The 114859-nt window shown below is 37.4% G+C and carries 127 protein-coding genes, 22 tRNA genes, 3 rRNA genes and 2 pseudogenes (2 of these 154 cut by a window edge); 46 read left to right on the plus strand and 108 right to left on the minus strand.

Going from position 1 to position 114859, the window contains the following annotated elements; translation table 11 throughout:
- The 3 genes from MKX67_RS17920 to MKX67_RS17930 all read left to right on the plus strand — a co-directional run.
- Positions 1-638 carry the 3' portion of an ABC transporter substrate-binding protein gene (locus MKX67_RS17920; RefSeq protein ID WP_095372162.1) on the plus strand. Its footprint begins 361 nt before the window's first position, so the window shows 638 of its 999 coding nt (coding positions 362-999); its start codon lies off the left edge, out of view; it ends in the stop codon at positions 636-638.
- 69 nt (positions 639-707) lie between these two features.
- The gene (locus MKX67_RS17925; protein ID WP_095372161.1) at positions 708-1499 is read left to right on the plus strand and encodes an ABC transporter ATP-binding protein; all 792 of its coding nucleotides are present in this window, start codon (positions 708-710) and stop codon (positions 1497-1499) included.
- Positions 1465-2271, plus strand: coding sequence for an ABC transporter permease (locus MKX67_RS17930; RefSeq protein ID WP_224938834.1), 807 nt, complete (start codon positions 1465-1467; stop codon positions 2269-2271). The genes MKX67_RS17925 and MKX67_RS17930 overlap by 35 nt, the downstream gene beginning before the upstream one ends.
- Before the next feature lie 24 nt (positions 2272-2295).
- Here the strand turns inward: MKX67_RS17930 and ytkD are convergent, their stop codons facing one another.
- Positions 2296-2769 (minus strand): RNA deprotection pyrophosphohydrolase, encoded by a 474-nt coding sequence (gene ytkD / locus MKX67_RS17935; RefSeq protein WP_095372159.1) that lies wholly within the window; start codon positions 2767-2769, stop codon positions 2296-2298.
- Positions 2770-2882: 113 nt separating this feature from the next.
- The gene (locus tag MKX67_RS17940; protein ID WP_095373621.1) at positions 2883-3245 is read right to left on the minus strand and encodes a hydrolase; all 363 of its coding nucleotides are present in this window, start codon (positions 3243-3245) and stop codon (positions 2883-2885) included.
- A gap of 89 nt (positions 3246-3334) precedes the next feature.
- On the opposite strand from MKX67_RS17940, the gene MKX67_RS17945 reads away from it, so the two are divergent.
- A complete protein-coding gene (locus MKX67_RS17945) occupies positions 3335-3571 on the plus strand; it encodes a DUF6154 family protein (protein WP_095372158.1) in 237 nt (78 codons plus the stop codon).
- A 230-nt stretch (positions 3572-3801) separates the two neighbouring features.
- Positions 3802-4458, plus strand: a complete 657-nt coding sequence (locus tag MKX67_RS17950; RefSeq protein ID WP_342488514.1) for a hypothetical protein — start codon at positions 3802-3804, stop codon at positions 4456-4458.
- Between the two features lie 129 nt (positions 4459-4587).
- Here MKX67_RS17950 and MKX67_RS17955 read toward each other — a convergent pair whose 3' ends face one another.
- The gene (locus MKX67_RS17955; RefSeq protein ID WP_095372157.1) at positions 4588-5025 is read right to left on the minus strand and encodes a Dps family protein; all 438 of its coding nucleotides are present in this window, start codon (positions 5023-5025) and stop codon (positions 4588-4590) included.
- 135 nt (positions 5026-5160) lie between these two features.
- On the opposite strand from MKX67_RS17955, the gene ytzI reads away from it, so the two are divergent.
- The 5 genes and pseudogenes from ytzI (at position 5161) to MKX67_RS17980 (ending at position 9204) form a co-directional block, all read left to right on the plus strand.
- The gene (gene ytzI / locus MKX67_RS17960) at positions 5161-5334 is read left to right on the plus strand and encodes a YtzI protein (protein ID WP_095372156.1); all 174 of its coding nucleotides are present in this window, start codon (positions 5161-5163) and stop codon (positions 5332-5334) included.
- Positions 5335-5367: 33 nt separating this feature from the next.
- Positions 5368-6819 carry a cardiolipin synthase gene (gene cls, locus MKX67_RS17965; protein WP_095372155.1) on the plus strand — a complete coding sequence of 484 codons (1452 nt, stop codon included), beginning with the start codon at positions 5368-5370 and terminating at the stop codon, positions 6817-6819.
- Between the two features lie 78 nt (positions 6820-6897).
- Positions 6898-7239 (plus strand): hypothetical protein, encoded by a 342-nt coding sequence (locus tag MKX67_RS17970; RefSeq protein WP_341097752.1) that lies wholly within the window; start codon positions 6898-6900, stop codon positions 7237-7239.
- A gap of 149 nt (positions 7240-7388) precedes the next feature.
- Positions 7389-8443: pseudogene (locus MKX67_RS17975) on the plus strand (IS1595 family transposase).
- A 41-nt stretch (positions 8444-8484) separates the two neighbouring features.
- The gene (locus MKX67_RS17980) at positions 8485-9204 is read left to right on the plus strand and encodes an alpha/beta hydrolase (protein WP_322910379.1); all 720 of its coding nucleotides are present in this window, start codon (positions 8485-8487) and stop codon (positions 9202-9204) included.
- Positions 9205-9561: 357 nt separating this feature from the next.
- Here the strand turns inward: MKX67_RS17980 and MKX67_RS17985 are convergent, their stop codons facing one another.
- Positions 9562-10035: an S-ribosylhomocysteine lyase gene (locus MKX67_RS17985; protein ID WP_095372153.1), complete on the minus strand. Its 474-nt coding sequence runs from the start codon at positions 10033-10035 to the stop codon at positions 9562-9564.
- A gap of 153 nt (positions 10036-10188) precedes the next feature.
- Here MKX67_RS17985 and yidD point away from each other — a divergent pair, with 153 nt between their 5' ends.
- Entirely contained in the window at positions 10189-10431 is a 243-nt protein-coding gene (yidD, locus tag MKX67_RS17990) for a membrane protein insertion efficiency factor YidD (protein ID WP_095372152.1), read from the plus strand.
- A gap of 1 nt (position 10432) precedes the next feature.
- On the opposite strand, the gene MKX67_RS17995 is transcribed toward yidD, so the two are convergent.
- Positions 10433-10996, minus strand: coding sequence for a carbonic anhydrase (locus MKX67_RS17995; protein WP_095372151.1), 564 nt, complete (start codon positions 10994-10996; stop codon positions 10433-10435).
- Positions 10997-11207: 211 nt separating this feature from the next.
- On the opposite strand from MKX67_RS17995, the gene MKX67_RS18000 reads away from it, so the two are divergent.
- The 5 genes from MKX67_RS18000 (at position 11208) to MKX67_RS18020 (ending at position 14828) form a co-directional block, all read left to right on the plus strand.
- Entirely contained in the window at positions 11208-12173 is a 966-nt protein-coding gene (locus MKX67_RS18000) for a zinc ABC transporter substrate-binding protein (RefSeq protein ID WP_342488515.1), read from the plus strand.
- A gap of 234 nt (positions 12174-12407) precedes the next feature.
- Positions 12408-12557 carry a DUF1540 domain-containing protein gene (locus MKX67_RS18005; RefSeq protein ID WP_095372149.1) on the plus strand — a complete coding sequence of 50 codons (150 nt, stop codon included), beginning with the start codon at positions 12408-12410 and terminating at the stop codon, positions 12555-12557.
- Positions 12558-12875: 318 nt separating this feature from the next.
- Positions 12876-13868, plus strand: coding sequence for a ribosome small subunit-dependent GTPase A (rsgA, locus tag MKX67_RS18010; RefSeq protein ID WP_341057102.1), 993 nt, complete (start codon positions 12876-12878; stop codon positions 13866-13868).
- A complete protein-coding gene (locus MKX67_RS18015) occupies positions 13861-14310 on the plus strand; it encodes a GNAT family N-acetyltransferase (protein ID WP_095372147.1) in 450 nt (149 codons plus the stop codon). The genes rsgA and MKX67_RS18015 overlap by 8 nt, the downstream gene beginning before the upstream one ends.
- A 41-nt stretch (positions 14311-14351) precedes the next feature.
- Positions 14352-14828 carry a DinB family protein gene (locus tag MKX67_RS18020; RefSeq protein ID WP_340976119.1) on the plus strand — a complete coding sequence of 159 codons (477 nt, stop codon included), beginning with the start codon at positions 14352-14354 and terminating at the stop codon, positions 14826-14828.
- A gap of 31 nt (positions 14829-14859) precedes the next feature.
- On the opposite strand, the gene MKX67_RS18025 is transcribed toward MKX67_RS18020, so the two are convergent.
- The 5 genes from MKX67_RS18025 to MKX67_RS18045 form a co-directional block, all read right to left on the minus strand.
- Complete coding sequence (locus MKX67_RS18025; protein WP_341097775.1) at positions 14860-16347, minus strand: o-succinylbenzoate--CoA ligase; 1488 nt, start codon at positions 16345-16347, stop codon at positions 14860-14862.
- Between the two features lie 101 nt (positions 16348-16448).
- Complete coding sequence (gene menB / locus MKX67_RS18030) at positions 16449-17270, minus strand: 1,4-dihydroxy-2-naphthoyl-CoA synthase (protein WP_095372144.1); 822 nt, start codon at positions 17268-17270, stop codon at positions 16449-16451.
- A 109-nt stretch (positions 17271-17379) separates the two neighbouring features.
- Positions 17380-18195, minus strand: a complete 816-nt coding sequence (menH, locus tag MKX67_RS18035; protein ID WP_095372143.1) for a 2-succinyl-6-hydroxy-2,4-cyclohexadiene-1-carboxylate synthase — start codon at positions 18193-18195, stop codon at positions 17380-17382.
- Entirely contained in the window at positions 18195-19946 is a 1752-nt protein-coding gene (menD, locus tag MKX67_RS18040; RefSeq protein WP_342488516.1) for a 2-succinyl-5-enolpyruvyl-6-hydroxy-3-cyclohexene-1-carboxylic-acid synthase, read from the minus strand. Before menD ends, menH begins: the two co-directional genes overlap by 1 nt.
- Complete coding sequence (locus MKX67_RS18045) at positions 19943-21349, minus strand: isochorismate synthase (protein WP_095372141.1); 1407 nt, start codon at positions 21347-21349, stop codon at positions 19943-19945. The genes menD and MKX67_RS18045 overlap by 4 nt, the downstream gene beginning before the upstream one ends.
- A gap of 259 nt (positions 21350-21608) precedes the next feature.
- Between MKX67_RS18045 and MKX67_RS18050 the strand changes: the two genes are divergently transcribed.
- Together MKX67_RS18050 and MKX67_RS18055 are read left to right on the plus strand one after the other, a co-directional pair.
- Positions 21609-22538 (plus strand): 1,4-dihydroxy-2-naphthoate polyprenyltransferase, encoded by a 930-nt coding sequence (locus MKX67_RS18050; RefSeq protein WP_095372140.1) that lies wholly within the window; start codon positions 21609-21611, stop codon positions 22536-22538.
- 323 nt (positions 22539-22861) lie between these two features.
- Positions 22862-23728 (plus strand): arginine deiminase family protein, encoded by an 867-nt coding sequence (locus tag MKX67_RS18055; RefSeq protein ID WP_180316942.1) that lies wholly within the window; start codon positions 22862-22864, stop codon positions 23726-23728.
- A 133-nt stretch (positions 23729-23861) separates the two neighbouring features.
- Here MKX67_RS18055 and MKX67_RS18060 read toward each other — a convergent pair whose 3' ends face one another.
- The 30 genes from MKX67_RS18060 to MKX67_RS18205 form a co-directional block, all read right to left on the minus strand.
- Positions 23862-26249 carry a glycogen/starch/alpha-glucan phosphorylase gene (locus tag MKX67_RS18060; RefSeq protein ID WP_322910389.1) on the minus strand — a complete coding sequence of 796 codons (2388 nt, stop codon included), beginning with the start codon at positions 26247-26249 and terminating at the stop codon, positions 23862-23864.
- Complete coding sequence (glgA, locus tag MKX67_RS18065) at positions 26239-27690, minus strand: glycogen synthase GlgA (RefSeq protein WP_307316614.1); 1452 nt, start codon at positions 27688-27690, stop codon at positions 26239-26241. The genes MKX67_RS18060 and glgA overlap by 11 nt, the downstream gene beginning before the upstream one ends.
- Complete coding sequence (locus MKX67_RS18070) at positions 27687-28715, minus strand: sugar phosphate nucleotidyltransferase (RefSeq protein WP_095372137.1); 1029 nt, start codon at positions 28713-28715, stop codon at positions 27687-27689. Before MKX67_RS18070 ends, glgA begins: the two co-directional genes overlap by 4 nt.
- A 37-nt stretch (positions 28716-28752) precedes the next feature.
- Positions 28753-29895, minus strand: a complete 1143-nt coding sequence (locus tag MKX67_RS18075) for a glucose-1-phosphate adenylyltransferase (protein WP_095372136.1) — start codon at positions 29893-29895, stop codon at positions 28753-28755.
- Entirely contained in the window at positions 29888-31777 is a 1890-nt protein-coding gene (gene glgB / locus MKX67_RS18080) for a 1,4-alpha-glucan branching enzyme (RefSeq protein ID WP_095372135.1), read from the minus strand. Before glgB ends, MKX67_RS18075 begins: the two co-directional genes overlap by 8 nt.
- 179 nt (positions 31778-31956) lie before the next feature.
- A tRNA-Glu gene (locus tag MKX67_RS18085) sits at positions 31957-32028 on the minus strand.
- A 3-nt stretch (positions 32029-32031) separates the two neighbouring features.
- A tRNA-Ser gene (locus tag MKX67_RS18090) sits at positions 32032-32122 on the minus strand.
- A gap of 3 nt (positions 32123-32125) precedes the next feature.
- Positions 32126-32200: transfer RNA gene (locus MKX67_RS18095), tRNA-Asn, on the minus strand.
- Positions 32201-32210: 10 nt separating this feature from the next.
- A tRNA-Ile gene (locus MKX67_RS18100) sits at positions 32211-32287 on the minus strand.
- Positions 32288-32294: 7 nt separating this feature from the next.
- Positions 32295-32365, minus strand: a tRNA-Gly gene (locus MKX67_RS18105).
- A gap of 2 nt (positions 32366-32367) precedes the next feature.
- Positions 32368-32443 (minus strand) — tRNA-His (locus MKX67_RS18110).
- Between the two features lie 9 nt (positions 32444-32452).
- Positions 32453-32525 (minus strand) — tRNA-Phe (locus MKX67_RS18115).
- 19 nt (positions 32526-32544) lie between these two features.
- A tRNA-Asp gene (locus tag MKX67_RS18120) sits at positions 32545-32621 on the minus strand.
- A 3-nt stretch (positions 32622-32624) separates the two neighbouring features.
- Positions 32625-32698, minus strand: a tRNA-Met gene (locus tag MKX67_RS18125).
- 13 nt (positions 32699-32711) lie between these two features.
- Positions 32712-32804: transfer RNA gene (locus tag MKX67_RS18130), tRNA-Ser, on the minus strand.
- Positions 32805-32810: 6 nt separating this feature from the next.
- A tRNA-Ile gene (locus MKX67_RS18135) sits at positions 32811-32887 on the minus strand.
- Between the two features lie 13 nt (positions 32888-32900).
- A tRNA-Met gene (locus MKX67_RS18140) sits at positions 32901-32977 on the minus strand.
- A gap of 25 nt (positions 32978-33002) precedes the next feature.
- Positions 33003-33078: transfer RNA gene (locus MKX67_RS18145), tRNA-Ala, on the minus strand.
- Between the two features lie 23 nt (positions 33079-33101).
- Positions 33102-33178: transfer RNA gene (locus MKX67_RS18150), tRNA-Pro, on the minus strand.
- 8 nt (positions 33179-33186) lie between these two features.
- Positions 33187-33260, minus strand: a tRNA-Arg gene (locus tag MKX67_RS18155).
- A gap of 16 nt (positions 33261-33276) precedes the next feature.
- Positions 33277-33365: transfer RNA gene (locus tag MKX67_RS18160), tRNA-Leu, on the minus strand.
- A gap of 6 nt (positions 33366-33371) precedes the next feature.
- Positions 33372-33446, minus strand: a tRNA-Gly gene (locus MKX67_RS18165).
- A gap of 19 nt (positions 33447-33465) precedes the next feature.
- A tRNA-Leu gene (locus MKX67_RS18170) sits at positions 33466-33550 on the minus strand.
- 17 nt (positions 33551-33567) lie between these two features.
- Positions 33568-33643 (minus strand) — tRNA-Lys (locus MKX67_RS18175).
- Positions 33644-33657: 14 nt separating this feature from the next.
- Positions 33658-33733 (minus strand) — tRNA-Thr (locus MKX67_RS18180).
- 16 nt (positions 33734-33749) lie between these two features.
- A tRNA-Val gene (locus tag MKX67_RS18185) sits at positions 33750-33825 on the minus strand.
- 9 nt (positions 33826-33834) lie between these two features.
- Positions 33835-33952, minus strand: a 5S ribosomal RNA gene (rrf, locus tag MKX67_RS18190).
- Positions 33953-34263: 311 nt separating this feature from the next.
- Positions 34264-37196, minus strand: a 23S ribosomal RNA gene (locus tag MKX67_RS18195).
- Between the two features lie 218 nt (positions 37197-37414).
- A 16S ribosomal RNA gene (locus tag MKX67_RS18200) occupies positions 37415-38963 on the minus strand.
- The 16S, 23S and 5S rRNA genes sit together here with 21 tRNA genes alongside, the layout of an rRNA operon.
- 797 nt (positions 38964-39760) lie before the next feature.
- Positions 39761-40636, minus strand: coding sequence for a DMT family transporter (locus MKX67_RS18205; RefSeq protein ID WP_342488518.1), 876 nt, complete (start codon positions 40634-40636; stop codon positions 39761-39763).
- 126 nt (positions 40637-40762) lie between these two features.
- On the opposite strand from MKX67_RS18205, the gene MKX67_RS18210 reads away from it, so the two are divergent.
- The 4 genes from MKX67_RS18210 to MKX67_RS18225 all read left to right on the plus strand — a co-directional run bounded on the left by MKX67_RS18210 (position 40763) and on the right by MKX67_RS18225 (position 43997).
- The gene (locus MKX67_RS18210; protein WP_095372133.1) at positions 40763-41458 is read left to right on the plus strand and encodes an MgtC/SapB family protein; all 696 of its coding nucleotides are present in this window, start codon (positions 40763-40765) and stop codon (positions 41456-41458) included.
- Between the two features lie 61 nt (positions 41459-41519).
- Positions 41520-41592: transfer RNA gene (locus tag MKX67_RS18215), tRNA-Ala, on the plus strand.
- A 372-nt stretch (positions 41593-41964) separates the two neighbouring features.
- Positions 41965-42828 (plus strand): DNA-processing protein DprA, encoded by an 864-nt coding sequence (locus MKX67_RS18220; protein WP_342488519.1) that lies wholly within the window; start codon positions 41965-41967, stop codon positions 42826-42828.
- Positions 42829-42851: 23 nt separating this feature from the next.
- Complete coding sequence (locus MKX67_RS18225) at positions 42852-43997, plus strand: phosphoribosyltransferase (RefSeq protein ID WP_342488520.1); 1146 nt, start codon at positions 42852-42854, stop codon at positions 43995-43997.
- Between the two features lie 88 nt (positions 43998-44085).
- Here the strand turns inward: MKX67_RS18225 and MKX67_RS18230 are convergent, their stop codons facing one another.
- Together MKX67_RS18230 and MKX67_RS18235 are read right to left on the minus strand one after the other, a co-directional pair.
- Positions 44086-44310, minus strand: coding sequence for a transcriptional regulator (locus tag MKX67_RS18230; RefSeq protein WP_342488521.1), 225 nt, complete (start codon positions 44308-44310; stop codon positions 44086-44088).
- Positions 44303-44527 (minus strand): hypothetical protein, encoded by a 225-nt coding sequence (locus tag MKX67_RS18235; RefSeq protein WP_342488522.1) that lies wholly within the window; start codon positions 44525-44527, stop codon positions 44303-44305. The genes MKX67_RS18230 and MKX67_RS18235 overlap by 8 nt, the downstream gene beginning before the upstream one ends.
- Before the next feature lie 104 nt (positions 44528-44631).
- Between MKX67_RS18235 and MKX67_RS18240 the strand changes: the two genes are divergently transcribed.
- From MKX67_RS18240 to MKX67_RS18255, 4 genes are all read left to right on the plus strand, one after another.
- On the plus strand, positions 44632-44961 hold the full coding sequence (locus MKX67_RS18240; protein ID WP_342488523.1) for a YolD-like family protein: 330 nt from the start codon (positions 44632-44634) through the stop codon (positions 44959-44961).
- Positions 44962-44965: 4 nt separating this feature from the next.
- Positions 44966-45316 carry a hypothetical protein gene (locus tag MKX67_RS18245; protein ID WP_342488524.1) on the plus strand — a complete coding sequence of 117 codons (351 nt, stop codon included), beginning with the start codon at positions 44966-44968 and terminating at the stop codon, positions 45314-45316.
- 62 nt (positions 45317-45378) lie between these two features.
- Entirely contained in the window at positions 45379-45564 is a 186-nt protein-coding gene (locus MKX67_RS18250; RefSeq protein WP_342488525.1) for a hypothetical protein, read from the plus strand.
- A gap of 87 nt (positions 45565-45651) precedes the next feature.
- Positions 45652-45834, plus strand: coding sequence for a hypothetical protein (locus tag MKX67_RS18255; RefSeq protein ID WP_342488526.1), 183 nt, complete (start codon positions 45652-45654; stop codon positions 45832-45834).
- Positions 45835-45913: 79 nt separating this feature from the next.
- Here MKX67_RS18255 and MKX67_RS18260 read toward each other — a convergent pair whose 3' ends face one another.
- From MKX67_RS18260 to MKX67_RS18420, 33 genes are all read right to left on the minus strand, one after another.
- A complete protein-coding gene (locus tag MKX67_RS18260) occupies positions 45914-46360 on the minus strand; it encodes a hypothetical protein (RefSeq protein WP_342488527.1) in 447 nt (148 codons plus the stop codon).
- 21 nt (positions 46361-46381) lie between these two features.
- On the minus strand, positions 46382-47392 hold the full coding sequence (locus MKX67_RS18265; protein ID WP_342488528.1) for a DUF3231 family protein: 1011 nt from the start codon (positions 47390-47392) through the stop codon (positions 46382-46384).
- A 176-nt stretch (positions 47393-47568) separates the two neighbouring features.
- Entirely contained in the window at positions 47569-48534 is a 966-nt protein-coding gene (locus MKX67_RS18270) for an N-acetylmuramoyl-L-alanine amidase (protein ID WP_342488529.1), read from the minus strand.
- 59 nt (positions 48535-48593) lie between these two features.
- Positions 48594-49022, minus strand: a complete 429-nt coding sequence (locus MKX67_RS18275) for a phage holin family protein (protein WP_342488530.1) — start codon at positions 49020-49022, stop codon at positions 48594-48596.
- Positions 49023-49051: 29 nt separating this feature from the next.
- A complete protein-coding gene (locus MKX67_RS18280; RefSeq protein WP_342488531.1) occupies positions 49052-49291 on the minus strand; it encodes a hypothetical protein in 240 nt (79 codons plus the stop codon).
- Positions 49288-49653, minus strand: a complete 366-nt coding sequence (locus MKX67_RS18285) for a hypothetical protein (RefSeq protein WP_341050619.1) — start codon at positions 49651-49653, stop codon at positions 49288-49290. The genes MKX67_RS18280 and MKX67_RS18285 overlap by 4 nt, the downstream gene beginning before the upstream one ends.
- Positions 49650-54221 (minus strand): phage tail spike protein, encoded by a 4572-nt coding sequence (locus MKX67_RS18290; protein WP_342488532.1) that lies wholly within the window; start codon positions 54219-54221, stop codon positions 49650-49652. The genes MKX67_RS18285 and MKX67_RS18290 overlap by 4 nt, the downstream gene beginning before the upstream one ends.
- 26 nt (positions 54222-54247) lie before the next feature.
- The gene (locus MKX67_RS18295) at positions 54248-54997 is read right to left on the minus strand and encodes a distal tail protein Dit (RefSeq protein WP_342488533.1); all 750 of its coding nucleotides are present in this window, start codon (positions 54995-54997) and stop codon (positions 54248-54250) included.
- Complete coding sequence (locus MKX67_RS18300) at positions 54997-57360, minus strand: hypothetical protein (protein ID WP_342488534.1); 2364 nt, start codon at positions 57358-57360, stop codon at positions 54997-54999. Before MKX67_RS18300 ends, MKX67_RS18295 begins: the two co-directional genes overlap by 1 nt.
- Before the next feature lie 3 nt (positions 57361-57363).
- Complete coding sequence (locus MKX67_RS18305) at positions 57364-57636, minus strand: hypothetical protein (protein WP_341050606.1); 273 nt, start codon at positions 57634-57636, stop codon at positions 57364-57366.
- A gap of 44 nt (positions 57637-57680) precedes the next feature.
- Positions 57681-58151: a tail assembly chaperone gene (locus MKX67_RS18310; protein ID WP_342488535.1), complete on the minus strand. Its 471-nt coding sequence runs from the start codon at positions 58149-58151 to the stop codon at positions 57681-57683.
- A gap of 52 nt (positions 58152-58203) precedes the next feature.
- Positions 58204-58707: a phage major tail protein, TP901-1 family gene (locus MKX67_RS18315; RefSeq protein ID WP_342488536.1), complete on the minus strand. Its 504-nt coding sequence runs from the start codon at positions 58705-58707 to the stop codon at positions 58204-58206.
- A gap of 2 nt (positions 58708-58709) precedes the next feature.
- The gene (locus MKX67_RS18320) at positions 58710-59123 is read right to left on the minus strand and encodes a DUF3168 domain-containing protein (protein ID WP_342488537.1); all 414 of its coding nucleotides are present in this window, start codon (positions 59121-59123) and stop codon (positions 58710-58712) included.
- Between the two features lie 4 nt (positions 59124-59127).
- Positions 59128-59568, minus strand: coding sequence for an HK97 gp10 family phage protein (locus MKX67_RS18325; RefSeq protein WP_342488538.1), 441 nt, complete (start codon positions 59566-59568; stop codon positions 59128-59130).
- The gene (locus MKX67_RS18330) at positions 59561-59893 is read right to left on the minus strand and encodes a phage head closure protein (RefSeq protein ID WP_342488539.1); all 333 of its coding nucleotides are present in this window, start codon (positions 59891-59893) and stop codon (positions 59561-59563) included. Before MKX67_RS18330 ends, MKX67_RS18325 begins: the two co-directional genes overlap by 8 nt.
- Positions 59880-60194: a phage head-tail connector protein gene (locus tag MKX67_RS18335; RefSeq protein ID WP_342488540.1), complete on the minus strand. Its 315-nt coding sequence runs from the start codon at positions 60192-60194 to the stop codon at positions 59880-59882. The genes MKX67_RS18330 and MKX67_RS18335 overlap by 14 nt, the downstream gene beginning before the upstream one ends.
- Entirely contained in the window at positions 60195-60332 is a 138-nt protein-coding gene (locus tag MKX67_RS18340; RefSeq protein WP_342488541.1) for a hypothetical protein, read from the minus strand.
- The gene (locus MKX67_RS18345; RefSeq protein WP_342488542.1) at positions 60319-60600 is read right to left on the minus strand and encodes a hypothetical protein; all 282 of its coding nucleotides are present in this window, start codon (positions 60598-60600) and stop codon (positions 60319-60321) included. Before MKX67_RS18345 ends, MKX67_RS18340 begins: the two co-directional genes overlap by 14 nt.
- A gap of 52 nt (positions 60601-60652) precedes the next feature.
- Positions 60653-61606 (minus strand): phage major capsid protein, encoded by a 954-nt coding sequence (locus tag MKX67_RS18350; protein ID WP_342488543.1) that lies wholly within the window; start codon positions 61604-61606, stop codon positions 60653-60655.
- Between the two features lie 14 nt (positions 61607-61620).
- The gene (locus MKX67_RS18355) at positions 61621-62253 is read right to left on the minus strand and encodes a DUF4355 domain-containing protein (RefSeq protein ID WP_342488544.1); all 633 of its coding nucleotides are present in this window, start codon (positions 62251-62253) and stop codon (positions 61621-61623) included.
- Positions 62254-62324: 71 nt separating this feature from the next.
- The gene (locus tag MKX67_RS18360) at positions 62325-62516 is read right to left on the minus strand and encodes a ribosomal-processing cysteine protease Prp (RefSeq protein WP_342488545.1); all 192 of its coding nucleotides are present in this window, start codon (positions 62514-62516) and stop codon (positions 62325-62327) included.
- 11 nt (positions 62517-62527) lie between these two features.
- Positions 62528-63547 (minus strand): phage minor head protein, encoded by a 1020-nt coding sequence (locus MKX67_RS18365; protein WP_342488546.1) that lies wholly within the window; start codon positions 63545-63547, stop codon positions 62528-62530.
- The gene (locus tag MKX67_RS18370) at positions 63522-64949 is read right to left on the minus strand and encodes a phage portal protein (RefSeq protein WP_342488547.1); all 1428 of its coding nucleotides are present in this window, start codon (positions 64947-64949) and stop codon (positions 63522-63524) included. The genes MKX67_RS18365 and MKX67_RS18370 overlap by 26 nt, the downstream gene beginning before the upstream one ends.
- Positions 64950-64953: 4 nt before the next feature.
- A complete protein-coding gene (locus MKX67_RS18375) occupies positions 64954-66162 on the minus strand; it encodes a PBSX family phage terminase large subunit (protein ID WP_342488548.1) in 1209 nt (402 codons plus the stop codon).
- Positions 66162-66893 (minus strand): phage terminase small subunit, encoded by a 732-nt coding sequence (gene terS, locus MKX67_RS18380; protein WP_342488549.1) that lies wholly within the window; start codon positions 66891-66893, stop codon positions 66162-66164. The genes MKX67_RS18375 and terS overlap by 1 nt, the downstream gene beginning before the upstream one ends.
- Before the next feature lie 46 nt (positions 66894-66939).
- On the minus strand, positions 66940-67167 hold the full coding sequence (locus MKX67_RS18385; protein ID WP_342488550.1) for a helix-turn-helix domain-containing protein: 228 nt from the start codon (positions 67165-67167) through the stop codon (positions 66940-66942).
- 236 nt (positions 67168-67403) lie between these two features.
- Positions 67404-67562, minus strand: coding sequence for a hypothetical protein (locus MKX67_RS18390; RefSeq protein WP_342488551.1), 159 nt, complete (start codon positions 67560-67562; stop codon positions 67404-67406).
- Between the two features lie 145 nt (positions 67563-67707).
- Positions 67708-68238, minus strand: coding sequence for a hypothetical protein (locus MKX67_RS18395; RefSeq protein ID WP_342488552.1), 531 nt, complete (start codon positions 68236-68238; stop codon positions 67708-67710).
- Positions 68239-68333: 95 nt separating this feature from the next.
- A complete protein-coding gene (locus MKX67_RS18400) occupies positions 68334-68591 on the minus strand; it encodes a hypothetical protein (RefSeq protein ID WP_342488553.1) in 258 nt (85 codons plus the stop codon).
- A gap of 28 nt (positions 68592-68619) precedes the next feature.
- Positions 68620-68763, minus strand: coding sequence for a hypothetical protein (locus MKX67_RS18405; RefSeq protein WP_157733841.1), 144 nt, complete (start codon positions 68761-68763; stop codon positions 68620-68622).
- 137 nt (positions 68764-68900) lie between these two features.
- A complete protein-coding gene (locus MKX67_RS18410; protein WP_095371164.1) occupies positions 68901-69368 on the minus strand; it encodes a sigma-70 family RNA polymerase sigma factor in 468 nt (155 codons plus the stop codon).
- 73 nt (positions 69369-69441) lie between these two features.
- A complete protein-coding gene (locus MKX67_RS18415; RefSeq protein ID WP_322910554.1) occupies positions 69442-69960 on the minus strand; it encodes a hypothetical protein in 519 nt (172 codons plus the stop codon).
- A gap of 215 nt (positions 69961-70175) precedes the next feature.
- A complete protein-coding gene (locus MKX67_RS18420) occupies positions 70176-70475 on the minus strand; it encodes a hypothetical protein (RefSeq protein ID WP_322910555.1) in 300 nt (99 codons plus the stop codon).
- Positions 70476-70875: 400 nt separating this feature from the next.
- On the opposite strand from MKX67_RS18420, the gene MKX67_RS18425 reads away from it, so the two are divergent.
- Positions 70876-71025 (plus strand): hypothetical protein, encoded by a 150-nt coding sequence (locus tag MKX67_RS18425; protein WP_322910556.1) that lies wholly within the window; start codon positions 70876-70878, stop codon positions 71023-71025.
- Between the two features lie 111 nt (positions 71026-71136).
- Here the strand turns inward: MKX67_RS18425 and MKX67_RS18430 are convergent, their stop codons facing one another.
- The 19 genes and pseudogenes from MKX67_RS18430 to MKX67_RS18520 form a co-directional block, all read right to left on the minus strand.
- Entirely contained in the window at positions 71137-71382 is a 246-nt protein-coding gene (locus MKX67_RS18430) for a hypothetical protein (RefSeq protein ID WP_342488554.1), read from the minus strand.
- 1162 nt (positions 71383-72544) lie between these two features.
- Positions 72545-72922: a YopX family protein gene (locus MKX67_RS18435; RefSeq protein ID WP_342488555.1), complete on the minus strand. Its 378-nt coding sequence runs from the start codon at positions 72920-72922 to the stop codon at positions 72545-72547.
- Positions 72923-72964: 42 nt separating this feature from the next.
- On the minus strand, positions 72965-73147 hold the full coding sequence (locus MKX67_RS18440; RefSeq protein ID WP_328199940.1) for a hypothetical protein: 183 nt from the start codon (positions 73145-73147) through the stop codon (positions 72965-72967).
- 2 nt (positions 73148-73149) lie between these two features.
- Positions 73150-73524, minus strand: a pseudogene (locus MKX67_RS18445) (DUF1064 domain-containing protein); the annotation flags it as partial.
- Positions 73524-74012 carry a dUTP diphosphatase gene (locus MKX67_RS18450; RefSeq protein ID WP_342488556.1) on the minus strand — a complete coding sequence of 163 codons (489 nt, stop codon included), beginning with the start codon at positions 74010-74012 and terminating at the stop codon, positions 73524-73526. The pseudogene MKX67_RS18445 and the gene MKX67_RS18450, both read right to left, overlap by 1 nt.
- A complete protein-coding gene (locus MKX67_RS18455; RefSeq protein WP_328199942.1) occupies positions 74012-74224 on the minus strand; it encodes a hypothetical protein in 213 nt (70 codons plus the stop codon). Before MKX67_RS18455 ends, MKX67_RS18450 begins: the two co-directional genes overlap by 1 nt.
- Before the next feature lie 90 nt (positions 74225-74314).
- Complete coding sequence (locus MKX67_RS18460; protein ID WP_342488557.1) at positions 74315-74557, minus strand: hypothetical protein; 243 nt, start codon at positions 74555-74557, stop codon at positions 74315-74317.
- Entirely contained in the window at positions 74547-74780 is a 234-nt protein-coding gene (locus MKX67_RS18465) for a hypothetical protein (protein WP_342488558.1), read from the minus strand. The genes MKX67_RS18460 and MKX67_RS18465 overlap by 11 nt, the downstream gene beginning before the upstream one ends.
- Positions 74777-75004: a hypothetical protein gene (locus tag MKX67_RS18470; protein ID WP_342488559.1), complete on the minus strand. Its 228-nt coding sequence runs from the start codon at positions 75002-75004 to the stop codon at positions 74777-74779. The genes MKX67_RS18465 and MKX67_RS18470 overlap by 4 nt, the downstream gene beginning before the upstream one ends.
- Positions 75005-75068: 64 nt before the next feature.
- Positions 75069-75299: a hypothetical protein gene (locus MKX67_RS18475; protein ID WP_342488560.1), complete on the minus strand. Its 231-nt coding sequence runs from the start codon at positions 75297-75299 to the stop codon at positions 75069-75071.
- 1 nt (position 75300) lies between these two features.
- Complete coding sequence (locus tag MKX67_RS18480) at positions 75301-76080, minus strand: DnaA/Hda family protein (protein ID WP_342489289.1); 780 nt, start codon at positions 76078-76080, stop codon at positions 75301-75303.
- Positions 76052-76858, minus strand: coding sequence for a DnaD domain protein (locus MKX67_RS18485; protein WP_342488561.1), 807 nt, complete (start codon positions 76856-76858; stop codon positions 76052-76054). The genes MKX67_RS18480 and MKX67_RS18485 overlap by 29 nt, the downstream gene beginning before the upstream one ends.
- A 167-nt stretch (positions 76859-77025) precedes the next feature.
- Positions 77026-77841: a recombinase RecT gene (locus MKX67_RS18490; protein ID WP_342488562.1), complete on the minus strand. Its 816-nt coding sequence runs from the start codon at positions 77839-77841 to the stop codon at positions 77026-77028.
- Positions 77842-77843: 2 nt separating this feature from the next.
- Positions 77844-78788 (minus strand): lambda-exonuclease family protein, encoded by a 945-nt coding sequence (locus MKX67_RS18495; RefSeq protein ID WP_342488563.1) that lies wholly within the window; start codon positions 78786-78788, stop codon positions 77844-77846.
- Between the two features lie 93 nt (positions 78789-78881).
- Positions 78882-79085, minus strand: coding sequence for a hypothetical protein (locus tag MKX67_RS18500; RefSeq protein WP_341092042.1), 204 nt, complete (start codon positions 79083-79085; stop codon positions 78882-78884).
- 407 nt (positions 79086-79492) lie between these two features.
- Positions 79493-79738 carry a helix-turn-helix transcriptional regulator gene (locus tag MKX67_RS18505; RefSeq protein ID WP_342488564.1) on the minus strand — a complete coding sequence of 82 codons (246 nt, stop codon included), beginning with the start codon at positions 79736-79738 and terminating at the stop codon, positions 79493-79495.
- Positions 79739-79929: 191 nt separating this feature from the next.
- The gene (locus tag MKX67_RS18510) at positions 79930-80736 is read right to left on the minus strand and encodes a phage regulatory protein/antirepressor Ant (protein ID WP_342488565.1); all 807 of its coding nucleotides are present in this window, start codon (positions 80734-80736) and stop codon (positions 79930-79932) included.
- Positions 80737-80925, minus strand: coding sequence for a helix-turn-helix domain-containing protein (locus MKX67_RS18515; RefSeq protein ID WP_342488566.1), 189 nt, complete (start codon positions 80923-80925; stop codon positions 80737-80739). It lies immediately after the preceding gene.
- Positions 80888-81085: a hypothetical protein gene (locus MKX67_RS18520; RefSeq protein WP_342488567.1), complete on the minus strand. Its 198-nt coding sequence runs from the start codon at positions 81083-81085 to the stop codon at positions 80888-80890. The genes MKX67_RS18515 and MKX67_RS18520 overlap by 38 nt, the downstream gene beginning before the upstream one ends.
- A gap of 62 nt (positions 81086-81147) precedes the next feature.
- Here MKX67_RS18520 and MKX67_RS18525 point away from each other — a divergent pair, with 62 nt between their 5' ends.
- Positions 81148-81276: a hypothetical protein gene (locus tag MKX67_RS18525; protein WP_342488568.1), complete on the plus strand. Its 129-nt coding sequence runs from the start codon at positions 81148-81150 to the stop codon at positions 81274-81276.
- Here MKX67_RS18525 and MKX67_RS18530 read toward each other — a convergent pair.
- Both MKX67_RS18530 and MKX67_RS18535 read right to left on the minus strand, forming a co-directional pair.
- A complete protein-coding gene (locus MKX67_RS18530) occupies positions 81263-81466 on the minus strand; it encodes a hypothetical protein (RefSeq protein WP_342488569.1) in 204 nt (67 codons plus the stop codon). The two genes, MKX67_RS18525 and MKX67_RS18530, sit on opposite strands and share 14 nt — an antisense overlap.
- A gap of 13 nt (positions 81467-81479) precedes the next feature.
- The gene (locus tag MKX67_RS18535) at positions 81480-81704 is read right to left on the minus strand and encodes a helix-turn-helix transcriptional regulator (protein WP_342488570.1); all 225 of its coding nucleotides are present in this window, start codon (positions 81702-81704) and stop codon (positions 81480-81482) included.
- Positions 81705-81875: 171 nt separating this feature from the next.
- Here MKX67_RS18535 and MKX67_RS18540 point away from each other — a divergent pair, with 171 nt between their 5' ends.
- From MKX67_RS18540 to MKX67_RS18570, 7 genes are all read left to right on the plus strand, one after another.
- The gene (locus MKX67_RS18540; RefSeq protein WP_342488571.1) at positions 81876-82313 is read left to right on the plus strand and encodes a helix-turn-helix transcriptional regulator; all 438 of its coding nucleotides are present in this window, start codon (positions 81876-81878) and stop codon (positions 82311-82313) included.
- A gap of 17 nt (positions 82314-82330) precedes the next feature.
- The gene (locus tag MKX67_RS18545) at positions 82331-82765 is read left to right on the plus strand and encodes an ImmA/IrrE family metallo-endopeptidase (RefSeq protein ID WP_342488572.1); all 435 of its coding nucleotides are present in this window, start codon (positions 82331-82333) and stop codon (positions 82763-82765) included.
- A gap of 68 nt (positions 82766-82833) precedes the next feature.
- Positions 82834-83421, plus strand: coding sequence for a PH domain-containing protein (locus MKX67_RS18550; RefSeq protein ID WP_342488573.1), 588 nt, complete (start codon positions 82834-82836; stop codon positions 83419-83421).
- A 78-nt stretch (positions 83422-83499) separates the two neighbouring features.
- Positions 83500-84693, plus strand: coding sequence for a site-specific integrase (locus tag MKX67_RS18555; RefSeq protein ID WP_342488574.1), 1194 nt, complete (start codon positions 83500-83502; stop codon positions 84691-84693).
- A 737-nt stretch (positions 84694-85430) separates the two neighbouring features.
- Positions 85431-85901, plus strand: a complete 471-nt coding sequence (locus tag MKX67_RS18560) for a DinB family protein (protein WP_307318072.1) — start codon at positions 85431-85433, stop codon at positions 85899-85901.
- Between the two features lie 297 nt (positions 85902-86198).
- Complete coding sequence (locus MKX67_RS18565) at positions 86199-86699, plus strand: SRPBCC domain-containing protein (protein WP_328197457.1); 501 nt, start codon at positions 86199-86201, stop codon at positions 86697-86699.
- Between the two features lie 566 nt (positions 86700-87265).
- Entirely contained in the window at positions 87266-87790 is a 525-nt protein-coding gene (locus MKX67_RS18570; protein WP_328197455.1) for a GNAT family protein, read from the plus strand.
- A 132-nt stretch (positions 87791-87922) separates the two neighbouring features.
- Here the strand turns inward: MKX67_RS18570 and MKX67_RS18575 are convergent, their stop codons facing one another.
- Positions 87923-88792 (minus strand): SDR family oxidoreductase, encoded by an 870-nt coding sequence (locus tag MKX67_RS18575; RefSeq protein WP_342488575.1) that lies wholly within the window; start codon positions 88790-88792, stop codon positions 87923-87925.
- A gap of 138 nt (positions 88793-88930) precedes the next feature.
- Between MKX67_RS18575 and MKX67_RS18580 the strand changes: the two genes are divergently transcribed.
- The 6 genes from MKX67_RS18580 (at position 88931) to yidC (ending at position 93823) form a co-directional block, all read left to right on the plus strand.
- Positions 88931-89314 carry a helix-turn-helix domain-containing protein gene (locus tag MKX67_RS18580; protein WP_307318079.1) on the plus strand — a complete coding sequence of 128 codons (384 nt, stop codon included), beginning with the start codon at positions 88931-88933 and terminating at the stop codon, positions 89312-89314.
- Positions 89315-89899: 585 nt separating this feature from the next.
- A complete protein-coding gene (locus MKX67_RS18585) occupies positions 89900-90124 on the plus strand; it encodes a hypothetical protein (protein WP_095372124.1) in 225 nt (74 codons plus the stop codon).
- Between the two features lie 271 nt (positions 90125-90395).
- Complete coding sequence (locus tag MKX67_RS18590; RefSeq protein WP_342488576.1) at positions 90396-91520, plus strand: Ger(x)C family spore germination protein; 1125 nt, start codon at positions 90396-90398, stop codon at positions 91518-91520.
- A gap of 489 nt (positions 91521-92009) precedes the next feature.
- Positions 92010-92465 carry a YrvL family regulatory protein gene (locus tag MKX67_RS18595; RefSeq protein WP_095372122.1) on the plus strand — a complete coding sequence of 152 codons (456 nt, stop codon included), beginning with the start codon at positions 92010-92012 and terminating at the stop codon, positions 92463-92465.
- A 237-nt stretch (positions 92466-92702) separates the two neighbouring features.
- Positions 92703-93035, plus strand: coding sequence for a hypothetical protein (locus MKX67_RS18600; protein ID WP_095372121.1), 333 nt, complete (start codon positions 92703-92705; stop codon positions 93033-93035).
- A gap of 35 nt (positions 93036-93070) precedes the next feature.
- Complete coding sequence (yidC, locus tag MKX67_RS18605) at positions 93071-93823, plus strand: membrane protein insertase YidC (protein ID WP_095373619.1); 753 nt, start codon at positions 93071-93073, stop codon at positions 93821-93823.
- 68 nt (positions 93824-93891) lie between these two features.
- On the opposite strand, the gene MKX67_RS18610 is transcribed toward yidC, so the two are convergent.
- A complete protein-coding gene (locus MKX67_RS18610; RefSeq protein ID WP_095372120.1) occupies positions 93892-94425 on the minus strand; it encodes a PepSY domain-containing protein in 534 nt (177 codons plus the stop codon).
- A gap of 754 nt (positions 94426-95179) precedes the next feature.
- Here MKX67_RS18610 and MKX67_RS18615 point away from each other — a divergent pair.
- Positions 95180-95782, plus strand: coding sequence for a hypothetical protein (locus tag MKX67_RS18615; RefSeq protein WP_322910394.1), 603 nt, complete (start codon positions 95180-95182; stop codon positions 95780-95782).
- 253 nt (positions 95783-96035) lie between these two features.
- Here MKX67_RS18615 and MKX67_RS18620 read toward each other — a convergent pair whose 3' ends face one another.
- A complete protein-coding gene (locus MKX67_RS18620) occupies positions 96036-96179 on the minus strand; it encodes a hypothetical protein (protein WP_342488577.1) in 144 nt (47 codons plus the stop codon).
- 141 nt (positions 96180-96320) lie between these two features.
- Here MKX67_RS18620 and MKX67_RS18625 point away from each other — a divergent pair, with 141 nt between their 5' ends.
- From MKX67_RS18625 to MKX67_RS18635, 3 genes are all read left to right on the plus strand, one after another.
- Positions 96321-96605, plus strand: coding sequence for a transposase (locus MKX67_RS18625; RefSeq protein WP_095372119.1), 285 nt, complete (start codon positions 96321-96323; stop codon positions 96603-96605).
- 71 nt (positions 96606-96676) lie between these two features.
- Complete coding sequence (locus tag MKX67_RS18630; RefSeq protein ID WP_342488578.1) at positions 96677-97762, plus strand: glycosyltransferase family 2 protein; 1086 nt, start codon at positions 96677-96679, stop codon at positions 97760-97762.
- A 519-nt stretch (positions 97763-98281) separates the two neighbouring features.
- Positions 98282-101902 (plus strand): DUF4573 domain-containing protein, encoded by a 3621-nt coding sequence (locus MKX67_RS18635; protein WP_342489291.1) that lies wholly within the window; start codon positions 98282-98284, stop codon positions 101900-101902.
- A gap of 601 nt (positions 101903-102503) precedes the next feature.
- Here MKX67_RS18635 and MKX67_RS18640 read toward each other — a convergent pair.
- The 4 genes from MKX67_RS18640 to MKX67_RS18655 all read right to left on the minus strand — a co-directional run bounded on the left by MKX67_RS18640 (position 102504) and on the right by MKX67_RS18655 (position 105602).
- Entirely contained in the window at positions 102504-102917 is a 414-nt protein-coding gene (locus MKX67_RS18640; protein ID WP_341051882.1) for a VanZ family protein, read from the minus strand.
- Between the two features lie 4 nt (positions 102918-102921).
- Positions 102922-103542 carry a hypothetical protein gene (locus tag MKX67_RS18645; RefSeq protein ID WP_328197445.1) on the minus strand — a complete coding sequence of 207 codons (621 nt, stop codon included), beginning with the start codon at positions 103540-103542 and terminating at the stop codon, positions 102922-102924.
- 104 nt (positions 103543-103646) lie between these two features.
- Positions 103647-103781, minus strand: coding sequence for a paeninodin family lasso peptide (locus MKX67_RS18650; protein WP_157733909.1), 135 nt, complete (start codon positions 103779-103781; stop codon positions 103647-103649).
- Positions 103782-103826: 45 nt separating this feature from the next.
- Positions 103827-105602 (minus strand): ABC transporter ATP-binding protein, encoded by a 1776-nt coding sequence (locus MKX67_RS18655; RefSeq protein WP_307318094.1) that lies wholly within the window; start codon positions 105600-105602, stop codon positions 103827-103829.
- Between the two features lie 240 nt (positions 105603-105842).
- Here MKX67_RS18655 and MKX67_RS18660 point away from each other — a divergent pair, with 240 nt between their 5' ends.
- Positions 105843-109235, plus strand: coding sequence for a chitobiase/beta-hexosaminidase C-terminal domain-containing protein (locus MKX67_RS18660; RefSeq protein WP_342488579.1), 3393 nt, complete (start codon positions 105843-105845; stop codon positions 109233-109235).
- A 51-nt stretch (positions 109236-109286) separates the two neighbouring features.
- On the opposite strand, the gene MKX67_RS18665 is transcribed toward MKX67_RS18660, so the two are convergent.
- The 5 genes in view from MKX67_RS18665 to MKX67_RS18685 are tightly spaced (at most 34 nt apart) and all read right to left on the minus strand, a layout consistent with a single transcriptional unit that may run on beyond the window.
- Positions 109287-110834, minus strand: coding sequence for an oligosaccharide flippase family protein (locus tag MKX67_RS18665; protein ID WP_095372113.1), 1548 nt, complete (start codon positions 110832-110834; stop codon positions 109287-109289).
- Between the two features lie 34 nt (positions 110835-110868).
- Positions 110869-112056: a glycoside hydrolase family 88 protein gene (locus MKX67_RS18670; RefSeq protein WP_322910396.1), complete on the minus strand. Its 1188-nt coding sequence runs from the start codon at positions 112054-112056 to the stop codon at positions 110869-110871.
- Between the two features lie 11 nt (positions 112057-112067).
- Positions 112068-113255, minus strand: a complete 1188-nt coding sequence (locus MKX67_RS18675; protein WP_095372111.1) for a glycosyltransferase — start codon at positions 113253-113255, stop codon at positions 112068-112070.
- A gap of 12 nt (positions 113256-113267) precedes the next feature.
- A complete protein-coding gene (locus MKX67_RS18680) occupies positions 113268-114446 on the minus strand; it encodes a glycosyltransferase (protein WP_095372110.1) in 1179 nt (392 codons plus the stop codon).
- Positions 114446-114859, minus strand: partial view of a polysaccharide pyruvyl transferase family protein gene (locus MKX67_RS18685; protein WP_095372109.1) — the end only. The gene runs 747 nt beyond the window's last position; only the last 414 of its 1161 coding nucleotides appear in the window; the start codon falls outside the window, past its right edge; the stop codon is at positions 114446-114448. The genes MKX67_RS18680 and MKX67_RS18685 overlap by 1 nt, the downstream gene beginning before the upstream one ends.

The following is a 114859-nucleotide window of genomic DNA, read 5'->3' on the forward strand; positions in this document are numbered from 1 at the left end:
GGGAAGATATCCAAGATTTCACTTGGGATATGGTAAAGAAGAGTACCTTCCTCGGGCAAAGAAAAGGTGGCATGCCGCAAATGGCTGGTGAGTATACGTTAAAAAAACATGATATTGATCCACATGCTGACTTAGAGCTAATTCAAAATATTGATTTTGCCAATATCGCTCCTGCCTTTTCATCTGGTACTGGTGAGTTTGTACAATTATTCGAACCGACTGCGAGTGTGTTTGAAAAAGAAGGCATTGGACATATCGTCGCTTCCTTCGGTGAAGAATCTGGCCATCTTCCTTATACAGCATATATGACAAAGGATAGCTTCATCAATGAAAACGAAGAAACAGTAGAGAAATTTACACGTGCCATCTATAAAGCGCAACAATGGGTAGATGAACATTCAGCAGAAGAAACAGCTAAAATCATTACAAAATACTTTGATAATACAGATTTAGAAATTTTAACCATGTCAATTGATCGTTATAAAAGTCAAGGGTCCTTTGCGACCGATCCTATTTTAGAAAAAGAAGAATGGGAGAACTTGCAAAATATTATGGATGAAGCAGGTGAACTGCCTGCTCGAGTGGATTATGAAACTCTTGTCAACACATCCATTGCTGAGAAAGTGATTAAAGAATAGTACTATGTGGAGCGGATAGAATGATTCTGTTCGCTCAACCATCCAGAAAAAAAAAGAGGAGACTGCAAGATGACATTCTTAAAAGTGCAAGATATTCATCATACTTACTTTACGAAATCAAATGCAGTGACGGCTCTCTCTAATATCTCACTTCAAGTGAATGAAGGAGAATTCATTTCATTTTTAGGACCGAGCGGATGTGGCAAAACAACCTTGTTATCTATCATTGCTGGTCTTTTCCAACCAACGGAGGGCCGTGTAGAATTAGAAGGAAAACAAGTAGCTACATTGAAAAGTGAAATTGGATATATGTTGCAACAAGATTATCTATTCCCTTGGAAAACCATTGAGGAAAATATTCTTTTGGGTCTAAAGATCAATCATCACTTAGATGAAGAAAGAAAAGCTTATGCAAAAGATTTATTATTACAAATGGGCTTATCAGATGTCGAGTCATTGTATCCAAAACAATTATCAGGCGGCATGCGACAAAGGGTAGCACTTGTAAGGACGCTGGCAACCGAACCTAAACTTCTCATGTTAGATGAACCATTTTCCGCTCTCGATTATCAAACAAAATTGCATTTAGAAAATCTTGTATCTGACACATTAAAATCATTTGGAAAAACAGCTATTCTTGTGACACATGATATCGGCGAAGCAATTGCGATGAGCGATCGCATCTATTTATTCGCACCAAGCCCTGGTAAGATTCATAAAGTATTTGAAATACCTGAAGAATTAAGAGAATGCTCTCCATTCGATACAAGAAACCACCCAATGAATGCAGAAATTTTTCAAACGATTTGGAAGGAGATGGAGTCCCTTGGATCACAAGAGTCACACAAAAGCACTCCATAATGCGTATATCCGCTCCCTTAAGAAAGAAAAGTATTGGGTACGATTTTATCAACTCGTTATTTTTCTTATTTTCTTCTCAGGCTGGGAGATTGCCAGTAGAAACAAGTGGATTGATCCTCTCATTTTCAGTTCACCTTCAAAAGTATGGGAGCTCTTTTTAATTAAAGTTCAAGATGGTACGCTGTTTTTTGATTTAGGTTTTACTTTATCAGAAACCATACTCGGTTTTATTTTAGGGACATTATTGGGAACGATATTGGCGGCGATTCTATGGTGGTCACCGTTTCTCTCTAAGATTCTAGATCCTTATCTCGTCATTTTAAACAGTATGCCGAAAGTGGCTTTAGGACCGATTTTAATTGTCGCTCTTGGACCTAGCTTCACGTCGATTGTAGCAATGGGAACGATTATTTCCGTTATTATCACAACCATCGTCGTTTATACATCTTTTAGAGAGGTAGATCCAAATTATATAAAAGTGCTTCAAACCTTTGGTGGAACCCGCTTCCAAATATTTAAGGAAGCCATTCTTCCGTCATCCTTTCCTGTAATTATTTCCACACTTAAAGTCAATGTCGGCTTATCTTGGGTCGGGGTGATCGTCGGGGAGTTTCTCGTCGCCTCTAAAGGATTAGGTTATATGATTATTTACGGATTCCAAGTATTTAACTTTACTTTAGTTATGCTCTCTCTGCTTGTCATAGCTGTATTAGCTACCATTATGTATCAAGCAGTAGAATTTTTAGAGAAGAAATTAATAAAAAACAACTAAGGGCTTGCATGAGCGTGCAGCCCTTTATTTCAAGCGATTTTGTAGATAAGCTACACTTCTCTCTACTACACGATCTTTCATTATAAAACTATAATTGGGTTGATGAATCTCCCTCATGAGCTGATTAATCGCTACCCATTTTGGACCATCCGTTTCGAAATAATGGTCTACTTTTTGTAAATAATCAACCTCTGCAAACATGATAGCCTTTATAAAGGAACGATGTTTTTCCATTACTTGATATGTACCAATATGTTCAATAGAAGACAAGACTGCTCCGGTTTCTTCCTTTACTTCTCTCTTTGCAGCTGTATATATATCTTCTCCTTCCTCCGCCTTTCCACCTGGAAACTCCCACCCTCTTTCTTTATGGTTCGTTAATAACCAGTCATCGCCTTTTTTACATAACACCAACACATGACGCGGCTCCATTTCAAATCCTTCTTCATTAAATGAGAGTGCTACACGATTCCCGTTTTGATCGATAAAATATTCCATTTAATCTCCCACTTTACATATACTTATTGGTATATTTTACTTGGAAAGAAACGTAACGTACAGGAAAAGGTGAAAACACCGTCAATATTTATAACGGTGTTTAGAGCACAGTTTTATTGTTGTTCAGGGGGAAGAATCCCCATATTGACAATATGATTTTTAGCTTCTTCATCGCCTAATCGATAAATGGCGCTATATATTTGCGTCAAACCATCATCATACTTATCATTTTGCCTGTCGAAATGATACTGTAAATAAGGAACATGAGCCCGGAAAAAACCTTCCCATTCTGTTGAGTAATTTTGATCAAACAACTCTCTCAATTCGATAATTTCATCATCAGTTGCCTCTATTTTAAAATTCCATGATGAGGAAGTAGAACTTTGTGAGATTTCACCATCATTCACCGTAATATAATAAGTTTTCTTCTGATCCACACTTTCAGCCCCTTTCTTCTTATTATTTGTTTCCCTCATTATGAATGAATTTATACGAAAAATGAGCAAAACCATGAACTTAACATATACTAAACGTAAAATAAGATGAAAATGGGCAGGTGCAAATAATGAAAATTATTGATGAACTGTACGACTATTATCGTAATAAGCTTACAGGTGACGAAGAAGATATTGATATGCTTACGTTTGCTTTCTTAGAGGAAATGTCCCGAGAAGATATCCTTACATTAATTGAAGAACTGGATAACCAAGAACTATATAATTTAATGGGGCTTTATGTTATTGAATCCCTTAAAGGAAAATTTGCAGAAAGTGATTTTACAAAGCCTCAAAATTATCATTGAGTCTACATAGGCTTCTGATAAAAAAGTGGCATGTTACAGAAAGTGGTGGATTGGGGAAATAAGGATAAACTTGGTGGCATGTTTAAAAGTGAAGCTGAATATTCACCCATTTAACTTGCTATATTTGCCAAATTAATTAGTGGCATGTTAGAAGCATCTTGGTCTTCTCTCACTTGATATTGATTCAAATAAATGATGGAATTACGACTCATCAGGATGGGGATGCAGAGTTGAGTCGGGCAGATGATGGAATCGCTACTCATCTGGACGGCGAAACAAAGTTTAGTCGGGCAACTGCTTGTATCGCTACTCATCTCAACGGAGATCCACAGTTTAGTCGGGCATTTGCCCGAATCCCTACTCATCTCGACGAAAATCTACAGTTTAGTCGGGCATTTCAACGAATCGCTACTTATCTCGACGGTGAAACAAAGATTAGTCGGGCAACTACTCATATCCCTACTCATCTCAACGGTGAAACAAAGTTTAGTCGGGCAACTACTCATATCCCTACTCATCTCGACGGAAAAACAAAGTTTAGTCGGGCAACTACTCATATCCCTATTCATCTCGACGGTGAAACAAAGATTAGTAGGGCAACTACTCATATCCCTACTCATCTCGACGGAAAAACAAAGTTTAGTCGGGCAACTACTCATATCCCTACTCATCTCAACGGAAAAACAAAGATTAGCCGGGCAACTACTCATATCCCTACTCATCTCGACGGAAAAACAAAGTTTAGTCGGGCAACTACTCATACCCCTACTCATCTCGACAGAAATCCACAGTTTAGTCGGATCAATGCTGGAGTTCTAAGTTCTTTACACTTTCTTGTGTTCGTATTCCAGTTTAACAACTATTCTCGGCTCTTTTCAGCCCACTAAAGTTCGCAATTTCAGATTTCCTTTTCATTCGGCTCTTTTCATATTCCACATTCTTTCATATCGTCTCTTCCTGCACATTTTATATTTCCCAAAATTAAAAAAGACCTCTTAAAAGAGATCTTTTTCCGCTTATCCTAAAAATGCTTTAAGCATCCAGTTATGTTTTTTCACACTCTGTTTAACTGCAATCAGCATATCACCAGTGGCTTCATCTTTCGCTTCATCAGCTAGTTCAATACCTTCTTGTAGTTCATCTAACATTTTATCGAAGTCACTCCATACAGATTGTACCATGTCTCTTGCGTCTTCTTTACCTGTTGCTTCTTCAATAGAAGCCGTATCCAAGCAATCCTTCATTGTTGCTACAGGATTTCCACCTAAAGCAAGTATTCTTTCCGCTAATTCGTCAATATGGTCATTAGCTTCGTTATATAGTTCTTCAAATTTTTCATGCAATACGAAGAAGTTGCTTCCTTTAACATACCAATGGTAGTTATGTAACTTCACATACATTACAGTCCAGTTTGCTACTTGTTTGTTTACTGATTGGATTAATTTTTCGCTCATATTTATCAACCTCCACTTATAAGATACCCGCTTATCCAATTTTCAAACACATAACTATCGGATAAGGAAAGATATTTTAGTTCAGATTAAAAGAGAGAAATGGTAAAATAGCTTTTGTAAAGGGGGAGACTATTTATGACTTATATTATTGTCATTATGATATCAATTATTATTGTCTTTACAATCCTTATTTTAAGTGTAATGACAACATCCAAAGCTTACACATTCAAACATACCGTAGATCCTCTACCGAAACCTCTTTCAGAAGAGGATAAGGCACCCAATCAAGAGGACAAGGATATAAAGTAACACTAATACTTTTTGAGAGGAATCTGCACTTCTATGGATATTTACTCCATATTTATTGGACTCATTTACCTTTTAAATATGATTCTTGCCATTGTCGTTATTTTTCTTGAACGAAAAGACGCCGCATCCACATGGGCGTGGTTACTAGTTTTGTTCTTTATCCCGCTACTCGGGTTTGCCATTTACTTATTATTCGGACAAAACTTCTCCAAAAAGAAGAAAATGTTTCAATGGGAAGATCGTAAGAAAATAGGCATTGATGAAATGCTCAAAATGCAAATATCAGCGCTTCATAATCGCAGTTTGCCTGCAGAGAATGAGCAAGTTCAAAATCATTATGACCTCATTCATATGCAATTAGTAAATAATGATGCTGTACTTACGCAAGATAATGCTATACAAATGTATACAGATGGCAAAGACAAGTTCGATGCCCTATTTAAAGATATAGAAGGCGCTACTGACCATATCCATCTGCAATACTATATCTTAAGAAGGGATGCATTAAGCAAAAGGCTAATCACACTTCTGAATAAAAAAGCCCGTGAAGGTGTGAAGGTCCGCATTTTATATGATGATTTAGGATCAAGAAGTTTAACCAAACGGTTTTTTAAGAGCTTACGTGAGGCTGGTGGAGAGGTTGAGGCGTTCTTTCCTTCTAAATTCCACTTTATTAATTTACGGTTAAATTATCGTAATCATCGCAAGCTAGTAATTATTGATGGCAAAATTGGCTATGTTGGTGGCTTTAATGTTGGAGATGAATACTTAGGTTTAAATAAGAAATTCGGTTATTGGCGAGATACACATTTAAGGATAGAAGGAAGCGCAGTTTATGCGATACAAACACGCTTTATACTTGACTGGAATCAAGCTTCACATCGTCATGATATTCACTATTTACCGGAGTATTATCCCCCTATCACTACAAAGGGACGTATCCCTATGCAAATTGTAGCAAGTGGACCAGATAACGAACTCGAACAAATCAAACTTGGTTATATAAAAATGATTATGTCCGCAAAAGAAACCATCCTTATTCAAACTCCTTATTTTATACCTGATGCTAGTGTTGTTGATGCGCTTAGGATAGCTGTTTTGTCAGGTGTGAATGTAAAAATTATGATTCCTAACAAACCTGACCATATGTTTGTTTATTGGGCTACCTATTCGTACATTGGCGAATTATTAAAACTTGGAGCAAAAGTGCTAATTTATGATAATGGTTTTATTCATGCGAAAACAATCGTAATTGATGATGAAATTGCATCTGTTGGGACAGCCAACATCGATGTTCGAAGCTTTAGGCTCAACTTTGAGGTCAATGCCTTTATTTATGACCGCAAGATAGCTGAGGAAGTAGCAGCTAGCTTCTATAATGATGTAAGAGTATCACGTAACCTTACATTAGATGATTACAATAACCGTTCCTTTTATATTAAGTTCAAGGAATCTATATCGCGCCTACTATCACCGATTCTGTGAGTCGGTGGTTTTTTGTATAGATTTATGGTGATCTATAACATAAAATAGGAATATATGGATAAAAAAGGAGTCTTGTTGATGAAGATAAAGTTTTGGACTATTTTCCTCATTACCTTTGCCATCGAAACAGGTATCACTTATTTTCTCTCTTCTCAGTTTTCTGTGCCCTTTATTGAAGTCATATTCTTTACGGGCATTGTATTTCTTATCACAAGCATTTACTTTTCTGGAGGGCTCCCTTACATCAAGGAGCAACAAGATGCTAAAACTCGTGCAGAAACGGGCTTTACACCATTTGTAGAACCACCAACTATATTTAGACGAGGACCATTCTTTTTCGCTTCCCTCACTTTTTTTCTTATCGGACTTATATTTTTCATCTTGCTGTTAACTGAAATTATTCCTCCAGTATCTCTATAAAATATAGATTAATTTTCAATAGAAAAAATGAGTTTTTTCATAGAATTTTTTTAAGAATAAGCTATGTTAAATAACTCTATTGATATCTGAATAAAAAGAACTCTTGTTCTATAATGAACGTAAAATAAGACGAGAGCGAGTTGTTTAGAATGGCATTGAAGGACATCATGCTAGAAATCCAAAAGTTTAGTACAGCAGACCAATACCGCCGGAAAGAGTTCATTGTTACATCCTTAGCTTCCTATACCGCTAGTGAGACTAAATATAAAGAGGTTTCAGAGCGGAAGCATAAAGACGGATTCACTTGTTCTCATTGCGATTCCAATAACGCATTTCGGTTCGGAAAATACAACGTGAAAATGGGTACTCGCACAATTGTACGCCAACGATACCGCTGCAAGGTTGTGCTAAGATATTTACTAACCTAACGAATACTCCTCTTCACGGTACTCACCATCCTCACAAATGGTTGGAGTTCGTTCAGTGTATGATAGAGGATTACTCACTTCGGAAATCGTCAGAACTCTTAGGGGTTCACTATGTAACTTTGTTCTATAGACACAAGCTCCTTTCAGCTATTAAACAAATGATTTTGACAGATTTGAAAGTATCGTGGAGATGGATGAGACTTATTTTCTGTACTCAGAAAAAGGGAAACGCAAAATTGATGGTCGAAATGCACGTAAACGAGGTGGTTCGTCTTCACAACGAGATATTAGTAAAGAACAAGTTTGTGTATTGGTTGCAAGAGCACGTCAGAAGGCAACGTATTCGAAGGTCGTTGGTCAGGGTCGAATTGTAAAACCCCGACTGGAAGAGGCAATTGGCACTATACTGTCTCCTGCAAATGTTCTATGTACCTATGCTTGGCGGGTATTTATGACTTACGCAAAAGAAAAAGACGTTTGAGCACTATAGGTTTAAATCTGATGGAAAAGAACGTGTCCGAGGCGTTTATCATATCGAAAATGTGAATAGTTATCATAGTCGTTTGAAGGGCTGGATAAATCGGTTTAATGGCGTGGCAACGCAATAACTCGACCATTATTGGAGTTGGTTTCAATTTCTAGACCAAATTAAACATCGAAATGACGACACGACGGTTAGCAAGATAATTGTTGAAAGTTGTCTGTTTTTAACGGATGCTGCCTATGATAAAATTAGTTTATCAGAATTTTCCAAATGGGTAACGAAGCGTATTTAGTTATAGGACATATTAATTAAACAAAGAGGTGGAGGGATTATATGATTTTACATACAAATATTACAGGTGAAGGTGAACCCTTAGTTCTCATTCACTCTGGAGGAATGACTGGCTTGACCGAGTATCAGGAACAAAGTGAATACTTTTCAGCTAGGAACTTTAAAGTAATTAGACCTGATTTAAGAGGACACGGAAAGTCTGTTGGAGAAATCGATAATTACTTTAATCGTTGTGTCAAAGATTTAAATGATACCTTGGAATTTCTGAATATTGAACAATGTCATATTGCAGGAGTTTCAATAGGTGGAATCGCTGCTTTGCTTTTTGCTAAAGTATATCCTAATAAGGTTAAGTCTCTCAGCTTTTCTGGGATATTTCCAGTAGAGCCTGATAACTGGACAGAACTTTCAAGAGAAGAAGCTGCATCCTATGAACAATTGTTTAATAACGAAGAAGCCGTAGCATTCTTAAACGAAATTCACGGAGAAAGTGATTGGAAATTGTTACTTCAATCTTTCAATGATGAAGATTTCTACCCCTTTGATAAAACAGGTGATGTATCTGATATCAAAATCCCAACATTATGTATTGTTGGCGAAAAGCAAGAAATAGAAGTTTCCGCCGCTATAACCTACAAGCAATTAAATTATAATATTAATATATCTGTTATTCCTTTTTCTGGTCACTTGGTACATAGGGAACAACCAGATTTATATACTAAAACTTTACATACATTTCTTAACAAGATTATCAGTCTGTAAAAGTAATATAATTTACATTCTGGTTAGAAAGTTGATGAGTTATTTAATCTTCTTGAACTTATACGGAATAAGGGAACTCCTAGCGAATATAGAGTTCCCTTGTATATTTTATAATATCAACATTATCATTTAACATAGCTTAAGAATAAAAATAAGAGTTGAAAAGGAAATGACCTGTAAGAACTGGAGTGGATATTCATTTATACGAGTGACAGATTTAATTTCTCTTCGTCCTTTAGATTTAAACTGGCTCTTGGTTCAGAGAAGGTTTATACTTTCTGTTTGCGTGGGTGAAGTAACAAATCACTTCAGTAAAAATAAAAAACCTTCCATCAAATATGATGGAAGGAGAACCACTTAAGCAAATACTTGCTTTAATTCTTCTTTTGATTGAGAAAGCCAATATTTCATTAACTTCTTTGCACCTTCTAGGTCGTGTAGCTTCGCTTGACCACATTGTTTTTCATTTGCTGCTGGTATTTCTACAATTTCAACAGCATCTTTCATTGTTGCATCTAAAAGGTCGATAATTTCTTCTACTGTTGGCTCACCACTTACAACTAAATAGTAGCCTGTTTGACAACCCATTGGCGAAATATCAATAATATCAAAATGATCATATTTCTCTGCGTGTGTTCTAATGTTAAACGCAAGTAAATGTTCAAGTGTGTGAATAGAATCTGGCTTCATAGCCGCTTTGTTTGGCTGACAGAAACGAATGTCATATTTGTTGATCTTTCCGTCTGTTCCTACTTTATGCACGCCACAATGTCTCACATATGGAGCCTTGACAGCGTTATGGTCTAATTCAAAACTTTCAACTGATGGCATAAAATACACTCCTTTATCATCATTGCCTTTATTATACTATAAAATCCGACTAATTTCATCAACTTTAAATATATAGTCAATGATTTGGACTTTTCACCCTATTATATGATATCTTGGTGCTAAAAGAGCAACTTTTTTCAAAGGAAGGTCCATATGTTACAAAAAATCATGCTTGGATTTTTTAAATTCTATCAAGTAGCCATTTCACCCATCAAGCCACCTACTTGTCGTTTTTACCCTACTTGTTCCAATTACGGATTAGAGGCAGTTAAACGATTTGGTGCAATAAAGGGCGGATATTTAACTATTAAAAGAATCTTAAAATGTCACCCATTCCATCCTGGTGGGGTTGATTTCGTGCCCGAAGAATGGCCAACTCGCAAACAAAGCAAATAACTTATTTCTTCTCATATCCATCCACGACTAAGTCCAGTTTGCCCGTACTAGGATCGATGACAAGACCATGTACTGGTACTGCTGGAATCAGCGGGTGGTTCTTAATCATATCTACACTATGTGCGACACTGTCCTCTACTTTATTAAAGCCTTCTAACCAGCTCTCAATATCAATACCGGAATAATTCAAAGTAGAAATTGTTTCTTCTGAAATGCCTCTTTCCTTCATATTTTCAATCATTGCATTGGCATTCATGCCACTCATCCCACAATCATGGTGACCGATAACTAACACCTCGTCTGCTTTTAATTGATACAGCGCAACGAGAATACTTCTCATAATACTGCCAAATGGATGACTCACAAGTGCCCCTGCTGTTTTGACGATTTTTATATCACCATTTTTTACATTTAATGCTTTCGGTAATAGTTCCACCAATCTTGTATCCATACATGTTAAAATAACCATTCGTTTGTTTGGATATTTCGTTGTGGCATATTCACGATATTGCTCTGTTTCCACAAACTCCTTATTAAATGCTAATACCTCTTGTAAAAGACTCATTATTTTCATCTCCACTACGTATATTGTTAAATATGTGTTAAATCGCTTGCTCTTCTTTTATGATACAAAATAGTATCCATTTTAACAAATTTTATACTTGATTTTTCGATTTAGTTTTTGTATGATTACATATGTGAATCGGAACGGTTACGTATTAATATGAAAAATAAATCGTAATAAATACGATTTGATACATTAAGGGGAGAAACATATGAAGAAATTATCTATTTTACTTATTCCTTTTATTTTCATCCTTGCTGCATGCTCAAATTCAACAGCGAGTGACAAGGAGACAACACAATCATCAGAAGAAGTTTTAACTGTTTATACTACAGTCTACCCATTACAATATTTCACAGAAAGAATCGGTGGAGACCTTGTTGATGTAAAAACTGTTTACCCTCCCGGTTCTGATGAACATACTTACGAACCTTCACAAAAGGACATGATTAAAATGGCCGATTCTGATTTATTTATCTATTTGGGCCTTGGTTTAGAAGGATTTGTTGATCAAGCGAAAGATATCTTAAGTAATGAGGGCGTTAAAATGGTTGCCGCTGGGGAACATCTTGCAATAGAAAAAACAGAGCAGCACGAACACGATGATCATGATCATGAACATGATGGTCATAGTCATGATGGTCACGATCATGGCGATGTTGACCCCCATGTTTGGATTGATCCAGTATACGGACAGCAATTAGCAGAGGAAATCCAAACACAATTAATTACTGCCCTTCCAGAGCATGAAGAAGAATTTACTGCAAACTTTGATAAACTAAATGAAGAACTTAATGAATTAAATGATAACTTTACTTCAATGGTTGAAAATGCAGATAAAAACAAATTCATCGTTTCTCATGCAGCCTATGGTTATTGGGAATCGCGTTATGGATTAGAACAAATAAGTGTGGCCGGGCTTAGCACATCTAGTGAACCCTCCCAAAAACAATTGCAAAATATTATTCAAACAGCAAATGAAAATACCTTAGACACGATTTATTTCGAACAAAATGTTAGCTCTAAATTAACTGAAATCGTTCAATCTGAAATCGGTGCCGAGAGCTTACAGCTTCATAATCTTGCTGTCTTAACTGAAGCAGATATTAATGAAGGAGAAAACTATTTTACATTAATGGAAAGAAATATTGATAACCTGGAAAAAGGTTTAAACTAACTAATAGTAGGACCAGAGCAAATAAATGCTTTGGTTCTTATTTTTTCTTTAAGAGGAAATTGTATTAGGTTTCGGACTAATAAAGCATGTAACTACCTATATCTGAGTTAGCGATAATTAGTTTACTCTCCCTTTTTTTGAAAAAACTTATGATTATATCATCAGCCAATTATGGTAAGAATAGTGATGATGGTGAAACCCATCTGAAGATTTTTCTAAAAGGAAGTGAAAATGATGGCAAAAGATGTATTGTGTGAAGTCAATAATTGTACTTTCTGGGAAAAAGGCAATCTATGTGGTGCTGATCAAATTTATGTAGTCAGCCATCGAGACCAGGCATCTACGAGCAAGGAAACTGACTGTAAAACATTTGAACCTCAATAAGTAATAGCCTATAGACGCTTTTATATGTAATTTTCGTACATATAAAGGCGCCTTCCTTTTTCTAAAAAAAATAATTATTGCTATTTTTCAAATAGCATTATATACTAAAGCTACTAAATATTGAAAGTAGGTGAGCATGATGAATCTAATTGACTTTTTCATACCGAAGCAATTAAAGTTTTCATATTTATCATGCTCATTGGAAATAGGTTAATACCCTATTATTCATTTCTTTCATTTATGTGCGGATAAACCTTATGATCCTTTAATTGCGGGTCATAAGGTTTTTTATTTATCACAAAAATGGAGGAAAAGAATTTGAAAAAAAAGCATGAAAAACAACTCATCGGGCGAATTGCTATCGCCTATAACCATATGTACAAAATATTGACAAAAGAGCAAACCTTTTTACCCGCTAGCCTCCCTGGCAACTATCACTTTCAAGTTCAACATGAGGCAGACTATCCAGCGGTTGGTGATTGGGTTGTGTTTCACCAATTACCAAATGAAGATAAAGCAATGATCAAAGAAGTTTTACCACGAAAGAGCAAGTTTTCAAGAAAAACTGCCGGAGTTGCTGTGAAGGAACAAATTATCGCTACTAACATTGATTATTTATTCATTGTTACAAGCATGAACGAAGATTTTAATATAGCAAGAATCGAGCGCTATTTAGTTGCAGCACAACATTCTGGAGCTTTACCTATTATTGTCTTAACAAAAGCTGATCTTTGTGAAGATAAAGGATGGATTTTGGATCAATTATTACTACTTGGCGTCGACTTCACAATGGTTAGTATGTTTCAACCTGAATCTGTAGAGGTCATTAAAGATTACTTAATTGGAGGCAAAACTGGTACATTTGTGGGATCATCTGGTGTGGGGAAATCTACACTTATTAACTTACTAACGAATGAGGAACGGATGAAGGTGGGCAATATTCGTGAAGATGATCAGAAAGGTCGTCACACCACAACCCATAGGGAATTAATTCAATTAGGTGACGGATATATCGTCGATACACCAGGTATGCGTGAATTTCAACTTTGGGAAGATGATATAAATATAGGGGAGAGCTTTACAGATATTCAAGCACTAAGTGAGCAATGTAAATTTAGAAACTGCTCTCATCATAAAGAAGTGGGATGTGCCGTACAACAAGCAATTGATGAAGGAAAAATAACTGAGAAGAGGCTTAGCAGCTACTTTAAACTAGAACGAGAGTTAATCATGCTCGAGAAACGCCGTGCGAAACAAGAAAAGAAACGTATGAAAACAACGAATAAGAAAAAGAGTGCACGTTATGAGTGAAATTCATTTAACTGCAATCACAAAAGAGAATTGGTACGAAGTTGCATCATTACATGTTACAACAGAGCAGAGTAAATTTGTGGAAAGTAATGCTACCTCTATCATTCAACAACAGTTTGAACCAACTTTACAAACCTATGCGATTACAGTAAATCAGCAAATCATTGGCTTTGTTATGTATAATCGTCAGCTAGAAGAACTGAATGGGTATTGGATTTATCGTATTATGATTTGTGATAGTCATCAACAAAAGGGATATGCCAAGCAAGCATTAAAACTTATCGTGACAGAAATGAAACAGTTAGCTAGAAAACCACTTATTATTGCAGGTATTCATCGTGAAAATCATGCTAGTATTGCTCTGTTTAAAGCGGTGGGCTTCATTAATAGTGGACATCATTTTGGCAAAGAAACGGCTTATATTTTGTCCATAAACGAATAATAGCTTTTGCATAAAGTGAAAATTCATTAGGAGGAAGATGAATGGCTGAGGCGATAGAAGTATTATTAGATCAGTTAGCCGCAAATGCAGACGATCCTAGTTGGTATACCCCCTTCTTGCAAACGGTTGATGAAATTAGTGAAGAAGAAGCGTTTATGAAGCCAAACGATAAAAGTCATAGCATAGCCGAAATTACACAACATCTCATTTACTGGAATGAAGTTTGGCATATTCGCTTTAAAGAAAATAATGTTGGGACAGTTCAACGAATCGAAAATAACGATTGGAGCTTTTTCGTTCCTAAGGGAAAAAACTTTTCAGATTTAAAAGCTTCACTCTTAGTTAAGTTACAACACTGGCAAAAACTCCTAACAACCAATGAATTATTGGATCAATATGTCGAAGGATTTCCTGTTACAGCCCATTGGTGGGCAATCATTGCCAATGTCACTTCACACAACGCTTACCATATAGGACAGATAGCTTATTTGAAGAAATTAATAAAGTCATCTCATTAGAAAATCCGAACAATCGTTCGGATTTTCTCCTTTAAAATGCTTGTACCATTTTTCTTAGTTCTCTTCGCAAGATTTTTTTAGCAGCGTTTCTTGGAATTTGATCGACAATAAAGAATCTCTTCGGAATTTTGTACTTCGCTAATTTTTCTTGGCAATATTCCTCGAGCTCTTTATGAGAAACTTCTGCGTCTTTCTTAATTACAACAAATGCTACCGGCACTTCTCCCCATGTGGAATCTTTCATACCTATCACACCTGTATCATCAACAGCTGGATGTGCTGCAACAATTCCTTCTACCTCAGCAGGATACACATTTTCTCCACCTGAAATAATCAAATCAGAGCGACGGTCAAGCACATAAAGAAAGCCATCTTCATCTAGAAGGCCTATATCCCCTGTTGCTAACCAACCTTGTTGAATTTTTTCAGCAGTTGCCTCATCTTTTCCTAAATAACCACTTGTTACATTCGGCCCTTTAACAAAAATTTCACCAGATTCATTCGCCTCTGCCACTTCACCAGTCTCTCGACATATCTTTACTTGAGAAGGAAATAAGGCTTTACCAGCCGAACCTAACTTTTTAATACTATCCTCAGGTGATAATGTTACGATTTGTGAGGATGTCTCTGTCATCCCATATGTTTGATAAACCGGAATACCACAAGAAACGGAATCTTCTAATAGTGCACGCGATGCCGGTCCCCCTCCAAGTAACATACAGCGAAATGAATCGTGCAACGGCTGCTGTTGCAAACGTTCTACCATTTTTTTCAACATCGTACTGACTGCAGACATAATGGTCACTTTTTGCTCACGAATCAGTGTTATCGTTTTATCCGCATCAAAACTATCAAGTAGTACAATCTTATGACCATATATGAGTCCTCTCATAAGAATGGAGAAACCGCTTATATGAAATAACGGGACAGCACATAACCATACATCATCATCCCTTAATCCAAGGTTCAAACTTGAGCCAACAGCACTCCATAAGTGATTACCGTAAGTTTGCATCACACCTTTTGGATGACCTGTCGTGCCTGACGTGTACATAATTGTGCAAATATGATCTAATTGGACTTCACTTACTATCATAGGCTCCTCGAAATCATCAACCATGATTTTCTCTTTCACAAGTAAACGAAGGGATGATACTTCCATTTCAACATCAGCTCTAACTTTTTTAAAAGCATCTTCAGTTATAAAAAAAACAGACCCTGAATCCTGTAGTTGCCAAATGATTTCTTTACTCGTTAATCTACTATTCAATATTACCGCTTTAACGCCAAGAAGTTGCAAAGCGAATAAAACGAAAACCGATTGAAGATTGTTCTTAAGCAGTACACCCACGAATTGTGATTGCTTTACTCCTTTAGCTGATAAGATACCAGCCCACCGATATGCCTCATGATAAACGGTTTCAAAAGTATAACTTTTTCCTTCGTAATAAAATGCTTCTCTTTTCGGTGTAGATAGAAACCTTTTATAAATAAAATTTTGCATCTCTTGATTAGACAAAACAGACACCTTCTTTAATATAGTCACAACGAATCCTAAAAAGAAACAATGGCAAAACAGCTTGATGGTTATCCCATCAAGCTGCTCATTTTATCATTTCATTAAGGGAAACGTGGGAATTGTCCAAAGTCCGGATCACGTTTTTCTTTAAATGCGTCTCTTCCTTCTTTTGCTTCATCAGAAGTATAGTAAAGAAGTGTTGCATCTCCAGCAAACTGTTGAAGGCCTGCTAGACCATCAGTATCTGCATTAAATGCAGCTTTTAAGAAACGAATCGCAGTTGGACTTTTTGATAGAATTTCTTCACACCATTGAATCGTTTCCTCTTCTACTTTTTCAAGTGGCACTACTGTATTAACTAGTCCCATATCTAAAGCTTCTTGTGCGTTATATTGACGGCATAAGAACCAAATCTCACGCGCTTTCTTGTGGCCTACAAGACGTGCCAAGTAACCAGAACCGTAACCAGCATCAAAGCTTCCAACTTTAGGACCTGTTTGACCAAATACAGCATTATCTGCAGCAATTGTTAAATCACAAACAACGTGAAGAACATGTCCACCACCAATAGCATAACCTTTTACCATTGCAATAACAGGTTTAGGAATGACACGAATTAATCGTTGTAAGTCCAGTACGTTCAAACGAGGAATCTGGTCATCTCCAACATATCCGCCATGTCCTCGGACTTTTTGGTCCCCACCAGAACAGAAAGCTTTATCCCCTGCTCCTGTAAGAACGATTACACCTACATTAGAATCATCTCGTGCGTATGCAAATGCATCCATTAATTCCATTACAGTTTTCGGAGTGAATGCATTATGTACGTGCGGACGGTTAATTGTAATTTTAGCAATACCGTTATATGTTTCATATAGAATTTCTTCATATTTACGGCCTGCTACCCATTCTACTGCTGACATTTCGAAGTCCTCCTTCTATATTACTAACTCATTTTGTAATTTTAATAGTGCTTCCTATCATATTTTAGCAATAATTGACGAAAAACACACCTTTTTTCATCATTTTCTTCTAATAGGTTGATGTTTCCAATAAAAATTTCTCTATTTCATCTACATACTGTAAAGGTTTTTCAAGGTGAACGGTATGGCCTGATTTTTCAATCGTTTGATGTGTAGCACGTTGAATACGCATAGACATTTCTTCACCAATCGTACAAAACTTTTGATCGATTGAACCGGTCAAAATAAGGACTGGCATCTGAAGCTCAGCTATCGCTGTCCACCAATTAGGTTGCGCACCAGTACCCATCCCAATAAGACTGTTTATTAACCCTTGGGGGCTATTTCTCAGACGTTGCGTACGTACCAGCTCTCTCTTATGTGCTGTTAATTTCTTTTGACTTGCGAACAAAGGAATGTTTTCCCAATAATTCACAAATCCCTCTATTTCTTTATCTTTAATCAATTGACAGATTTTCTTATCATTTTTAATACGTATTTCTCTATCTTCAATAGATTCAATTCCTGGTGTTGTACTCTCAAGGATCAGGCGATGGACCTTTTCTGGAAAAAGCAGAGCAAAGGTAATGGCTAATCGCCCACCCATTGAATAACCAATTACATCAACTTTACTTATTTTCATAAGGTTTATTAAATGTGCTAGCATAGCCGCTTGCTCTTCAATTTGATAATGAGAAATATCATCCGGTGATTCTGACTGTCCGTGACCAATAATATCCGGTGCAATGATTGTTCGATCAGATATTATTTCTGAATAAAATTGCCAACCGCTGCTATTACCTGTAAATCCATGAAGTGCCATGATTGGTTCTCCATGACCGAAAGTTTCGACATGATATTTCACGTTTTTGTAGAAAAAGTCCATTACTCTTCGTCCTTTATTCTCTTATCTATTTCCCGGGAAACAGATTCCCACAAATTCCGATGCTCTTTTACATTATTTTCTCTATTGGTCATAACCTCAATTACCTTTAAATGAGATGTCTCCGTCGCAATTGCTTCCGAGAACTGCTGCCAGTCTTCCACCTTTATATAATCTCCACCAAACATTGTTACACTGTGTGAGAAATCAATGTTCAATGGCGTACCAAATAATAATTCAAAATGCTTCGGGTGTTCTGATTGTGGTAAGAAAGAGAAAATCCCTCCGCCATTATTATTAATAACAATAATCGTAATAGGAATATGGTATAGTTTACTAACAATCAACCCATTCAAGTCGTGGAAAAAGGTTAAATCTCCAACAATTAGATAAAGTGGTTGTGTATACATTGCCACGCCTAGCGCTGTGGAAATTGTACCGTCAATACCATTTGCTCCTCTATTACCTAAAATCCTCATAGATTTGTTATTAATAAAATAAAAGCTATCTAAATCCCGAATGGGCATGCTATTCCCAACGAAAATCGTAGACTCTTCAGGCAGTAACTGACCTAATTGGGCAAATATCTTTCCCTCATTGAGTTGTTCAATCTCCAATACTTTTACCATTTCTTTTTTTGCCACTTCATTAACGTCCTGCCATAAAGTAAGATAGCCATTCTCATTAATAGCAAAAGTATTGGCACGAAGAATCAGTTCTTCACAAAATTGTTTCTCATCACAATATATCATATCTGTTGATAACAATGAGGGATCTCTAAAGCCTCCTCCACCATCGACAATTAATTGACGCGTTTCTGGATACTGCTTCATAAACAGTAGCAACGGTTTCGATACTGGCATCGCGCCAAAACGAATGATTAACTCAGGTTGCAACTCAACTTTCGCTGTCTCACTTTTCAAAATGGCATCATATGCATCAATGATTTGGCTTTGTTCATGGCATCCACTGCGTAATTGTGAAAGTGGATCAGCAATAATCGGAAATTGTAGTGCCTTTCCAAGTTCAACAATCTTATGTGAAAGGTCCGCATCATCCATAGGTCCGCAGATAATCATTCCTTTATTATGTGTTGAAACAGTTTGTGCAATAGTATCAAATTGGGCATCATCCACTGTTAAAATAGATGGTGACACTGTCATATACTTTTGTTCTCTAGAAGAGCTAAGGAAAATCTCCGGATCGTTTAGGTCAGGGATAAGCGGTTCCCTAAACGGAAAGTTCATATGAACAGGACCTTCTGGATTCCTCTTCGCAGTAGCAACTGCTCTTACAGCAGCCGTACGGACATAATTAATCATCGAAGGCCCATTTTCAGGTGGTGCCATTTCTGCAAACCATTTGACATGTTTTCCGTACATTTGAATTTGATCGATAGCTTGTGGCGCGCCTATATCTCTTAGTTCATGAGGGCGGTCTGCAGTAAAGACAAGTAGAGGTACTCGAGAGTAAAACGCTTCGATTATCGCAGGATAGTAATTTGCTGCTGCTGTACCCGAAGTACATAAAATGGCGACTGGACGTTTTGTCCCTTTGGCTATTCCAAGAGCAAAGAAAGCTGCCGAACGTTCATCAACATGGATATGGACTTGAAGATCTGGGTGCTCAGCCATTACCATAGCCATGGGCGTAGAACGAGATCCAGGACTGACGACCACATCTTCTACGCCATTTTTTACTAGTTCAGAAATGAAAGCCGCAATGTATTTAGTTAAAGCCTGTTGATGGCTCATTTCAGTTCCCCTCCAAGCGCTGATAACATTGGTCTAAACTTAATTTTCGTTTCCTGAAATTCACTTTCAACTTCAGAATCTTTCACAACACCACATCCAGCAAAGATCGAAGCCTCATTACCTTGTATTAATCCTGATCGCAATGCCACTGCAAAATCGCCATTGCCTTGGTAATCAAGCCAGCCAATTGGACTACCATATAACCCTCTGTCCAAAATCTCTAAACCCCTAATGACTTCTATAGCTTTTTCTGTCGGAACTCCACCTAGAGCTGGTGTTGGGTGCAGTTTTTCTATAATTGCCAAGAGCGACCCTTCCTTACTAGCTGCTGCAATAACTGGTGTATAAAGATGTTGAATATCTCTTAATTTTAAAAGTTGCGGACCCTCAGGTAATTCGACTTCTGTACCTACCATTTCCATCGCTTGACGAATCATATCTACAACGTATTGATGCTCTTGGAGATTTTTTTCATCTTGTAATAATTCTTTCCCGAGAACATCATCCTCTTCCTTTGTCTCTCCTCTTTTCATTGAGCCCGCTAAACAAGTCGTATAAAGCGTATGACCTTGTTTTTTCACTAACCGTTCTGGTGTCGCTCCAATAAAACAATCGGACCCCGACTCAAAGGCAAAGATAAAGCTGTTTTTTTGCTTGTCTAAAAGATTTTGTAGGACGCTTTCAATTTGTACAGGATGAGCAAAAGTAAGTCTCGTTTCTCTCGCCAAAACAACTTTTTGTATAACGTTTTTTTTCATCTCATCTACTACTTGTGCGACAGCTTTCTTCCATTCTCTAGACGCCACCTCATGTTGGGCAATCACCTTGTTATTTATCCCCGTAGGTAATACTTTAGCATTTTGTAATAATTGCCTACGTTCCTCTAACATATACTCAATACGTTCTTCTCTATCGTGTGGATGAACAAGCATATTCGTTGTTAAAAAAGCACGACCACCAGTAATAGTACACATATATTGCGGTAGATGAAAATCTGTATGCTTATATTGACTCCATAATTTGGTCTTTTCTTTCAGAGGATCGAAAGTGAATCCACCAAATAATGTTGGACCAATCGCGTCGATTGAGTATGAATTATGGATTATTGCATCATCAAGCAATGACTGCCACTTTTTTTGCACATAAAAAAAGCGGTCAGTAGTCTGATCCGATTGAAATAAATAGTTAATACCAACACCAGTTATTACAACCTCATTATCAGAACCTGTCCAAAAAAACCGATCACCTAGTTCTGTCTTTTTTCCTGCTCCAAAAAAAGCTAAAGGGTCTATGCAATCTATCTCACAAACCTCACTAAATAAAATATCATGGTTCGTTCGTTGTGCTTTCGATAACGCTTTAATAAACCCTTCTTTAAATTCTGTGTGCTGTAAAGTAAACAAAAAAATCCCTCCAATAACAGCTACAGTCAGCTGCTATTCTTCATTCATTAAAGATACACCTCTTGCTTAAATGCTGTCAATCATTCCAATCAATACACTTCCTTATTATATATTATTTTGAGTAAAATAAGCACTGTTCGTTCTTTAGTAGGAAATATCCTCCTTCGCTTCTTTCAAAATTCAATTGACACTTAATAGGACATTACCTAAACTTAAGAAAGTGATTTGTTTTATTTGACTTAATTGGAGGTACTAAAAAGTGCAAACACAACCTAATATAAACACGCCACATTCTACGAAGAAGAAATGGCAAATCTGGTGGCAATTAACACGTCCACATACATTAACAGCTGCCTTTGTTCCTGTACTACTAGGTAGCGCATTGGCTATTTATGAAACGTCGTTAGATGCCGGACTTTTTATCGCCATGATGGTTGCTAGTCTTTTCCTTCAAATTGCAACGAATATGTTCAATGAATATTATGACTTCAAACGCGGCAATGACACAGCTGAGTCTGTAGGGATTGGTGGAGCAATTGTTAGAGAAGGGATTAAACCACATGTTGTGCTTAACTCCGCTTTAGGGTTATACGGCGCTTCCATCTTGATAGGGATTTATATTTGCATGAATAGCAGTTGGTGGTTAGCAGCTGTTGGACTTCTAGGTATGGCTATTGGCTATTTATACACAGGTGGGCCATTACCAATTGCCTATACACCTTTTGGTGAAATTATTTCTGGTTTTGTTATGGGTATGTTACTTATTTTGATCTCATTTTTTATTCAAACTGGCACAGTAACTACGACAAGTGTTCTTGTGGCCATTCCTAGTCTTTTATTAGTTGGAGGTATTATGCTCTCTAATAATATTCGAGACTTAGATGGGGACAAGGAATTTGGTCGAAAAACATTAGCTATTTTAATCGGACGTCCAAAAGCCGTAAAATTATTAGCAACCATGTTTATCGTTTCTTATATATGGGTATTTATTTTAATTGTAATGCAAGTTGTTTCACCATGGCTTGCACTCGTGGTACTAAGTGCACCAAAACCAATCAATGCCATTAAAGGCTTTAAAGGCAAGACGATTGCATATGAGATGGTCCCAGCAATGAAAAATACTGCCCAAACAAACACTGTATTTGGATTACTACTTTCTATAGGATTATTAATCGGATATATTCTATAAAATCAGTAGCACTTTGCTAAGCGCCTTTTACTTATAAGGCGCTTTTTCCTACTTTTTTAGCATTCAATCTCTGCTTAGCGTACCATAAGATGATAAAATAAATGAATAATTATCGCAATTTTTCACTTATTTTAACCAACAACGGCACATCTAGAAAGCGACTAAAGTATTTGAACTAGGTCATATTATAAGAAAAGCTGCAGTGAAACTACCTAATAATCAAGATGAAAACTTAATACATCCTGAATTCACCCATGTAAGATGCTAAATAGGAATAGATACAAAGGACGAAATCTCACTAAAGATTGTAAGGAGGATGAAAGATGCTGGATAGTCAGTATAAAGCACAATGTAGTACCGAGTATGGTCGTTTAAAAACTGTCGTATTATGCGAACCAACCTACATGAATATTGAGAATCAAATCAATGAAACACAAAGAAGGTATTCTGATAAAGGCTTTAATGTGGAGCAAGCCATCATTCAGCATCAACAATTCGTTGCAAAATTAAAAGATTTAGGGATTGAGGTCGTACTTTTACCTCCAGGTAAAAACTATCCTGAACAAGTGTTTACGCGTGACATTGGTTTCACCCTTGGGGACACTGTATTTATCGCTGCGATGGCAACAAAAATAAGACATGGTGAAGAAGATATTTTACAAGAGTGGTTAAAATCCCATAATGTATCTTATAACAATATAAAACATGGTCATGTTGAAGGTGGAGATGTCATTATCGATCAAGATACCGTTTATATTGGACAAAGTGACCGTTCCGATACGATTGGTATTCAATATTTACAATCTAAATTACCACATATGAAAGTATTACCAGTACCATTTACTAAATCCTTTTTACATTTAGACTGTATCTTTAACGTGCTATCTCCTACAGAAGCACTCCTATATCCAGGACAAATGGATAAAAAAGTAGAAGAATATTTATATTCAAGATATGACATTATTGAGGTCTCTAAGGAAGAACAGTTCACACTAGGAACAAATGTCCTTTCTGTAGGTAATAGACAAGTATTCTCACAACCAATCAATACACAAGTAAATCGAGCTCTAAGTCAAAGAGGCTTCGAAGTAATCGAAGTAGATATTTCTGAAATCATAAAATCCGGTGGTGCCTTCCGCTGTTGCACAATGCCCCTATTACGTTTAACAGACCCAGCTTATTTTGATTGAGGAACAAATGCGGTTGATTGAATAAATATAGAGACTCCCTCCGTTTTCTCTAGCATTTATAATATAGCGCTTATACGTTCCAACATAAATAAAAAGCAGAAGTGTGTATGAACTGCACCCCTGCTTTTTTTATCTATTTAATCCCCCATATCCCTTGAGCATATTCATTAATTGTTCGGTCGCTGGAAAAGAAACCCGATTTAGCGATATTGTTAAGGCTCATTTTCCGCCATTTCTCCTGTTTTTCATAAGCGTACCCCGCTTTTTCCTGAATATGAACATAGCTAGAGAAATCACGTAAAACAAAATATTGGTCATTTTCCATAATTAGAGAATCATAAATGGGTTCAAATTCATCAAATACATCAGGAAAGAAACCATTTCTTAACTGGTCCATTACTTGCCGAATTCGATGATCATGATGATAATATTCAGTCGCTTGATAGCCACCATGAGCATAATAATGATTGACCTCATCAGAGCGTAAACCGAAGATAAAAATATTCTCATCACCTACGCGCTCATGAATTTCAACATTAGCACCATCCATCGTTCCAACAGTAATCGCACCATTCATCATGAATTTCATATTTCCAGTTCCAGACGCCTCTTTACTTGCCGTCGAAATTTGCTCACTAATGTCTGCTGCAGGAAAAACATCCTCTGCCAGTGATACCCGATAGTTCTCAAGGAAAATCACCTTAAGGTATTCATTTGTTTTAGGATCATGATTTACCTTTTTAGCAACAGTATTAATAAGCTTTATTACCTTCTTAGCAAAATAATATCCTGGAGAAGCTTTCGCACCAAAAATGAATGTACGGGGGTGCATTTTAAAACTCTCATCTTCTTTGATTCGATTATATAAATACATGACATGAAAAATATTTAATAGTTGTCTCTTATATGCATGTAATCTCTTTACTTGAATATCGAATATGGAATGGGTATCAATTTTTATTCCTGTTTGGGTAAAAATACGATGGGCAAGATTTTCTTTATTTGCGTGTTTAATATCAGCAAGTCTCGTTAACAAGTCTGTATCATTTTCATATTTTAATAATAATGCCATTTGCTCTGGATCACGAATCCATTCCGCTCCCAACTTTTCTGTTATTAAATCAGCAAGCGACTGATTAGATTTAAGTAACCAGCTACGATGCGTAATGCCATTTGTTTTATTATTAAACTTCTTAGGAAAAAACTGATAAAATGAATGCATTTCTCGATATTTTAATATCTCGGTATGGAGTGCAGCCACTCCGTTTACACTATGGCTACCTACAATAGCCAAATGAGCCATTTTTACTTGGTCATGAGCAATAATCGCCATGTTTTCGATATGCTGCCATTTGCCAGGATACTTTTCCCAAAGCTTGGCACAGAACCGTTCATTGATCTCATTGACAATCATATACATTCTTGGTAATAACGGTTGGAAAATGCGAACTGGCCATTTTTCCAGTGCTTCAGATAAGGTCGTATGATTAGTGTAAGAGATTGTTTGTGTAGTTACTTCCCAGGCATCATCCCAACCAAGCTTTTCTTCATCAATTAATATCCTCATTAATTCTGGAATCGCTAATACTGGATGCGTATCATTAATATGAATACTAATATATTGATGGAATTCCTTCATATCCTTATGCTGTCGTTTAAATGAGCGTATGATCGACTGAAGACTTGCACGAACTAAAAAATATTGTTGTTTTAACCTCAGTATCTTGCCTTCATCTTGCGTATCATCAGGATATAAAAACTCAGATATTGCTTCAGTCTCTTTTTTATATTTTAAGACATCTTGATTGGTAGGATAACGGACTGGCTCTGCACTCCATAACCTAAGTGTATTAATCGTTTCAGTATGATACCCGACGACTGGCATATCATATGGTACTGCAGTTACTCTTTCAGCATGGATGTGTTGAAACACTTGTCTGCCATTTTCTTCACGTATATCTACTTCTCCCCAAAACGGAATTTCAACTGATAAATCTGCCTTTCTCACTTCCCAGACATGACCATTCCTTAACCATTGATCGGGTAGTTCTACTTGATATCCATCAACCACTTTTTGTTCGAATAACCCGTGCTTGTATCTAATCCCACAACCATGGCCAGGCAAATTAAGAGAAGCTAATGAGTCAAGGAAACAGGCTGCTAATCGACCTAAACCTCCATTACCTAATCCTGCATCTGATTCTACTTCCTCTAAAGAGCTTAATTCGATACCTAAATCTTGCAACCCAGCAGACACCACTTGCTCTATCCCTAAATTTAATAAGTTGTTTCGAAGTAGTCGACCTAATAAAAACTCTATCGACAAATAATAAACCTGCTTTACTTGGTCTATCCTGTAACGCTCATTGGTATTAATCCATTCCGTACTTACATACTCACGTATTAATAAGCCCAATGTATAGTAATGATCTTTTTCTGTGCTATCAGCAAAGCTTTTTCCGCATGTCATCTCTAGCTTCTTTAAAAATGCCTCTTTAAATTCTTCTGTATTAGAAAACATGGCTCTCACTCCTAGAGATCACATCTGAATATAATTGATTATATTTAAAAGCGGATTGTGCCCAACTATAATCTTTTTCCATAGCAGTTATAACTAATTGACTCCACAGTGGTTGGTTCCGATAATATGCTAGTGCTCGACGATAAGTATAGAGCATATCATGTGCGTTAAAGTTTTTAAAAGTGAACCCCCAGCCCTCACCTGTCTTCTCATTATAAGACTGTACGGTATCATTCAATCCTCCTGTTTCTCTTACTATAGGAATGGCACCATATTTCATCGCAATGAGTTGACCTAATCCACAAGGCTCGAACTTAGACGGCATCAAAAATAGATCAGCACCCGCATATACTTGATGCGCTACTTCTTCATTGAACCCAATATAACATTTACATTTTTCCCCGTAATTAGCTTCCATTCTTCTGAAGAAATTTTCAAACGCTACATCGCCTGTGCCAATAAGAATAAATTGCACATTTTCTTGCATCATTTCATGGAATACTCTCTCTATTAAGTCCATACCTTTTTGTGTTGTTAACCTTGTGATCATAGCCACAATGGGGGTATTCCGATCTATCTTTAAATCGAATATTTTTTGTAAATATGCCTTGTTTTCCTTCTTTAATAGCCATTGCTCTGGATGAAATGCTTGATAAATCGTCGCATCTTTCTCTGGGTGATAGACGTCTTCATCAATTCCATTCAATATCCCAATTAAACGGTCCTTTCTTTCCTGTAACAAACCATTTAATCCCTCACCAAAATAATCTGTTAGAATCTCATCTCTATACGTAGGACTTACAGTTGTTATTTGATCAGCTGCTACTATGGCACCTTTCATAAAATTAATACAATCATAATACTTTAATTGATCTTCACGATAATACTCAAACCCCAACCCAAACAAATCATGAATGGCCTCTTTAGGGAAGACACCTTGAAAGTGTAGATTATGAATCGTAAAGACTGTTTTAATCAATTCATACCCACTTCTTTTTTGATAATGAACTCTTAATAAAAAAGGAATCATGCCTGTATGCCAATCATGGCAATGAATAATATCAGGATAATAGTCGAGCTGTGCCAGTGCTTCTAATACAGCTCTATTAAAATAAGCAAATCGCTCACCATCATCATCGTAACCATATAATTGTTCTCTCTTAAAATAGTATTCATTATCTACAAAATAAAAAGTAATATCATTTAACTCGAGCACTTCAATTCCACAATATTGATTGCGCCAGCCAACAGCGACTACGAATTCGGCTATCTTTTTTGTCTTATTCTTATATAAGGCAGGGATGTTCCCATACTTCGGTAATATTATTCTTACTTCCGTCCCTTGTTTCGTTAATTCCTTCGGTAACGAACCTGCGACATCTGCTAATCCACCTGATTTAATAAAAGGGACACATTCTGAGACGGCAAATAATACTTTCACGAATTCATCAACGCTCCTTGAATTGACCCTTTTTTAACAACAAAAGGGACCGATTGTGTGCCTGTTAAGTAGGTTCCTTCTTCTACTTTCACATCTTTATCTAAAATAACAGAATCTAATACACATCCCTCTTGAATCTCACATTTCTGCATAATCACACAGTTTCTTACTATCGTATTTTTACCGACTTTTACACCCCTAGCAATAATACTATTTTCTACTTTTCCTTCTATTTGGCAACCGTTGGCCACAATAGAATTCTTTACTTCACAACCATTTAGATATCTTGTTGGCGGTTCATCTTTTACTTTTGTATAAATTGGAAAATCTCTTAAAAATAAATTTCTCCAGACATCGGGGGTTAGTAGTTCCATGCTCGCTTGAAAATAAGATTGGACAGAATCGATAGTTACTGCCTCCCCCTTATATTCATAATGACAAATTGTGTAAGGCTGATGGATATCAGCCATAATATCACTTATACATGTATAACCTGTTTGTCTCCGAGTTTGAATCATATCTATTAGAAGATCTTTTTTGACCAAATACATTTCTAAAGGTTGATTTAGCTGTTGAATTGACGTAATATCACAGCCAGATTGAATATGTCGCTGTAAAACTGGTGAGAAATCAATATTACAAACGGTATAGCAATTAGCAATTAATGCATAATCTTGTGAACTACGATAAAAATAATCAATGTTAGCGACAAAATGATTAAATGAACCAATCCCACTATTTGAACTATCAATCATCGGTGATGGGAAGAAGAAAAGACCATCTCTTTTTCTATCTAGATCCCAGTTCTTCCCCGATCCTAGATGATCCATCAAAGATCGGTATTGATATTTCGGAAAAATCGCCACACTCTCTATTCCTGAATTGACCATATTAGAGAGAATAAAATCTATTAGTCTATATCTTCCAGCAAAAGGAACAGCAGCTAAAGAACGATGAAGGGTTAACTCATCCAGTCCCTTATGATAAGTTGTCGCATCAATGACTCCTAATAAACGATTATTCAATCAATATCCCCCCAGTAAAAATCATACAGTTCTACATTTATGCAAAATGACAAATACTTTCTGGCGTGATTAACAATGCTTCACTTGTTTCTTTTCTTTCTTTAATTACTGTCCCATCTGGTATAACTATATTAGATGGGACAATGACTTTTTCTAATATGACATTCTTACCAATCCTTGTATTTGGCATAACTACTGACTCTTTAATAACAGACCCTTTATCAATCGCTACACCTTGAAAGAGAACTGATTTGATTACCTCGCCTTCAATCGTACATCCTTCATTTACTAAAGATTGTTTGACCTTTGCTTGTGGAGAAATATATTGTGGAGGATGGTTAGGATTAACTGAGTAAATTCTCCAGTCTTGATCAAAAAGATTTAACTCACAATTGTCATCTAATAAATCCATATTAGCTTCCCATAGACTTTGAACTGTACCAACGTCTTTCCAATAACCATTAAAAGGATAGGCATAAAGTTTCTTATTTAACTTCAACATCTCAGGAATAATATCTTTTCCAAAATCATGGCTTGAGTCCTTATTTTGATTATCCTTTTGTAAAAACTCATTTAGTACTGACCATTTAAAGATATAAATGCCCATTGATGCTAAATTATTCTTTGCTTGCTCAGGTTTTTCTTCAAAATCTTCTATTCTCATATCTAAAGAAGTATTCATAATACCAAAACGATTTGTTTCATGCCACGGGACCTCTATAACAGAGATTGTCGCATCAGCTCCTTTACTAATATGGTAATCTAGCATTAAGTCATAGTTCATTTTGTAAATATGGTCACCTGATAAAATTAATACATATTCGGGGTTATGTTGCTCTAAATAATTGATATTCTGATAGATAGCACTTGCCGTACCTGTATACCATTTGACTTCAGAAGATTCACTGTATGGGGGAAGTACTGTCACACCGCCATTTCTTCTATCCAAATCCCAAGCGCTTCCTATGCCAATATATGAATTGAGTATTAGCGGTTGATATTGTGTTAGTACACCGACTGTATCGATGCCTGAATTTGTACAATTACTAAGTGTAAAATCGATGATGCGGTATTTACCTCCAAAAGGTACAGCTGGTTTAGCAAGCTCCTTCGTCAAAGAATTAAGGCGGCTTCCTTTGCCTCCAGCAAGCAACATCGCTACACATTTCTTGTTAGCCATTTACAACATCACTCCTTTTTCTTTTTCTAACAGGACGTAAAACTGAAATACCGAATGGTGGTATCGTCATTTCGATGCTGTATGGTTTTCCATGATAGGATAGTTTTTTTGTATTTAATACACGTTTATTAATACAATGGGAGCCACCAAATTCATTATTATCACTATTAAACACTTCTCTATAACTCCCATTTTTAGGAACACCCATTCGAAAATTCATATATACTTGAGGGGAAAAGTTACATACAACAATTAATATTTCTTGTTCTTCTACTCCTTTACGAATAAATGAAAAAATGGATTGCTGATGGTTATTAGCATCAATCCACTCAAAACCTTCTGATCTGTGGTCCCATTCATATAATGATTTAGATCTCTTATATAACTTTATTAACTTCTTCACATAATGATTCGTTTTTGCATGCATTTCATACTGAAGTAAGTGCCAATCCAACTCAGCTTCATCTTTCCACTCGGCAAATTGTCCTAGCTCAAACCCCATAAATAACAGCTTTTTACCTGGATGTGTCATCATAAAACCTAAGAGCAAACGATATTGGGCAAATTTTTGCCAATAATCTCCTGGCATCTTGTCTAGCAGGGATTTCTTCCCATGGACAACCTCATCATGTGATAACGGTAAGAGAAAATTTTCGGAGTATGCATACATTAATGAAAAAGTCATTTTATTATGGTGGTATTGCCGTTCATGTGGGGCTTTCTCCATATAAGATAATACATCATTCATCCACCCCATATTCCATTTATAACTGAAACCTAATCCGCCATAGTGAACAGGAGCCGTTACTTGGGGCCAATCTGTAGAATCCTCTGCCATCATCAAGATAGAAGGATCATAAGCAAAAACAGCCTTATTTAATTTCTGTAAAAATTGAATACCAAATGGATTTTCCCTATTCTCGTTATTAGGCCAAAAAATGATATTTGATACTGCATCAATTCTAAATCCATCGACATGGTATTTTTCCATCCAAAAAATAGCATTGGATATGAGGAAACTATGAACCTCTGTTTTACTTAAATTAAAATTAGCTGTACCCCAAACAAAATTTTCCCTATCAGCTTCTGTTTCGTATTCATAAACATATTCACCATCTAAACAATATAGCCCATGTTGATCTTTACAGAAATGTCCTGGTACCCAATCTAAAATAACACCAATATTATTTTGATGACATTGATCAATAAAAAACATTAAATCTTTTGGTTCACCATATCTACTAGTAGCCGAATAATAGCCTGTTCCTTGATACCCCCATGAACGATCATAAGGGTGTTCAATTATAGGCATCAATTCAATATGTGTAAAACCATGCTCCTTTACGTAAGGAATGATTTCTTCTGCTAGTTCACTGTATGTCAATAAAAGGCCATTCCTCTTTTTCCATGTACCTAAGTGCATCTCATATATCATCATAGGTTCTGAAAATGCTTTCCTTTGTTGTTTTTCCTTTTGCCAGCCTTGGTCCTTCCATTTGTAACCTTCTAAGGAATAAACAATCGAAGCAGTACTAGGCCGTAATTCTGAACAAAAAGCAAAAGGATCAGCCTTTAAAAAAGTTTGTTCATCCTTGTTCTTAATTGCATATTTATAAATTTCTCCTGTTAAATCTCCATCTAGCTGAATTCTCCATATCCCCTCTTTATTTACTTTATCTAATGAAAAACCTTCGCCATTCCAATGATTAAAAGAACCAACTAATGATATTGAGGTGGCATGTGGAGCATAGATAGTAAAGGAAGTAACCCAATTATCTCCTTCTTTATGACGGTGTGATCCAAACAGTTCGTATGCCTTAAATAAGCTTCCTTCATGAAACAAGTGCATTTCGAATTCAGTGGGGTATGCAGTTGTATTCATCTTAATTCATTCCACTCCTTGTATTACATTACTCTTTCTTAAATAATTCGTCTTAAGTATAAAAATCCCTTGTTATTTTTCAAATTATTTTGACATCTAATGACAGATAATATAACATCCAAAAAGTGTTAGCCACATAAAAAAGAAGCTGTCAACTTATGTTGACAGCTTCTTTTTTATGACCCCTACGGGATTCGAACCCGTGTTACCGCCGTGAAAGGGCGGTGTCTTAACCGCTTGACCAAGGGGCCAACTGGCGGAGAAGGAGGGATTTGAACCCTCGCGCCGGTTGCCCGACCTACACCCTTAGCAGGGGCGCCTCTTCAGCCACTTGAGTACTTCTCCATATGGCTCCGCAGGTAGGATTCGAACCTACGACCGTTCGGTTAACAGCCGAATGCTCTACCACTGAGCTACTGCGGAATAATATAAATGGTGGGCCTAAATGGACTCGAACCATCGACCTCACGCTTATCAGGCGTGCGCTCTAACCAGCTGAGCTATAGGCCCCTATTTAAGCGGGTGAAGGGAATCGAACCCTCATCATCAGCTTGGAAGGCTGAGGTTTTACCACTAAACTACACCCGCAATGGGGCGGCTGATGGGAATCGAACCCACGAATGTCGGAACCACAATCCGATGCGTTAACCACTTCGCCACAACCGCCATAAAAGATGGCTCAGGACGGAATCGAACCGCCGACACAAGGATTTTCAGTCCTTTGCTCTACCGACTGAGCTACTGAGCCAAAATAATAAATATGTAAATGGCGGTCCGGACGGGACTCGAACCCGCGACCTCCTGCGTGACAGGCAGGCATTCTAACCAACTGAACTACCGGACCAGATTGCGGGGGCAGGATTTGAACCTGCGACCTTCGGGTTATGAGCCCGACGAGCTACCGGACTGCTCCACCCCGCGATAATAATATGAATGGCGGAGGAAGAGGGATTCGAACCCCCGCGGGCTTTAACACCCCTGTCGGTTTTCAAGACCGATCCCTTCAGCCAGACTTGGGTATTCCTCCGAATAATGGTGGACCTTGTAGGACTCGAACCTACGACCGGACGGTTATGAGCCGTCTGCTCTAACCAGCTGAGCTAAAGGTCCATCATTCTATCTATGGTAGCGGCGGAGGGGATCGAACCCCCGACCTCACGGGTATGAACCGTACGCTCTAGCCAGCTGAGCTACACCGCCATAGAATATATTGTATAAAATTAATTGGTGGAGCCTAGCGGGATCGAACCGCTGACCTCCTGCGTGCAAAGCAGGCGCTCTCCCAGCTGAGCTAAGGCCCCTAAAAATATATATGTATATCTAGTGGTCGGGAAGACAGGATTCGAACCTGCGACCCCTTGGTCCCAAACCAAGTGCTCTACCAAGCTGAGCTACTTCCCGATACAAAACGCGCCCGAGAGGAGTCGAACCCCTAACCTTTTGATCCGTAGTCAAACGCTCTATCCAATTGAGCTACGGGCGCTTAATTTTAAAAAGAATGGTGCCGAGGACCGGAATCGAACCGGTACGGTAGTCACCTACCGCAGGATTTTAAGTCCTGTGCGTCTGCCAGTTCCGCCACCCCGGCACATATTGGAGCGGAAGACGGGATTCGAACCCGCGACCCTCACCTTGGCAAGGTGATGTTCTACCACTGAACTACTTCCGCAAATATTTAAAATGAAAAATGGTGCGGGTGAAGGGAGTCGAACCCCCACGCCTTGCGGCGCCAGATCCTAAGTCTGGTGCGTCTGCCAATTCCGCCACACCCGCATATTAAAATGATCAAATGGTGAGCCATGAAGGACTCGAACCTTCGACCCTCTGATTAAAAGTCAGATGCTCTACCAACTGAGCTAATGGCTCGTACAAAGCACGAGTGGTGCCGGCCAGAGGACTTGAACCCCCAACCTACTGATTACAAGTCAGTTGCTCTACCAATTGAGCTAGGCCGGCAAATACACACAAAAAATGGTGGAGGATGACGGGATCGAACCGCCGACCCTCTGCTTGTAAGGCAGATGCTCTCCCAGCTGAGCTAATCCTCCAATATGTATGCCCGGCAACGTCCTACTCTCACAAGGGGACAGCCCCTAACTACCATCGGCGCTTTAGAAGCTTAACTTCCGTGTTCGGTATGGGAACGGGTGTGACCTTCTCGCTATCGCCACCGGACTTTTTAAAGACATATATTATTATAACGTCTTTAATAAAATTTTCAAGAGAAATTTTAAATCATTCTCTAAAAACTAGGTAATGTTGAAGAAGATATTTATGAGTAATCGCCTATGCGTTGCTGATGCGACTACTTACGTAGTGCTGTCTAGCTGCGGCGGCTTGGAGCCGCCCGCATTTCGTATTGTCCAGCTACAGCGCCTAGGTGCTCGAGGTCATAAGTCAAATTTGTCATGAGGTTAAAGAACAACCTCCTGTCAAATCTGTCTTATGCTTGTCGCACCTGTGCAAGGCGCTTTCGCTTTTCGTTTTTGGTTAAGTCCTCGATCGATTAGTATTAGTCAGCTACATGTGTCGCCACACTTCCACCTCTAACCTATCAACCTGATCATCTTTCAGGGATCTTACTAGCTTGCGCTATGGGAAATCTCATCTCGAGGGGGGCTTCATGCTTAGATGCTTTCAGCACTTATCCCTTCCGCACATAGCTACCCAGCGATGCCTTTGGCAAGACAACTGGTACACCAGCGGTGCGTCCATCCCGGTCCTCTCGTACTAAGGACAGCTCCTCTCAAATTTCCTGCGCCCACGACGGATAGGGACCGAACTGTCTCACGACGTTCTGAACCCAGCTCGCGTACCGCTTTAATGGGCGAACAGCCCAACCCTTGGGACCGACTACAGCCCCAGGATGCGATGAGCCGACATCGAGGTGCCAAACCTCCCCGTCGATGTGGACTCTTGGGGGAGATAAGCCTGTTATCCCCGGGGTAGCTTTTATCCGTTGAGCGATGGCCCTTCCATGCGGAACCACCGGATCACTAAGCCCGACTTTCGTCCCTGCTCGACTTGTAGGTCTCGCAGTCAAGCTCCCTTGTGCCTTTACACTCTACGAATGATTTCCAACCATTCTGAGGGAACCTTTGGGCGCCTCCGTTACTCTTTAGGAGGCGACCGCCCCAGTCAAACTGCCCACCTGACACTGTCTCCCATCCCGATAAGGGATGTGGGTTAGAATTTCAATACAGCCAGGGTAGTATCCCACCGACGCCTCCACCGAAGCTAGCGCTCCGGCTTCTAAGGCTCCTACCTATCCTGTACAAGCTGTACCAAAATTCAATATCAGGCTACAGTAAAGCTCCACGGGGTCTTTCCGTCCTGTCGCGGGTAACCTGCATCTTCACAGGTACTATAATTTCACCGAGTCTCTCGTTGAGACAGTGCCCAGATCGTTACGCCTTTCGTGCGGGTCGGAACTTACCCGACAAGGAATTTCGCTACCTTAGGACCGTTATAGTTACGGCCGCCGTTTACTGGGGCTTCGATTCAAAGCTTCGCGTGAGCTAACCTCTCCTCTTAACCTTCCAGCACCGGGCAGGCGTCAGCCCCTATACTTCGCCTTGCGGCTTCGCAGAGACCTGTGTTTTTGCTAAACAGTCGCCTGGGCCTATTCACTGCGGCTCATCAAGGCTTTAACACCCTAATGAGCACCCCTTCTCCCGAAGTTACGGGGTCATTTTGCCGAGTTCCTTAACGAGAGTTCTCTCGCTCACCTTAGGATTCTCTCCTCGCCTACCTGTGTCGGTTTGCGGTACGGGCACCTTATTCCTCGCTAGAGGCTTTTCTTGGCAGTGTGGAATCAAGAACTTCGGTACTAAATTTCCCTCGCTATCACAGCTCAAGGTATGTGACCATGGGATTTGCCTCATGGTCCCTCTAACTGCTTAGACGCACATCCAATAGTGCGCTTACCCTATCCTCCTGCGTCCCCCCATCACTCAAACAGAATACGGTGGTACAGGAATATCAACCTGTTGTCCATCGCCTACGCTTTTCAGCCTCGGCTTAGGTCCCGACTAACCCTGAGCGGACGAGCCTTCCTCAGGAAACCTTAGGCATTCGGTGGATGGGATTCTCACCCATCTTTCGCTACTCATACCGGCATTCTCACTTCTAAGCGCTCCACCAGTCCTTACGGTCTAGCTTCAACGCCCTTAGAACGCTCTCCTACCACTGAACATCAACGATGTTCAATCCACAGCTTCGGTGATACGTTTAGCCCCGGTACATTTTCGGCGCGGAGTCACTCGACCAGTGAGCTATTACGCACTCTTTAAATGGTGGCTGCTTCTAAGCCAACATCCTGGTTGTCTAAGCAACTCCACATCCTTTTCCACTTAACGTATACTTTGGGACCTTAGCTGGTGGTCTGGGCTGTTTCCCTCTTGACTACGGATCTTATCACTCGCAGTCTGACTCCCATGGATAAATCTTTGGCATTCGGAGTTTGTCTGAATTCGGTAACCCGATGAGGGCCCCTAGTCCAAACAGTGCTCTACCTCCAAGATTCTTACGCATGAGGCTAGCCCTAAAGCTATTTCGGAGAGAACCAGCTATCTCCAAGTTCGATTGGAATTTCTCCGCTACCCACACCTCATCCCCGCACTTTTCAACGTACGTGGGTTCGGGCCTCCATCCAGTGTTACCTGGACTTCACCCTGGACATGGGTAGATCACCTGGTTTCGGGTCTACGACCACATACTCATTCGCCCTATTCAGACTCGCTTTCGCTACGGCTCCGTCTGTCCAACTTAACCTCGCATGTAATCGTAACTCGCCGGTTCATTCTACAAAAGGCACGCTATCACCCATTAACGGGCTCTAACTACTTGTAGGCACACGGTTTCAGGATCTCTTTCACTCCCCTTCCGGGGTGCTTTTCACCTTTCCCTCACGGTACTGGTTCACTATCGGTCACTAGGGAGTATTTAGCCTTGGGAGATGGTCCTCCCTGCTTCCGACGGGATTTCTCGTGTCCCGCCGTACTCAGGATCCACTCTGGAGGGAACGAAGTTTCAACTACAGGGCTTTTACCTCCTATGGCGGGCCTTTCCAGACCTCTTCGTCTATCTCGTTCCTTTGTAACTCCGTATAGAATGTCCTACAACCCCAAGAGGCAAGCCTCTTGGTTTGGGCTAATCCCGTTTCGCTCGCCGCTACTCAGGGAATCGCGTTTGCTTTCTCTTCCTCCGGGTACTTAGATGTTTCAGTTCCCCGGGTCTGCCTTCCATACCCTATGTATTCAGGTATGGATCCTATCCCATAACGGATAGGGGGTTTCCCCATTCGGAAATCTCCGGATCAAAGCTTACTTACAGCTCCCCGAAGCATATCGGTGTTAGTCCCGTCCTTCATCGGCTCCTAGTGCCAAGGCATTCACCGTGCGCCCTTATTAACTTAACCATATGTTTGGGTTACTTTCGCTTCCCTCACGGTTGTGTGTTTTAAAAAAGTTTAGTATCTCTACTCTATTATATAGAGAGAAAATAACTAAGGTGGCGATTACTTGGTAATCTTCTTCATTACATTATCTAGTTTTCAAAGAACGATTGAATTGAGAGATTATACTCTCAAAACTGAACGAACAGTCTAACATCAAGTCAATTCCGTATATTCCTTAGAAAGGAGGTGATCCAGCCGCACCTTCCGATACGGCTACCTTGTTACGACTTCACCCCAATCATCTGTCCCACCTTAGGCGGCTGGCTCCAAAAGGTTACCCCACCGACTTCGGGTGTTACAAACTCTCGTGGTGTGACGGGCGGTGTGTACAAGGCCCGGGAACGTATTCACCGCGGCATGCTGATCCGCGATTACTAGCGATTCCGGCTTCATGTAGGCGAGTTGCAGCCTACAATCCGAACTGAGAATGGTTTTATGGGATTGGCTAAACCTCGCGGTCTTGCAGCCCTTTGTACCATCCATTGTAGCACGTGTGTAGCCCAGGTCATAAGGGGCATGATGATTTGACGTCATCCCCACCTTCCTCCGGTTTGTCACCGGCAGTCACCTTAGAGTGCCCAACTAAATGCTGGCAACTAAGATCAAGGGTTGCGCTCGTTGCGGGACTTAACCCAACATCTCACGACACGAGCTGACGACAACCATGCACCACCTGTCACTCTGTCCCCCGAAGGGGAAAGTCCTATCTCTAGGATTGTCAGAGGATGTCAAGACCTGGTAAGGTTCTTCGCGTTGCTTCGAATTAAACCACATGCTCCACCGCTTGTGCGGGCCCCCGTCAATTCCTTTGAGTTTCAACCTTGCGGTCGTACTCCCCAGGCGGAGTGCTTAATGCGTTTGCTGCAGCACTAAAGGGCGGAAACCCTCTAACACTTAGCACTCATCGTTTACGGCGTGGACTACCAGGGTATCTAATCCTGTTTGCTCCCCACGCTTTCGCGCCTCAGCGTCAGTTACAGACCAGAAAGTCGCCTTCGCCACTGGTGTTCCTCCAAATCTCTACGCATTTCACCGCTACACTTGGAATTCCACTTTCCTCTTCTGCACTCAAGTTCCCCAGTTTCCAATGACCCTCCACGGTTGAGCCGTGGGCTTTCACATCAGACTTAAGGAACCGCCTGCGCGCGCTTTACGCCCAATAATTCCGGACAACGCTTGCCACCTACGTATTACCGCGGCTGCTGGCACGTAGTTAGCCGTGGCTTTCTGGTTAGGTACCGTCAAGGTACCGGCAGTTACTCCGATACTTGTTCTTCCCTAACAACAGAGTTTTACGATCCGAAAACCTTCATCACTCACGCGGCGTTGCTCCGTCAGACTTTCGTCCATTGCGGAAGATTCCCTACTGCTGCCTCCCGTAGGAGTCTGGGCCGTGTCTCAGTCCCAGTGTGGCCGATCACCCTCTCAGGTCGGCTACGCATCGTCGCCTTGGTGAGCCGTTACCTCACCAACTAGCTAATGCGCCGCGGGCCCATCTGTAAGTGATAGCAGAACCATCTTTCAATCTAATTATATGTATAAATAGATATTATCCGGTATTAGCCCCGGTTTCCCGGAGTTATCCCAGTCTTACAGGCAGGTTGCCCACGTGTTACTCACCCGTCCGCCGCTAATCTTTGGGAGCAAGCTCCCTCAGATTCGCTCGACTTGCATGTATTAGGCACGCCGCCAGCGTTCGTCCTGAGCCAGGATCAAACTCTCCAATAAAGTGTTTGATTAGCTCATTTGCACCTATGGTGCTTTGTTGCTGATAAATCAGCTTTTTAGAATTACGCTTGACGTTTTATGTTCGTTCAGTTTTCAAAGAACAATCTCGTTCGCTTCAAAAGCGACTTTATTATCATAACATCCCGTCTTCATCACGTCAACCATTTTTTTAAAATAATTTAAGTGATTAAATTAGTAAATTTTTCTTTTATCGGGAACAAAAATAACTATATCATGATTAAAAAGTGTTTGCAATATAATTTTAAAAGTTTTAATCAAGTTTTTCATATTTTTATTAAGTATCGTAACTATCATATAGTTAAGCGTTTCCATTAATTGATAACCACAAGAAACTATTAATTATCTTTTGCTTTACTTATATATAGATACTCTTCAGATACTCTTCAATCATTCTTCCCTTCTTCTAAGCTCCCGTCTTAACTCAATAAGTAATCTCTCTTTCTCTTCATCCTTATCATAAATATTTGTCATAAAGTTGAGAATGGGTCATATAATCTACTAATCTCATTCTATTATATATGAAAGGTGTGAATAGAGCTGGAAGATGTAGCACTATACGTATCAGTAATTATGGCCCTTTTTTTATTTTCATTCGCTTATGTGGAAGGTATTCGCATCGCTAATTCACCAGGTAAAGTTTATGGAGGAACTTTCATCTTCACCGTAACAGCAGCATTTATTTTTAGTAGATTATCCTATTTATTTATATAAAAAAGGTGAGCTCATTCTTGGCTCACCTTTTGCTTCATTTTCTAAACTTGATCTTCATTATTTGCCTATAATCGTTTCTTTCTTCTCCTTCTTTCATCTATTAAAAAGGAAGATAGCCCTACTATAACAAATAGCCCACCAAAAATTTGTGACCAAGCTATTCTTTCTTGTAGTACAAAATAAGCTAAAATGGCTGCACCCACAGGTTCAAACAAAGTAGCCATCGAAATAACAGAAGTACTTAAATACTTTACAGACCAATTAAATAATGTATGGCCTAATAATGTTGGAAAAAGTGCTAAGAGAATTAAAAAAATCCAGTCATTTACTTGATAAGGATACAAAGGTTGTTTGTTAAGCATGACATAGATAAAAAGTGTCAATGTGCTAATACTGTATACAATAAATGTATAAGTAATCAGGGATACTCTTTGACGGACGGTCTGCCCAAACAGTAAATACCCTGTTACTAACCCACAGGCGATGAGTGCTAACAAATCTCCATAGAGCGCCTTTTCACTTAGTAGAAAATCACCCCAGCTAATAATGATACAACCGCCTATCGCAGTTATAGTTGACAAAATGGATTTCCAAGAAGTTTTTTCTTTAAAGAAGAGATAAGTACCTATAAATGCAAAAATCGGTTGTAAGGCAACTAACACAGTCGAGCTAGCAACCGATGTGTATTGAAGAGACTCAAACCATAAAATAAAATGGAAAGCTAAAAAAATACCCGCAATGATAGAAAACAGCCAATCCTTGCTTGTAATATGACGAATTTCATGAACATATTTTAAAAGAAAGATTGGCACCATAAGCACGACTGAAAAAAGTAGACGATAAAAAGCAATAATACCAGGGGGAGCTGAAATCAACTTTACAAAAATGGCTGAAGTTGAAACTGAAACAACTCCTATAGCTAATACAAAAAGCGGATTCATCTTCACTACCCCATGCTATCACCTTGTCTCTATATATTGATATTTAGGTATAGACTATTTTACACCTTAAACCTATAGTAAAGGTAACTTATTTAAAATTTATTAAATGATAAAGCAGGCGATATTATGTACGGATTAGAAATGGATGTCCTAATGAAGTTAGGGATTTCAGCTGTGCTTGGTCTTATTATAGGACTAGAAAGAGAACTAAAACGTAAACCAGTTGGCTTAAAAACAAGCCTAGTCATTTCAATCGTTAGCTGTCTTCTCACTATTGTGTCAATAGAATCAGCATACATATTTCCAGGTAATGACGATATTAATATTACAATGGATCCTTTACGTTTAGCAGCTCAAATTGTATCAGGAATTGGCTTTCTTGGTGCAGGGGTCATATTGAGGAGAGGGAATGATAGTATTTCCGGCCTTACAACCGCCGCCTTAATTTGGGGCGCAGCTGGAATTGGTATCGCTGTTGGAGCTGGATATTATATGGAGGCTGTTGCAGGCGTCGTATTACTTATTATTTCAGTTGAAGTTGTTCCCTACTTATTAGGGCTTATTGGCCCAAGACAACTACGAGAAAAAGAGATTACGATGAAAATGGCAGTTGAAACGAAGGAACAGATCACGACTATTATTCATACCATTAAAGAGCAGCAAGCGGCTATTCGCAGGATGAGAATTAAAGATACTGAAGAGGGCTACCCACAAGTTTATTTAACTATTGCAGTTGATTATCGTAAAAAAACAACTGACTTTTATCATACAATTTCTCAAGTGCCGGGAGTAAAGTCGATGGAAATAGAAAGCTTGCACTAATTTTTTATTTTTGACTATTGAAAAATATTCATTCTCCCGCTATAATTTCAATATATCTAGCGGGGGATTAGCTCAGCTGGGAGAGCGCATCGCTGGCAGCGATGAGGTCAGGGGTTCGAGCCCCCTATTCTCCATACCAAGAAGCCTTGATTTATCAGGGCTTCTTTTATTTTTGTCTTATCTAAAATGGTTGTTAAAAATATGCCTGTGGCCGAATTGTTGCCGAAAGTTGTTTTTTCAGCATTTTTCAAGTTTTAAATTGCACTCCCGACCTGCTTAAGAACATTCAAAATTAATTCCACATTATTCAACAAACGCGGCAGGTTCTTTAAAATTTTGTATTTGTAATTTGAAACTTTTAATTTTACATTACGTATAAATATAATCTACATCTGAGAGTTATGTTAAAATGGTACATATTTTATTGATTTAAGACTGTTAGATGTCCTTAAGAAATTTCGAATACCTGGATCAAGAGAAGTATTTTAAATAGAGGAGTTTTTAAAATGAAAAAGAAACTTATATTCATTTTATATGATTTAGGTATATCTTTGTCAGCTTTAAGTACCATTTATCGATTTGTAAATGTAGATGAAATTGAAAGAGTTCTCACGGGTGATTACTTAGAATTGCAATTTGATAAGCAACTTTTTACTGAAAAGGATTTATCATTATTATCCTCTTCTGAGGCTATTAACAATAGTCGAAGAAAAATTGAATCTCTTTTAGAAAACTTTAAACAAGAGGGGATTGAATATTTCATATATTATGAAAAAGAATATCCAACCTTATTAAAGGAAATACCATCTCCTCCTTTCTTATTATTTATGAAAGGTAATAGGCAATTATTTGAGGAAAAGTATATTTGTTCAATAGTTGGTACTAGAACACCCAGTCCTCCAACGATAAATTTGATTGAAAAATATGTTTCTGAAATGGTAGATCATAATTTCATAACAGTTAGTGGTTTAGCTCTAGGAACAGACATACAGGTTCACCTTTCTACTTTAGAAAACAAGGGTAAAACAATAGCAGTTTTACCTGGGCCTATAAGTTCTATTATTCCAAAATCCCATACTAAGCACGCAACTGAGATTTTAAAAAATCATGGTTTATTAATTAGTGAGTACTATAAGGATGAACCAAATAAGAAGACTAACTATGTTAACAGAAATAGAATAATATCTGGTATTAGTAATGCTGTAATTATAACAGAATGTAAAGCAAGTAGTGGTACTATGCATACCGCTCGTTTTGCTTATGTTCAAAACAAACCACTATATTGCTTCGATAACAACTCATCAGGTGTTTTAAAAATACTTAATAATAGCTCTGCAAAATTATATAAGGGAATAAGTAATATAAAATAATTGAAAAATGAGGCGTTTACTGAATGGGAAAAGTTGTTGCTTTAACTCGGTTAACCATATTTGACGAAGATTTTAAAATGTATACTGGCATTCAAGATATGATTAATACTTTACACAGTGAAGGTCATCAATTTGTATTTATATCGCATGACTTAGTAGCTTTGAATGAGGCTAAAGAAGTTTTTAAAAACATGTTTGAGTTCAAGATAATTTGTACATTTCGTTATAAATTGAAAGATTCGATAGATGATTCCAATGTTAAGAATATAATTTTGGTCGGAAGCAGTAATGAGGATTTAATACTGGCTGCTAATAAAAAAGTACTAATAATTAATCCTGGGTGGAGCGTCAAACAGGACGAAAAACCAGCCAGATATGGTATAACCTTATCAAATCCAGAAAAATTAACGGAAGCTGTAAGATTAATAGAGAATCAATCTAGTTGGTATTATAAATTACAAGTAGATAAATCAACCCAAGTATTAGCATTAACTTCTGCAAATACTAAAAATTACTCTGTAACAAGTGAAGAAAAAGAAATCTTAGAAGGCTTCTCAAACCTTCTGAAACAAGGAGATCGCAAATATTTTAACAGTTTATACTTCCATTTGATTTCTGGAGTTATGAAAGACTCTGATTTAAGAAACGTAGACATTTGGGGTGTCTTCCCTACTTCAAATGGTGATAACAACAACGAAATAGAAGAAATAAAAGAAAGATGTAGATATTTGACGGGTAAACGGAATAACAAACCAATTTTCATCAGACATACGGTTGTTGATAAAAGTCATTACACACACCATGATAATCGGCTAAAAATTGGTTGTTCTAAACATTTTAATTCTATAATGTTAAACCCATTTTATACAAAAAAAATCAAAGGAAAAACAATTTGTATCATTGACGATTTTTTAACAAATGGTATCTCTTTTGAAACAGCCCGAAATCTTTTATTAAATGCTGGCGCAGCAAAAGTTATATTATTAGCCTTAGGTCGCTTTAGACGAGGTTCCCATGGCATTTATCAAAAAGAGGAATACACTATCACCGGAAATGTATATACAAAGGAATATGACTTCGAAATAACTTCACGAGAAAACTGTATTGGTGAATACAACGAAGACGCACGGGATGAAGTACGTAATATTTATCAAATAATTTATAATTAATTCAAAGCATTTAAGTAGTAATCAGCTACTTAAATGCTTTTTCTTTCTTTTAATTTATCTTTGTTTCTTAGCTAGACTAAACTATATATTAAAATAAAAAATGCTGAATTCTCAAGGTAATCGATTGCCCTTCTTCCCAGCTGACATATCCCTTTTCATTCAATTTATTTAAATAGCCACTTATAGTTGAAGATGAAGCAAGCCCCAATATAGCTCCTAATTCTCTAAATGATGGTTGATAATTATTAACCTCTAAATAATAAATTACTGCATCTAATGCTTCTCTCTGTCTCTTAGTTAATTTATTATGCATTCCTGACCCCTCTTTGTCTCTTAGGTTTGGCTACTGATAATACGCCATCAATGTTAAATGTCCTCATCTGTTGCTTTTGCAAGTCAAAAACCAATACATTATCTAAATTAATCTTCCTAACGATTATCAATCTATATGAAATGTCTCCAGAATTATTTAAATAAATTAATTCAATTGGCTTACGCCCTTCAAATGAGTATTTAAACAAATGATTCATTATTATCAGCTCCTTAAACATAATTTTACGGGAACATTTGTTCTATTTCAAGTTGTATCAAGAACGAATGTTTGCGTATAATATAGTCATAAGGAGATGGGATTATGATTCGTGACCGCGGAAAAATGAAATGGCAAGGGTTCTTTATGAGCGAACATACGGAATTACTTAAGCAGATACCAGCCGAATATGAAAAAGTGAAAAAGCCAGAATTAGATGAGCAAGAACTTCAGGAAATACAGCTAATAACGATGGAATCATTAAACTACACTCTTACAATCAAAATGACCATTTGGGTTGATGGGTTCACGAAAGCTTACGAGGGCATAATCGATAAAATTGATCATATTAATATGTACATCCATTTGGAAACGAATGAATTAAAAACCTTAAAATTTCACATTGATGAAGTGATATCAGTCGAAAGGGTTTAACAACATGACTAGGATTAATGAAGCTGATCGTGATGTACTAGAGCAAGCTATATACTTACCGATGATTATTATCATCCTTGAAAGAGATTTAAAAATCATTGGAAATTCCCCGTTTAAGATTAAACAGCCTTATATTACCTTAATGGAAAATACTATTAAGAAGGTTCAGCGTGATTTGAAAGAAGTTAAAGTTAAGATGAGAAAAGGGAATATGAGAGTAAACCAGATTGGACATGATGAATCGTTCACTATGTATGAGTTTCACTATAAAGGATATGATGAGCAGCATAATTATTTTAATCCAAGAATTAAGAATAAGTGTGAGGAACTTTTAAGCTTTTACCTGAGCAAATAATAGGACTTTTTTACCTATTTTTTGTTAATATAATTACATATCATAGGAAAGAGGTATGTTTAATGAAATATGAGCCATTAGGATTTATTGATGATGGCGTTACTTATCATATTTATGCAGATAAAAACACAGTTACAGTAACTGCCAAAAAAGGAGAACTCGAAATTAAATGTATAGGAGTTACATTTAAAGAGACTATAGCAGAAGCTAAGGGATTTATTAGTAGTGAACTTCATTCAAAAATGTAACACCCTCTCTTAATGAGAAGGGTTATTTTTTTGCCAAAAAAGGACTTTTTACCCGTATGTGGAACTATATTCAAAAGGAGGGAAATCATGAAGCCTAACCTTATATATAACGTAATCAAAAAGAATGGTATACAGTATTATATTTTTGCAAAATCTCATCCTGTAACTGTTGTTGGAACATCAAGCAATGGAGGGATAAAAGTTGAGGGTAATACCATTAAAGAAGCGTTACAAGAAGCATTTGAAGGAATGAAAGCCCATCTCGATTGAGAAGGGCTTTTTATAATTTATTGACAAAAAACTCTCCATACAACTCTACCTCTTATCGATAATCAAAAAATTTGATGCTTTATACCTTCATAATCTTTGTAATTGTAAATCCACTAAGTATTCCAGGAATCACAAATAACATAGGTAACCAAACAGGTCCTAATAGTACACCGAAAATCTTAAAGTTCTCAGAATAAATCAATCCAATTGTAACAAAATATGCTGAAAACACAAATGGAAAGAAAGAATATCGTCCTCCTCCACCAGATTCTTTATATGCATCCCAAATTGCAAAGAAATATAAACAAGGATAAAACATAAGCCATTGATAATTTGCGTTTTCTATGGCGCAATGAATTTCTCCTCGAAAACTATAAATAATGATTTCATTAAAATTTGATCTAACGTTAATCAGTATCTCTAGTATAAGAAAAAATGTGCCTTTAAATAATTTTCCATTTAAATACTGACCAAATCCGGGTAATGCAATACTCCAGAGTAATTTTTCTAATGGAGAATATTTCATTCTGTTTCACCTTTTGGAGCTTTACTTTTCTTTAGCAATTTCTTTTCTGTTGGGAGCCAAAGGCGGTTGTTCTAACCATTTATTTTTAACCATTAATTTAAACCATTCATTTGTCACCATTAGATTTTTTAGAATTGTCCCTTCATAAGTTGCTATCAAATCCGTTCGCATGGATGAAGCTAATCCAGCTCCATGGTAATTTTGTGCAGCTTGGTATAAAAAACCGATATGATACAACATTAACTTATCAGAAAAAGGTGTATCAGTGGAAGTAGTCACTTCTGTTTCAAAAGACTTAGGAACTGGTAAATTATCGGTTTGCATAATCTTTGCTAGTGATATTATTTGTTTATCAGCTGTTTTCTCGGAATCGGTTAAAAACTTTCTTACTTCTTTCGATTGCGCCACTTGACTGAAGGCAATAGAAAGTGTTTTGGCCATAATATTTTTTTTCAAGTTGAATGAAATACTTATGATTTCTGTAGCGGTTAATCTTCTTTCCTTCCCGAAAAAACCACCTGTGAATTTTTGGCTAGATATGAATTCAGGGGTTTCAGTTGGATAAAACAATGGATCCCTCTGAAAACTTCCTTTTTCGAGCAACAGTTCTATAGTTTTATGATACATCTCTTTTGCATCGTTATCACATGAATCATAAAAATACCTTAAGTCCTTTCTAACTGATACTGCAAGAGCTGTATTATGTCCAAGCATTCCATGTAATGTCATAATATGTAGATAATGCAAACAAAATATATCAGTAAATAATCTTTGTTTCCCTTTAAATAAATCAGTTTCATTAAATCCAATTGGAACCGGAAATCCCTCTGTCTCAAAAAAAGTAACAATTTGTTTTTTTTGTTTTGCAAATGTATGGATTGCATCCTCAAAAATTTTTTTAATCGACTCATCTTCAATAATAGACAACATATATCTATTAACAACATCTGTCATAGTTCCATTCATATACTCTCCCCATAGCGTCCCTATTTCTGAAGATGTTAGTTTAAGTCTATTATTATTATTATTCATATCATCACCTCATTTTTATCATTATCAAATTTCTTATAATTTATGAGTTCAAGTTAGAATTAATTGTTATCAAAGGTTAGTATAATTCATTTTTCTTAGCAGAAAACAATGTTACAAGGAATTCAATTCATGATTATTAGAAAGGCCCCCCTCTCAAGTGAGAAGGGCTTTTGTTATTACTTCTTAAATATCTTAGCGCTTGTATCAGCACCAACATAGATATTGCGATTACCTCTTGATGTTTTAATGGTGACAACATTCGCTTGAGGCTTATCAAGAACCTCATACGTTAACCCTCCAAATTCGGCAGGAGTAAGTGACCAGTCAGAGTTCTTAGTAACTGGAGCTACATTGAGCTTATAAGTCCTCCATGTCTTTGCTGAAGCTGGTAGAGTAACATACTCTTTTTTTGCTTTTGTAGATGCTGGTTTACCTTTTTTGATTAACTCTAATAACTTAATGTTTTGAGGTGCAGTGCCTTTATAATCCTTTATACCGTATTCTTTAGCGAATTTGGCACGATTAGTATAAGAAGAATCAACACCCTTGGAATTGAGGTAATCCACGATGCTATTAGTATTCTTTGGTGATGTTGTGGAAGGTTTTGTGTTTGTTGATGTGTTGTCACTACCGAAATTTTCTTGCTCCTGTACCCCTTCGACCTTATTTAAAAAGTCCTTCCAAGAGATCCCTTTATAACCTGCTCGTAATTGAGCAGGGCAGTTTTTACCTGACCAATCATGGTGTTGTTTAACACTACTGATATCAAGACCGTGCTTATCCATTAAAAGCTTAACAAGTGCTGCACCATTGCTTAGAGTCTTTTCGTAATCGCCATCTGAGTTGACACACATCTCAATATGAATTGACTCCGTGTTACCTGGTCCTCTACCATCTCCTGCAGCCCAACACATAATGTCATCCTCGAATGACTGGATGATTACTTCATCATCAACAGAATAGTGCCAACTAGCTTGTCTAGGATTTAAATTTGATTGAATGTTTGCATGAGCCTGTGCATTAGCACCTGGATTGGTATTACCCGTTTGGTGAGGTGTGATGGACTTGATTTTGTTACCTTTACCATAAGAACGCTTATTTATAACCTCTTGAGATACTAATTGTTTTTTGATATTAACCATTTAAATAACACTCCTTTTATTTGTATTCGATTAAAAAAAGACTGCCCGATTGGACAGTCTTACTTTTTTATTGGATTATCTGAATCATCGTGCTCATCTTTCAACTGTATAAATTTATCTGATAGGAATTTAGGTATTTTTACATCTAGCCTTCCTAAATTCTCAATCAAACTTATTCCCTCAGTACCAATTAAAAACATTAAAATTGCATAGCGAATAAACTGACCTTCGTTACCCAAGATAATATCTAATTGTGTTGCCACAATAATTAAAGAGAACATCGCCCCCTTCTTCATCAGTCCTTTAAATGCAGTTTTAGACGATACTTTCTTGTCATACCAAGCAGCTGCAACGCCTGTAATGTAATCAATTACCATTAAAATCACAAAGGCTGTTATCAAATGATCTATCCCTCCAACTAAATAGGCGATGGAAGATACTCCACCGCCAGCTAATGCAACCCATAATGTGTCTGTATTATGCTTCATTACTAATCTCCTCCCAAAATAAAAAAGCCTTATTCGGCTTCTGGTGATAATCTACCAAGAACTTTAGTTTTAATCACTTCAGACAATCGCCCTTCCACACCTGCCATGAAATAATCCATAATAGGCATAGTAAAACTTCCGTCAACGTTTAATTGTTCGTTTGGTATACTTGATTGATCTGTACCCCGGAAATTCACTACCCGGAATTGTTCACCATTTTCAGTGATATTTCGGGAACTTGTTTCTATAAAAATATATTGTTCCATCATTCTGTTACCTCCTCAATGATTGGCTCTAATAGACCTAGTATCCGTGGCTTGATAGATTCGCCCAAATCAGCTAGGTTAATAACCCTTAAATCAATATCGACTTCCTGTTGCATTAACTCGTCTGATTCTTTCTGATAATTTTTCAATTTATCTTTTTTAAGCTGAATAGTACCATCCTCGTTATCTTTTTCTTTATACTTTTCGACGATTGTCTTTCTTACCTCATCACTTGCCTTAACTTCCTCCGAAATTCTTTTAAAGTTTCGCTGAACTGAAAAAGCTACCGATGTGGGTATTTCTTTGTCGAGCAAGGAGCTTAACCCATCAATTAAATTGTAAAGTTCTTGTACTGTTAATTTCATGCGATTTTCCCCTCCAATACCTTTATTTGATTGCGTAATAGTTGGTTTTCGGTTTTGAGCCAATTGATCTCATCTGAATGATTACGAGTTCTTTTATCAAGCTCTTGAATGCCCTTCATGTTGATTGAATTCATAAGATATTGTTCTACACCATCACCATCAATTAATTCATCGGCAATTTGATAGCCCTCACCTATAACTAATCCTTGTCTTATTCGAGAATGCCCACTTTCAACTTCTCTTTTAAGACGATATTGATAAATGGTTGATCTGTTGATAATATCTAACGCACTGTCTGTCCACTCTTTAATATCTTCTTTGTATGACGCCATTGAACCTGTTGGGAAACTTGCTGCTCTAATAGGGATGTACGTTCCTGTAGTTCCACTAGCTGTTGCTCTCACTTCGTTATTAGCTCTTACAAATAAATTTTGACCAGCAGTATTCGGATTTACTTCAATATAATTACCTTGAAATCCAGCTGCGACCACTTGGCGCCAAATAATACTTCCTTCATCAGCCATTCCAATACCTGTTGCTCTTATGTCACCGTTAGCACCCAGATATAAGTGAGTTCCTCCTGCTGATGTGTTTGTAGCAATTCCAGCAAAATAACCCTTATATCCCCTTGCATTACGGTATACCGGGTTACCAGAAGAACCATCCACATATCCCTTGTTAACAAACCTTGTTTCATCATCTGACCCTATATAAGCATTGGTTGAATTAGTACTGAAACCAAAACCATATATAACGGACGCTCGTAAATCACGATATACAACTGATCCGTCAGCTTGCGTAAACGCTGAACTTGTTATTCTTACTTCTCGATCTGTGCCGATATATCCATTATATCCCGGTCCAAAACGTAATCCTTGAGCCCTGATAGGTCTGTAACTGTAATTCTCTGCAACACCATCTGATGGAATACTTGAAATATTAACTACCCTGACTTCATTAGTTGAGTCCGGAGCCAAATAGACATTAGAATTACTTGTGCCTAGAGCTGCACTTGTTACTAGTGATCTATCAACACTAAATCGTTGAGATCCTCCTGAATTATATCCAAACAACCCGTCAGGATTAACATTTACATATTGCCCATTAGACTGCGTAAGACGGACATTTCCTCCAATGATTTCTAAGTTAGTTAGACCATCCGATGAACGGAACTTAGCTCCATACACATCAATACCTCTCAATGCACCTACATTGATACGGTCAGCATTCACGCTTGCAATTTTCGCAGCTGTAACAGCTAAATTATCTATCTGAGCAGTTCCGATAATGGCATCTTGTAATTTCGCACGCGTAATAGACGCATTTGCTAATGCGCCATTTTGAGCAGTAATACTATTTGCCGCCATTAAGTTTGCTGTGATTGATCCATCCACAATTAAATGGCTATTATTCTTTCTTCTAACAACTAAATTATCCACCCATGCCCTATTAGTTGTCTCTCCATTATTAGTAAAGCTTACTCGAAGTCGAATGTATCCAACACCAGGAGGCACTTTATAAGAACCCGTCATCTTTGTCCATCCGTATGTTTTTGTTGTTGTGTATGCGACTGTGGTCCAAGCAAGATGTTGTTTTTGAAGGTCATATGTTCTAACTCCATACGACAACGAACCCGAACCCGCAAGATTATTAAATCTATAGTCTAACTCGAAATATAACTCGTCACCTTCCCGAACGGTTATTAATCTTTCTTGTTGGGCATCTACATTTCTAATATCACTAGCCCATAAACCTAAACATTTACCAGACCCATTGTGCCCTGACCAAGATGTTTGATCTACAACCCTTATGGTTGTGATATCTGAATTATCATTTATCCAACCTCTAGGCATTTGGTTGATAACATCATCCTCAAAATCTCCATTATCAATGAGGTTTGTAAAATCACCAACATCTAGTAATCTAGCTTGAATTTTAACTGTACCTGGCTGAACATTGATTGCACCAATAATCCCATCTCGGTCTACTTTCAATTCAATATCATCTGATAAGAGCCTTAGAGATGATTCTGCTGAAGTCATTCTACCGGTTAATGAATTAACTTCTTGAGTGGATGCTTTAAATGTTAATTCATATGCTGTTTGGTCAATTTTTGTTTCTGCTGATGAGATGCGACTGTTTATATCCTCTGGTGCAGGATTCCAACCTACTTCTTTTTCACCTTCTACCAACATTACCCTTCGTATCTCAAACCATTTACCAATTTCGGGTTGAGTAGAGCCGATCAATATATATCCCGAATCACTACTCCATGTCGAAGTAAAAGTAATAGATACCTTTTGAAATTCAGTTGATGAATTGACTGCCTGTGGTGGTAAAACCGCATTACTCTCAGTTGGTCTCATCCGAAAAATATAGTCCAAAGTAGTAACGGTTCCACGTACTTCAAAGCTTAAAGTATAAACTTGACCTTGTTTGAAATTGATGTTTCTATCATCGGGATGATTGGTAAATCCGAAATTTTGACTCGACGTAGTAGAACGTTTTGCTATCATTGAATTAGGATTACCATCCACTTTTGTTAGGTTTACAGAACCCCAAATCCCTACTGGTCTATCAAATAGAGAGTTGTAGTATAAGTTCCTTCCACCAATCTCCAAATTATTAAAGTCTGACCTAAGCTCATTCACACTAGTAGAAATCCCATTAGCCTTAATATCAACCGCAGCAATTTGACTAAGAGCACTACCAACCTCACCAGTTAATTCATTAACATTAGCTTCCACATTCTGCGCTCGTAAAGACAACCCATCTAGGCTGTTATCAATTTGGAGAATTTTATTCTGATAAACGCCGTTGTCTACCTTATTAAACAATTCCTCATTGACCAGATATATTTTTCCATCCACATAATCAAAGCCTGCTTTATTTGCAAGCTCAGACATCAAGCTAACCTCTGTTGCTGTTATCTCAGCATCAGTATACTGCTTTGAATCAGCTTGGATTTGATCATATACATCTTGGCGAATCATATCAGCATAAATGGTACCTTCAGCAAGTAAGTCAGTAGTTTTTGATAACTCCCTTAACTCTGCAGCTATATCGGGTCCGAATAATATATCATCACTGACTACCCTGTGGGTCGCTCCCATAACTTGCACAGACCAATCACTCGGTGTACTATGCTGATTTACTGCCCGTATACGGTAATACCAAACTTGATCAGTACCAACCGAATGGAGAAAACCACTAGTATTTCCCCTCCACAATAAGTGCTGTGTGTCTGGCACAAAGTCTTTTAACTGTGAGCCATATACTTCGTAGTGTTTTACATAAATCGAACTGCCGTAGTCCCAATATAATTGTATAGCTCCTATTCCGCCTACCGCTTCAACATTTATTGGGGTAGTGGGCTTGATGTCTGGGAAACTTCCCTCTGTGACTTGTTGTGGACGATCACGGATTTGTTCAACTTCTTTTTTTAACTCTTCAAGCCGATCATCCTCTAAATCGAGAAATTGCCCCATCTCGACAACCGTGGTACCGTCAATGTCTAAAATGTCATATTCCATGGCGATGATACGAGATTGTATTTCTATTGGTCTAGCAAACTTGCGGTCTATTGCTATGGCTGTATCACCTAAACTTACTTTATCGTCAAATAAATCAACGGATAAGCGATAATTAACTACTGGCTTATTATTATTTTGGAGATTATCCCAAGTTGCCCACAATAGTTCCTCAGGGTCCTCATAGTCTTGATTGCTAAACTGACCAAAACGATGTAAAGCTACACCATCACGAATGCGGCGATAACTTGCAAACGCCTCTGGATCACCAACCCATTTTTGCCCTTTAGGTTTGTCGAATAGATCTCCATTAGCAATAGACATTTCAACATCGCCGAAATCAATGTAACGAGTGTTGCCACCGCCTTCTGTTTCAAGCGATGCCCCCCAACCATACATAGCAGTTACAGGATAGCTTAAGACTTGTCTACCAATTTCAGTTGTATTATGGTCTATTTCAAAGCGCTGACCTGTGTCTTTGCCAAGCCGTTGGATAATTTTAATCTTACGAGCGACAATATTATTTTCCTCGTCAAACTCAACGACATCTTTAAATTCGCCGCCCCAAACTTTGATAATCTCCCAAATAGCATCAACCGACCGCATACGATAAAAGTTTGTGGAGGCAAGTCCTAAGTCAACTTCAACTTCTCCTATCCAACCAGTACCTTCTAAAGCCGCATCTAATGCGACTTGTGCAGTCTTATCAGAAAATCGCTTATCTAAGATGATATGCTCGGCGAGTTCTAGGAACTCTGGCTCACATGTTGCTGTGGTTAATGGACCATCCATGCCGTCAGAGTCATCTAGCTCTTTAATAACAAATAGCCTTAAATCACCTTCATGATCTCGAAAAACAACTTTATTTTCTTCAAGCACATATTTAGCATCTTCTGTATCTGCTTCAATAGTAAAAGAAAAAGGTTTTTCTGGTATCTTATTAATTTCAATACGGTAAGGGGCACTAAAAAGACCACTATCCTCAGAGATAATGGTCAACGGTTGGTCGTCTTGGTTAAATGTGAATAACTCTGTCATGTTATACCTCCCTTCTCAGCTAAGGCTTAATAATATCTTTCGTCATAAACCAAATCACAATCATGACTTGCTTTTAATGTTATTTCACCTGGTTGTAACAACACATAGTTAGATGACATACTGACCGCTGGCCTTAAATCGTTACCATTTAAAGACACCTTTCGACCATCAAAGCTAATGAGTAACCTATCACCAGGGATAAACTCAAAATTTAATAAAAGATAAAGACCTACATTCGACTCTAACTCAAATGAGCTAACAGCTTGCTCAAAAACCACTTCAATTGTCCATGGTGTCTCTACTTGTCCAGCGACTATAAATTGAGTCTCTGTAGTAGGGATTGGCACTCTTTTGACTTCTTTCATCTTAGTTGCGTCAGGTCGCCAAAATGTCATAGTGAAAAGATGTGTACCATTTACCTCTCCATCCTCCGTAACGCTGCTGAGAATACCATAATAGGTAAACTCTGGTTCATCAGAAAAAGAGATAGGAACCGGTTCCTCTGTAGACAAAATTCCATTTAACCCATTTAACTTCTCACGCAATTCGAAGTCAGACTCACACACCATCATAGCCTTTACTGTTAATGGCACAGGTGTCTTAGTCCGTTTTTTAAAACGATATGAACCGTTAGAACGCTGAGTAGCATGTATTTCATTAGGAGACAAAGAGCGACCCTTTACGTCTAATACATAAAAATAACCAGATAGATCCACTCCGTTATGTATCATACGAAATGGTTCACCTAGATACTCATCATATGAAATATCAAACATTAATTTGGTCGCCTCCTTTGTCTAAAACTAGCACGATTTTGCTCGCCAGAGATATATTTAATAACTCCCTGAGCTTCGTGACCACCGATATTAATTACTGCATATTGTTCTTCTCTATCTGGCAATTCTATCTCGTTTACTTCTGCATTAAAGGCATGCTCAATAGCCCTTGTTCCATCACTAAATGATGTATCAAAGGTTGCAGTGCCACCGATATTAGCAAGTGCTATATTTGGGGTGAAAGCGTTCCTAGCAGATGCAGCTAAACTCGTCATTGATGACATGATTGGTTTTTTTGCTCTAGTAATTGATTTTGTAATAGGTCCGCCAAAGTCCATGCGGTGGATATCAGATAATGGTCCTTCCTTTGCAGGAGAGAACGGCCATAAATCACGAACAGCACCAACAATGCCCTCAACTTTACTGACGATTTTATTTTTCATTGCCATCAATCCATCAATTGCGCTTTGAATTATTGCTTTACCTGATGCATATAGATCCATGTCAGTAAAAAATGATTTGATATTGTCGAGAATATTACTTACTTTTTGTTTAGCATCATTCATCTTTTCTCGCATAACACTAACTACTTTTGAAAATGTTTTTGTAGTCCATGATTTAATTTTATCCCAGTTTGCAATGATCAGAGCGACTAAAGCGACTACTGTAGCAATCACCCAGCCAACCGGACCCATGGCGATTAGCCATGATGCAGCAACACGCGCTGCGTGTATCATGGACTTAGCTGCCAATACAGCATACTTTGCTATTATTTTCGCCATACTTACAATCATAGATGCTGTTGCTTTTGCAGCTGCTTTAATCATCGTTACAGTAAAAGTTAAAGCTACTTTTGCTGCGTGTAAGGTTGCTTTAGCCGCAAGGACTGCGTATTTCGCTATTACTTTTGCTATATAAGAAACAGTTTTACCCACCCATAGAGCTCCAGACGTTGACATTCTTACAAATCCCATTGCGATTTTACCAACGAAAGAAGTAAAGAAAGGAATTATTTTACTTATCGATGAGATAATGAATCCTGGTAAACCAGCAAAGGCTGTACGAACTGCTATGATAGGTGGAAGTAAAGCCATGAAACCCCCTGCTATCATTACTAAAATAGCGATTGTTTGACCGATAACAGGATTTGCTGCCATCATACTACTTGTCCAAGCAATAATATTGTTAACCACTTGAAGCACTTTTGCTCCTATTGGCGCTATCGCTATTCCTAAATTAACCAAAAATGTAGTAATGTTACCGATTAACGCTATTACAGTCGGTGCATTAGCTTGAATGTATCCTATGAATTTTTGAAATTGCTGATTCTCAGATAAAGCTTGTCCCCACTCTTTAAAACGGGCAGTAAGATTTTGAAATCCTGTCATCATATCTGATGCTAATGGTCCAAACGCAGTAAACATACCAATTAAGCCTAGAGTAATGTTTTTTACTATTGCCCATATTTTGGGTCCGTTTGTTTGAAGATATGAAATGAAATTTTGTAGCGCAGTAGATCCTTTTATTCGCTCAGTAAAATCCACGAAGGACTGGCCCATATTCTTAAATCCTTGTGCCATAAAGTCTGTCATCGGAGCAAACGCAACTGTAAGGTTCATAAACCCTTGGATTAGTCCGCCTAATCCCGACATTACTTTATCTAAAATTGGAGCAGCACTTGTATTTAAATATCCAAAAAACTGTTGTGCTGACTTCGAACCCATAAACTTATCAAAGCGTGATGACAAGTCAGCAACTGTACCTGCAACGCTTTTAAACATTGGATTTAATGATGACAAAGCTTTTTCTATTCCCGTCATGGCGCTTGCGAAAGCATTAGCTGTTTGTGGGGCTATTGCATCTTGAACACCACTCCAAGTGCTTTTGAGCTTATCTAACGCCTTCATCGCCCTAACATTTTCCTTCGTACTTTTTGCAGTACCATCAATAATCGATTGAATAGTTGGTATAGCCGCAGCACCAAAACCAACAGCTGCACCGCCGGCAATACCAAAAGCTGCCGCGAGAGCAAATGTGTTACTTCCTGCTACAGCAATCATTGGTCCAAGAGTACCTAATAGTCCAACAGCCGCCGCGATAATTGGTACTAATGCTGGGCTAACCATCAACATACTACCTTGAAACATATTAGCACCTACCGTACCGAATGCACGAATCGAATTAGCAATTCTGGAAATTTGATCTTGAATTGCATTAAGACGTCTTTCTGATTCTTGCGTTACTACAGTAACTCTGACTCTGGTTTCACTTGGTAAATCTCTTATCGTATCCCTAACTCTACGCATTCTCCGTCTAAATTCACTAATTCTTGCACCCACAATTGCACTTAAATGAGAGCTCAAGACTCAACCTCCCTTCGGCTTGAAATTCGGCTTAAAGCCTTTGAATTTATTGTTTAAATCAATCATTCGTTCTAGGTTTTTATCAGTACCAGTAATGCCTTTTTCTAGGTTTCTTCTAGCCTGATTTGCATTGAAAATTTTACGTTCACTTGCTCGTTTAGCATGTTGTGCGTACCTATTCGCCATGGCTGTTTTCGCCATAAGTTCATACTGATCTATTTTTCGATTCAGCGCTCCTATCCTTAATGCTTCGTACTCCCATGGCTCCCATGACATAATGAGGTCCACATCGAATATACCCATTAAATGAGCAGCGTCACTTATGACTGTCTTGTAGTCTGTTCCGTCAGAAACTTCCGGTTTTCTTTGGCTTCCTCGATCATTTCTAGAATGGCCTTTTTCTCGTTTTCCGTCTCCCCGAAGTCGCTCATCAAGTTCAAGTTCTTCCAATATTTCTTGACTTTTTGTTTGAAAAAACCCGAGTTATCTAACTTTCGAAATGCATCCTTAAACAACTGATCTGCATCGCCATTTTCCTCAATGTGTTTCAAAATAGCATTTTCAATGGATTCGAGTGAAGGTTTCTCACTTTTCAAGTGAGAAAGAGCACAATCCCAAAATGCAGATAAAAATAGAATGTCAAATTCTAAGAGTTTACTATAAATATTGATTAGTCCACCCTGCTTATTGCCTTGTGAGTCTTCCTCGTTATACTTTTCATTTGCTACTTTCTCGAATTTAAAATCTGTACGAGCCTCATATTCTTTTTCACCAATTGTTAATGTAGCCATCTCTGTAAAACCTCCTCATATCAAATAAAAGAGACTGGTGTTAACCAATCTCTTAAGTCCCTGTACTTGTACCTGTTTCACCAGGTTGTTCGAATTCAATTGCACTTGCATTTAGAATGCCTTCTGGTAACTCAGTAAGGGTCCCTTCAACTGATTCACCCTCAACTTGGAGAGTCGCGCTAATTTCGATGAAATTATCTCCCGGGCTAGACTTTTCAACCGATTCAACTAAGCAATAAGCAAACACAGCATCATAAGTGCCTTGTTCGTTTGGAATTAAGTCAACTTCCCATACTTTCAATTTCTTCTTTTTCTTAATAGCATTAATCACAGCTAATTGACCAGCATCTCTTTTTACTCCATAAGTTGTTAATTCAAACGACTCACTGTTTTGACCATAAGCCAAGATTCGTCCCATTTTGGTTTGCTCATCTACTAACTCATTTTCAATGGAATGAGTGCCTTCTGTTTGTTCTGCCACTAATAGAGCATCTGAACCAACTGTAGCATCAACTGGCTGTACTAAAAGGATTGTATCCTTGCCATTTTGTCTCATTTTTAGTCCTCCTGTTCAATATAAAAACGGACATTAAGAATTCCCTGATAAGGAAAACCAATGTCCGCTGGGCTAAGCACCCTCATATTTGAATCAATTATAAATTTAAACACTTTAAAACCCTCGACAAGCCATTTTTCTTTTGTCAGAGCCTTTACCATTAGGTTAAGCATTTGCATCGTTTCTCGCTTGCCCTGTGCGTCACTGTAGCAATGTAAAACCCAAGGTATGTTTTCGCTGTAAGATGTTTTGCTCTCAAATGGTGATACAGTAGGCTCACCAACTGTCACATAAGGAAACGGTGTATCCTGATTAACATAATCATAAACACCTGTAATTACGTCGTTTAAATCAGCATCTTCACTCAGACGTTTGAAAATCGCTTGTTGTAATGGCCATAGTGCTGTTTCTTTCATACTATCACGCACCTAATCTACCTAATTCAAGTTCAAAATGACGGCTCCCTGCTTCAATAGCTGGTTGCCAATATGGTTGAGGTTTCATACCACGAGTGTAGACATAACGATTTAGCTTTTCTGACCAGTAAACCCAAGGGGTACGTCGGCCGTTTCCTGTACTACTATAGATTCCTGTGCCGTATTCAACATAAATGGCATAGGCAGCACCCACTATAATCTCAGCTGATAACCCTCGATTATAATAACGAATTTCGATTGAGTTTCTTAAGTGTCCATCACCAGTGGGTGCTAGGGTCTGGGCTTGACCTTGTATCAATTCGGCAGTCTCGGTAATAACTCGTTTAACCTCTTTGATAAATTCTTTCTCAAACCTATCAACCTCTCTATCAAACTGACGTAAACCACCCATTTGTATGCCGATACTGATACTACTTCTAGCCATCAGCTAACAACCTCAAATCAACCCTCATGATTTCATTCTGACCGCCTTGATCTAACGGCTTACCAACTAACTCATAAGTATCTCCTTCACACACCACACGCATTTTTGTCGTTATATCGGTACGATAAGGAAAATACAATTGTCTGTCAAACGGGTGATTGGCTTGTTGAGCGCGGTAAATAGCTTCTGATTTAGGAGTATCTAGAAATCCAACTGATTCATCGTACGTCGCCCATTCTCCAAGCAACCAGCCACCGCCTCCATCAGGAATCTTTTTCCCTTCTATAAGGAATGCAACGTCATGAGGAAACTCAGCGTGACGCATGAAATCTCACTCTCCTGTAAGGATTTAGATTACGCTTAATCTTTTCTGGGAAGTCAGTGTCATACGAATACGACACAGACCCCATGGAACGGCTAGATAACCCATCAGATTTGATTTTGAACTTTAACGACTCTCCAATAAAGAGCCTTACACCTGCAGGTGGGGTATCAACATCAAATGTAGCGCCACAATAATCCTCTGCATACTCCAATAAGATTGGCACCATCACACTTAAGTATGTTTGGTGCTCCTCCTTATCGATTTCAGCAATAGAAGATACCTGATCAATTAAATAATCCATCTACTCACCTGCTTTGGCATTTGATTTAGATGTAGTAATCTTCTTGTCGACTTTTTTATATCCCGGTGGCATTTGAGACGGCTGAACAACCATTTTATGACCTTTATGGTTGATTACTTCGATTTTATTCCTGGTCATTGTCATCACCAGCAATTAGAGCGATTAAATTTTCTTTTTTAGCATTAGGGTCATATTCAAATCCTTCGTTTTCTAAAAAAGCTTTAATGTCATCTTTATTTACTTTAGCTAACTCTGCTTTTGGCATACCTAGCAAACTATGGTTTTCTTTTGAATTATCGTGCTGAACTACTTTTTGAAAACCATGTTCTGAATACACCACATTAAACACACGCTCGGTGACTTTTAATGTTTTATCACCTTTTTTTATTTCTATTTTCTCAGCCAAATTAAATTCCTCCCTTCAAAAGAAATAAAAGACGGCAGTGAGCCGCCTTTTATTATGGTGCAACTACTTCCGGAGTAACTGCTGCAAATGCATCCTCGGATAATGTCATAAAACCAACTTGCATAGTAGCGCGAAGTGCAAACATATCACGCTCAAACAAGTTAATTGGATTACCTTCTGCATCTTCAATTGTTGTTAAAGTAGCATCCTCCGAGATTTTATATTCGATGTCTTGTAAAATTCCATAACGAGCATAATCCCAATCAGCTGCCAATAGGTGGGCTTTAGGATAATCCCAAGATTTAGAATCCACATAGCCAATAGGTAACCCCAGTGCTTGTGATGTCACTCCTGCATTAGCATCATTAAAAATAGGTAAACCATTTGCGTCCTTTGCACCACGCAATTTTTGTCGGAAACGACGTGTTGTAGTAAATCCATTCACGTCTTTATCGTGATCCTCAACAAGCGCCATTACACCGTTCAACTCATCATAAAGGTTCCCGATGGAATTAAGAGCAATAGTATTACCCGATGCCTGAATCTTCTCCCATACTGATGTACCAGTCCCAAACGGCGAATTAGTACCAAATAAGGCAGCTTGGTCAAATTTTATAGCAAATGACTCTTTGATAGCCGGTTTCATCGCATTAAAGAAATCTGAAACCGAATAACGCAAGAACTCTTTAGAAGCAGGTAAAATGATACCGAGTTTTTTCGTTACCATTTTGGCTGTTAACCATGTGGCCTTACCTGTTTGGATTCGTTCACCTTCACCCACCCAGTAAGCACCAGGACCAGATGCTAAGTAAGTAAATTCTTTTTCTGGCTTTGTCATAGGTTCATATTTTGCCAATTGAGTAATAGCAGATGATTGCATAAATTCTTTAAGGACAAGAGTGCTTTCTTCTTTAGGTATAGATCCTGTTCTCGCATCCTGAAGCATTACGTTACCTGGTGTAAAATCGAACTGTTTAATATTGATAGATAATAAATTTGTTTTCATTGTGATTCATCTCCTTAGTTTCTAATACTAATTTCGCCTGCTAATTTGTCGATATCAATTGCACTGCCGCCAAAACCACCGCCACTAATATCAATGTCCCTTCCGTTTTCCTTGAATTTAGAATCAACACCTGATTGAACAGCCTTGTTATATTCCTCTTCGAGTTTCGTAAGGTTTGATAACGTTTTCTCTTCATCCTCGGCAATAAAAAAGTCAATAATCCCATCAGGTAGATTTTTTTCTTTAGCTACCTTCAAAGCTTTATTGACTAAAGTTTCACGATTGCGGGCTTTACGCTCATCCTCAATATCTTTTCTTAACTTCTCTAACTCTAATTGCTCTGGCGTTTTAGCTGGGTTACGTTTTTTTACTTCTTCATCAATGAGGGAATCGAGGTTGTTTTTCTTCCACGTATCTAACCCCCTAGTGAAATATGAATCTAGTTTAGGCTGCAAAATGCTTTTTCCTTCTTCTGTTTCCAAGAACCCTTTTACTCCCTCAACAGTGGGCATAGAAAGTTCTCCTAGATAAGAAATAACTTCTGGTTTATCTTTGTTTTCAGAAATAAACTTTTTTATTGCATTAATGTCGATAGTTCCGTCGAATTGCTTAATATATACAGGTAATAATGTTGTTTGTTTTAACATCTTTATTCCTCCTAGCCCTTGTAGTACGAGCCTACAAGTGCAAAATTAATAAGCCTTTTATAGCGTCATGCTTAGGACGAGGTGTGTTCTTGAGTAATGTTCACTATTAAATCATCTGGATATTGTTGAGAAAGCTCTTGTAAGAACCTCACAGATGATTGGAGTAATGTTGAAACAGATGCACATACCACACTTTTCGTATGGCCATTTGCTTCAATTTTCATATAACCGTCATTATCGACAGTTACTTCTATTTGGGTCATATAATCACTTCCTATCCAGCAAATTTACTTTTCCATTCTTCGAAGCTTGTAAACGGCATAGTTGTTGATGGTGGGGTTATTTCCTTTTGTGCCTTTTTTAATGCTTGTTTATAAGTAAGTCCATCAACCATGTATTCCTCCATTCGATCTGCGATTTTTTGTTGGTAATCAGGGTCCATATAATCACGACCACGACGGTACTCGGGTAATAGCCCATTTACCTTTCTCAGCTTTAGACAACGACAATTAATATCCATTGAAGCCACACCCCACAAATGGGGTCCCTTGGACTTTAATCCTTTATAAGTAAAATACCCTTGCTCGTTTGTTTCTTTTCCATCTAGTTCCCTGTGTGAGTTCCTAACCTTTAAATCCAAGGCAGAAAGCCACACGCCAGTGACGGTCGTATATTTAGCTGCTTGCTCTTCGGATTTTTCTCCGGCAAGGCTCCTAGATCTCCCCGCTTCGGTACGGACAACGGTACGTGCTTTATGCTGGTTAAACTTGACTGAGTTTTGTAATCGTCTAGCGATAACGGCATAACCTTCACCTGCCTGAATACCCTGAGCAATCTCGATATTAATGCGACGTATAATTTGGTTTCGGTGTTCCTCAAGAACCGACGAGAGCGTTAGCTTATCTATTGGATTTTTAAGTATTTGTTGGATTAGATCCATCGTTGGTAAAGTTACTCTCATTGAATAACCTGTGCTCATTTCGTACAAATACATATGTCTGAGATATCCCTCAAGATAGACATTTCCAGTCGATGTTTGAAGGATTTTGACAATCTCTTTATACGCTCCATTGAGCACACTGTTTATCCGTGTGAGTTCTTTGTTTAATCGGTTGTACCTGTTTACATCAGTCCATGATATTTCTCCGTCTTTGTTAGCGTATTTGACATACATATCTGCCAAGATTTTTGTAATATCCATTAAACGGCGATTAAGGATTTTTTCTATGTCAGACTCTGCCTTTTTGGCGAGTTTATCGAGATATTCTTCAATCTCCAGCTGGTTCATCTTCATCCTCACCACCTAATGGCTCAAGACTCTTGGTGTACTCATCAGCTTCTTTCTTCATTTCTTCAAGTTCAAAGTCAACATCATCCACAAAAGAAAGAAGAGATAACCTTGTTTTCTCGCTGACATTACCTTTTAGGTTAGCTGTTGAAGTAGATTCATCGAGTACATTAACTGGTAAATTTCTTTTAAACCCGAACCAAACTTTCAAATAATCTTCCATTCTACAGATATTACGTTTTGACCAAGAAGAGCAAAGCACCTTAAACTGATAGCGAAGAGCAGTAGTCATTTTTCTTTCCATAGTGATGCATTTATTCTCTAATGCCATAATTTTAAACTTCATTGCAACACCAGTGACATTCCCACCGAATGACTCATCAGAGAAGTTAACTGATTTAGCAAAACGGAGGATATTTTCTTCTAGTCTGTCTAAGTGATTCTCAATCATTTGATCGTTAATGTCTTTGGTTAAATACTTTACATCGTCACTATCCTCAAACAACTCGAAAATACCAGTTTCTTTAAGCTTTTGGAGAGTCTCTTCATCAGCACCCATTCCCTTTAAAATAAGGTAAGCTAGCCTATATTGTTCGATTTCGTTAGAAGCATCAGATAACGTGCGATCATAAGCGTCAATCAATTTAATTACACGCTCTGCATCCCCCATTAACTCTTCGTTATTAGGCAATCCAAACAATGGACAATAATCGAACATATGAAATTGCTCATTAATGTACTTAAAGTCACCATCGTTATTAGCCTCATAAAAATAAATTTTTGAGGAATCGTATATTTCTGCTTTTAGAAAAACCTGTTTTGTTCCATCGTTTAGAATTCTACTTACACTGTAGTAACGAATGCCAAATTCAGGCTCTGCGATGCTATTACTGGAAAGGATGATGACTTCCCAAGGGGCGATATTTTTTACTCTTTCTCTTCCCTCTGTATCGATATATGCTAAGCGAGCACCATAACCACATATAGCAGCTTTTTTTCCCCACTCAGCATCTTCATCTTCAATGTTTGAACGAAGGAGAAATTCTTTGATTTCCTTATCAAAAGGCGTTTCTACTCTATCACCAATAGAATCAGCTTTATCTTCTGTGTCTGCTTGGTAAGTGATAGGATGACCAAACATATAGCCAACCTTGGTATCTACAATGTCTACATCAAAAGCATTATTGAGCTGATTATTTACCTTGTTATCTATTCTTTTAATTGCACCAGTCTCAAAATCCTCGTAGTCGATTGGCGTTCGCTGTAAAATGGGGACGCCCTCAGATGCAGTCTTATAACGGTCATATATTTCTTCCATTCGTTCTCTATCTCGTCTATGGGCATCTATAATACCTGTGACCAATTGCGGAGTAATCCCTTCTTTAAATGCCTGTAGGTACTCATTCATGTTCTCACCTCCGTTTTCCTGTGATGATATCCTTCTTATTGCGTGTATAAATGGCATACCTTAGCGCATCTAGTACGTTATCCCATTCTTTGACTGGTTCGCCTGTTTTCTCATTCCACACATAGAGAAATATCTCTTTTTTGAATAACTCAACATTATCTATCACAACATATAACTTTTTGAGCTTAAACCTTCTAGCAATTTCCTCAATTCCCGCCAATACAGATTTATCGGCATTCATAGCTTTCAGCCCTTCTCTCCTGAACCTTCTTACATGCTCTGGTCTGGCTGAATCGCAATAAAAAAAGATGTTCCCATAACGCTCTTTGACGTTTTTAGCCACATCCACCCAATAATCTATTTCTTCATGTTGCTTACTATGCTCTTCCAAAAGATAAGTATCTCCCTTGTCGTCCTCTCCAAGCACTACAATAGCACCTGGATGCTCATATCCCCAGTCAACACCTGCGTAATAATGTACAAAATTCTTTTTTGCTACTTCTTCAGATGAAATATAGTGAATATCCTTATTGAAATCTTTGTATATTACACCCTCAGCAGCAACCCATAATCCATATATGTCTCTGTCTGTGTACATGCCAGTCGGAGTGGATGCCACGATACTTTCAACATACTCGGGATCCAAGAAGATGTTATCAAATAAAGTGAAATGAAATGCTCTAATGTTTAACCTTCCATTGGATAACACTTGGCCATCTTTATCAATGTAATCTTCTTTTACGGGATGAGCAGGGTTTTCTGGATTCGTATCTAGAAGTATCTGAGCTCCAGGATATGAACAACGCGAAATAACCTCTTTGACAAACATATCATGCAATGCTGTACCTTCATTAAGAAATGCACCCGCAGATGTAAAACCACGTGCTTTTTTCCAAGCATCGGCATTAGCTCCATCAAAGCAATAAACTCTATTACCGAATACAGTTACTGCATTGGTCTTATCTAGCTTTAACTCTTTGCTAAGGATAACCTCCATATCATTAAGAACATTACGACGTATGCTTGCCTGTGTAGAACCACCGATAATAAAAGATAATCCTTTATTTTCATATCGTGCAATGAGAATTAAAAAAAGCAGAATTAAGACAAATGTTTTCCCGGCACGTTTTGCCCCACTCGCAGCGATGATTTTTGGTTTTTCTTTGATAAAACAATCCATCACTTCTTTTTGTTTCGGAGTCAAGTCTGCCATTACTCTTCACCTGCCAATCTTCTAAGCATGGAGGCAATTTCGCTTTCTTGAGCATTGGAACCATTACCATTTTGAAGCTTATCAATTTCTAGTTTTGTTTTATCAATCTGAGCATTCATTAGAGTGAGTTTAAGCCTTCTTTCATCATTATCATGTGCTATGTCTAAGAATTGCTTAATTAACCCCCTGAACTCTCCCATCGCTCTTGATTGAGCATTAAGAAATGTTGCATGACGGTCCCAAGCAAATTGATATTCCCATTCGTGTTCTTCTGCAAAATCGGAATCCTTTTTCTTTTTGAGCACTTTTATGATCTCGTCTTTATCCTCTACATACATTATCTTTTGCGCTCTTATGATAGCTGCATATTGAATCTGTATCTGGTCATAGATTAAATCAGCAGGCGAACGCTCTTCCATTTGCTCCATGATTTCTAATGTCTCATTAGGTAGGAACTTTGAGAAAAATCCGTGTTTCTCTGCTGCCTTGTTCCGTTTCGTGAATTGGTTTTGAGGATTGGGATTCCCACTTCTTTTCCTTGTTGCATCTTTTGTTAATTGGGTTGCAACCTTCTTCTTTCTGGTTGCATCCTTTTTAGTGGGATCCCTCGACCATCCTTCGCGGCTCTTTCTACTCTTCAATGTACCGATTTTTATATCATGCTTATCAGCAAGCGCCTTTAATGTAATTTTTGATGTCTCAAATTCTTTTCTAATATCATCCCAGTTCATTACATGGCACCTACCTCCTTAAAATGAATAAAAAGAAAGCACCCAATTATTTTTTGGATGCTTTCTTTTCCATATAGCTAATTATATCGGATTTTAGAAACAATCTTTCACGACTCGTCTGTTTAACTGGTACAATAGTTTTCCAGTCAACAAGTTGCTTGATGTTCTGCCTAGAGCAATCTAACATTTCAGCAACTTCTCTGGTTGTTAATAATTCAGATTCAATAAATCTTTTGAACTCATCTACACTTTTAAAATTATAATCATTCTTCACGCCTAATCCTCCAGATTAGATATAGATTATATACAGAAACCGCGAATGCTACAAAGGATAAAACCAATGATGTTAAATCCATCCAATGAAGATTCGATAAATCCAATGTTAACAAATTAAAAGCGAACAAAATGATAATCATGATGAAAAACCAATCAGTTTTTTTCATAAAAGTAAGTGAACATGGTATAATGTTTTTATAAGAGGAAGGAAGGTAACTCCCTTCCTCCTATAGGTTATTTGCGGCGTTTCTTTCGACGGGAGCGCCGTTTTTTGTTTTTCTTCTTTTTCTCTTTCAAGTCACTTTTATTTTTTACTGTTGCTACTATCGCGGCGTATGTAGTGACTATCATCATAACCAACCTTAGCACTCTCTCCACTTCATCCATGTTCACTTGTTTTCCCCTCCTTTCTATACTCTAATTATATCAATTATATTTACAACCGTCAATATTAAAATAGATATTTTTTCATTTTTTTCTATTTATTTCAACAAAAAAGCACCCTCGAAAGAATGCCTCTTCAATTTCAAACAGTATTTTACTTTTTCACACTTGACTCAAGTGATGATAAAGCTTGTTCTACTCTTTGCTTTTGGTCTGAAAAATAGAGAATGTTATTACTTTCAATTGCCAAAAACCTTATTATCTCCAATACCGGTGAAACAACACAATCTAAAGAACCTATAATTGAATATCCATTTGCTCCAAAATGAGAAAAGTCATTTCGGTATTCGTTTAGTCTTTTTATTGCCTTTTCCTGATAATTCGTTAGTTTAAGGGCTTTTCCATTAACAACCTGTATTAGCTCTGGATCTTGACATAAATCTAATATCTCCATTAAATTCAACAGGTGCCATTTATTAGTCTTCTTATTGGTGTTTTTAAGTATTCTTTCTATAGGATTAGTACCACCTACACTATTCACAGCGAAGCCATACAGAGCACCATGCAAGCTAATACAAACCCATTTAAATCTATGTGAAAAATTATTATCTTTATGGTAAATAGCAGCTTGCTCTAAAAAGTCTATAGCGTTTTCTAATTGATCAGACATATAAACTTCTTCCAAAATTATTATCTCCCTTTATTTTGGACTTCTATTCGACAAATTAATACGTTTCCCTACTTTGAAGGTCAAATATTATCTAGGAAAAAGCATGCTTATTAAATTCTTTCTATTTCATAAATCTTCGTTTTGGTTTGTGGTAGTAATTGAGTTCTATAGCCATTATCAGTTAACTTATGAATGTATTTCTCCTTTATATCAATTACTTTGTATTTAATCTGATTATCATCAGTTAAATGAATGTTATTACTTAAAATTATCGCTCTATAATCTAGCATAAATAAATAAATCTGCCTAGAAGTATATTCCGAGTTCAATATCAATTCCTTTGGTACTTCATCTGCATAATATGACATCAGTGACCACCACCGCCTAGATCTTTCATCATTTCAAAAGCCCCCTTCGTTTTTTAATAGGAATGGAATAACACACATCACAAACGCCATCATTGTCATGGTACTCATTATAATCTGTGATTACTGCCTCACATTTAGAACAAATCCACAATCCTTGTTTCACCTGTTCCATATGCAATCCTCCCCTTTTAATAACATAATTCGCCATAAAACGGGGTAAATCCTCCTATAAAATCACCGAAAGGTGAGCAACGCACAAAAATAGAGGAAGCAGCTTGTTTAACTGCCTCCCCTGTCCTGCCTTCCATTTTAGCATGCCGATTTTTCGTGTTTCAACAAATGCACAAAGTGGCTTTTTTGGCTCAAATGGTTCAATATGGTTTCTTTGGCTTTTTTGACCTGATTTCTAGATATACACAGATGATAAGATATCTCTCGGAATGACATGCCATCTAGGATGCAATCATAAATGACTTTGTCGCGCTCATCTTCCAATAATTCGGCAGCAAACTCAATCACATATACTTTCTCTCTAAGTCGCTCAAGTCTGTTATATAAACGTTCCTCACGTAAATCCATGTTATTTAACTCTGCTTGGCTTTTTCCAGAACTTCCTTTTGGCAAAGTTGCCTCTATCCCATATTGAGCAACACCCCAACTTTTCATAGGTGTAGAATATCCAAATAGTACTTTTTCAAGGCGCTCCACTTCTTTTTTCATCCAATGATAATCTTTTAACAACGATTCGATTCTTTTAATGCTGGCAGCTTCTTTCATACAGGAACCCCCTATGTTAAAATATAATTGGGTGCCGGGGATTCCTGGTCATGTCTCTGCATTGCAGGGACTTTTAATTTGCAAAAGGGAGAAGTTTTTTTCTTCCTTCTTTAGCTGCTAGCGAAGCATCTTCTACAGTTCTGTGATAACCGAAATAATAAACCTTCCCTCTATATTTGACAGTAGCTCTCCATTTTTTCTTATCTTTATCCCAAGTGACGCCTCTAGCACCAGATGTGTTATTTTTTTGAACCCTTGTATTTTGGTTGTTTTCGGACAAGGTTACTATTCTCAAATTATTTCTTTTATTGTTTAAAGTGTTCCTGTCTACGTGGTCCACAAATCTATCTGTTGGTGCGTCCATAATATATCTATGCATGCCGATCAAAGCAGGTTTCCCCTCTTTGTTTTTTGTGTTGCCCATCACATAATAGGATTCTGTCTTTTTGTTGTAATTTACAAACCAACTACCTGGGAAACTATCTACTTTTTCCAGATCAGAAGTATCAATAAATGTGTTGAACACATCACCGTTTCTACGTTTTATGAAGATGACGGTGGTCTCGCCAAGTGTCTCATATCTATTCTTCATTTAATCAACCCCTCTATATGAGCTATTTTCTTCTTTTGTTAAATTATTTATTTTTCATGCATACTTTTATTAATTATGGATAAATTATTATTGGGTAAGGAATTAAAAATCTTCCGCAGTGCCTACTTAGGTATATTTTCTTACCCACTTCCATAATATGGTCACACGATTAGAGAGAGCTTGGATGGGCTCTTTCTTTTCGTAGTAAACTTTCTCTATCTTGTGTTTACTTGTTTATCTTTAGATAGCATCTTTTGTTTAGATTTCTCTAATGCATCAATAACAACATCTATACTTTCAATTTTTGTAAAGAGCATCCGTACTGGTGTTTCTTCTACACTCATAACTTTATCTTCACCGTACTCATGATAAGCACCAATTTCATTTCTCTTCTCGTTATTCCAAAACAACACGGTACCGACTGTATCATCAGATTGCAAAAGTCCTGCAGCCACTTCAATATCACCATATCCAAATTCCAATTGCTTTGTTTTATCAATATCAACTATTGGCATAATTGTCCTCCTCTAATGTAATTTCATTCCACTTAATCAAATCTTCCCTAACCCCCTGAGCAGGACTCTCTGCGAAAAAGAGAAAGGTCAACTGGTCAAGGTGCGTAATATCTTGAACTGTGAATCTATTACCCTCGTGGATCAGCGTGCTGCCTATTGTGTAATTCATTGAAATTAACTCCTCCTACCTTTTGTTTCTTAATCATCATCTTCAACTAGAATTTTTGCTGCTTCCCATTCTGCGCCACATGATGAACAAACCCTATCGCCTTCCACTGTAGTTGGAAAATAACAATATCGACATTCCCAATGCATCCTCTTCCCCTCCTAATCAACTAATTATCCTTCGTATAAATTCTTCTTATTTAGAAAAGATAAATTTAGAAGGAGGTGTAATTTTATGTTAAAAAATGATTCTGTATTAGGACTTGGTGTATTAGCTGTCCTTCTAACAACAATATATACTGCAATATTAGCTTCCCAATTAACGGCTACAAAAAACAAAGTTGATTACCTGTACTATAAAGGCAAATTAAATAATACCGAATAAACACTTATTAGTTGTTCTAAAAGCCTTCTTTATACAAAAGTAGGCTTTCTATATTGTCCTACTCCTTTCAATTGCTAAACTGATCTATCATTTAGTTGCTTTAATTTACTATTAAACAATTATTGCTTTAATAATTGGTTTCTCTAAATCAACATCATACAAATTCTCATCTAATACATCTAAAGAATCACTGTTTAAGAGGTCGTATGATTTATATGAATAAATCTTTGATGGTATAGGTAATCCTGTCTCCTTGCCAATTAAAGCATCATCGCAGTAGCACACAGGTAAATCACCATGTTCATCCAATTGTGATTCCAAGTGTTCAATCAGTTGCTTTAGGTATACTTGTTCCATCTCTATTCCTCCTTAATTAACTCCCTGCTTATCGTGTAAATTAAAATTGCCTACATACTTTTACTAATTGTGGATATGCTAATTATTGGACAAGGCTAAAATTCTCAAATGGCCATATAAGAATTCCTTGTCGTACGCAAACTCCATATTTTATAATTTCACTAAATGTTTTTCTTACTTCAGACGAACCTTCCTAGCTTTTTTATGAATAGGCTAAAGAGCTATAGGTTAGATTATTATTATCCTTTGTTGGAGGTATAGTCTATATGCTAACTCATATTTTTTTATGGTCCATGTTAATTTTGCCTTGGTTTATTCTCCTTTTATTAGATACCAAAAGGGTGAAGTCCTTCATTCCAGGTGGATTAGTGAGTGCCTTGCTTTTGACAATATTATTTCAGCTATATCAAAGATATAATCTGGTTGAAGTTGTTGAAACAATTTTCCCTTTAACTAATACAACACCTTTCATCTATGGAATATACATAGTCTTACCCACAATATTTTTATACTTTACATTCGGTAACTTTTGGCTTTATATCACCCTTAACACTATAAGCGATGCAATCTTTTCTTTTGGAATAATGAACCTTTATGAATATTTCGGGATTTATAAAATGGATGATCACTTTCATATTGTAATTTTTATTAATTGTATTATCTGCGCTTCGTTAATTTACTTATTTCAAAAGTGGCAGTATATCGATCCATATAATTGAAAAGGTGTAAAGAATTCTTCAGAGTCAGTCGGCTCTTTTTTACCTAATCTATCTTGTGTTGCATAACCTCTAATTATTAAGAAATACTATATACACTGATTTTTTGAAGGAGATGATTATCCTACTTTACTTAAATGAAGCTATTATTGTATTGTTGGTTCTCGTATTATTTTCAGCTCCGTTTTCACTATTCTTTTTTAAAAAAATTCATTATGGCGTAGTCATAGCAACCATGTACGTAAATATTATTTTTATAATGTTTATTTTTGGATTTCTTGTAAACCTCTAACTGTTTTTTCTTAATTAATTCAAAAGGTGATTAAAACACCCAATCATTAAACCGAAATTCACATAGTATATAATGGATACGATGGATTTCTCTTTTTTTATCATTTCTTCGAAGAGCCACTGCCTGGGCTCTTCTTTTTACTTTTCGTGATTGATTAACTCTGGATTTTCGTACCGTAAATTTCGCCGATGACTTCGATGTATTGATGTCTGTTGAAAAACTCATGTGCATTCCAATTGCCGAACATATAACAGCCATTCAAGAATGTAACTTCATTTTTTGTTTCGTACCCGGCATAACTAATAGCTTTCAGTATATCCCCCTCGTAAATCTCCTTGCCGTTCTTATCTTTTAACCCTGTGTACTGGCGTAAAATCACATCACCGTACTTTCCATCTAAAGAAAAATGACACCAATCTCCTTGCTCACCATCAAAATTTCCTACAACCGATTTGTCATTAAAATTTATTGAAATTGGAGTAAAGTGTTCTCCTGTTGGCTTATAAATTGCATCAAACTTTATCTCACGCATGTTCATTCCTCCATTTATTTTTTAAGTGAACATAATACAAAATCAGTAATCTAGCCCTTTCACCTCATAAGCCCCGGCACTGGGGAAAATAACCCCATGCCGTTTGCTATATGGATTTTCATTTCTAATCTGCTGCTTCGATATGCCTTCCTCGTAGATGACAACAACCTGGAGCTTTTCTCGATCAAGGCTAACTGCATTCGTTTCTACGATTCTTCTAGCCATTAACTTACCTCCACGAATCCCCTATCTCGGTCATATTTTAGTAATTTAATTGAATCCATGTATTTACGCTCGAACAGTTTTCTTTTTATTGAAAATTCTTTGGTGACTGTTCCTTTTATATCAATGATCTCGATTGTTCCGTCTAATTTTTCTACTTCAAAATCTGCAACATATTCAATCTTTTTGTAGGTCTTTCCGTTCTTCTTAAAGCCCTCTTGGAGAAGGTATCTCGGTTGCATCTTAAACCCTTTAATCTGTTTAGCTTGCAGCAACCATTTTAATTGGCCGTAATACATTGCTTCTGCTTTGCTATCAAACTTATGTCCATCGACAACTTGCTTATGGTTGCCGTACTTGTTGTATTTTCTTGCTCCCATCAATAACCCTCGCTTTGTCTCTCGTGGTTAATGACATCTTTCACATAGAATGCTTCTTCGATTTGTTCAAAGGAGAAGCCAATCATTTCACCAAGACCGATATATTCAGAGAGTAGCTCGATAAAGGTAATTGAACTCTTCGTCTTATCCAACTTTGATACGAGAGCGAAAATGTATCTGAACTGTGTTGCTATTGGCCGCTTCTTATCTGCTCCGGACAACAAGTAAATCATGTCAAAATCCTCAAAGAATATTTCGTGACCGATATCCAGAATGAAATGAAGTCCGTCAGCATATTCCACTAACGCGTCTTGAAGGTTGTTCTCTTTATGCGCCCAAAACTTGAATACTTCTGGAAGTTCATTCGCACATTCCCCTAGCTCCACTTGAAGAGCCAGAATAAGCTCTCCAAAACGGTCATCACCTTTATAATCAATTCTGTTTCTAAATGCCTTTTGCGCCTCGTACATTGCGATTAAATCTAACATTAACCTTCCACCCTTCTTAATTTAGCCATCCAAACTGACGAATAATTATGTCCAGCAAATACATGACGATTGTAGCTATCACGATCAAATGTCTTACCTTGCTTTGAGAACTCAGTTAGAGGAAAAATGATCTCGCATCCTCTTTTCACATGGTCCTGAATTGCCTTTTCAGCTTCATATTTCCTTGCACGACGAATGATTATATCTTGCATAGGTTAACCCTCCTATTAATCTCATTAAGAGCTTCTAGGGCTAATTCTGTGTGTCGTGATATGTAATATAACTGCCCTAGTGTCGCTTTTCTAAAATCCAAGGGTAAGACCTCCAATTCTTCTGAAAATCCTATCCTCTTTTGCTAAATGAATGAGCGCCAACAATATATCATCTGGATCCCTATTAAACTTTCCAGCAATAACTCTAACGTCTAGACCAATCTTCCATAGGCGAGCAACTTCTTCTAATTCATCCTCATCCCATAAAAAATCCAAATCCTCTAAAACAATGATTCTTTTTTGCCTTTGTTTTGTTGCGTTTTTAAGAACCATCACGCTCACCTGCTTCAAAATACTTCTCACCGATTGCCTTGCGAATCCGCTCCAAGGTTTTCGGTCCTATACCTGGCGTTTTTTCTAACTCAAGAAATTTTTCGCGGAAAAATGATGTTGTCTTAGCAATACCTTTCAGTTCTCCCATATCCTCACCTAACGCAAAGCCCTCAGTTCTGCCTTGTTCATAAGCCTTTTGAATAACGGGGTTACGTTTCTTCATGACGACATGTACTTCTCTGCATAGCATTTCCTACATGGTCCATCGATAAAGTATCCGTTAGGTTTCTTACACTCTGGACAAACCTTAGCCATGGTATGCCATTGATAACCGCATTTTATATCATCACATTCCATTAACACTAATTTTCCTGCCGGAGCGAGTAGGTATCCTTTTGTTTTACATTGCGGACATTTTAAAACTGGTTTCACATTTTGAATGGTCATTTCATATTCCTCCTTAGAACCAAGCATTACTGCTGGTCTCTGAATCTATTTACAGGTCATATGTTTAAGCACCCATAGAAATCAAATGGTTTTTTATAAGTATTTTATTGTCATCCTTCACAATCACGGCTTGTTCATATTGATTATAGAAATCGCCTTGAGTATGGAATCTACTAAGAGCTTCATTTTGCTCATCTGAGGAGTAGCAAACTGTTTTAGCTGTATTTACTCCACCAGTTCTCCAAAGAATCACTGAGTGTGGCGCTGGGCCGTTGAAACCAATAAGATTTATCATCCTATTCACCTGCCAATCTATGATTTAATTCATTTCGATTGCCCTTAATCACGACTGTGTAACCCTTACTCATTTCTTTAATTCGAGAACCAAGCCCCTCATCGATATCCAGAAGATCATCAATAGTCTTTTCAGAAGAAATGAGTAGAGGTTTAAAATTTAAGTATCTGTAATTTATGACTGCAAACATTTGCTCAATTTGAAAATCTGTAGGGAACGACCGACCTTTAAATAAATCATCTATGTAGAGAGCATCTACACGTTTCATTTTGTTGAGTTTTTCTTCTAGGAGAGCAAAATCATCTTTCAAATCGTTAAAGCCCTCTACGAAAGGAAAATACATTACTCTAACCTGTTTTTTTAGAATCAAATTGTTAGTCAGCGCAGTTAGAAGGTGTGTTTTGCCTGAACCAGGCTGTCCTAGTAAACAAATGCTATTCTGTCGCTCGTCTTTAATAGACTCATAGTCTTTGTAATAATCGATGGCGCAATCATAAGCTTCTCTGATTAGCTGAGGTTTGCCCTCAGTGACAAACCCTCTGAATGTGACTCGTTTAAATTCATCGGTGAGCTCACTAATCTTCAACAGATGCCTAGATTGCCTTTTCTTAGCGCAGGAACAGTCAAAGATTGTTTCGTTAAATTTAAGCTCCCCATTTGGCCATGAACGTTGGTTCCCATCTAAATCAAGGTCAGGAATGTTTTTTAGGATAAAGCCCTTATCCTTACACTCAGGACAATCGTATTCTGGCTCACATGCGACCGACCCTTTCTGTTCCATTTTGGCTCTTAGATTGCTGAGCACGTCCTCTACGGACTTTGCTGGAATGGCCATGATTATCACTTCCTTTTTCGAATTCTAGATCTGCAGCATTTACATCACCAATTGTTTTAATATTTTTCCTAGACCAACCCTTTAAGATACCTTCTGCATAACTCCAAGGCTTCTGAGCTTTTAGTGCTCGTTTCATAGATTCAATTACAAGTTCCGACCCTATATCATTTATCCATTCAACAATATTCTGAGAGATAAATGGAGTTAGTACTCCGAAATTCTGCTGATAAAAATCAGAAACAAGTTGATACGATTGTTCATTCATTTGGTTGCTATCTACATCTACTACATTCTCAGTAGAAGTCTTAGTGAAATCTAAGGTATTGGTGTGATCATTTTGACCACTTCCATTTGTCCAATTTGACCACTCCGTGTGTTCATTTTGAACACATCGTGTGTTCACTGTTTTATCTAGTTCCTGATAATCAATTGAATACCAAACAGTTTTATCAAAACCAGCTTTATTATAGTTGCCTGTAATCAATACACCCTTATTCTTTAAAGATGTTATAGTCCGCCTCAGTGTACTAACAGACCAGAAAGGGAATTGCTCTAATAGCTCATTTAAGGTGTTGTACACCCAATAGCGTCCGTCTCTTAAGTTGTTTTTCTTGTTAATCCAATAATGTATTTGTTGTAATAGAATCGCTTCATTTAGTCCCACCTGAACAGCAAGCTCTGGCAATACAATCAGTGGTCTTTCATCTAAAAGTAGTTTCGTCATAGGACACCTCTTATTACCTATTAATCTCACAAACTGCAAATCGCTTAGTTATTCGTTTTACGGTATAATCCGGGTACTTTCGCATATAATTTAGTACAAGCATTTTCAACTGTTCTTTGTCCTGCGCCTGCTCGAAAATCCAAGCAGGCAGGACTACGTTTGTTTGGTTATTCATTTACATCAAACTCAATATCTATATCTGCACTAGGTTTCTCTTCTGACGGTACAGCATCGATAATATCTGGTTGATCTACTTCTTCAGTGATATCCTTCATTTCTGGTACTTGTTCATCTTTTGAAACGGCTGTCTGCATTTCAACGGACAAAATACCCCATTTAGAAAGCATGTTTCTTAAAACGGTTTTTTTAGCCATCGCATCAAAGTCCTTTTTCCATCCAAAATCACTTTTAGAGAATTTCTTTTTATGGACTTCAATTTCTCCCCTAGTCCAGTAGACGGTTTTCTCAAACCCATTGATCAACTTGAAATAACCGCAATAACCAATAACTTTGTCACTTGTGGCACCATCGAGATTAAGCTCCAATTCTTCGGTTAGACGATTCCACTTAACTAACTCTCCTTCTCTTACCTCGATGACGTTAATTCCTTTATATTGACCTGTACGGAGGGCTAACTGGATATAACCCTTATAACCAAGTTGAAATTGTGCTTTTCCACTGTATGGAACTATCCAGGCATATCCTAGGTTTTTATCAACAGGTAAATCTAAAGTTGCTGCAACCATCGCAGAGGTAACTACTGTCATCGGATCAGTTTTTTGTAGGTAAGAATCTCCGTTATAGAGGTTCAAAAGTGATGACATAAACTGAGGAGCCTTTTTGTCAAGCACATCCTCGAATTTCTTTTTCATTGTTGGTGCATTTAATAACCCTTTAAGTCCCAACGCTTGCGGAGCAACCTTTTGAGGGACTGTATCCTGTTTACTAGCAATTTGGTTTTTTAATGCTGCATTCGTTGCCATAATTAGTTCAACTCCTTAATGCCAAAACGGCGTGATGTAGATGGTTTGATTACTTCTTTGTAGATGTCAGGGAATTTTTCTTTTAATGCCTTTGTATCTACTCGATTAGAGACGACATTTTTCCAAGTAATGATATGAGTATCTACAAGGCCCACCTCTGCATCTTTCAACTCGGCTTTAATCTTGTTCTCAATATCCTTTTTAGCTGTTTGAATGAGCTTCTCATCGTTCTTGATTTGCTCATAACTGATAAGCATTTCCTTATAATTAGAAGGTAGAACAATCTCTTTCCCCTCTTCTGCTTTGTTGTATTTCTCTTTGAGGTACTGTTCAGCTGCACTTGAACCATCTAATTCTGGCGGAACAAAGCCAAGTACATGTTTCTCCCAAAAATTAACCTCTGCATCAATAATCATCTGAATTAATTCATCGTCTCGCTGGATCTCTTTCCAAGTGAAGTGATTTCCACCGATTAGAACTGCGATATATGCTTTCTCTTTACCAGTTACAGCTAGATAATGCTGCACTTGTACGAGATACGCAGCAGGGATTTCTTCTCCCTCCCATTCAGCTTTTAAATACGCACTAGCAGTCTTGCACTCTAGAAGGGCAGACTCTTTCATGACTTCCCGGTCAATGTTGGCTTTGATAAAGTGGTGATCTGGATGAGAAAACATGAAGTTGCGGCGGCGTACCTTTTTCTCAGTTCGCTTCTCAAATTCCTTAGCAACCACTTCTTCCATTTCATTGCCCCAGTATGCTGCTTCGCTACTAATTTCAGTCAGTTCGACTTGACCTGTTTTTTCTAACCACAGCTCAAAAGCTGTTTTGTATTTGTTTAGTCCAAGGATAATACTTGCATCACTACCGCCAATTCCTTTGGAACGTTCTTGTAACCATTCAAAACGGCTCATATCTTTAGTTGATATTGCATTGCTAACTGCCATTTGATATCCTCCCTTTACTGTTATCAAAGCTATGTGCTAAAATAACGTTAATATTGTTGTGTTATTGGCTCCTGTTGCTCGCAGGAGCCTTTTTTATGCGCTTTTGAACTCAAATCCAAGTACCTCGCATAAATACCGTTGAAGATTGCCCTCCAAGATAATCTCACCGTCATATTCAACGATTTCATCACCTTCGAGAATCTCTTCTCCAAAGTAGTCAATCCCGGCATGCTCTGGCTGTGCAACCAAATTCGGATAGCCTGTCCTTCGTAACTGTGTAACCTCAGGATGCTCCATCAATCAACCCTCCTTCAGATTTGTGAATTTGACACACCAGTCAATTTTCACGCCATCCTCTTGGAGTCTCTTAATCAATGCTTCAAGCGTGATTTTCTTACTCAAATGGCTCACTCCTTTCTGTTCGATTGTCAATGATCATGGCGCTTTATTCGCACCGTGCAGAGCCAAAGTAAGGGGATGGGTGGGATTGGTAGATATACTTTGACACTGCACGGTGGGAACAAAAGTTCTTGTTTCCACACCGTATGAATGATATAATTAAGTTGGTTATTTCATATGAGTCGTTGAGTAGTGAGCCTGGCCGTTCACTGCTCTTTTTTGTTTTTACTATTTAAATCTCCAAACATAACTCCTAAGAAAAATGCGATAAATGTAAACATGATTGTAAGAATCACCATATCCATTCACATCGCCCTCCTATCTATATCTAATATTTCTGTATCATTTCCTCCGCTAAGAATAGCTAGTAATGTATCTGGAGGAGTATTCGTAACCTGCCCCCATCTAATGGCATCTGATATTTTTAACTCCATTTTATTGTTTTCAATTTTCGAAATACTACTACGAGGCATATGCATGCGTTCCGCCAATTCCTCTTGAGACAATCCTCTAATCTGGCGATATCGCTTTAACAGCGAACCATATTGCAAGAAGATCACCTCCCTCCAAATGTTCGAAATTAGAACATTTTGTTCTAAAATGTGTACAGAAAATTTGAGAGAGTTGAAATATAATAGATTGTGAAGGAACACATCCGGTTTTTGCCTGGCAGCTTCGCCGGATGGTTTCTGACTCAAGAAATTTTTCGAGGCGGTATGTAGCGATGAATGGTTGGCCCCATTCATCGTTTACTACCACTAACTAACTTAAGCTGTTTATCTACTTGGATATCCATTACTGGATAAATCTCTTTTGCTTTTAGAATGTTGTAGATAAAGAGCCTTCCTTTTTGTGTCCATTGCGTATTCATGACTACTTTTGTCGTTCCATCACTTCTCAGCACATCAGTGGTTTTGGATTTCGTATATCCTTCTGACTTGTACTTGGTGTATAAAATCCACTGGCCATTGATCTTGTACTGGATACCTGATTCATGAAGAATCTTATTGAACTTCTGAGCTGACATTCCGTAATCAGCAGCAATTTGAGTGATTGTGACGGAATCTGTAGATGAAAGAATTTGATCCAAATAAGTGATTTTCGGTTCGTATTCCGCAACACGTTGACCCAACATAAGATTTTCAGTGTATAGTTGCTCTCTCTCCTCTTCTTTTTCGATGAGCATGAAGAGCGCTTCTTTGTATGTTGATGGGAGGTTGAATGGTTGAGCGAGTTGTTGTTCCATTTTCTCGAACTGAGTTACGTATGTTGCTGTGAAAAGCACTCCTTTTTCACCAGTCATTTTATTGGCTACCATGTCGCAACCTTTTCGAGTGAGTAAAAAACAAGGTTTATTTCTGTTTAGTGAATCTTTATAAGTACTTTCTACAAAGAAATTAGTTGGGCGGAAATCTCCGCTTATCAAATGCTTGATATATCCTCTGATATTTTCAAGTAAATCCTTATGTTGCCTTCCTACCATTTCAGCAACTTCACGACTATCGACTAATAACTGGCCGTTTTGATTAATAATTTGCAAATTGTTCATTTACATTGCCTCCAAACTTTTTTGTTCTTGTTCTCGCATCCAAGCATCAATTGTTTCAACCGAGAAGAATATTCTGCGGCGAACTCTTAGATGCGGTATTTGCTTTTCTCTAACCATGGTGTAGATGGTGTCTATACATACACCAATATAATCAGCTACCTCCTGAGCAGTAAGTGTTTTGCGGTTCAACTTTTTCACCACCATTCGGTTCAGTATTTTCTAACAATGAAACTACTTCTAAGAGTTTTGATAAAACCAAATCATTGGATTCACCATTCTCGATGTGTAAGGCCGCTAGAAGGATGTTGTACTTGATTTCAGCCCAGATTGCTTTTTCGGTAAAGTTCATGGTGCTCCTCCTTAGTTCCATGCTCCTTAAATCGATTTCAATAATTGAAAGGAGGTGGTGGAATGGTTAATAAAAAGCAAACATCAAAGTCAGTTGCTAAAAAAGCTAGCAAAATCCTTAAAGATAACCGATATAGCAAAACTTCAAAAAGCGTAGCAGCAAGTGCCTTATCACAAACTAAGAAGAAATAACTGTAAAGTTAGAATTCTTTAACTTCAGAGAAACGATTATTGTTGAATTAATATAAATTGTGAATGTGTCAGTTTTCACGCCAATGAAGTCATCTGGCACATTCTCGTTTATCCAAGAAGGAACTTCTTTGAATAACTCGACTTGTTCATATTGATCTCCGGTTACTAGGACGAATCGTTTAATTTTCAAATTGGACCTCCTTCTAGGCAGTGACTCTTTTAAGTTCCTTTAAGGAACATTCTTTTTCAAAAAAAAGAGTCCAACGAAAACCCAATGTTCTGGAAATCTTTTTTGCAACTTCAACACTCGGAGTTTTATTCCCTTTTTCAATATGAGTATAAAAACTCCTAGATATATCACATAACTTAGCGACTTCTTCTTGTGTTAATTTCCTTTGAAGGCGCAGTTGTTTTAACCAGTTTCTCATTATTTTCACCTCCAAATGTTCTTATTAGTAACTTTATAATTCGATTATATGTTCCTTAAAGAAACATGTCAATATATTTATTAAAAAAGTTTCACTTATAGGAACATCGCTTTAAAGTTTCTTAAAGTAACATTATAATGAATTTAAGATAGATAGAAATGAAGTGGTGTAATGAATGTCTTAGGAAAAAGACTAAAAACATTAAGAGAAGAAAAGAAAAAAGAGAATAGTAAATATACTCAAAGCTATTTCGCTGATTTAGTCGGTGTTGCTAGAACTACATATACTGCTTATGAGAATGGCACAAAGCAACCCCCGATGGAAACAGTAAACAAACTTGCTGATGTTTTTAAGGTTACTACTGACTATCTTTATGGTAGATCTAACTCGAGAGAACATACTGCAAAAGAAGAAAAAGACATTGCTAAAAGACTTGAAGAATTTAAGAAAGATCTCACAGAGCAAGATGGACTTAGTTTTATGGGAGAACCAATGAGTGAAGAAGCTATTGAATCACTAACCGACGCCATGGAACACATATTTAGACAAACACAAAGAATTAATAAAAAGTACATCCCTAAAAAGTATAGAGATAAAGAGAACGATTAGGAATGTGAGGCGTTGTTGTGAATTGGATAAAAAGTGAAGTAGAAGTTTTGATAAATAAACAAAAGACCTGTGACCCATTCGAGTTAGCTGAGCGAAAGCATATACATATTATCGAATGGGATTTGCATCATGAAATTAAAGGTTTCTATAAATATGATAGAAAAAATAAGTACATTGTTATTAACAGTAAATTGAGTCATTTAGAAAAAAGGTTCACCTGTACTCATGAATTAGGTCACTCAGAACTACACCCCAGAGTTAATACACCCTTTTTAAGAGAAAAAACATTATTTTCATCAGAAAGAATAGAAGTTGAAGCAAATATGTTTGCTGTTTCATTTCTTCTAAACCGTTGTCATTTTTCGGAATACACTGATATAAAACATGTTTGTATGGAGTATGGCATACCTATTGAACTATCAGACATGGTAAAAAATTTAATAGATAAATAGGTAAAAAGACGCGTGAAAATTGTAGTTCAATTTTCTTTTTATTGGAATAACTGAAAGGTGGTCAAATAATGGGCTTGTTTTCTAAAGAATCCCCAGAAGATCAAAAAGCATTTTATAGTCTCCTGAATAAATGGACAGATAGCATTGTTAATGAAAAAACTAAAGGTGAATTTGCTGGAACCAAAACATCTATGTTATACACTGAGAGAAGTATTTTGAATGGTACCGAAAAAGTATTAGCTTTTATCGAAGCAGACTACTATAAAAAGGAAAGTTCTAAAATTGCTGGAGTATTACTAATTACAGATCAGCGTTTACTCTATGCACATAAGGATAGAAAAAGTCAATTTAAACAAGAATGGAAAATAAACAAGATTAATGGAATAAAAGAAAGTGGCTTTCCGTTAAAAAGTAACGAATTTCAATTAGACATTGGAAAATCCAAAATAGTATTTAGTCGTATCAGAAAAAAGGATCGATATAAACATTTTATCCAAACACTTCAAGAAATTATTAATAATCCATCGCTGAATGAGAAATCAGTAAAAAAAGATAACAAATACACTTTACTTGAGCAAATTTCAGATTTAAAAACTAAAGGCATCCTAACCGAAGAAGAATTCCAGCAGGAAAAAGAAAAGATTTTAAATAGTTAACCACTCTGTTCAAAAGACAGAGTTTCTTTTTAAGCAAAAATCGAACATATATTCTTAAAAGGAGGTTGAATTTTATTTATGGCATATATCGAAAAACGGGGAGAAAGTTCCTTTCTATTAAGGGTTGAAGCAGGCTATGACTCAAAAGGAAAAAGAATTAGGCGATCAAAAACGATTCGCATAGATGATAAAGCATTACTAAAAACTAAAAGAAAACTTAATGATTACTTAGAAATGGAATACCATAAATTCAAATCTGAAGTTCATTCTGGTAATTATATTTCACCTGAAAAAATGACTTTATCAAACTTCATTAATGTTTGGAAGACGAAATATGCAGAAAAAGAGTTAGCTGAAACAAGTATTTCTAACCACCTTTTTCATATTAAAAATCATATACTCAAATCAATTGGTCATATGAGTTTAGATAAGATAAAGCCAATTCATATATTGAATACTTTAGATAATTTGCAAAGAGTTGACGGAAGTGACAAACCGTTATCTGATCGCACAAAGCAAGATGTCTACTTGACACTTAGAAATATTTTTGAACGATCTGTTGAATGGAAATTTATTAACGAGAACCCAGTTAAATCTATAAAGAAGCCCCGAAATTCAAATGGTAATAGTGAAGTTTTAGTTTTTAGCGAAGATGAAGTTCATGAGTTATTTTTAGCTGTAAAAGATGAGCCGATACATTGGAGATTATTCCTCACTCTTGTTCTTGCGGGGGGCTTAAGACGTAGTGAGTGCTTAGGTTTAGAATGGACTAGAGTGAATATCAAAGAGCAAACTATAGATATCAAAGAAGTTATTACAAAGGGAAGAAAAGGCGCTGTAATAAAAGAACCAAAAACAAAAAAATCTAAAAGATTGATATCCTTACCTGAATCAGTAATAAAAGAATTAGCTGAGTACCAACTACATTGGAAAAAGGAAAAACTGAAAATGGGTGAACTATGGACAGAAGAAAAGCGCGAATGGCTATTTTGTAATGAATACGGTAATCACTTTTATCCTGATACACCAACAACTTGGTGGCGCAGGTTTATAAATAGGGTTGGTATACGATATATACGATTACATGACCTAAGACATACTTCAGCAACCCTTTTAATAAATCAAGGTGTACATGCAAAAATAATATCTGAGAGGTTGGGTCATTCTGACATTCGAGTGACAATGAATACTTATGGTCATGTATTGAGACATGCAGATCAAGAAGCAGCCAATAAGTTAGATGATCTATTCTCGAATAAAAAATCTGTATAGGCTTATGACCACTGTTGCCATTTTGTTGCCCAACACTCTCAATTTCTAATAAAATTCATCATTTTTAATCCTAGTTATATCCTAATAAAGACTGATATAAATGGCTTTAAAACGAGTTAATTATAACTCACCAAACTGTGTACTGTGCACTGGCAGCGATGAGGTCAGGGGTTCGAGCCCCCTATTCTCCATACCAAGAAGCCTTGATTTATCAGGGCTTCTTTTATTTTTGTCTAATTATCCTCCCCCACTACAAACCTCATTCAACACCTTTAGAAGCATCACATAAATTGTATAAGCACATAATCAAGTGCAAACATTCTGAAAACAGGGGTTGCCATTAAAGTACATGCTGTAAACCCAGAAGATGAAGATGTTATTAGAGAGGAGCAGGGTTGGACAGAAAATGAATCGGTTCCATAAGTTACTAACTCGATTATAAAGATCCTGAATATACTCACCTTAACAATTGTTTCTCCTGCTTCTGCTGCAGGTGAAGTAAAACCACAAGAATGCACTAAATGGTATTGTCATATTCCATGGTAATTCTGTACCTCATTTGACTGAATAAGGCTAGTAAGTCCGTTGTTAAATGCAGCTCCTGTGCCTTATTCTCTTATTCTTCCACTTACTTCTACATCACTCCTCTAATCTTGTTTTTTAAATGCTCAACTAATCCTCTTTAACACGAACGTTTATTCGTGTATATTAAAGATATAATTTTCAAGGAGGATATTATGAACTCAGTTAATTTAATTATTTTAAACTTCAACGAAATTAGAAGAAGAAGTATTAAGGTCTGGACATCTATTCCTCAAGATAAGCTAGAATGGAAGCCTGATGATGAAGCCTTGACATGCCTAGAAATGATTAGGCATGTGTTAGAAAGCGAACATTATTATCACCTAGCAATTAAAAATAGAAGGAGTTTGTCCAAATTCAATTCTCCATTCGAAAATCGTCCTTTCACTTCTGTAAATGCAGAATTGGATTTTGCTGAACCATATAGACAGCAATTTATAAATACAATTAAATCATTTTCAGAAGAAGACCTATTTAATATAAAAATTGACCGTTCCGATGCAGGTTACATACGAGATTTAGGTGACATGCTATTACGAATTGCTTATCATGAATCTGTTCATACCGGTCAGTTATTGGATTACTTAAGATCAGCAGGAATACCTAGAATCCATATATGGGATTAAGTCTCATTGGTGTTATCAACAACTCGCTGATACGTATGGTGTAGAGAATGAATACAAATTGATGGCTACAAAGTCTTTGAAAATTGGCTGAAATGATAACTTCTTGATATCCTGCTTTCATTCTGACGTTCTCAAGAAAAAGTATCGAGATTTAACCATTGATGGTTTTGTAATATTATCCAATATTGGTTATACTATTTTTTTGAAAGGCCACTTTCGTATATAAGAGCAACGTTTCAAGTAGTAAAGACGTAAGAATGAATCAAAAGAATAATAATCGTTGAGAGGATGGTTCAGATGGCAAAAACATCAATAACAACCCTTAATATGAAACGCAAATTTAATGTTCCAGCAGAAAAAGTATTTGACGCGTGGACTAAAGCAGACACGATTAAGAAATGGATGTTCACCATGGAACATACAAATAAAGTGGCAAAGAGTAATCCTCGTGTAGGTGGAACATGGGAAGTTGTGGATCATCGGGATGGGAAAGATTATCGAGCTATTGGAGAATACAAATTGGTTGAACCACCAGCGAAACTTGTTTTCACATTCAAAATGCCTCAATTTAGTGATTTAGAAGACGACATTACAGTGGAAATCGAATCGCTTGAATCTGGCTGTGAAATGATTTTCACACAAGAAATTAACGTAATCCATGAAAAAGATTGGACTACTGCAGATATTCAAAAAGCACATGAAGATTGGAAAAAAGAGACCGAACAAGGTTGGCATTATATGTTCTTAGGTTTGAAGGAATTAGTAGAAACAGGAAAAATTACATATCCATCATTTTAATAAAAATAAAAGCTAACAGAGGTTTTACTTAATCTAAAAGAACTGTAAAAGGTGTCTAGAATTACGGAGTAGCAATTTTTGGGGTCATAAGGTTGTAAAAAGAGCAGGAAATTTCCATTTGTAAAATAAGGTATTAAAAGTCCCAACTGTATAATTGGTGTTGGGACTTTCATTTATTGAGCCAGTTTCAATGGCTAGAGGTGCTTTAGTTAAAAAGCCCCCTCCATTAAGAAGGGCTTATTTTTATTCAGAAACTTCTTCCTCATTGCATCTTTTTAAATTTCTTGTTTCTAAACATTAGTATTTTTATCGATGTAAACAATAATTGATGCAACAATATAATTACATCTTAAAGATGAGAATGTATCCCAACATCTTTGAAGCACTCCTATTATAAATGTACTTATTTAAGAAGTTTATGAAAGGTTTTACTTAAAGAAACTAAGACTTTAGTTGAAGAAGATATTCATTTAGTATGGTGAAATATGTATTCAATGTAAGATATAAAAGGAGGCTAGATACTGTAAGAAATGTTTGTAGAATAAAAGCAAGGGGGAAGAACTAACTTGAAAATCACAACAGAAAGACTACTAATCAGACCTTTTAAGCGTAATGATTTACAGGATGTATTTGCTATTTATAATAATGATGATACTTGTAAGTTCTTATTACATGAGAAGTGGACTGACGAAGATATGAATAAAAGGTTTGATAAAAAGTTAGCAAACTGTGCACTCACTAAAGAATCCATGTTAAGTTTGGCAGTTATATACAAGAATAAAGTAGTTGGTGATTTATCCGTATGGTATACAGAAATGAAAGATACTGTTGAGATTGGTTATAGTTTTTCAAATGAAGTTGCTGGTAGAGGTTTGGCAACAGAAGCAGTAAGTAGTTTGGTCTATAAATTATTTGATGAATTTAATGTACATCGTATACAGGCTAATCTAGATGCACGAAATATAGCTTCACAAAAATTATGTGAAAGAATTGGTATGAGAAAGGAAGCACATTTCATACAAGATTTTTGGAATAAAAATGAATGGACAGATAGTATTGTGTATGGCATGTTAACTTCCGATTTGAAGTAACTGACTTATTAATTTGTATTAATGGTGACTTATGTTAAAAAGCCCTTCCAACTGGAAAGGCTTTTTAACATAAGTGCAAGTTCATTTAGTGGTATAAAATTTTTGTTTGTTTTTGCAGAAAATTTAATTGACCTATTTAGTAGTTATTAATAATTTTATAAGAGCTTGCCTCAATGATGTAGCAGGACGTTTTAATAAGAATTCCAAATCGGAATGTGAGGATTCTAAGCCACCTTCACGTATCCCTTTTTGAGTCATTACCAACATAGGGTGGTAAGCTTCTGGTACTCCGGCATCTTTTAACATTTTTTCAAAAGAAGCATCGTCTACTGCTACTAAAGGAATTTCCTTACCTGTTACTTGATTTAATATATCAACAAATTGCTGGTGTGTTAAATTTTCACCAGAAAGTTCATAAATGTTATTTTCATGACCATCTTCTACTAAAATATTTGCAGCTGCTTCAGCTAAATCTGGTCGGTATACCCAACCGATTTTCCCCTCACCTGCAGAAGTTACCCAAGAGGCACCATCCATACAACCTTGGATTGTATTAAGCTCATTTTCTATATACCAGTTGTTACGTAGAATTACATAAGGGATACCTGATTCAATAATAGCTATTTCACGTGCTCTATGAAGAACTGCTAGGAAGAAATCATTTTCTTCTGATCTAGTAACACTTGGATAAATAATTTGTTTTACGTTTGTTTCTTTGGCAGCTTCAACTGCATTTAAATGTTGTCGCATAACCGTTTCATAATCACCAAATGTTGATATAACAAATACTCGATCTATATCTTTAAATGCAGTAATTAGGGTATCTTTCTTTTCAAAATCCGCTACTCGCACTTCCAGGCCTTTTTTCTTATAACCCATTGCTTTTTGAGACTTGTCGTCACGTACACCAACAACTACTTCTTCTACTGATAATTTGTCAAGTAAATATTCTACAACTTTAGAACCTAAATTTCCAGTTGCCCCAGTTATTAAAACTTTCATAGAAACTCCTCCACTATGGTGTATTTTTGATTTTTAATTCTAATATCTATACTATTTGTTATATAGGATTTATGTAAGTAGGCACATTTTAATAACATAGTCATAAAAATAGCACCTAGAGAAAAAGGAGGTTTTATTATGGCACGTTTTAGTTATCAAGATGAATCAATCACTGAGGAAATACAACAAGAAATCTGTCCATTAACAGTCACCCAAAATGCAATTGCGGGCAGATGGAAAATCGTGATTTTATGGCATTTAAGCCAAAATAATATCATTAGGTTTAATGAATTATTGAGAATGTTACCTGGAATATCAAAAGGAATCTTAACTAGACAATTGAGAGAACTTGAAGAGGACAACCTAGTACACAGAGAAGTTTATAAAGTTGTACCACCAAAAGTAGAATATTCATTAACCGAACAGGGGCGAAAATTTATACCTATTTTAGAAGCAATGCAAACCTGGGGTAAAGATTTGCTAAATAAAAAAATAGAGATGAATGAAAAATCTAAGTATTAATGAACTCTTACTAACTTACGAAAGAACTAAACCAGGCTACCATATAAAAAACAGCACCTAGTATTGTTTATTTAACAATATCTAAATACTAGTTAAAGGTGTTTAAAATTTGTACGAACAATATGAGGGTAGCCCTCAATATCAAGAGGGCTCTCTTAAAATATTCACTCATAAAAGCTGATCAAACCGATTTCTTCGGTTTTTTTCATTCATTTAAGTTCCTTAACATCCTATAAAAACATCCTCCTATAATAGTAAGAATAATAAGTACCAACCATTAAATCTCTAACCTTCTATCAAATACCGTATTACAAGTAGACAATCTAATTCTTTGTTAATTTTAGAAAAGCATTGATTTTCATCTAATTTTTACGTTAAACGTTCTGAATGATTGTAGCTTATTTGGTTTTTCTATCTCTTCTATATCTATTCCTCCCTTTCGGAGAACGTATTCGATTGGAGAAGTTACAGATATGCACCTACCGACAATCTCCAATTCAATAAACTTAATAATTCTTTAATAAAGCTCATACATGCACCCAATCCCTTCAAAATCATAAGATGCTTTGAAGGAGTGATATCACCATGCCATGGCAACATAAAATTAATTATTTAATTGGCCAACCAATTGGTATCTCATTCACCAATGGTCAAGGGACATCAGGGAAACTTTGTGGTACATCTCAAAGAAAATTATTAGTGATTGAATATTTATATCAATCCCAATTCGCATTAAAACAATATGATTTTCATATGATTCAAGATATAAGTGGGTTTCCATCCTGTCATAACCAACAACCATTATATTGAAGCACAGCCCACATCAGTGGGCTGTTTTTTAAGAGACATTATACATAATCTTTAATTCATCCTGTGCTCGCAGATACATTGGTTAATTAAAATATACATCTACTTCGAAGCACATAATTCTGAGATTAAATACAAAAGCATACCTGGTAAAGAGCATGAAATATGTAAATGACTTTATAATTTATGAATACTTAAGTCCATTTAACGTCACTCTAAGTTAAGATAGTATACCTTAAAGGGGAGAGTTAAAATTAAGAGGATCCTCATTACCATGATTATGTTTCTTTTGTTAAGTGGATGTCAAAAGCCTGTAGAAATTCAATATCAAGCATACGCCATTGGTTTTGGTGTTGACTTTATTGACGAAGAATATGTGGTATATGTTCAATTCTTGGATTTTTCAAATGTAGCTAAGACCGAGAGCAGCTCTATTAATCAAGATAAACCTGTATGGTTGGGTGTAGGAACAGGCAATACAATAAATAAAGCATTAACTAATATTTATAAAACCATGCAAATAAAAATTAATTTTGATCATATCAATAGCTTTATTTTTTCAGAAAATATAATCAAGTATAAACTAAAGGAAACGACTGATTCACTATCTTCGAATTACAACATACGTGTCCATGGGTGGATTTATGGCACTAGTGAAGATTTAGAGGAAATATTGACACTTAAAATGCCTTTTTATTATCCCTATACAAGCAGTATTATTAATCAACCTCTAGACACACAAACACAAGTTTCAGAAGTACCTGCTATTGATGCAACTAAATTTCTTATTGGTTTAGGTGAAGCGACAAAGACTATCTTACTACCACGAATTGAAATAACTAATAATAATGTGAGAAAAAATGAATTGAAATTTTTAGTACCCTATTTTAATGGAGGATATTTTATTAAAGGCGGGAACTACAAAGGTTTTTTAAACTCATCTCAATTAAGTGGTTATATCAAAGCTAATAAGCAGGCAGATGTTGAAAGAAGTTTAATTCAAGTCAATATGGAAAGTAAAAACGATCCTGTTGAAGTCGAACTTAGAGATCCTAAAACGAAATTAACGTTGGAGGAAGACAACTTTCATTCTAAATTCAAGTTAAACATAAAATCCACAATCATTTTAAGGGAGGGAGCCTCCGAAGTAAATCAAGATGCACTTAAACATAAAGTTGAAGATAAAATCAGAGATGAAGCGTTCTTATCTTTAAAATCTGGGAGGGAAAAAGGTATAGATGTATACCTTTTTGAAGATTACCTCTTTAGGCATCATAATAAAATTTGGAAGCAACACAAATTTCAAGACATGTTTAAGAATATTACTGCCGAAGATATAAATGTAGAAATTAAATATTCTCATAGTCCAAATAAAGTATTTAAATCAAGAAGCAAGTAAAAGTGAGTAATTATTCGCTTAAAAGACTCTTACCTATTCATAGGACTTCAATTAAAAGTAATATAAGGGCATAAAGTAAAATAAAGAGAGGCAAAGGTCCTTTGAATGACAAATTTGTATTTTTTTCATCAGTTTCCTTTGCCATCTTCTCCTATGCCAAGTTTCAACTACCTCTCTATATCAAGCACCTAGGAATCCTTTTGTTACATATTGAGCTATTCATTCTTCACTTTCTAGCTTTCAAATAGCCCCTTAAAGTTTTAATTGAGTTATTCCTATAACGGTGTCCGGTAGCAATAGCCTGACTGAGACAAACTATTCATCTGGTACTCATACATTTAATGATGGCCACCCCTTTAGAAATAAAACGGTACATGACCTCCAATGTCTGCTACAAGATTATTACAAAAAAACTAATATAAGTTGGCAAACACTTTAATACAATGTAAAATTTTACATATTAACGAAGTCTATTGGGAGGATGAGGAGATGAAAGACAAACCATCATCAAAGAAAAGTAACTTCAAAAGTATCATTGGGTCAACTATCGCGATAAGCATCATTGTTCTGTTGGTCTTATCATTCGTTCTTGCTCTTTACTTTTTTAGTACTCTAGGAATCTTTCATTTACTTAACATCAAATTTGAATCCTTCCCATCCATCATTTCATTTATTTTGCTTTATTTTCTCATTGGAATCGTATCTGAAATTTTTATAGGAGCTCTCATTTTATTGATGAATCATTCGGGGAAATATACCCTGAAGCAACAGCAGGTTACATCTTTAGTGTTTTCTTTTTTGACAAACTGGGCGATTGTGTCTTTTTTGGATTATGTCATGCATTCCATCCAAATCGGATTGTTCGCTACAATTATTTTAGCTTTGATTTTTTCTTTAATAGAGTATGCATGTGAAGACTTAGGGAAGGATGAGGAAAAAGAATAGACTATAACAACTACCCATTTACTGCTTGCAATCATGAATACTCCCATAACGTAACAGCATTTTTTAGAATGGATGTACCAGAAAAAGAAGCTTGTACTATCTACTTAATATTTAAATATAATAGTCACAAAAAGGTTATCCATAGCCTGTAAGTCTTGCTTCATTTACTTTTCCTTCTGATTCCGTTATGATTATGATGAAAATATGTAAAAGAATTGAAAGGAGGGGAGCAGTCTAATGAGACATTTATCATTTAATCATACCATTCTCTTTGGGATGATATTTGCTGGTCTTTTTGAACTTGATTATCAAACGATTCATGACTTAACCTTAGCTGGTATTGTCTTAACAATCCTACTCCCCGCCTTAACGATATATTTCTTACAACGAAATACAGGCATGCTTTTTTATCGTCTTCAAGAAGCAGACGCTGATTTAATTAACCACTACGCATCTGTTCTTTCTAATGTGCTTAATTGGGCATGTAAACAAAACCGTTTACTTACAGTTCGTCGCAAAGAAAGTCCAGACGATAGCGATGAAGCATTTCTTTCTCTAATGACTAATTAAAACAATCATTAGAGGAGGAAATATTTTTGAAGAAAATGATATGGTTAGTAATTACAATTTCATTGGTTTTAGCTGGCTGTCAAGCAAATGGTGGTACAGACACAGGGTTTTTCCATCATTATTTTGTGCAGCCATTGATCTCTATCATCGACTTTTTTGCAGGCATATTCCACGGAAATTATGGTTGGAGTATTGTGCTAGTGACTTTATTATTAAGGTTGATCTTACTACCTTTAACCGTTAAACAAGTAAAAAGCTCTCAATCGATGAAGGTCAAAATGGAAGCGTTACAACCTGAAATGAAGGCTATACAAGAGCAAATGAACAAAACAAAAGATGAAGCTAAGAAGCAAAAATTACAACAAGAGCTTATTGGTTTATATGCGAAACATGGGGTCAACCCATTGAATATGGGGTGTTTGCCCTTGCTGATACAAATGCCGATTTTGATGGCTATTTATTATGCTATTAGAACATCTCCCGAAATCGCTACCCATGGCTTTTTATGGTTTAGCTTAGGACACGCCAATATTCCAATGGCTATTATCGCTGGTGTCATTTATTATTTGCAATTCAGAGTTTCCCTTATGCAATTACCAAAGGATCAACAACAAGGACCAATGAAAATCATGGGATACCTTTCACCGGCAATGATCTTGTTCATTTCCCTATCTGCACCAGCTGCACTGCCTTTATATTGGTCAGTGAGTGGATTATTCCTTATTATCCAGACATATGTCATCCAGAAAAAATATAAGAAATCACCCGTCGTGCAACCTAGTCTTTAATAATAGGTTAAAAAAAGTCCAATGATTAAATTAATCATTGGACTTTACTATCTGCTGAGGAAAAAAATTTAATCTCTGCCTACTAACTCACCACTTATCGCATTAATAATATAATCGATATCTTCACTACCATCTCTGACTTCGATTTCATACTGCTCTGTTCCATTCTCTACTTCTAATGTCCAACCGCCAATTTCATTACTCGTTTCTGCTTGAACAATTTTCATCGCTTCTGAAGGTGAAAGAATCTCATTTAAAGAAATACCTTGTTCTTCATCCCCTTTTTCAATTGCCTCTTCACTTTGATCTAAAATATCTCCAGTATGTGCATCAATCACAAGCTCATACTCTTTTTCATTAGAAGCTCCAGCCACATCATATTTCCATTGATCCATATCACTATCTAATTCAACTTTTGTAATATAATCCACTTCATATTCTCGCAGAAAGATATCTACGGCATTTTGAAGACTCACTTCAATTTCTTCATCTGCTAGATTAGGTTTATCAATGTTTCCACTCTGAGAATCGCCCTCACCATCGCCACATGCAGTCAAACAAAACAACGTCATTATCGATAATATAAGTAAAAATCTCTTCATCTTTAATCGTTCTCCTTTAACTATTATGTACTTATGTTTTATATTCCCTCTTCTTTCAAATAAAAAACAAGTATTAGATTGTATTCACTTAAAGTTAACCTTTAAGAGTAGGTGAATCAAGTTATTTGTTAAGTTTACTGCTAATAATTGGAGCTAAGATAATGGGATGAACAATAAATTTACGATTACTACTGGAGATATCTCTAGTATGAGCGCTACAGTTCTACTATATTTGCTAAAAAGGGGCAGAAGTAATTGTAACAGATATAGATGATCAAGTAAGAAAAATGCTTAAAAAAATTGAATGTTGCAAATGAGGGAAAGCTAAATGAATCAGACTTAACAGAATCCGATACTTGTACAAAAGAGTTCCTGAGGATAAAACAAATGATGAATAAAAAAAGTCAATGTTGATTAGATGTGAAATTCTTAAAAGTTCAAGCATTAAAGGAGACACAATCGACTGGCTACACTTCATGTTGCAAAAGAGAAGAAGATTCGTATGAATAGAGTCCAGCCAGGTTTCATTGCGATGAACTGGCAACAAACAATTTTAAAAAGATGAACTAATTGCCAAAAAACCGTTAGTCGATGAGGTTATGCTGTTGTACCTAGCTTCTAATGATTCGACTCTTACTACGGGTCGTGTACTAGTTAATAAATGGTCTTTATTTGGAAGAAGTAACCGGTAAATGTACATCTTTCATTTTTATCTCCTTAAGTACAAACCCACTTCCTTCACCACATACATATAATGAAGCGAGTATGGGAGGGATTAGGCCTGAATAGTCAACTAAAGGAGATTTTTGGCTCTGTATTGTCAACTATCGGTACAATTGAAGCAGCTTTAGGAAGTACTCCTCAACTCCCTATCAATGAACAGCTAAAAATTGATTTGCGTTTGCAAGGAAATATACTTCAAGCTACAGGCGAAGCACTTTCCGCTGATGGCCAAGGAACCTATTCACTTGAGCTTATTGGTGATGAAGTCCAAGCTGTTGGCAATTCTCTCGTTATCATTGGCATCCTTTTTGACCCAAATAAGGACTTGAACCAAAGAATAATCATTACTGGTAATTGGTTCCAGGCTTTAGGAAGTTTTGTTGCATTAAGTGATGAGTTTTTTGATTTAACACCCTCGGGTAGATTTTTAAATATAGTTGGTGGCTTCCTTCAAGGAATTGGCAATAGTATGCAAGCAAAAGGAGGGATTGAATCATTAAGAGACAAGAGTAGTGAGAGCGGTGAAGCATTGGGGTTTTATGGTAGTTGGATTCAGGCGATCGGGTCTGTTTTATCACTTATTGGTCAAATGAAAGAAGAGCTTCAAGAAATTGCACTTCATATTAATGAGTAAGTTTATAAGCCTCGTACAAGTAATCATGTTTACCTCTCTTTTTACATATACCTTTAAAGAAAGGATGTGTAAATTCATGAGTGAATTTGTACTTTGCAATAAATGTCAAGAGCTTGTTTATTATCATGAAATACTAATCGTAAAAAGAAAGACCATTTGTATGACTTGTTTAACTAAAAGAGTTGTTCACAAATCAAAATAAGCGGTGTCCCATATTTGATAATTACAAATATGGGATCCGCTTATTTTTTTCTTAAATCTTAAAACCACGCCTTATTTTCAGTTTACAAGAATAGCATTGGTCACAAACACCATCATTATCAATATATTCATTCTTGTCTTCTATTACTTTCTCACATTTAGAGCAAATCCACTGTTGTTGTTTCACTTGTTTCATTACTCTCAGCTCCTTTTCACCTATCATTCGACAAATCTAGGTAAGTTCCTTTTCGTTTTTATATTTTTCGGAAAATAAATGTATCTTTCTTTGAAAAATAACAGAAGCTAATCCTATCACTCTTCTTAGGAGGGTTTTTTAATGGTATTTTTCATTGTATTGATGATTATAATGATTCCTCTTTTAATGGTTTTTGCTAATAAATATTGGGCACCTACACATATTGTGCTAATTTCTTTAGCTACCATTTCCCTTATCGTTTTTGAAAGTATAACAGCTACAACAGTTTATGAAATCATTAGCGAAAACTTAGTATTTATGACAACCGTCCATGTCGTCTTTCTCAACCCTTTATTTTTAATTACAGGGGGATATCTAGGGGTTTTCTTACTTTATTTACTATTTTTAAGACTTGCAATGAAATAACTAATTAGGTTTGAACCCATTTCTTTCACCATTCATATAGTATAAGGATTCTTTATTTGGTGGTGAACGGGATGATAACAATTAGCCTTTGTATGATTGTAAGAAATGAAGAGGAAGTACTTGCTGAATGCTTAAAAAGTGTGTCTGATTTATGTGATGAAATTATAATTGTAGACACGGGCTCAACAGATGAAACAGAGAAAATCGCTAAAGAGTTTACTGAACATCTTTTTCACTATGAATGGACAGATGATTTTGCCGCAGCAAGGAATTATGCTTTTGAGCAAGCTACACAAGATTATATTCTCTGGTTAGATGCAGACGATATACTTTTACCGGATGACAGACAAAAAATGAAAGACTTAAAAGGAGCGTTATCTTTTGACGTAGATGCTGTCGCAATGCTCTACCATTTAGCCTTTGATGAGGAAAATAAACCAACCTTTAGTTCTCGTAGACATCGGTTAGTTAAAAGAGACCGACATTTCAAGTGGCATGGTCCTGTCCATGAATATTTGGAAGTCGGGGGCCATATTATTGAGTCAGATATTGCCATTAAGCATAATAAAAGTAGGAAACAAACACATCATGAACAAAGTGACCGCAATATTAAAATATACGAGAAAAGGTTAGAAAAGGGTGAGGAGTTTTCACCAAGGGATTTGTTTTATTTTGCAAATGAACTAAAAGACCATGCTAGATTCGAAAATGCAATTGCCTATTATGCACAATTTTTACAGAGTAAAAAGGGATGGGTGGAGGATGAAATTAGGGCATGCTTATCTATAGCTGAATGTTATAAACATTTAAATATAGAAGAAAGTGAGCTTGAGGCACTCATTTTAACCATGAAGTTTGATACACCAAGACCCGAAGCCGCTTGTAAAATTGGTGATATTTATAAAGGAAAAAATGACTTTAATAAGGCCATTTTTTGGTATCAATTAGCAACTACGCTCGAGGAACCGACTCATTTTAATTTTAAAGATGAATCTTATACTACCTGGTACCCACATATTCAACTATGTTATTGTTACTGGCAAAATGGTAATGAAAATCAATCATATTTCCATCACTGTAAAGCAAAAGAGTACCGACCCAATGATTCAAGAGTCAATCATAACGAGCTTTTTTTCAAAGAATATTACATCAAATAAGCAATGTGAGGATAATGATTCCCACATTGCTCTTTTTATCCAATTTGGTGAATGGACCAAACAATGGGTAAAGTCCCTGATCCCAGATTCAAGCTAATTGTAAGCCCATTTGCATTATAGAATAAACCCACAGTATCTCCCGCATTTAAAGTCATATCACCTGAGAGAGTAACTGTTCCAGAACCCAATATAGTTCTCAGACTCAATAATAAAACAATATTCACATCTAGAATAGGAAATACACCAGTAATTAAATCAGTTGAAGTAGATATTCTTCTAACACTAAAAGTCGGACTAACTCCTGCACCGATAGCTATAGAAATAGTGGTAGTTGTTTGATAATTAATTGTTGCCTTAATAGAATATCTCCCTGTATTTGGTACTGTAAAAGTACCTGTAGTAGCATTAAAACTTGCACTACTATAGCTAGGCGAAGCAATATTCCAATTAGCAATTTGTTGCGAAGCACTAATCCCACTTAAGTTTGTTCTAGCCGAAAAACCGACAATAGGTACTGAAATGCCTGATGGACCAGTTACACCTGTGATTCCTGTCACTCCTGTTGGACCCGTGATCCCGGTAGATCCTGTTAGGCCAGTCAGACCTGTTACTCCCGTTGGGCCGGTTGTTCCTGTGAACCCTGAGGATCCTGTTAAACCCGTTAATCCCGTTAGACCGGTTGGTCCGATTGAGCCTGTTGAACCGGTTGGGCCCGTTAGTCCCGTAGGTCCTGTTAAACCCGTATTTCCTGTTGTTCCTGTTAAGCCGGTTGTTCCCGTTAAACCGATTGCTCCTGTGATCCCTGTTACTCCCGTTAGACCGGTTGGGCCTGCACTCCCCGTGATTCCTGTCGCTCCAGTACCACCCGATACTCCGGTACTTCCCGTGATACCGGTCACCCCTGTTGAACCCGTGACCCCCGTGGCTCCAGTTAGACCTGTTGCTCCACTCAAGCCTGTTGGACCTGTTAATCCGGTCAAGCCTGTTGGACCCGCTGTTCCTGTGATTCCTGTTGGTCCTGTTAAACCGGTGACTCCCGTCAAGCCGGATGGGCCTGTGGTCCCCGTCGCTCCTGTTAGCCCAGAATTTCCTGTCGCCCCAGTCAAACCGGTTACCCCTGTTAGGCCAGTTGATCCACTCAAGCCTGTTGGACCCGTTGTTCCTGTGATTCCTGTTGGACCTGTTACTCCGGTTAAACCTATTGCTCCGGTGATTCCCGTTAGTCCTGTAGTTCCTGTCGCCCCTGTTAGACCCGTTACTCCCGCTATGCCTGTTGATCCAGTCGAACCTGTTACTCCAGTTACCCCTGTTAGACCCGTCGTACCGGATGAACCGGTGATTCCTGTTGAACCTGTAGCTCCTGTCAAACCGGTTGATCCAGTTAAACCAGTTACTCCAGTCGAGCCGACTGACCCAGTAATTCCTGTGGTTCCTGTTAAGCCCGTTGAGCCAGTTAGACCTGGGATTCCCGTTAGCCCTGTGGTTCCTGTGACACCGGTTGAACCCGTATTTCCGGTCGTCCCTGTTAGACCTGTTACTCCTGTTAAACCTATTGCTCCGGTGATTCCGGTCGCTCCTGTTGAACCCGTAGCTCCTGTCAAGCCGGTTGTTCCTGTAATTCCTGTTAAACCTGTCAAACCTGCTGATCCTGTTATTCCTGTCGCTCCTGTTGGACCTGGTGCTCCAGTCAAGCCGATTGAACCCGTAATTCCTGTTGTTCCTGTTATGCCCGTTGCACCAGTAATTCCGGTGATACCGGTCACTCCTGTTGAACCTGTTACTCCGGTTAAACCTATTGATCCTGTTATTCCCGTTAGACCCGTCGTGCCGGATGAACCGGTGATTCCTGTTGAACCTGTAGCTCCTGTCAAACCGTTTACACCGGTTAGTCCAGTTGATCCGGTCAAGCCAGTTGGACCAGTTGTTCCTGTGAATCCTGTTAGACCTGTTACTCCAGTCAAGCCGATTGAACCCGTAATACCTGTTGTTCCTGTTATGCCCGTTGCTCCAGTACTTCCGGTGATACCGGTCACTCCTGTTGAACCTGTTACTCCGGTTAAACCTATTGCTCCTGTGATTCCCGTTAGCCCTGTAGTTCCTGTCGCCCCCGTTAGACCCGTCGTGCCGGATGAACCGGTGATTCCTGTTGAACCTGTAGCTCCTGTCAAACCGTTTACACCGGTTAGTCCAGTTGATCCGGTCAAGCCAGTTGGACCAGTTGATCCGGTCAAGCCAGTTGGACCAGTTGTTCCTGTGAATCCTGTTAGACCTGTTACTCCAGTCAAGCCGATTGACCCCGTAATTCCTGTTAAGCCCGTTGATCCAGTTGCACCTGTCACTCCTGTTGATCCAGTGATTCCGGTCGATCCTGTTAGACCTATTACTCCCGTTGCGCCAGTTGAACCCGTGATTCCGGTCGTCCCTGTTAGACCTGTCACTCCGGTTAAACCTATTGCTCCGGTAATTCCTGTTACTCCCGTTAGACCTGTATTTCCTGTACTACCCGTTACTCCGGTATTCCCTGTGAGTCCTGTCAATCCTGTTAAACCTGTGATACCCGTTAGACCGGTGATTCCAGTTGCACCTGTTAACCCCGTTGATCCGGTTGGACCCGTCGAACCTGTTGATCCAGTTACCCCTGTTAGACCTGTGACTCCGGTTAAACCTATTGCACCAGTGATTCCGGTTGACCCTGTTAAACCCGTTACTCCCGTCAAGCCAGTTGGGCCTGTGATCCCCGTCGCTCCTGTTAGCCCAGTGGTTCCCGTAGTCCCAGTAAAACCGTTTACACCGGTTAGACCAGTTGTTCCTGTCAAGCCGGTTGGTCCCGTTATCCCTGTTAATCCTGTTGTACCAGTTGGACCTGTGATTCCGGCCGCCCCTGTTAGACCTGTTACTCCCGTCAAGCCGGTTGAACCGGTGACTCCGGTGGATCCTGTTAAACCCGTTACTCCTGTCAAACCGCTTGACCCCGTAATTCCTGTTGCTCCTGTTAAGCCTATTGAGCCAGTTGGACCCGTTAGACCTGTATTTCCTGTGTTACCAGTTGAACCAGTAGTTCCAATGATTCCTGTCGGTCCAGTACCTCCTGGGATACCTGTCACTCCTGTTGAACCCGTAGGCCCCGTCAAGCCAATTGCTCCGGTGATTCCTATTGCGCCCGTTGAACCTGTGGCTCCCGTTAGACCCGTCGAACCGATTGAACCTGTCACTCCGGTTACACCCGCCAAGCCTGTTGGACCCGTGACCCCTGTCACTCCTGTTGAACCAGTAGTTCCCGTTATTCCTGTTGTTCCTGGTAAGCCCATTGAACCGGTGATTCCGGTTGATCCTGTTACTCCCGTCAAACCGATTGAACCTGTGACTCCTGTTGCTCCTGTTAAACCCGTTATTCCTGTTACTCCGGTGTTGCCAGTGGTTCCGGTACTCCCTGTAAGACCCATTAAACCAATTGGGCCTGTGATTCCAGTAGGTCCAATCATTCCCGTTGAACCTGTGACTCCTGTCAAACCAGTAGGACCGGTTGAACCCATTATTCCAGTCTCGCCTATTGGCCCAGTGTTGCCTGTTGCACCAGTACTTCCCGTCACACCTGAAACGCCCGTAGCCCCTGTCAAGCCTGCGACTCCTGTTGCACCTGTTAATCCTATTTCTCCAGTTAGACCCGTGACACCGGTATTTCCTGTGCTCCCAGTGATACCTGGCGTGCCTGTGGGACCAGTAACGCCTGTGACTCCTGTTTCTCCAGTTGTTCCCGTCACCCCTGCGCTACCTGTTAAGCCAGTAGGTCCAGTCATTCCCGTTACTCCTGTCACACCATTAGGGCCGGTGGTTCCTATTGAACCAGTTACGCCAGTGGCTCCGGTTAATCCCATCACTCCAGTAGGACCGGTGATACCTGGCGCTCCAGTTAAACCATCTACCCCTGTTAGACCTGTCACTCCAGTAGCTCCAGTTAGACCGGTGGCCCCCGTTATACCAGTGATTCCCGTACTTCCAGTTAAGCCTATCGCACCAGTCATACCCGTTGGTCCAGTTGCACCTGTTATTCCTGTCTCACTGCCTGGTGGACCTGTTGGACCTGTTGCCCCTGTAGGACCCGTTATTGTTAATCCGCTTCTCCCAGGTATTCCTGGATAACCCCTCGGACCCATTGCACCTGTCGACCCTGTTGCGCCAGTCATACCTGTTACTCCGGTAACTCCTGTTGCACCCGTTACCCCTCTTCTGCACCATCTACACATCCGACAATTACATCTTTGATTACAAGCATGAGGGATATTTATTTCACCAGCTGCTCCTTCACTTACTTCTCTCAAGATTGGAACTAATATGGGATCTTGTAAAATCTCAGCCAAGAGTCTAAGAGACTCACCAGGAATCTCATGAATTTCCGGTGAAAATTCACCTATTCTATCCGGAAACAGCAATTGAAAAAGATATGTGAGCCTCTCTTCTACCTCTTCAACATCGAATAGGCCTTGGTCATACATATTACTTAACAATAGCCTCAATTGATTGATTTCCTCGATGATTCTCACATATCTCAAATTTCCTCTCTCCCTTATAGATTTTAATAAACTTTTTATCTATTTATTTTATATTCGTTTCATATTCAATTACCTATATGCTATTCCCATTAAAGTATTCTGTTTGTGTATTCGCCTGTAAAATAGACATTTGTAACAAAATAAACGGAATAAAGAAGCTTTAATTGAAGAGAAGAAATGGACACTGCAATTCACCACTTATACCTTTTCTTAACAATATAATAAACAATGAAAATACCGATAAAGTTCTTAAAAATATCAACAAAAGAGAAAGAACGATAAGGAATATATAATTGATGAATTTCATCAATCAGACTATAAAGTAAAGACAAAATGAAACAAACAATCATTTTCTTTTTTGTAAACTCTCCATTAGGATTGGCCTTAAAGGTAAAGATAAGGAAAATAAATAAAATGCCAAACTCGATAAGATGCAATAATTCAAAAACAGTGCCGAGAATTACTAATATAGGAAAATCTAGTCTATAAGCATATATTTCAATTAATTGGGGGTTAAAATATTCAGATTGAAGCCAAATGAAAACCATATAACCAATCGTCATGAGCATCCAACTAACCTGTTTTCCGTATCTCCAAAGTACCAATGATTTACCCCCTAAGAATACGCACAGCTTTATTTTTCAATCGGTTTAATCCTGATCTGAAGAAATATTTCCACAACAATAATTTATTTCTCCGCAAGAAAAGTGATTGTATGATTGTATCATCCTTCATTATTTGTTCTATCTGTATTACAACTGGAATAAGTGATGCTTCTGATCTGACAGTTTGTTTATCGACCCGTATCATTCGTCGACCAACAGACATTTTTAAAAGTCTATATAACTTTTTTTCTAATATAGCTATATAATATTTCGGCTGATGAAGAAGGGCATGATCATAAATGATTTCAAAAAAATGAAAGAAATAACCTTGTCTATGATAATCTTTATGTAAGCATAGTTTATCTATCTCCCATACCCGATCCTGTTGTTGAAAAATAGATGGGATTTTAGAAAAGCGAAAATACCTTTCTACTTCCACTTCTTCATGATAAGGAATAAATTCAATCGTACCGATAACGGTCGGGTCTCTTTTAGATAACAATAGTTGATACCTCTCGCCTGTTTGTGCATAAGGGTCTTTATGCCAACCATTTCTCTCACAAAAATATTCCCATGTAGCAGCAAAAGCCTCTTGTTCCTTCTGACTAGTTACTTTTTTAAACATATACTCACCACCTAAATAAAAAACGCAGAGCGCCCTGAAATAAACAAGTTAATCTCTTTTCTAGTAAAAAATCCTTATGTACAAAAGTACATAAGGACATTTCCTCAACTGTAGATATCTGTTTCCGGCTCTGGATCAGCAGGATCCTTAGGATCCTTTCCTCCCCCATGTCCTCCACCTTTCATGGTCATTTTTACATCTAGTACTTCCAGTTTTACTTCTCCCCACGGCTTTTTCATAAAATCACGAATCCTTTCTATTTTTTCTTTAGGAAAAGGAAATATTTACATTGCCTCCACCTGCCTCTGTAACAGTTGACTAAATAACTGGTTCTTATCTTTAGATAATTGAACAAATTCTCCGACTTGAACAACTTTACCTGCATCTAACACGATTACTTGATCGGCATCTCTAATGGTGGAGAGGCGATGAGCAATTACTATGATTGTCATTTTTCCTTTTAATTGTTCAATACTCTCTTGAATGTTCTTTTCATTTTCGGTATCTAAACTACTCGTTGCTTCATCAAGTATAAGAATTAAAGGATCTTTCAAAATAACTCTTGCTAAAACAAGCCTTTGTTTCTCACCACCAGATAACTTTATTCCTCGATCGCCAATGTAAGTTTCTAAAGATTCAGGTAATTTTTTCACGAAATCAGCTGCTGAAGCAAAGGACAAGGCTTGCCATAGTTCTTGATCTGTCGCATTCGGGCGAAGTAGTAGCAAGTTTTCTCTAATCGTACCGTTAAATAAGAAAGGCTCTTGAGAGACATAACCAATGCTCTGCCTTAATAAGGCAAGCGAATGATTGCTAATCTTTTGTCCATCAATATACAATGCGCCTTCCTGTGGTTGATTTAAGCCCATCAGTAAATCCACGAATGTACTTTTACCCGCACCTGATTTGCCGACAATTGCTGTCATCTTTTTTGATGGGATTGTTACATTAATATCCTTTAAGGCATATTTCTCTTTAACGTAGCGAAAAGACACCTGTTGATAAGTAATACTGTTCTCTAATTTGAGTTTTTCATCTGATGAAATAAGTTCCTCGCGAGCTTGTTTACATTCACTTTGTAATAATTTTACCGCTTTAAAAGATGGGATAGCTGTTGTTATTTGTTCTAAAGAGGATTGAATACCTGCAACTCTCGGCCAAAGGCGAGAAAATATAACAACAATTAGTAATAGTGTTGCTGATTGAGCTTGAAATAATTGAATAGATAGATAAACAAAGACCGCGATGAATACAGCTAATGAAATTTTATAATTCAACTGTGAACGTAATCTCGTATTCATATAATTCACTTGCTCTTCTTGCATTTGAGCCGTCATTTCACCAGCCCAGCGTAGTTGTGCTTCTTCTAAATGGTTAGATTTAATTTCCTTGATTCCCCCTAATTGGTCTGTTATTCCGGCTAGGAATTTTTTACCTAACGTATAATTTTGTTTACCAAAAGCTTGTGTCAGCTTCAAATATTTCCTGTTCATATAAATGGCCACCATGCCAAGCAAAAGAACAAAGCTTGTAATATATGGAGACAGAATAAACGCCATGCCAATTTGCACGCAAGCGAAAATCAGATTCGTACATAATTGTAAAATAGACCTCGTACCACCACTTGTTTTAGCAATCTCGGTTAGCACGGTATGGATTAAATCGGAACTGCTCTTTTTCAGGAAAAAAGACCAATTACTCAACAATATGTCCTGATAGATACTCATTCGTAAATGTGTCAAAAAACCCATTTGTATGCGCGTATGCTTTATCATCACAGCTTTTTCAATAAGATGATGAACAGCTACAATGACAACAAAAATCAGTAAGATCAACGGCAGTACTACACTAGATGGTACATACTCGAATAAGGAAAAAGAGGATAAAAAGGAGTTTTCTAAGCCGAAATCGACCATACCGGTAAAATGAATCAATGGGATTAGTAAAAGGATAGCTAATCCATCTAAAAGACTGACAATTGTAACTGCTATTAAGCTAGCGAATAGTCTCCAACCAGCGTATTGGTAAACTTGTTTTAAAAAATAGATAATATCCTTCAAGTAACCACCCCTTGTTCCTAAAAAGAACATTTATATTCTATATAACGAACTATCATTATCAAATTACAATGATTCACCACTAGACGTCAATAAAAATTAGGTTAAACGAACTATGTTTAATTACATTCATAATGGTTTACACTGATTTCCTCATCTAAAGTACTATTAAACACAAATATATAGTAAAAAAGCGACAGTACGCGCATAAGATAACCTATCTAGAAAAGGAGGCGAGAAAAAGTGATTTTTATTATCAAAGATTATTTCGAGAATAATGCACCAACGATTAAGAATTACGATACCGCGATGATTCGTTTAAGAATAACAAATTTACATCCAACCACTTCGTTGTCATTTAACATTCACAACATCACGATTACCGTTAGGGCAAATGAAACATTCGAGGGAAACTTTGCTCCGTTTAACACGCTCTCTGTGCAATCATCTGTCCCTTTTAGATGTTATGTAAGTTCTTGGTTAAATAATGACGAACTCAAACCTGAGCCTGAATCACCTCCAAGAAATGTAGAAAACTTAATGATTCATCAAGTAACTGCTACTAGCGTTACGTTACAATGGGACCCACCTCTTTATCATGATGGAATTACCTCTTATGACATTTCTCAAAATGACCAATTTAGAGAGAATGTCGTCAATCCTTCTGTCACTTTAGCAAACTTGTCCCCATCCACCTTTTATACTTTTACCGTACAAGCAAAAAATGAAGCAGGTCAAACCTCTACAGGGGTTAGCATTACCGTAACTACCTTAGAATTAGACGAAACACCACCTACTTTAACGGTGACACCTAGTGGCTTTTTTTCACAATCACACGAAATTACTATTACTTCAAGTGAACCAGCGACGATCTATTATACTTTAAATGGAGACGAACCCACTTCAACAAGCCCGGTTTATTCAGGTCCATTTATAATTACTGAAACCACAACCTTACAGGCTTACGCAATAGATAATACTGGAAACAAGAGTGCGCTACAATCTGCCTTATATCAAAAAATTGGCATTCAAACTGAGGGTATTATTCTTCATTATGACTTTACCAACCGTTCCGGGGAAACGAATAATTCTATTAGTGATACGATTCATGGGGTCGTTGCTTCCTTAATAGGTCTTTCACATGATGGAGTGAGCGATGGTTATGTGACAGATCAAGGTTTATTAGTCAATCGCGAGGATTATGTAGAAATACCGACAAATGCCTCCCCACTGAATCAACTCATTACTTTTGAAAATGGATTAACTATCCAAATGGCCAGCTTCAACACAAATGGATCGCACTGGAAAACAGTAGATGGGAAATTCACAGCTGCACGCTCAGATGTATTTATTCCGTATTTGACTACAACAGGACAGCAAAACACAAGAGCAATTAATTCATATTGGTTTAAAGATGAACAAGGACAAAAGAAAAGTTATCAGGATTGGCTAAACCCTATTGATTCACATGCGATTAATCTCTTTACACTCAGATTTAATACCGATCAAACAGCAAGTCTCTTTATCAATGATGCAATCAATGATAATGGTCCAAGACCTGTACCTAATGATTTTGCTAGTACCGTAAATGCGCTTATTCAATCACCACTTCAATTAAGAAAGGACTTTGTCGCACACAATCAAGCACCTGAAATCATTGTGGCTTTTGCAATTTATAATCGCGCATTAACGGATGAGGAAGTAAAAAACAATTATGACTATTATCAGCAAACAGAACAATTAATTGGCATTTCTGCGTTACCACAAACCATCTCTTTAGCCATTGGTGAAAGCCAAAAGTTATTTATTGAAGCCATTCCAAGTCAATACACTTCAGACCTCACCCTTGATTTTCAAAGTAATAATGAACAAATAGTAGAAGTAGATAACAGAGGCCGTATAAAGGCATTAACCGCAGGGACGACGTCCGTAAATGTAATGGCTGCCTACGAAGAACAGAGCTTTACGACAACTATTCCTATAGATGTGCAATTATCTCCCTCTCTCCCCCCATCTAATCGGACGATCACCGAGATTGTTATTAATAAGAAGAAGGAAACGATGGTTGTTGGTGAAGCGACTGTATTGATGGCGACTGCATTATCAGAAGGATTACCTTTTGATGTGCTAAATGATAATATTGTCTTCTGGGAAAGTGAAAATATTCATATCGCCACAGTACAATATGGAGTGGTTGAAGCACTTACGAGCGGTACAACGACTATTACTGCTTATGATAGTAGTAAAACAATTGCTGCAAGCTTTACTTTGACTGTATCTGAACGAGCGGAGCAACCGATTGAGGAAGCCGACATTTTGTATGTGAATGCAGAACAATATGATATACATTTGGATGAAACAAACGCTCTCGCAACTACTAACGGGATTCAAGCAGCATTTGATGATGCCTTACTGGGCCCATATAAAAAAGTCATTTTCCCCTACGGCCATTATTTAATTAATCCAACTGTTAGAACATTGTTTCCTCCGACTAATATCATCATTGATTTCAGTGATAGTAAGATTCAAATTGAAGCAAGTGAAAAGACAAAAACTGGGTACAGAATGTTCTATTTTACTAATCTTGAAAATACCAAACTCTTAAACGCCCATATTTATGGCGAAAGAAACGATACAACTGTTGCAGAATCTACTGAAGGTTGCCTGAGTGTGCTCATTGATGATTGTAAAAATGTCTCCTTTGAGTCATGTACGTTTAATCAATCACCAGGATTTAATTTCATCACTGGAACAATTCATAACCGTGAGCTCGGAGAAGTGAAAAGTGATACGGTTGTTAGCTGGTCACATTTTGAACCAGGAGATATAGATGATCAAGGGAATGCGCGTGCAGAAATAAACAATCATCGTTTTCGCTCATCTACCTATTTAAATATTTCAGGACTGGGTAGTTATTATTTGTTAGGTTACACTCAAGGTTATCAAGGGTTCCGTTATTTACGATCCAGACTGTATTCTATATACTTTTACGATGAAAATCACCTATTCATTTCTTCCCAAACTTATAATCTACAATTTTACAATTATGATAAGCCACAAGCGGCAAAATGGGTCAAAATTGTCATTTATCAAGAAGCCCCCCCTGCAGATGGCGATACCGACTTTAATGGCGCAGTCGCTTTTCTTCGTACCATTGGCATGCCAAGACAATGTAAAATTAAAAACTGTCATTTTGAAGAAAACACCAGCACAGGACTTGCGATGTGTGGTGGTCAAGAATGGTTAATTGAAGGAAATACATTTGTTAATAATAAAGGACGAACACCAGGCTGTGACATTGATTGGGAAGATGGCTGGGATGCAATGGCGTTGGATGTTGTTAGGTATAACCGTTTTACTTCGCCTCTAGGTATTATCTTAAGTGCTGGTAGCAGTTTAGCTATTTATGAAAACGAATTTACTATGTCAACAATGAAGGCATGGGGAAGAACACAAAACTTTAGAATTTATAATAATATTTTTATGGGTAAAGGCGCAATCACCAATGACTTTAGTACGCAGGCAGAATCCATTCTCGCCAGAAATATATTTACCGATGGTGCCGGTTTTACCACTGGTAAAGAACATGAGAATGGATCCTATCAAGTTCACACTTACCAGAATACTACTATTTAAAAATCCAATATCACGTCTAGGACTAGACAAGAATCACCTAAAATATTGCTGCTAAGAAGAGAGCATTCTATCTCTTCTCTTCGCTTGCAAGCGTCTTAGTATAGTCAAAACCATTTTTAAAATATATTGGAATTCGTCCGTTCGGTAAAATACGATTATATATAATAAATTAGGCAGCACTAAACTTACAAATAAGTAAATAAGAAAAGTAGAAAAACTGACAGGAGAAAACTGCATAAGAATGATTTTCGTTAATAAATAAGCTACCAATCCTATCAACATAAGAGACAAATAAGAAGTAAAATATTGTCTTACTGGTAGCTTAAACAATTTTTTATAGACCACATAGGGGGTAAACCAAAAAGGAACGAAAAGAGCACTAAGGAAATGCCCTAAAAATATGCCAGTAATCCCTAGAAATTGTACAAGGACAAGTGCAAATATTAAGCTGATTCCTGCTTGTAATAGCGGTGCATATTGATCTTCTCGAAATAAACCCGCTGTTGTTTTTATTGCTGATATAGAATTTCGCATGCCACGTTCATAGAACGTCAATAATAGAATGACGAGTAACGCTTCTTGATAAAACAAGAAGTCGCTTCCTAACCAGATTCTTATAAACGGCTCCAATGTAAATGCCAATACAATGGTTAACGAAGAATACAGCCAAAAATTTACTAGACGATAACATTTATAAATCGCTATGATCTTCACCATTGATTCATTAGCCACGAGATTGCCAACACTATGATACACATTACTAAATACCTGGTTAATAAACGTACGAGCAATATCAATGACCATTTTATAATTCGAATAAATTCCAACAGCCACTAAGCTAACAAAGGATGCAATCAGAAGATGCTCTGTCCCGAATAATAAATAATTCCCTATGTTTTGAATAACAATCGCCTTCACGTTGGTAGTGATTTGTCCCTTTGTTATTTCATCTAATTTACCCTCCACCTTCTCGCGCAAATATGGGTACATTCGATTGACCATCACAGCAAGGATAATGGAATTGGCAATTGTAATAACACTATCAATTATTAAATAAAGTAAATAATTTTGAGTATAAGATAAAATAGCTATTTTCATTACGGCCGTTACTATCGATGAAACTGTGTAAACAGCTGTAACAATATAACCACGCTGTGCGACATTCAGAAATGAATTTTTATGAATGTAAAAATAGGGAGCAACTGTATTAAGCAAAAAGATAAAGTAAATGAGTTCTACATCCTCAATATTCGCCCCTTTTACAAAAAAATCAAGGAACGGAAAAAGCAATAAACCGAGTACGAAGACAATTGCTGCAATAACCATATACGCTTGACGATAAAATTTCATAAGAATGCGGATCTTCATATAATCATTGTCCGCAACAGGCTTATATAAACTGTACATAATGCTAGCACCTAGTCCTGCTTCAGCGAGCGTAAGCATCGCTAAAAGATTCGTAAACAAACCATTAATCCCTAAATATTCTACACCTAATGTTTGGATAAAAATTGTTCTTGATAAGAAGCTTAACATGGTAATAATCAACTGATTGGTTAAACCTGCTGTTATATTAATTAGAGAGTAGCGTGATCTCATTTTGTCCCCTTCTCACTTTCTTTGTTCACACCCATTAGCTCACAGCTTGTCTATCTTTCTTTGTCTCCTGATATCTCCTTTTCTCTGCCAATAACCTTAGCGACATCCCTTGCGTAAACGGCAGGATATCAAACAATTGGGAATAAACGCCAATATCCTTTGTGTCTCCTTGTGAGAAGTCAATCGCTCCCGTCCTTCTCGTTACCTTCATCAAATAATGAATAGCTTTATCTCTACCTTGGCAACACTGATCCGCAATCTCCTCGATATAAGCAGCATGAGCTAAGAAATATCCTAATGTCGCCGTTGTCGAAGAGTCCGCTCTCGCTTCTTTTCTAGTCATTAACCAACTCCAGGAACCAGAGTCTTGCTGTAGACTCAAAATGACTTTTGCCAATTGTGTTATCCTTAACTCTAATTCATGTTTATAATGATGATGATTCGGTAACTCCTTCCACGAATCAATCACGCCTAGCGCTAACCATGCCATTCCTCGTCCCCATCCATATAGTCCAGTCCCCACCTTTGATTTTATATGATAAGCATGAGCGGGTACTGCCATCTGACTACTCATCCCATAAGTAAAAAAGGATTCTATTTGATGAATCGCAAGGTCAATGCATTCCGGCTTATTATTTTTCACACCGTAAGTAATCAGAAAAGGGCAAATAAAACCAATCGTATCGACGTACCGATAGTCTACCATTGACTTTCTATACATGACGGTTCCATCCTTCCCAATATGTGCTTGAATCACTTGCCACATTTCATCCATTGCTTGCTGATAACACTCACCATTTAACCGATTATTTTTAAGGATTGCATAAGCTAAGATTGCACCATCTATCTGTTGTGGACATGTTTTCCATTCACCAGAGGGAGTGATTTTCTTATTGATAAAACGATCGACTTCTGAAATAAACTGGGGTGATGGTAATGCCATTAACAAAGCTGCCTCTTGCCAATATTGGATCTCGCCTCTTGTATATTGTCCTTTGATGATATCTAAAGCCACCCAACGCCTTTGGTCGGTTAAAGGTACTTTCGGTGTTCGCTTTAACCAACGAGCGACTGTAGTGATGATAGGTTTCTCCCAATCGCGTTCATTTTCATATTTGCCAAAATGAATCCGTGAAAACCAAGTTTTAAATATAAGAAATAAATCCAAACCGATTGCTCCAACCAAAATCAGTATGAAAAAGGCTAACGGCCATATAATCATTAAAGATTCGCCTACCCTACTTTTATATATTGGTAAAAACGCTTGATTTCGTCTTCTGTTCCAAGTTTCTCTTTCCCTAGTCCCTCCATTAACTGATGCTGTAAAGATTCATCTGCAAATAATTGTACAATCGTTTCTGCAAGTGATTCTGCTGTCATATTTGCGATTAGCCCCGTCTGTCCATGATTAATTTGATCGCCTGCTGTGCTATAGTTTGTGACAATCACTGGCTTGTACAATATTTTGGCTTCCTCAACAGCAACTGACTTTCCTTCAAAGCGCGAAGGCTGAATATATATATCTGCCCACCGAATATATGGATAAGGATTCTCCTTTATTCCGATAAATCTCACTTCTTCTTCTAATTGATACTTTGTAGATAACTGGATTAAATTCTCCCTTTCGCTACCTTCTCCTAAGATGAGCCATTTAAAGGGTACACCTTTTTTCTTCAGTAACGCAGCTGTCTCTAAAGCTAAGTCAAAACCTTTTTGTCGATGTAATCGTCCAATAGATAAAAGCTTCAATCCTGGAAATGGTAAAGGCATCTCATTCATAGACAACGTTTGAATAGTCGATTTAGATAAGATATTTTGTATGACTTTTATTTTCTGTTGATATTCTGGAAATTGTTGACGTAATACTTCGGCACAGGAATCTGACACTGTCATAATACCGTCCAACTGCTGAAAGTATGGAGAGTCCAACGTTTTATCCATGCCCATTTGTTTATAATCATTATGGATAAACCCTATTTTCCTCTTTGCTTTTACTTTTTCTAGACAAAAATAAATAGGATTCTTTTCTAAGAATCCTATGGCAACATCATATTCTTTTTTTACACTAGATAAGCATGGGGATATATATTTCCACACTTTTTGTTCACAAACAGCTCCATTATTTTCCGTTCTAAAAATACGGGCTGCCCTTATACGAGAAATGGCGAGATCAAACCTTCGAGATGAAATAGCTTTTAACACATTATCGATGACTCTGCCATCAAAGTAACGAAATTCCTCTTGTTCATTTAAAATGGTTACTTCATTTGGCACGATATTCAAAAATACACCTTCCTTTTTAAATAACAGCAAGTCCACCTCATATCTTTTATAGTCAATGGCATGTAATAATGAGATAAGTGCCTTTTCTGCACCGCCACATTGGAGGTTATTCATCACAAAGAGTAGTTTTGTTTTCATGCTTATACCCCTCTATACGATTTGATAAAACTTGTCTATTTCAGATTCTGTTCCATAAGAGTGCCCGCTTAAATTGACTGTTAACTGTTCTCTTAAAGCATCATCTTTCATTAATAAGCTAATTCCCTTTTCGATCCCATCCACGTTTAAATCTACGATGAGTCCCGTAACTCTATCTATAATTTGATCTTTTGCTGTCGTATAGTTTGTTACGACAATCGGTTTGTGCAGTATTTTTGCCTCGTCTATAGCAATTGCCTTACCTTCAAACCTTGATGGCTGTACATAAATATCAGCTACATCGAGCCAAGGATAGGGGTTCGCTTGTTGTCCAAGCAAAATGAAGTGTTCCTCTAGTTGATGAATTCTAATCAATCTTTCCAATTTGGTTCTTTCTTGCCCCTCGCCAATAATGTACCATTTCAGTTTCATTCCTTTTCGTACTAAACGGCTACAAGCCTCAATTGCCATATCTAGACCTTTTTGCGGATGCAAACGGCCAATGGTTAGTAACGTAAACATTTGCTTTTGTAACGGTATGGACTGACGTGACATTTCGTAAATGATTGTTGGTGACACAATGTTATGAATCACGTTTACTTTATATTTCAATGAAGGAAACTGTTCGATAAACACGCGTGCACATTCATGAGAGACTGTGACAATAGTGGACATTTCTTTAAAATAAGTATGATCGTATGTTGCATCCATACCCATTTCATTGTAATCAATATGTACCCACCCAATTTTCTGTTTCGCATTTACTTTCTCCACACAAAAATAGGTTGAAGATTTCTCTAAAAATCCGATCGCTGCATCGTACGTTTTGACTAGTTGTGGACATGCTTGTTTTAAATATTTCCAGGCATACTGTTCTTTTTGAGCTGTATTTCCTATTCTTCTATTAGCTAAAAAGTATAATAGACGGTTATACACGAGCTTCCATCTGCGTCTCTTGGCTAGAGCCCATATAGCTGAATGGACTGGTAAAGAGAAATGTTCAAAATCTACGGAGTGATTTAGCACAGACACTTGAGGAGGTAGAAACGATAGAAATACACCTTTTTTGGCAAAAAGAAAAACATCCACCTCATACTGGTCATAATCGATTTGTGATAGAAGATTGATCAAGCTTTTTTCTCCTCCACCTGCTGCTAAACTAGGGATAATAAATAATAGTTGTTTTTTCATTATCCTAGCAATTCCTTTAAAGAATGCACGGCTTCATACGAACGGTTTTGTATAATGGGGATGACTTTTAGCAATTGTTCTTTAATCTGGGCTTCTTGATCTACCATTTCACCAAAATATTGAATCAGTTTATTACTATTTGACACTTCCTCAATCGAAACTACAAATCTTTCACTATTGAATAAGTCATAGGCGATACCTCTTGACTTCACACTATAGCCTAAAACGAGGGTCGGGACAAAACTGGAATAGGCTGCAATCGTTGCATGTGTTCTTGCGCCAATGAAAAAACGCATTTTTGCAATATACCCTTTATACTGTAATGCGTTTAAATCCGCTGGTAGCAATATGACTCTTCTTGAACTTTTATATTTTTGATAGTACTCTTGTAATAAATCATAATCATTATTCCC

Source organism: Cytobacillus sp. FSL W7-1323, assembly GCF_038595015.1.
Lineage (GTDB): Bacteria > Bacillota > Bacilli > Bacillales > Cytobacillaceae > Cytobacillus > Cytobacillus kochii.

What these genes read in the sequence shown, in the direction of transcription:
- MKX67_RS17955 (WP_095372157.1), bottom strand. Translation starts at nt 5,025, where the DNA reads ATGAGCGAAAAATTAATCCAATCAGTAAACAAACAAGTAGCAAACTGG.
- MKX67_RS18520 (WP_342488567.1), bottom strand. Translation starts at nt 81,085, where the DNA reads ATGAACTTTACCGAAAAAGCAATCTGGGCTGAAATCAAGTACAACATC.
- MKX67_RS18600 (WP_095372121.1), top strand. Translation starts at nt 92,703, where the DNA reads ATGAGACATTTATCATTTAATCATACCATTCTCTTTGGGATGATATTT.
- ytkD (WP_095372159.1), bottom strand. Translation starts at nt 2,769, where the DNA reads ATGGAATATTTTATCGATCAAAACGGGAATCGTGTAGCACTCTCATTT.
- MKX67_RS18460 (WP_342488557.1), bottom strand. Translation starts at nt 74,557, where the DNA reads ATGGTTCTTAAAAACGCAACAAAACAAAGGCAAAAAAGAATCATTGTT.
- terS (WP_342488549.1), bottom strand. Translation starts at nt 66,893, where the DNA reads ATGAACTGGGATGATATTAGAAAAGAATTTGAGACATCAAAAATTACA.
- MKX67_RS18435 (WP_342488555.1), bottom strand. Translation starts at nt 72,922, where the DNA reads ATGCGTGAGATAAAGTTTGATGCAATTTATAAGCCAACAGGAGAACAC.
- MKX67_RS18315 (WP_342488536.1), bottom strand. Translation starts at nt 58,707, where the DNA reads ATGAGACAAAATGGCAAGGATACAATCCTTTTAGTACAGCCAGTTGAT.
- MKX67_RS17940 (WP_095373621.1), bottom strand. Translation starts at nt 3,245, where the DNA reads ATGAGGGAAACAAATAATAAGAAGAAAGGGGCTGAAAGTGTGGATCAG.
- MKX67_RS18470 (WP_342488559.1), bottom strand. Translation starts at nt 75,004, where the DNA reads ATGACCATTCAAAATGTGAAACCAGTTTTAAAATGTCCGCAATGTAAA.
- MKX67_RS18295 (WP_342488533.1), bottom strand. Translation starts at nt 54,997, where the DNA reads ATGTTTGATATTTCATATGATGAGTATCTAGGTGAACCATTTCGTATG.
- MKX67_RS18225 (WP_342488520.1), top strand. Translation starts at nt 42,852, where the DNA reads ATGGGAAAAGTTGTTGCTTTAACTCGGTTAACCATATTTGACGAAGAT.
- MKX67_RS18210 (WP_095372133.1), top strand. Translation starts at nt 40,763, where the DNA reads ATGTACGGATTAGAAATGGATGTCCTAATGAAGTTAGGGATTTCAGCT.
- MKX67_RS18465 (WP_342488558.1), bottom strand. Translation starts at nt 74,780, where the DNA reads ATGAAGAAACGTAACCCCGTTATTCAAAAGGCTTATGAACAAGGCAGA.
- MKX67_RS18630 (WP_342488578.1), top strand. Translation starts at nt 96,677, where the DNA reads ATGATAACAATTAGCCTTTGTATGATTGTAAGAAATGAAGAGGAAGTA.
- MKX67_RS18280 (WP_342488531.1), bottom strand. Translation starts at nt 49,291, where the DNA reads ATGATGGAACAATATATTTTTATAGAAACAAGTTCCCGAAATATCACT.
- MKX67_RS18635 (WP_342489291.1), top strand. Translation starts at nt 98,282, where the DNA reads ATGCCTGATGGACCAGTTACACCTGTGATTCCTGTCACTCCTGTTGGA.
- MKX67_RS18310 (WP_342488535.1), bottom strand. Translation starts at nt 58,151, where the DNA reads ATGGCTACATTAACAATTGGTGAAAAAGAATATGAGGCTCGTACAGAT.
- MKX67_RS18595 (WP_095372122.1), top strand. Translation starts at nt 92,010, where the DNA reads ATGAAAGACAAACCATCATCAAAGAAAAGTAACTTCAAAAGTATCATT.
- MKX67_RS18580 (WP_307318079.1), top strand. Translation starts at nt 88,931, where the DNA reads ATGGCACGTTTTAGTTATCAAGATGAATCAATCACTGAGGAAATACAA.
- MKX67_RS18680 (WP_095372110.1), bottom strand. Translation starts at nt 114,446, where the DNA reads ATGAAAAAACAACTATTATTTATTATCCCTAGTTTAGCAGCAGGTGGA.
- MKX67_RS18645 (WP_328197445.1), bottom strand. Translation starts at nt 103,542, where the DNA reads ATGTTTAAAAAAGTAACTAGTCAGAAGGAACAAGAGGCTTTTGCTGCT.
- MKX67_RS18450 (WP_342488556.1), bottom strand. Translation starts at nt 74,012, where the DNA reads ATGTTAGATTTAATCGCAATGTACGAGGCGCAAAAGGCATTTAGAAAC.
- MKX67_RS18455 (WP_328199942.1), bottom strand. Translation starts at nt 74,224, where the DNA reads ATGCAAGATATAATCATTCGTCGTGCAAGGAAATATGAAGCTGAAAAG.
- cls (WP_095372155.1), top strand. Translation starts at nt 5,368, where the DNA reads ATGGATATTTACTCCATATTTATTGGACTCATTTACCTTTTAAATATG.
- MKX67_RS18675 (WP_095372111.1), bottom strand. Translation starts at nt 113,255, where the DNA reads ATGAAAACAAAACTACTCTTTGTGATGAATAACCTCCAATGTGGCGGT.
- MKX67_RS18620 (WP_342488577.1), bottom strand. Translation starts at nt 96,179, where the DNA reads ATGAAACAAGTGAAACAACAACAGTGGATTTGCTCTAAATGTGAGAAA.
- MKX67_RS18255 (WP_342488526.1), top strand. Translation starts at nt 45,652, where the DNA reads ATGAAGCCTAACCTTATATATAACGTAATCAAAAAGAATGGTATACAG.
- MKX67_RS18260 (WP_342488527.1), bottom strand. Translation starts at nt 46,360, where the DNA reads ATGAAATATTCTCCATTAGAAAAATTACTCTGGAGTATTGCATTACCC.
- MKX67_RS18275 (WP_342488530.1), bottom strand. Translation starts at nt 49,022, where the DNA reads ATGAAGCATAATACAGACACATTATGGGTTGCATTAGCTGGCGGTGGA.
- MKX67_RS18420 (WP_322910555.1), bottom strand. Translation starts at nt 70,475, where the DNA reads ATGCCAATAGTTGATATTGATAAAACAAAGCAATTGGAATTTGGATAT.
- MKX67_RS18560 (WP_307318072.1), top strand. Translation starts at nt 85,431, where the DNA reads ATGAACTCAGTTAATTTAATTATTTTAAACTTCAACGAAATTAGAAGA.
- MKX67_RS18625 (WP_095372119.1), top strand. Translation starts at nt 96,321, where the DNA reads ATGGTATTTTTCATTGTATTGATGATTATAATGATTCCTCTTTTAATG.
- MKX67_RS17970 (WP_341097752.1), top strand. Translation starts at nt 6,898, where the DNA reads ATGAAGATAAAGTTTTGGACTATTTTCCTCATTACCTTTGCCATCGAA.
- MKX67_RS18285 (WP_341050619.1), bottom strand. Translation starts at nt 49,653, where the DNA reads ATGAAATTAACAGTACAAGAACTTTACAATTTAATTGATGGGTTAAGC.
- MKX67_RS18330 (WP_342488539.1), bottom strand. Translation starts at nt 59,893, where the DNA reads ATGCGTCACGCTGAGTTTCCTCATGACGTTGCATTCCTTATAGAAGGG.
- glgB (WP_095372135.1), bottom strand. Translation starts at nt 31,777, where the DNA reads ATGAATACAACTGCATACCCCACTGAATTCGAAATGCACTTGTTTCAT.
- MKX67_RS17985 (WP_095372153.1), bottom strand. Translation starts at nt 10,035, where the DNA reads ATGCCATCAGTTGAAAGTTTTGAATTAGACCATAACGCTGTCAAGGCT.
- MKX67_RS18610 (WP_095372120.1), bottom strand. Translation starts at nt 94,425, where the DNA reads ATGAAGAGATTTTTACTTATATTATCGATAATGACGTTGTTTTGTTTG.
- ytzI (WP_095372156.1), top strand. Translation starts at nt 5,161, where the DNA reads ATGACTTATATTATTGTCATTATGATATCAATTATTATTGTCTTTACA.
- menB (WP_095372144.1), bottom strand. Translation starts at nt 17,270, where the DNA reads ATGTCAGCAGTAGAATGGGTAGCAGGCCGTAAATATGAAGAAATTCTA.
- MKX67_RS18320 (WP_342488537.1), bottom strand. Translation starts at nt 59,123, where the DNA reads ATGAAAGAAACAGCACTATGGCCATTACAACAAGCGATTTTCAAACGT.
- MKX67_RS18325 (WP_342488538.1), bottom strand. Translation starts at nt 59,568, where the DNA reads ATGGCTAGAAGTAGTATCAGTATCGGCATACAAATGGGTGGTTTACGT.
- MKX67_RS18410 (WP_095371164.1), bottom strand. Translation starts at nt 69,368, where the DNA reads ATGAAAGAAGCTGCCAGCATTAAAAGAATCGAATCGTTGTTAAAAGAT.
- MKX67_RS18265 (WP_342488528.1), bottom strand. Translation starts at nt 47,392, where the DNA reads ATGAATAATAATAATAATAGACTTAAACTAACATCTTCAGAAATAGGG.
- MKX67_RS18350 (WP_342488543.1), bottom strand. Translation starts at nt 61,606, where the DNA reads ATGAAAACAAATTTATTATCTATCAATATTAAACAGTTCGATTTTACA.
- MKX67_RS18575 (WP_342488575.1), bottom strand. Translation starts at nt 88,792, where the DNA reads ATGAAAGTTTTAATAACTGGGGCAACTGGAAATTTAGGTTCTAAAGTT.
- MKX67_RS18220 (WP_342488519.1), top strand. Translation starts at nt 41,965, where the DNA reads ATGAAAAAGAAACTTATATTCATTTTATATGATTTAGGTATATCTTTG.
- MKX67_RS18060 (WP_322910389.1), bottom strand. Translation starts at nt 26,249, where the DNA reads ATGTTTTCTAATACAGAAGAATTTAAAGAGGCATTTTTAAAGAAGCTA.
- MKX67_RS18535 (WP_342488570.1), bottom strand. Translation starts at nt 81,704, where the DNA reads ATGAGAAACTGGTTAAAACAACTGCGCCTTCAAAGGAAATTAACACAA.
- MKX67_RS17925 (WP_095372161.1), top strand. Translation starts at nt 708, where the DNA reads ATGACATTCTTAAAAGTGCAAGATATTCATCATACTTACTTTACGAAA.
- MKX67_RS18585 (WP_095372124.1), top strand. Translation starts at nt 89,900, where the DNA reads ATGCCATGGCAACATAAAATTAATTATTTAATTGGCCAACCAATTGGT.
- MKX67_RS18000 (WP_342488515.1), top strand. Translation starts at nt 11,208, where the DNA reads ATGAAGAAATTATCTATTTTACTTATTCCTTTTATTTTCATCCTTGCT.
- MKX67_RS18525 (WP_342488568.1), top strand. Translation starts at nt 81,148, where the DNA reads ATGGTTAATAAAAAGCAAACATCAAAGTCAGTTGCTAAAAAAGCTAGC.
- MKX67_RS18340 (WP_342488541.1), bottom strand. Translation starts at nt 60,332, where the DNA reads ATGACCAGGAATAAAATCGAAGTAATCAACCATAAAGGTCATAAAATG.
- yidD (WP_095372152.1), top strand. Translation starts at nt 10,189, where the DNA reads ATGTTACAAAAAATCATGCTTGGATTTTTTAAATTCTATCAAGTAGCC.
- MKX67_RS18540 (WP_342488571.1), top strand. Translation starts at nt 81,876, where the DNA reads ATGAATGTCTTAGGAAAAAGACTAAAAACATTAAGAGAAGAAAAGAAA.
- MKX67_RS18335 (WP_342488540.1), bottom strand. Translation starts at nt 60,194, where the DNA reads ATGGATTATTTAATTGATCAGGTATCTTCTATTGCTGAAATCGATAAG.
- MKX67_RS18670 (WP_322910396.1), bottom strand. Translation starts at nt 112,056, where the DNA reads ATGATTATATGGCCGTTAGCCTTTTTCATACTGATTTTGGTTGGAGCA.
- MKX67_RS18020 (WP_340976119.1), top strand. Translation starts at nt 14,352, where the DNA reads ATGGCTGAGGCGATAGAAGTATTATTAGATCAGTTAGCCGCAAATGCA.
- MKX67_RS18555 (WP_342488574.1), top strand. Translation starts at nt 83,500, where the DNA reads ATGGCATATATCGAAAAACGGGGAGAAAGTTCCTTTCTATTAAGGGTT.
- MKX67_RS18005 (WP_095372149.1), top strand. Translation starts at nt 12,408, where the DNA reads ATGGCAAAAGATGTATTGTGTGAAGTCAATAATTGTACTTTCTGGGAA.
- MKX67_RS18510 (WP_342488565.1), bottom strand. Translation starts at nt 80,736, where the DNA reads ATGAACAATTTGCAAATTATTAATCAAAACGGCCAGTTATTAGTCGAT.
- MKX67_RS18270 (WP_342488529.1), bottom strand. Translation starts at nt 48,534, where the DNA reads ATGGTTAATATCAAAAAACAATTAGTATCTCAAGAGGTTATAAATAAG.
- MKX67_RS18590 (WP_342488576.1), top strand. Translation starts at nt 90,396, where the DNA reads ATGATTATGTTTCTTTTGTTAAGTGGATGTCAAAAGCCTGTAGAAATT.
- MKX67_RS18250 (WP_342488525.1), top strand. Translation starts at nt 45,379, where the DNA reads ATGAAATATGAGCCATTAGGATTTATTGATGATGGCGTTACTTATCAT.
- MKX67_RS18500 (WP_341092042.1), bottom strand. Translation starts at nt 79,085, where the DNA reads ATGGAGCATCCTGAGGTTACACAGTTACGAAGGACAGGCTATCCGAAT.
- MKX67_RS18440 (WP_328199940.1), bottom strand. Translation starts at nt 73,147, where the DNA reads ATGGCTAGAAGAATCGTAGAAACGAATGCAGTTAGCCTTGATCGAGAA.
- MKX67_RS18650 (WP_157733909.1), bottom strand. Translation starts at nt 103,781, where the DNA reads ATGAAAAAGCCGTGGGGAGAAGTAAAACTGGAAGTACTAGATGTAAAA.
- MKX67_RS18235 (WP_342488522.1), bottom strand. Translation starts at nt 44,527, where the DNA reads ATGAATCATTTGTTTAAATACTCATTTGAAGGGCGTAAGCCAATTGAA.
- MKX67_RS18615 (WP_322910394.1), top strand. Translation starts at nt 95,180, where the DNA reads ATGAAGCGAGTATGGGAGGGATTAGGCCTGAATAGTCAACTAAAGGAG.
- MKX67_RS17980 (WP_322910379.1), top strand. Translation starts at nt 8,485, where the DNA reads ATGATTTTACATACAAATATTACAGGTGAAGGTGAACCCTTAGTTCTC.
- yidC (WP_095373619.1), top strand. Translation starts at nt 93,071, where the DNA reads ATGATATGGTTAGTAATTACAATTTCATTGGTTTTAGCTGGCTGTCAA.
- MKX67_RS18475 (WP_342488560.1), bottom strand. Translation starts at nt 75,299, where the DNA reads ATGATAAATCTTATTGGTTTCAACGGCCCAGCGCCACACTCAGTGATT.
- MKX67_RS18075 (WP_095372136.1), bottom strand. Translation starts at nt 29,895, where the DNA reads ATGGCTAACAAGAAATGTGTAGCGATGTTGCTTGCTGGAGGCAAAGGA.
- MKX67_RS18495 (WP_342488563.1), bottom strand. Translation starts at nt 78,788, where the DNA reads ATGGCAGTTAGCAATGCAATATCAACTAAAGATATGAGCCGTTTTGAA.
- MKX67_RS18360 (WP_342488545.1), bottom strand. Translation starts at nt 62,516, where the DNA reads ATGACCCAAATAGAAGTAACTGTCGATAATGACGGTTATATGAAAATT.
- MKX67_RS18425 (WP_322910556.1), top strand. Translation starts at nt 70,876, where the DNA reads ATGTTAAAAAATGATTCTGTATTAGGACTTGGTGTATTAGCTGTCCTT.
- MKX67_RS18375 (WP_342488548.1), bottom strand. Translation starts at nt 66,162, where the DNA reads ATGGCAGACTTGACTCCGAAACAAAAAGAAGTGATGGATTGTTTTATC.
- MKX67_RS18480 (WP_342489289.1), bottom strand. Translation starts at nt 76,080, where the DNA reads ATGGAACAGAAAGGGTCGGTCGCATGTGAGCCAGAATACGATTGTCCT.
- menH (WP_095372143.1), bottom strand. Translation starts at nt 18,195, where the DNA reads ATGGACTTTTTCTACAAAAACGTGAAATATCATGTCGAAACTTTCGGT.
- MKX67_RS18485 (WP_342488561.1), bottom strand. Translation starts at nt 76,858, where the DNA reads ATGACGAAACTACTTTTAGATGAAAGACCACTGATTGTATTGCCAGAG.
- MKX67_RS18290 (WP_342488532.1), bottom strand. Translation starts at nt 54,221, where the DNA reads ATGACAGAGTTATTCACATTTAACCAAGACGACCAACCGTTGACCATT.
- MKX67_RS18205 (WP_342488518.1), bottom strand. Translation starts at nt 40,636, where the DNA reads ATGAATCCGCTTTTTGTATTAGCTATAGGAGTTGTTTCAGTTTCAACT.
- MKX67_RS18365 (WP_342488546.1), bottom strand. Translation starts at nt 63,547, where the DNA reads ATGAAGATGAACCAGCTGGAGATTGAAGAATATCTCGATAAACTCGCC.
- MKX67_RS18370 (WP_342488547.1), bottom strand. Translation starts at nt 64,949, where the DNA reads ATGAATGAGTACCTACAGGCATTTAAAGAAGGGATTACTCCGCAATTG.
- MKX67_RS17945 (WP_095372158.1), top strand. Translation starts at nt 3,335, where the DNA reads ATGAAAATTATTGATGAACTGTACGACTATTATCGTAATAAGCTTACA.
- MKX67_RS18245 (WP_342488524.1), top strand. Translation starts at nt 44,966, where the DNA reads ATGACTAGGATTAATGAAGCTGATCGTGATGTACTAGAGCAAGCTATA.
- MKX67_RS18230 (WP_342488521.1), bottom strand. Translation starts at nt 44,310, where the DNA reads ATGCATAATAAATTAACTAAGAGACAGAGAGAAGCATTAGATGCAGTA.
- MKX67_RS18550 (WP_342488573.1), top strand. Translation starts at nt 82,834, where the DNA reads ATGGGCTTGTTTTCTAAAGAATCCCCAGAAGATCAAAAAGCATTTTAT.
- MKX67_RS18400 (WP_342488553.1), bottom strand. Translation starts at nt 68,591, where the DNA reads ATGTCATATTATGCAGATGAAGTACCAAAGGAATTGATATTGAACTCG.
- MKX67_RS18415 (WP_322910554.1), bottom strand. Translation starts at nt 69,960, where the DNA reads ATGAAGAATAGATATGAGACACTTGGCGAGACCACCGTCATCTTCATA.
- MKX67_RS18405 (WP_157733841.1), bottom strand. Translation starts at nt 68,763, where the DNA reads ATGGAACAGGTGAAACAAGGATTGTGGATTTGTTCTAAATGTGAGGCA.
- MKX67_RS18240 (WP_342488523.1), top strand. Translation starts at nt 44,632, where the DNA reads ATGATTCGTGACCGCGGAAAAATGAAATGGCAAGGGTTCTTTATGAGC.
- MKX67_RS18565 (WP_328197457.1), top strand. Translation starts at nt 86,199, where the DNA reads ATGGCAAAAACATCAATAACAACCCTTAATATGAAACGCAAATTTAAT.
- menD (WP_342488516.1), bottom strand. Translation starts at nt 19,946, where the DNA reads ATGAGCCATCAACAGGCTTTAACTAAATACATTGCGGCTTTCATTTCT.
- MKX67_RS18055 (WP_180316942.1), top strand. Translation starts at nt 22,862, where the DNA reads ATGCTGGATAGTCAGTATAAAGCACAATGTAGTACCGAGTATGGTCGT.
- MKX67_RS18015 (WP_095372147.1), top strand. Translation starts at nt 13,861, where the DNA reads ATGAGTGAAATTCATTTAACTGCAATCACAAAAGAGAATTGGTACGAA.
- MKX67_RS18665 (WP_095372113.1), bottom strand. Translation starts at nt 110,834, where the DNA reads ATGAGATCACGCTACTCTCTAATTAATATAACAGCAGGTTTAACCAAT.
- MKX67_RS18490 (WP_342488562.1), bottom strand. Translation starts at nt 77,841, where the DNA reads ATGGCAACGAATGCAGCATTAAAAAACCAAATTGCTAGTAAACAGGAT.
- MKX67_RS17995 (WP_095372151.1), bottom strand. Translation starts at nt 10,996, where the DNA reads ATGAGTCTTTTACAAGAGGTATTAGCATTTAATAAGGAGTTTGTGGAA.
- MKX67_RS18355 (WP_342488544.1), bottom strand. Translation starts at nt 62,253, where the DNA reads ATGTTAAAACAAACAACATTATTACCTGTATATATTAAGCAATTCGAC.
- MKX67_RS18305 (WP_341050606.1), bottom strand. Translation starts at nt 57,636, where the DNA reads ATGTCATGGGAGCCATGGGAGTACGAAGCATTAAGGATAGGAGCGCTG.
- MKX67_RS18430 (WP_342488554.1), bottom strand. Translation starts at nt 71,382, where the DNA reads ATGGAACAAGTATACCTAAAGCAACTGATTGAACACTTGGAATCACAA.